This window comes from Paenibacillus sp. 19GGS1-52 (assembly GCF_022369515.1).
Classification (GTDB): domain Bacteria; phylum Bacillota; class Bacilli; order Paenibacillales; family Paenibacillaceae; genus Paenibacillus_AQ.
In genome coordinates, this window is record NZ_CP059724.1 from 3,690,627 (window position 1) to 3,805,969 (window position 115,343).

General features: G+C 45.9%; 101 protein-coding genes and 7 pseudogenes (1 of these 108 only partly in view). 31 read left to right on the forward strand and 77 right to left on the reverse strand.

Going from position 1 to position 115,343, the window contains the following annotated elements:
- Nucleotides 1–659 carry the 5' portion of an NAD(P)-dependent oxidoreductase gene (locus tag H1230_RS17245; protein WP_239711037.1) on the reverse strand. The gene continues 49 nt to the left of window position 1, outside the view, so 659 of the gene's 708 nt are visible here — the first part of the coding sequence; its start codon is at nucleotides 657–659; its stop codon lies off the left edge, out of view.
- A 166-nt stretch (nucleotides 660–825) separates the two neighbouring features.
- Here H1230_RS17245 and H1230_RS17250 point away from each other — a divergent pair, with 166 nt between their 5' ends.
- Nucleotides 826–1,029: a MerR family DNA-binding transcriptional regulator gene (locus tag H1230_RS17250; protein WP_239711038.1), complete on the forward strand. Its 204-nt coding sequence runs from the start codon at nucleotides 826–828 to the stop codon at nucleotides 1,027–1,029.
- A gap of 110 nt (nucleotides 1,030–1,139) precedes the next feature.
- Here H1230_RS17250 and H1230_RS17255 read toward each other — a convergent pair whose 3' ends face one another.
- Nucleotides 1,140–2,756 (reverse strand): peptide ABC transporter substrate-binding protein, encoded by a 1,617-nt coding sequence (locus H1230_RS17255; protein WP_239711040.1) that lies wholly within the window; start codon nucleotides 2,754–2,756, stop codon nucleotides 1,140–1,142.
- 345 nt (nucleotides 2,757–3,101) lie between these two features.
- Between H1230_RS17255 and H1230_RS17260 the strand changes: the two genes are divergently transcribed.
- On the forward strand, nucleotides 3,102–3,983 hold the full coding sequence (locus H1230_RS17260; RefSeq protein ID WP_239711042.1) for a helix-turn-helix domain-containing protein: 882 nt from the start codon (nucleotides 3,102–3,104) through the stop codon (nucleotides 3,981–3,983).
- A 108-nt stretch (nucleotides 3,984–4,091) separates the two neighbouring features.
- Nucleotides 4,092–5,372, forward strand: coding sequence for a glycoside hydrolase family 27 protein (locus H1230_RS17265; protein WP_239711044.1), 1,281 nt, complete (start codon nucleotides 4,092–4,094; stop codon nucleotides 5,370–5,372).
- A 118-nt stretch (nucleotides 5,373–5,490) separates the two neighbouring features.
- On the opposite strand, the gene H1230_RS17270 is transcribed toward H1230_RS17265, so the two are convergent.
- Together H1230_RS17270 and H1230_RS17275 are read right to left on the reverse strand one after the other, a co-directional pair.
- Nucleotides 5,491–6,360, reverse strand: coding sequence for a type 2 periplasmic-binding domain-containing protein (locus tag H1230_RS17270; RefSeq protein ID WP_239711045.1), 870 nt, complete (start codon nucleotides 6,358–6,360; stop codon nucleotides 5,491–5,493).
- A gap of 378 nt (nucleotides 6,361–6,738) precedes the next feature.
- On the reverse strand, nucleotides 6,739–7,743 hold the full coding sequence (locus H1230_RS17275) for a glycosyltransferase (protein WP_239711048.1): 1,005 nt from the start codon (nucleotides 7,741–7,743) through the stop codon (nucleotides 6,739–6,741).
- Nucleotides 7,744–8,145: 402 nt separating this feature from the next.
- On the opposite strand from H1230_RS17275, the gene H1230_RS31730 reads away from it, so the two are divergent.
- From H1230_RS31730 to H1230_RS17290, 4 genes are all read left to right on the forward strand, one after another.
- Nucleotides 8,146–8,337 (forward strand): AraC family transcriptional regulator N-terminal domain-containing protein, encoded by a 192-nt coding sequence (locus H1230_RS31730; RefSeq protein WP_481857179.1) that lies wholly within the window; start codon nucleotides 8,146–8,148, stop codon nucleotides 8,335–8,337.
- A gap of 42 nt (nucleotides 8,338–8,379) precedes the next feature.
- Nucleotides 8,380–9,342, forward strand: coding sequence for an AraC family transcriptional regulator (locus tag H1230_RS17280; protein ID WP_239711051.1), 963 nt, complete (start codon nucleotides 8,380–8,382; stop codon nucleotides 9,340–9,342).
- Between the two features lie 221 nt (nucleotides 9,343–9,563).
- Nucleotides 9,564–10,478 (forward strand): SDR family oxidoreductase, encoded by a 915-nt coding sequence (locus H1230_RS17285; RefSeq protein WP_239711054.1) that lies wholly within the window; start codon nucleotides 9,564–9,566, stop codon nucleotides 10,476–10,478.
- Nucleotides 10,479–10,639: 161 nt separating this feature from the next.
- The gene (locus H1230_RS17290; RefSeq protein ID WP_239711055.1) at nucleotides 10,640–11,491 is read left to right on the forward strand and encodes an aldo/keto reductase; all 852 of its coding nucleotides are present in this window, start codon (nucleotides 10,640–10,642) and stop codon (nucleotides 11,489–11,491) included.
- A 93-nt stretch (nucleotides 11,492–11,584) separates the two neighbouring features.
- Here H1230_RS17290 and H1230_RS17295 read toward each other — a convergent pair whose 3' ends face one another.
- The 5 genes from H1230_RS17295 to H1230_RS17315 form a co-directional block, all read right to left on the reverse strand.
- On the reverse strand, nucleotides 11,585–12,223 hold the full coding sequence (locus H1230_RS17295; RefSeq protein WP_239711058.1) for an NAD(P)H-binding protein: 639 nt from the start codon (nucleotides 12,221–12,223) through the stop codon (nucleotides 11,585–11,587).
- A 28-nt stretch (nucleotides 12,224–12,251) separates the two neighbouring features.
- The gene (locus tag H1230_RS17300) at nucleotides 12,252–12,530 is read right to left on the reverse strand and encodes a flavodoxin (protein WP_239711061.1); all 279 of its coding nucleotides are present in this window, start codon (nucleotides 12,528–12,530) and stop codon (nucleotides 12,252–12,254) included.
- 95 nt (nucleotides 12,531–12,625) lie between these two features.
- Nucleotides 12,626–12,847, reverse strand: coding sequence for a hypothetical protein (locus H1230_RS17305; RefSeq protein WP_239711062.1), 222 nt, complete (start codon nucleotides 12,845–12,847; stop codon nucleotides 12,626–12,628).
- 95 nt (nucleotides 12,848–12,942) lie between these two features.
- On the reverse strand, nucleotides 12,943–13,356 hold the full coding sequence (locus H1230_RS17310; protein ID WP_239711063.1) for an MFS transporter: 414 nt from the start codon (nucleotides 13,354–13,356) through the stop codon (nucleotides 12,943–12,945).
- 40 nt (nucleotides 13,357–13,396) lie between these two features.
- The gene (locus H1230_RS17315; RefSeq protein ID WP_239711064.1) at nucleotides 13,397–14,101 is read right to left on the reverse strand and encodes an MFS transporter; all 705 of its coding nucleotides are present in this window, start codon (nucleotides 14,099–14,101) and stop codon (nucleotides 13,397–13,399) included.
- Between the two features lie 169 nt (nucleotides 14,102–14,270).
- Here H1230_RS17315 and H1230_RS17320 point away from each other — a divergent pair, with 169 nt between their 5' ends.
- Together H1230_RS17320 and H1230_RS17325 are read left to right on the forward strand one after the other, a co-directional pair.
- The gene (locus H1230_RS17320) at nucleotides 14,271–15,203 is read left to right on the forward strand and encodes an AraC family transcriptional regulator (protein ID WP_239711065.1); all 933 of its coding nucleotides are present in this window, start codon (nucleotides 14,271–14,273) and stop codon (nucleotides 15,201–15,203) included.
- A 252-nt stretch (nucleotides 15,204–15,455) separates the two neighbouring features.
- Nucleotides 15,456–15,800 (forward strand): annotated as a pseudogene (locus H1230_RS17325) (transposase); the annotation flags it as partial.
- A gap of 107 nt (nucleotides 15,801–15,907) precedes the next feature.
- Here the strand turns inward: H1230_RS17325 and H1230_RS17330 are convergent.
- The 4 genes from H1230_RS17330 to H1230_RS17345 all read right to left on the reverse strand — a co-directional run bounded on the left by H1230_RS17330 (nucleotide 15,908) and on the right by H1230_RS17345 (nucleotide 21,433).
- Nucleotides 15,908–16,753, reverse strand: coding sequence for an aldo/keto reductase (locus H1230_RS17330; RefSeq protein WP_239711066.1), 846 nt, complete (start codon nucleotides 16,751–16,753; stop codon nucleotides 15,908–15,910).
- A 123-nt stretch (nucleotides 16,754–16,876) separates the two neighbouring features.
- A complete protein-coding gene (locus H1230_RS17335; RefSeq protein WP_239711067.1) occupies nucleotides 16,877–17,887 on the reverse strand; it encodes an AraC family transcriptional regulator in 1,011 nt (336 codons plus the stop codon).
- A 318-nt stretch (nucleotides 17,888–18,205) separates the two neighbouring features.
- Complete coding sequence (locus tag H1230_RS17340; protein ID WP_239711069.1) at nucleotides 18,206–19,714, reverse strand: glycoside hydrolase family 43 protein; 1,509 nt, start codon at nucleotides 19,712–19,714, stop codon at nucleotides 18,206–18,208.
- 33 nt (nucleotides 19,715–19,747) lie between these two features.
- Nucleotides 19,748–21,433 carry an ABC transporter substrate-binding protein gene (locus H1230_RS17345; RefSeq protein ID WP_239711070.1) on the reverse strand — a complete coding sequence of 562 codons (1,686 nt, stop codon included), beginning with the start codon at nucleotides 21,431–21,433 and terminating at the stop codon, nucleotides 19,748–19,750.
- Between the two features lie 254 nt (nucleotides 21,434–21,687).
- Between H1230_RS17345 and H1230_RS17350 the strand changes: the two genes are divergently transcribed.
- Entirely contained in the window at nucleotides 21,688–22,551 is an 864-nt protein-coding gene (locus H1230_RS17350) for a helix-turn-helix domain-containing protein (protein ID WP_239711072.1), read from the forward strand.
- Here H1230_RS17350 and H1230_RS17355 read toward each other — a convergent pair whose 3' ends face one another.
- Nucleotides 22,552–23,457 (reverse strand): ArsR/SmtB family transcription factor, encoded by a 906-nt coding sequence (locus H1230_RS17355; protein ID WP_239711074.1) that lies wholly within the window; start codon nucleotides 23,455–23,457, stop codon nucleotides 22,552–22,554.
- Between the two features lie 174 nt (nucleotides 23,458–23,631).
- Here H1230_RS17355 and H1230_RS17360 point away from each other — a divergent pair, with 174 nt between their 5' ends.
- A complete protein-coding gene (locus H1230_RS17360) occupies nucleotides 23,632–25,128 on the forward strand; it encodes a glycoside hydrolase family 43 protein (protein ID WP_239711077.1) in 1,497 nt (498 codons plus the stop codon).
- Between the two features lie 137 nt (nucleotides 25,129–25,265).
- Here H1230_RS17360 and H1230_RS17365 read toward each other — a convergent pair whose 3' ends face one another.
- The 4 genes and pseudogenes from H1230_RS17365 to H1230_RS17380 all read right to left on the reverse strand — a co-directional run bounded on the left by H1230_RS17365 (nucleotide 25,266) and on the right by H1230_RS17380 (nucleotide 30,433).
- The gene (locus H1230_RS17365; protein ID WP_239711079.1) at nucleotides 25,266–25,616 is read right to left on the reverse strand and encodes a hypothetical protein; all 351 of its coding nucleotides are present in this window, start codon (nucleotides 25,614–25,616) and stop codon (nucleotides 25,266–25,268) included.
- A gap of 38 nt (nucleotides 25,617–25,654) precedes the next feature.
- Nucleotides 25,655–28,312 (reverse strand): annotated as a pseudogene (gene ppsA / locus H1230_RS17370) (phosphoenolpyruvate synthase).
- A 238-nt stretch (nucleotides 28,313–28,550) separates the two neighbouring features.
- Nucleotides 28,551–29,690, reverse strand: coding sequence for a serine hydrolase domain-containing protein (locus H1230_RS17375; RefSeq protein WP_239711080.1), 1,140 nt, complete (start codon nucleotides 29,688–29,690; stop codon nucleotides 28,551–28,553).
- Nucleotides 29,691–29,728: 38 nt separating this feature from the next.
- Complete coding sequence (locus H1230_RS17380; protein ID WP_239711082.1) at nucleotides 29,729–30,433, reverse strand: GDSL-type esterase/lipase family protein; 705 nt, start codon at nucleotides 30,431–30,433, stop codon at nucleotides 29,729–29,731.
- Nucleotides 30,434–30,613: 180 nt separating this feature from the next.
- On the opposite strand from H1230_RS17380, the gene H1230_RS31735 reads away from it, so the two are divergent.
- A complete protein-coding gene (locus H1230_RS31735) occupies nucleotides 30,614–30,748 on the forward strand; it encodes an IS3 family transposase (RefSeq protein ID WP_481857180.1) in 135 nt (44 codons plus the stop codon).
- A 753-nt stretch (nucleotides 30,749–31,501) separates the two neighbouring features.
- Nucleotides 31,502–32,650 carry a glycosyltransferase family 61 protein gene (locus H1230_RS17390; protein ID WP_239711084.1) on the forward strand — a complete coding sequence of 383 codons (1,149 nt, stop codon included), beginning with the start codon at nucleotides 31,502–31,504 and terminating at the stop codon, nucleotides 32,648–32,650.
- A 481-nt stretch (nucleotides 32,651–33,131) separates the two neighbouring features.
- Here H1230_RS17390 and H1230_RS17395 read toward each other — a convergent pair.
- The 3 genes and pseudogenes from H1230_RS17395 to H1230_RS17405 all read right to left on the reverse strand — a co-directional run.
- A pseudogene (locus H1230_RS17395) lies at nucleotides 33,132–33,318 on the reverse strand (hypothetical protein); the annotation flags it as partial.
- A gap of 64 nt (nucleotides 33,319–33,382) precedes the next feature.
- Nucleotides 33,383–33,847 carry a phage tail protein gene (locus H1230_RS17400; RefSeq protein WP_239711086.1) on the reverse strand — a complete coding sequence of 155 codons (465 nt, stop codon included), beginning with the start codon at nucleotides 33,845–33,847 and terminating at the stop codon, nucleotides 33,383–33,385.
- A 14-nt stretch (nucleotides 33,848–33,861) separates the two neighbouring features.
- Nucleotides 33,862–34,341: a GyrI-like domain-containing protein gene (locus tag H1230_RS17405; protein ID WP_239711087.1), complete on the reverse strand. Its 480-nt coding sequence runs from the start codon at nucleotides 34,339–34,341 to the stop codon at nucleotides 33,862–33,864.
- A gap of 108 nt (nucleotides 34,342–34,449) precedes the next feature.
- Here H1230_RS17405 and H1230_RS17410 point away from each other — a divergent pair, with 108 nt between their 5' ends.
- The 3 genes from H1230_RS17410 (at nucleotide 34,450) to H1230_RS17420 (ending at nucleotide 37,619) form a co-directional block, all read left to right on the forward strand.
- Nucleotides 34,450–35,412, forward strand: coding sequence for a helix-turn-helix transcriptional regulator (locus H1230_RS17410; RefSeq protein ID WP_239711089.1), 963 nt, complete (start codon nucleotides 34,450–34,452; stop codon nucleotides 35,410–35,412).
- A gap of 147 nt (nucleotides 35,413–35,559) precedes the next feature.
- Nucleotides 35,560–36,354, forward strand: a complete 795-nt coding sequence (locus H1230_RS17415; RefSeq protein WP_239711091.1) for a TrmB family transcriptional regulator — start codon at nucleotides 35,560–35,562, stop codon at nucleotides 36,352–36,354.
- 38 nt (nucleotides 36,355–36,392) lie between these two features.
- A complete protein-coding gene (locus tag H1230_RS17420; protein ID WP_239711093.1) occupies nucleotides 36,393–37,619 on the forward strand; it encodes an MFS transporter in 1,227 nt (408 codons plus the stop codon).
- 209 nt (nucleotides 37,620–37,828) lie between these two features.
- Here H1230_RS17420 and H1230_RS17425 read toward each other — a convergent pair whose 3' ends face one another.
- Nucleotides 37,829–38,938, reverse strand: coding sequence for an NADH:flavin oxidoreductase (locus H1230_RS17425; protein ID WP_239711095.1), 1,110 nt, complete (start codon nucleotides 38,936–38,938; stop codon nucleotides 37,829–37,831).
- A 282-nt stretch (nucleotides 38,939–39,220) separates the two neighbouring features.
- Between H1230_RS17425 and H1230_RS17430 the strand changes: the two genes are divergently transcribed.
- From H1230_RS17430 to H1230_RS31540, 3 genes are all read left to right on the forward strand, one after another.
- Complete coding sequence (locus H1230_RS17430; RefSeq protein WP_239711098.1) at nucleotides 39,221–39,808, forward strand: TetR/AcrR family transcriptional regulator; 588 nt, start codon at nucleotides 39,221–39,223, stop codon at nucleotides 39,806–39,808.
- A gap of 41 nt (nucleotides 39,809–39,849) precedes the next feature.
- Nucleotides 39,850–40,395, forward strand: coding sequence for an AraC family transcriptional regulator (locus tag H1230_RS31535; RefSeq protein WP_345773354.1), 546 nt, complete (start codon nucleotides 39,850–39,852; stop codon nucleotides 40,393–40,395).
- Nucleotides 40,396–40,470: 75 nt separating this feature from the next.
- Nucleotides 40,471–40,776, forward strand: coding sequence for a helix-turn-helix domain-containing protein (locus H1230_RS31540; protein WP_345773440.1), 306 nt, complete (start codon nucleotides 40,471–40,473; stop codon nucleotides 40,774–40,776).
- Between the two features lie 247 nt (nucleotides 40,777–41,023).
- Here H1230_RS31540 and H1230_RS17440 read toward each other — a convergent pair.
- Nucleotides 41,024–41,278: pseudogene (locus H1230_RS17440) on the reverse strand (MmyB family transcriptional regulator); the annotation flags it as partial.
- On the opposite strand from H1230_RS17440, the gene H1230_RS17445 reads away from it, so the two are divergent.
- Nucleotides 41,168–41,827 (forward strand): NAD-dependent epimerase/dehydratase family protein, encoded by a 660-nt coding sequence (locus tag H1230_RS17445; RefSeq protein ID WP_239717388.1) that lies wholly within the window; start codon nucleotides 41,168–41,170, stop codon nucleotides 41,825–41,827. The pseudogene H1230_RS17440 and the gene H1230_RS17445 sit on opposite strands and share 111 nt — an antisense overlap.
- A 323-nt stretch (nucleotides 41,828–42,150) precedes the next feature.
- Here the strand turns inward: H1230_RS17445 and H1230_RS17450 are convergent.
- The 6 genes and pseudogenes from H1230_RS17450 to H1230_RS17475 form a co-directional block, all read right to left on the reverse strand.
- A pseudogene (locus H1230_RS17450) lies at nucleotides 42,151–42,378 on the reverse strand (nitronate monooxygenase); the annotation flags it as partial.
- Nucleotides 42,379–42,417: 39 nt separating this feature from the next.
- The gene (locus H1230_RS17455; RefSeq protein ID WP_239711101.1) at nucleotides 42,418–43,164 is read right to left on the reverse strand and encodes an energy-coupling factor transporter transmembrane component T family protein; all 747 of its coding nucleotides are present in this window, start codon (nucleotides 43,162–43,164) and stop codon (nucleotides 42,418–42,420) included.
- Complete coding sequence (locus tag H1230_RS17460) at nucleotides 43,154–44,014, reverse strand: ATP-binding cassette domain-containing protein (RefSeq protein WP_239711104.1); 861 nt, start codon at nucleotides 44,012–44,014, stop codon at nucleotides 43,154–43,156. The genes H1230_RS17455 and H1230_RS17460 overlap by 11 nt, the downstream gene beginning before the upstream one ends.
- Nucleotides 43,999–44,808 (reverse strand): energy-coupling factor transporter ATPase, encoded by an 810-nt coding sequence (locus tag H1230_RS17465; RefSeq protein WP_239711106.1) that lies wholly within the window; start codon nucleotides 44,806–44,808, stop codon nucleotides 43,999–44,001. Before H1230_RS17465 ends, H1230_RS17460 begins: the two co-directional genes overlap by 16 nt.
- A complete protein-coding gene (locus H1230_RS17470; RefSeq protein WP_239711109.1) occupies nucleotides 44,786–44,980 on the reverse strand; it encodes a hypothetical protein in 195 nt (64 codons plus the stop codon). Before H1230_RS17470 ends, H1230_RS17465 begins: the two co-directional genes overlap by 23 nt.
- Nucleotides 44,981–45,108: 128 nt before the next feature.
- A complete protein-coding gene (locus tag H1230_RS17475; RefSeq protein WP_239711112.1) occupies nucleotides 45,109–45,663 on the reverse strand; it encodes a biotin transporter BioY in 555 nt (184 codons plus the stop codon).
- Between the two features lie 190 nt (nucleotides 45,664–45,853).
- Between H1230_RS17475 and H1230_RS17480 the strand changes: the two genes are divergently transcribed.
- Together H1230_RS17480 and H1230_RS17485 are read left to right on the forward strand one after the other, a co-directional pair.
- The gene (locus H1230_RS17480) at nucleotides 45,854–46,825 is read left to right on the forward strand and encodes a biotin--[acetyl-CoA-carboxylase] ligase (protein WP_239711115.1); all 972 of its coding nucleotides are present in this window, start codon (nucleotides 45,854–45,856) and stop codon (nucleotides 46,823–46,825) included.
- A 135-nt stretch (nucleotides 46,826–46,960) separates the two neighbouring features.
- On the forward strand, nucleotides 46,961–48,136 hold the full coding sequence (locus H1230_RS17485) for a serine hydrolase domain-containing protein (RefSeq protein ID WP_239711118.1): 1,176 nt from the start codon (nucleotides 46,961–46,963) through the stop codon (nucleotides 48,134–48,136).
- 114 nt (nucleotides 48,137–48,250) lie between these two features.
- Here the strand turns inward: H1230_RS17485 and H1230_RS17490 are convergent, their stop codons facing one another.
- Entirely contained in the window at nucleotides 48,251–49,111 is an 861-nt protein-coding gene (locus H1230_RS17490; protein ID WP_239711119.1) for a glycerophosphodiester phosphodiesterase family protein, read from the reverse strand.
- Between the two features lie 44 nt (nucleotides 49,112–49,155).
- Nucleotides 49,156–49,842 carry a TetR/AcrR family transcriptional regulator gene (locus tag H1230_RS17495; protein WP_239711122.1) on the reverse strand — a complete coding sequence of 229 codons (687 nt, stop codon included), beginning with the start codon at nucleotides 49,840–49,842 and terminating at the stop codon, nucleotides 49,156–49,158.
- Between the two features lie 79 nt (nucleotides 49,843–49,921).
- Here H1230_RS17495 and H1230_RS17500 point away from each other — a divergent pair, with 79 nt between their 5' ends.
- Complete coding sequence (locus H1230_RS17500; protein ID WP_239711124.1) at nucleotides 49,922–50,794, forward strand: ketopantoate reductase family protein; 873 nt, start codon at nucleotides 49,922–49,924, stop codon at nucleotides 50,792–50,794.
- A gap of 8 nt (nucleotides 50,795–50,802) precedes the next feature.
- On the opposite strand, the gene H1230_RS17505 is transcribed toward H1230_RS17500, so the two are convergent.
- From H1230_RS17505 to H1230_RS17590, 18 genes are all read right to left on the reverse strand, one after another.
- The gene (locus tag H1230_RS17505; RefSeq protein ID WP_239711126.1) at nucleotides 50,803–51,774 is read right to left on the reverse strand and encodes an alpha/beta hydrolase fold domain-containing protein; all 972 of its coding nucleotides are present in this window, start codon (nucleotides 51,772–51,774) and stop codon (nucleotides 50,803–50,805) included.
- Nucleotides 51,775–51,918: 144 nt separating this feature from the next.
- Complete coding sequence (locus tag H1230_RS17510; RefSeq protein WP_239711129.1) at nucleotides 51,919–52,188, reverse strand: CD3324 family protein; 270 nt, start codon at nucleotides 52,186–52,188, stop codon at nucleotides 51,919–51,921.
- A 295-nt stretch (nucleotides 52,189–52,483) separates the two neighbouring features.
- Nucleotides 52,484–55,693: a beta-galactosidase gene (locus H1230_RS17515; protein ID WP_239711133.1), complete on the reverse strand. Its 3,210-nt coding sequence runs from the start codon at nucleotides 55,691–55,693 to the stop codon at nucleotides 52,484–52,486.
- Nucleotides 55,690–57,009 carry a glycoside hydrolase family 125 protein gene (locus H1230_RS17520; RefSeq protein ID WP_239711135.1) on the reverse strand — a complete coding sequence of 440 codons (1,320 nt, stop codon included), beginning with the start codon at nucleotides 57,007–57,009 and terminating at the stop codon, nucleotides 55,690–55,692. The genes H1230_RS17515 and H1230_RS17520 overlap by 4 nt, the downstream gene beginning before the upstream one ends.
- Before the next feature lie 87 nt (nucleotides 57,010–57,096).
- Nucleotides 57,097–60,273: an alpha-mannosidase gene (locus tag H1230_RS17525; RefSeq protein ID WP_239711137.1), complete on the reverse strand. Its 3,177-nt coding sequence runs from the start codon at nucleotides 60,271–60,273 to the stop codon at nucleotides 57,097–57,099.
- Complete coding sequence (locus H1230_RS17530) at nucleotides 60,260–62,566, reverse strand: glycoside hydrolase family 3 N-terminal domain-containing protein (RefSeq protein ID WP_239711139.1); 2,307 nt, start codon at nucleotides 62,564–62,566, stop codon at nucleotides 60,260–60,262. The genes H1230_RS17525 and H1230_RS17530 overlap by 14 nt, the downstream gene beginning before the upstream one ends.
- A 26-nt stretch (nucleotides 62,567–62,592) precedes the next feature.
- Nucleotides 62,593–63,477, reverse strand: a complete 885-nt coding sequence (locus H1230_RS17535; protein WP_239711140.1) for a carbohydrate ABC transporter permease — start codon at nucleotides 63,475–63,477, stop codon at nucleotides 62,593–62,595.
- Nucleotides 63,478–63,494: 17 nt separating this feature from the next.
- Complete coding sequence (locus H1230_RS17540; RefSeq protein ID WP_239711142.1) at nucleotides 63,495–64,397, reverse strand: ABC transporter permease; 903 nt, start codon at nucleotides 64,395–64,397, stop codon at nucleotides 63,495–63,497.
- Between the two features lie 95 nt (nucleotides 64,398–64,492).
- Nucleotides 64,493–66,190 carry an extracellular solute-binding protein gene (locus H1230_RS17545; protein ID WP_239711144.1) on the reverse strand — a complete coding sequence of 566 codons (1,698 nt, stop codon included), beginning with the start codon at nucleotides 66,188–66,190 and terminating at the stop codon, nucleotides 64,493–64,495.
- Between the two features lie 51 nt (nucleotides 66,191–66,241).
- On the reverse strand, nucleotides 66,242–68,977 hold the full coding sequence (locus tag H1230_RS17550) for an endo-beta-N-acetylglucosaminidase (protein ID WP_239711145.1): 2,736 nt from the start codon (nucleotides 68,975–68,977) through the stop codon (nucleotides 66,242–66,244).
- Nucleotides 68,978–69,117: 140 nt separating this feature from the next.
- Nucleotides 69,118–70,776 carry a response regulator gene (locus tag H1230_RS17555; protein WP_239711147.1) on the reverse strand — a complete coding sequence of 553 codons (1,659 nt, stop codon included), beginning with the start codon at nucleotides 70,774–70,776 and terminating at the stop codon, nucleotides 69,118–69,120.
- Nucleotides 70,777–70,801: 25 nt separating this feature from the next.
- Nucleotides 70,802–72,541, reverse strand: a complete 1,740-nt coding sequence (locus tag H1230_RS17560; RefSeq protein ID WP_239711149.1) for a sensor histidine kinase — start codon at nucleotides 72,539–72,541, stop codon at nucleotides 70,802–70,804.
- A gap of 262 nt (nucleotides 72,542–72,803) precedes the next feature.
- Entirely contained in the window at nucleotides 72,804–73,751 is a 948-nt protein-coding gene (locus tag H1230_RS17565; RefSeq protein WP_239711151.1) for an alpha/beta hydrolase, read from the reverse strand.
- 78 nt (nucleotides 73,752–73,829) lie between these two features.
- The gene (locus H1230_RS17570) at nucleotides 73,830–74,138 is read right to left on the reverse strand and encodes a hypothetical protein (protein ID WP_239711153.1); all 309 of its coding nucleotides are present in this window, start codon (nucleotides 74,136–74,138) and stop codon (nucleotides 73,830–73,832) included.
- A gap of 22 nt (nucleotides 74,139–74,160) precedes the next feature.
- A complete protein-coding gene (gene bshB2 / locus H1230_RS17575; protein ID WP_239711155.1) occupies nucleotides 74,161–74,835 on the reverse strand; it encodes a bacillithiol biosynthesis deacetylase BshB2 in 675 nt (224 codons plus the stop codon).
- Nucleotides 74,836–74,858: 23 nt separating this feature from the next.
- Nucleotides 74,859–75,203, reverse strand: coding sequence for a YojF family protein (locus H1230_RS17580; protein WP_239711156.1), 345 nt, complete (start codon nucleotides 75,201–75,203; stop codon nucleotides 74,859–74,861).
- A gap of 99 nt (nucleotides 75,204–75,302) precedes the next feature.
- Nucleotides 75,303–75,881 (reverse strand): YdeI/OmpD-associated family protein, encoded by a 579-nt coding sequence (locus tag H1230_RS17585; protein ID WP_239711157.1) that lies wholly within the window; start codon nucleotides 75,879–75,881, stop codon nucleotides 75,303–75,305.
- Between the two features lie 132 nt (nucleotides 75,882–76,013).
- Nucleotides 76,014–76,556 (reverse strand): GNAT family N-acetyltransferase, encoded by a 543-nt coding sequence (locus H1230_RS17590; RefSeq protein ID WP_239711159.1) that lies wholly within the window; start codon nucleotides 76,554–76,556, stop codon nucleotides 76,014–76,016.
- 171 nt (nucleotides 76,557–76,727) lie between these two features.
- Between H1230_RS17590 and H1230_RS17595 the strand changes: the two genes are divergently transcribed.
- Together H1230_RS17595 and H1230_RS17600 are read left to right on the forward strand one after the other, a co-directional pair.
- Nucleotides 76,728–77,378, forward strand: a complete 651-nt coding sequence (locus H1230_RS17595) for a TetR/AcrR family transcriptional regulator (protein ID WP_239711161.1) — start codon at nucleotides 76,728–76,730, stop codon at nucleotides 77,376–77,378.
- Nucleotides 77,375–78,655 (forward strand): MFS transporter, encoded by a 1,281-nt coding sequence (locus H1230_RS17600; protein ID WP_239711163.1) that lies wholly within the window; start codon nucleotides 77,375–77,377, stop codon nucleotides 78,653–78,655. The genes H1230_RS17595 and H1230_RS17600 overlap by 4 nt, the downstream gene beginning before the upstream one ends.
- Nucleotides 78,656–78,661: 6 nt before the next feature.
- Here H1230_RS17600 and H1230_RS17605 read toward each other — a convergent pair whose 3' ends face one another.
- Both H1230_RS17605 and H1230_RS17610 read right to left on the reverse strand, forming a co-directional pair.
- Nucleotides 78,662–79,018: an MmcQ/YjbR family DNA-binding protein gene (locus H1230_RS17605; protein WP_481857079.1), complete on the reverse strand. Its 357-nt coding sequence runs from the start codon at nucleotides 79,016–79,018 to the stop codon at nucleotides 78,662–78,664.
- 71 nt (nucleotides 79,019–79,089) lie between these two features.
- On the reverse strand, nucleotides 79,090–79,977 hold the full coding sequence (locus tag H1230_RS17610) for a LysR family transcriptional regulator (RefSeq protein ID WP_239711164.1): 888 nt from the start codon (nucleotides 79,975–79,977) through the stop codon (nucleotides 79,090–79,092).
- A 111-nt stretch (nucleotides 79,978–80,088) separates the two neighbouring features.
- On the opposite strand from H1230_RS17610, the gene H1230_RS17615 reads away from it, so the two are divergent.
- Both H1230_RS17615 and H1230_RS17620 read left to right on the forward strand, forming a co-directional pair.
- A complete protein-coding gene (locus tag H1230_RS17615; protein ID WP_239711166.1) occupies nucleotides 80,089–81,474 on the forward strand; it encodes an MFS transporter in 1,386 nt (461 codons plus the stop codon).
- A 38-nt stretch (nucleotides 81,475–81,512) separates the two neighbouring features.
- On the forward strand, nucleotides 81,513–82,064 hold the full coding sequence (locus H1230_RS17620) for a TetR/AcrR family transcriptional regulator (protein ID WP_239711168.1): 552 nt from the start codon (nucleotides 81,513–81,515) through the stop codon (nucleotides 82,062–82,064).
- A gap of 24 nt (nucleotides 82,065–82,088) precedes the next feature.
- Here H1230_RS17620 and H1230_RS31420 read toward each other — a convergent pair whose 3' ends face one another.
- The gene (locus H1230_RS31420) at nucleotides 82,089–82,619 is read right to left on the reverse strand and encodes a MarR family winged helix-turn-helix transcriptional regulator (RefSeq protein WP_275590892.1); all 531 of its coding nucleotides are present in this window, start codon (nucleotides 82,617–82,619) and stop codon (nucleotides 82,089–82,091) included.
- 501 nt (nucleotides 82,620–83,120) lie between these two features.
- On the opposite strand from H1230_RS31420, the pseudogene H1230_RS17630 reads away from it, so the two are divergent.
- Both H1230_RS17630 and H1230_RS17635 read left to right on the forward strand, forming a co-directional pair.
- Nucleotides 83,121–83,297 (forward strand): annotated as a pseudogene (locus H1230_RS17630) (zinc-binding dehydrogenase); the annotation flags it as partial.
- 324 nt (nucleotides 83,298–83,621) lie between these two features.
- Nucleotides 83,622–83,804, forward strand: a pseudogene (locus tag H1230_RS17635) (aldo/keto reductase); the annotation flags it as partial.
- 315 nt (nucleotides 83,805–84,119) lie between these two features.
- Here the strand turns inward: H1230_RS17635 and H1230_RS17640 are convergent.
- From H1230_RS17640 to ltrA, 8 genes are all read right to left on the reverse strand, one after another.
- The gene (locus H1230_RS17640) at nucleotides 84,120–86,936 is read right to left on the reverse strand and encodes a glycoside hydrolase family 2 TIM barrel-domain containing protein (RefSeq protein WP_239711171.1); all 2,817 of its coding nucleotides are present in this window, start codon (nucleotides 86,934–86,936) and stop codon (nucleotides 84,120–84,122) included.
- Between the two features lie 223 nt (nucleotides 86,937–87,159).
- Nucleotides 87,160–87,540 carry a VOC family protein gene (locus H1230_RS17645; RefSeq protein WP_239711173.1) on the reverse strand — a complete coding sequence of 127 codons (381 nt, stop codon included), beginning with the start codon at nucleotides 87,538–87,540 and terminating at the stop codon, nucleotides 87,160–87,162.
- A gap of 78 nt (nucleotides 87,541–87,618) precedes the next feature.
- Nucleotides 87,619–88,104, reverse strand: a complete 486-nt coding sequence (locus H1230_RS17650; RefSeq protein WP_239711175.1) for a nitroreductase family protein — start codon at nucleotides 88,102–88,104, stop codon at nucleotides 87,619–87,621.
- Nucleotides 88,101–88,427: a hypothetical protein gene (locus H1230_RS17655; protein WP_239711177.1), complete on the reverse strand. Its 327-nt coding sequence runs from the start codon at nucleotides 88,425–88,427 to the stop codon at nucleotides 88,101–88,103. Before H1230_RS17655 ends, H1230_RS17650 begins: the two co-directional genes overlap by 4 nt.
- A gap of 100 nt (nucleotides 88,428–88,527) precedes the next feature.
- A complete protein-coding gene (locus H1230_RS17660; protein WP_239711178.1) occupies nucleotides 88,528–88,965 on the reverse strand; it encodes a hypothetical protein in 438 nt (145 codons plus the stop codon).
- Between the two features lie 400 nt (nucleotides 88,966–89,365).
- Nucleotides 89,366–89,677, reverse strand: coding sequence for a hypothetical protein (locus H1230_RS17665; protein WP_239711180.1), 312 nt, complete (start codon nucleotides 89,675–89,677; stop codon nucleotides 89,366–89,368).
- A 25-nt stretch (nucleotides 89,678–89,702) separates the two neighbouring features.
- Entirely contained in the window at nucleotides 89,703–91,181 is a 1,479-nt protein-coding gene (locus H1230_RS17670) for an Lsa family ABC-F type ribosomal protection protein (RefSeq protein WP_239711182.1), read from the reverse strand.
- 119 nt (nucleotides 91,182–91,300) lie between these two features.
- Nucleotides 91,301–92,593, reverse strand: a complete 1,293-nt coding sequence (gene ltrA, locus H1230_RS17675) for a group II intron reverse transcriptase/maturase (RefSeq protein ID WP_239711184.1) — start codon at nucleotides 92,591–92,593, stop codon at nucleotides 91,301–91,303.
- Nucleotides 92,594–92,963: 370 nt separating this feature from the next.
- On the opposite strand from ltrA, the gene H1230_RS17680 reads away from it, so the two are divergent.
- Nucleotides 92,964–93,110, forward strand: coding sequence for a hypothetical protein (locus tag H1230_RS17680; RefSeq protein WP_239711185.1), 147 nt, complete (start codon nucleotides 92,964–92,966; stop codon nucleotides 93,108–93,110).
- Between the two features lie 300 nt (nucleotides 93,111–93,410).
- On the opposite strand, the gene H1230_RS17685 is transcribed toward H1230_RS17680, so the two are convergent.
- Together H1230_RS17685 and H1230_RS17690 are read right to left on the reverse strand one after the other, a co-directional pair.
- Nucleotides 93,411–94,886: a DUF4179 domain-containing protein gene (locus tag H1230_RS17685; protein WP_239711188.1), complete on the reverse strand. Its 1,476-nt coding sequence runs from the start codon at nucleotides 94,884–94,886 to the stop codon at nucleotides 93,411–93,413.
- A 14-nt stretch (nucleotides 94,887–94,900) separates the two neighbouring features.
- Complete coding sequence (locus H1230_RS17690) at nucleotides 94,901–95,410, reverse strand: sigma-70 family RNA polymerase sigma factor (RefSeq protein ID WP_239711190.1); 510 nt, start codon at nucleotides 95,408–95,410, stop codon at nucleotides 94,901–94,903.
- Nucleotides 95,411–95,655: 245 nt separating this feature from the next.
- On the opposite strand from H1230_RS17690, the gene H1230_RS17695 reads away from it, so the two are divergent.
- Complete coding sequence (locus tag H1230_RS17695) at nucleotides 95,656–96,594, forward strand: phosphotransferase family protein (protein WP_239711192.1); 939 nt, start codon at nucleotides 95,656–95,658, stop codon at nucleotides 96,592–96,594.
- 65 nt (nucleotides 96,595–96,659) lie between these two features.
- On the opposite strand, the gene H1230_RS17700 is transcribed toward H1230_RS17695, so the two are convergent.
- The 15 genes from H1230_RS17700 to hydF form a co-directional block, all read right to left on the reverse strand.
- Nucleotides 96,660–98,975, reverse strand: a complete 2,316-nt coding sequence (locus tag H1230_RS17700) for a histidine kinase (RefSeq protein WP_239711193.1) — start codon at nucleotides 98,973–98,975, stop codon at nucleotides 96,660–96,662.
- Between the two features lie 90 nt (nucleotides 98,976–99,065).
- On the reverse strand, nucleotides 99,066–99,689 hold the full coding sequence (kdpC, locus tag H1230_RS17705) for a potassium-transporting ATPase subunit KdpC (RefSeq protein WP_239711195.1): 624 nt from the start codon (nucleotides 99,687–99,689) through the stop codon (nucleotides 99,066–99,068).
- A gap of 35 nt (nucleotides 99,690–99,724) precedes the next feature.
- A complete protein-coding gene (gene kdpB, locus H1230_RS17710; protein ID WP_239711197.1) occupies nucleotides 99,725–101,758 on the reverse strand; it encodes a potassium-transporting ATPase subunit KdpB in 2,034 nt (677 codons plus the stop codon).
- Between the two features lie 16 nt (nucleotides 101,759–101,774).
- Nucleotides 101,775–103,451, reverse strand: coding sequence for a potassium-transporting ATPase subunit KdpA (gene kdpA, locus H1230_RS17715; RefSeq protein ID WP_239711199.1), 1,677 nt, complete (start codon nucleotides 103,449–103,451; stop codon nucleotides 101,775–101,777).
- A gap of 58 nt (nucleotides 103,452–103,509) precedes the next feature.
- Entirely contained in the window at nucleotides 103,510–103,575 is a 66-nt protein-coding gene (kdpF, locus tag H1230_RS31740; RefSeq protein ID WP_481857181.1) for a K(+)-transporting ATPase subunit F, read from the reverse strand.
- A gap of 854 nt (nucleotides 103,576–104,429) precedes the next feature.
- Complete coding sequence (locus tag H1230_RS17720; protein ID WP_481857080.1) at nucleotides 104,430–105,344, reverse strand: copper amine oxidase N-terminal domain-containing protein; 915 nt, start codon at nucleotides 105,342–105,344, stop codon at nucleotides 104,430–104,432.
- Between the two features lie 470 nt (nucleotides 105,345–105,814).
- Entirely contained in the window at nucleotides 105,815–106,531 is a 717-nt protein-coding gene (locus H1230_RS17725) for a response regulator (RefSeq protein ID WP_239711202.1), read from the reverse strand.
- The gene (locus tag H1230_RS17730; protein ID WP_239711204.1) at nucleotides 106,524–109,226 is read right to left on the reverse strand and encodes a sensor histidine kinase; all 2,703 of its coding nucleotides are present in this window, start codon (nucleotides 109,224–109,226) and stop codon (nucleotides 106,524–106,526) included. The genes H1230_RS17725 and H1230_RS17730 overlap by 8 nt, the downstream gene beginning before the upstream one ends.
- Nucleotides 109,227–109,349: 123 nt before the next feature.
- Complete coding sequence (locus tag H1230_RS17735) at nucleotides 109,350–110,285, reverse strand: DUF1848 domain-containing protein (protein ID WP_239711205.1); 936 nt, start codon at nucleotides 110,283–110,285, stop codon at nucleotides 109,350–109,352.
- A 22-nt stretch (nucleotides 110,286–110,307) separates the two neighbouring features.
- On the reverse strand, nucleotides 110,308–110,775 hold the full coding sequence (locus H1230_RS17740; RefSeq protein WP_239711207.1) for a hypothetical protein: 468 nt from the start codon (nucleotides 110,773–110,775) through the stop codon (nucleotides 110,308–110,310).
- Nucleotides 110,776–110,855: 80 nt separating this feature from the next.
- On the reverse strand, nucleotides 110,856–111,521 hold the full coding sequence (locus H1230_RS17745) for an NAD-dependent epimerase/dehydratase family protein (protein WP_239711208.1): 666 nt from the start codon (nucleotides 111,519–111,521) through the stop codon (nucleotides 110,856–110,858).
- 48 nt (nucleotides 111,522–111,569) lie between these two features.
- On the reverse strand, nucleotides 111,570–112,061 hold the full coding sequence (locus H1230_RS17750; protein WP_239711210.1) for a hypothetical protein: 492 nt from the start codon (nucleotides 112,059–112,061) through the stop codon (nucleotides 111,570–111,572).
- A gap of 69 nt (nucleotides 112,062–112,130) precedes the next feature.
- Nucleotides 112,131–112,643, reverse strand: coding sequence for a hypothetical protein (locus H1230_RS17755; protein WP_239711212.1), 513 nt, complete (start codon nucleotides 112,641–112,643; stop codon nucleotides 112,131–112,133).
- 52 nt (nucleotides 112,644–112,695) lie between these two features.
- Nucleotides 112,696–113,121 carry a hypothetical protein gene (locus tag H1230_RS17760; RefSeq protein WP_239711213.1) on the reverse strand — a complete coding sequence of 142 codons (426 nt, stop codon included), beginning with the start codon at nucleotides 113,119–113,121 and terminating at the stop codon, nucleotides 112,696–112,698.
- A 173-nt stretch (nucleotides 113,122–113,294) separates the two neighbouring features.
- Nucleotides 113,295–114,566: a [FeFe] hydrogenase H-cluster maturation GTPase HydF gene (gene hydF, locus H1230_RS17765; protein WP_239711215.1), complete on the reverse strand. Its 1,272-nt coding sequence runs from the start codon at nucleotides 114,564–114,566 to the stop codon at nucleotides 113,295–113,297.
- Nucleotides 114,567–115,343: the final 777 nt, after the last annotated feature.

A 115,343-nucleotide genomic window follows, 5' to 3' on the forward strand; every position in this document is an offset into this window, starting at 1 on the left:
TGTTTTTTGCTATAGTAGCTTAAATCGCAAGTATGGATGGCAGAATCATCCTTCAAGATCTCATAGTTGTATCTAGCACAATCTTCAAACGTTACAAGACTAACCTTTGTTCGATCTCTTTTCAATATTCCTTTCGAAGGACCATCCGAAATGATACTAGCACGATGTACAATCCAATCTATATCTTGCGCTTCTTCAACTAAATATTTAATTACTGCCTCATTGTCCTTATGCTGACCGAGAAGGCCGGCATATCTAGCAAAAATATTCTTTATCATCCAAGTCACAATCGGGAGTCTTTCTTTATATCTACGCGTGAATCCTCCAGCTTGATAAAGGAAACGCTTTACGCCTTGTCGCCGCATAGCTGGGATAAGCCTCTTAGTAAATGGAGTATTGACCAGTCCCTTATTTTGTTCTTGAGCGTTGCCAAGCATACAAATTACAAAATCGACTCCATGTAGCAATTCGTCCATTTTTTCATAATCGGAGATGGAACCTTTGAATAGCTCTAAATTTGTACTTTCTATCTTTATTTTTTCTGGATTCCTAACCAAAGCTCGCACTTTATGACCTTCTTTAAGCGCGATGGAAACAAAATGCTGGCCAGTTCGACCAGTTGCACCAAATACTAAAAATGTCGATTTTATTAATTCCATTCACAAATCCTCCAATGTGGTTTTAGTAATTTTTATTGTTGTTTCGCTAATTTCTACTCAGGCAACATAACCCTACTGTATAAACGAGAATACTAGCCTGATTTCACAATTAATATTATTAATATAAAGTATGGAGTCAACACCATAGCAAGGGGAGGATTTTAAAATGGACGAAGAAGAAGTTTACAATACCACTCAACAAACGACCGAGTTAACAGGATTATCAAAGGATACTTTGCGATATTACGAAAAAATAGGGGTACTCAAACATATAGTAAGGGACATTAACAACTACCGAAAGTATGCTAAAAGAGATATTGATTGGCTTATTTTGGTGAAACACTTGCGGGCGATACGTATGTTCTTTTGAGACTACATTATTGTGTTAGGGGTAATCTTTGTATCACTATACATCTGCCGGTATCCGAAATCAAAAAAACCAGCCATTAGAAATGGCTGGTTTTTTGCAGTTCACATGAATCAATATGGATAGTGCGTCCAATAACCCCGGCTGAAGGCGATCGAGTCGTCATAATCGATATATACGCCGGTGATCCAGCTGTTGCGCAGAATATCGGCCACATAATTATAGAGCGGCACAATGACCGCTTGGCTCATAAGCAACTGCTCCGCCTTGGCGTACAGGTGAACCCGCTTCGTGGAGTCGAAGGTCTGCTCCGCCTGTTTGACGTACTGGTCGTACGTCTTGTTCAACCAGCCCGAATCGTTGTCGGCGCTGTCCGACCGAAAGTAATTCAGAAACGTGGCCGGATCATTGTAATCGGCGGACCAGCCTGCACGAGCAACTTGGAAATTGCCGCTTTGCTGTTTGGCCAAGACGCTCTGCCAACTCTGCGTCTCGACGGTGGCGGTCACGCCCAGCTTTTCCTTCCATTGATTCACAAGCCTTTTCGCCATTACAGCATGAGTATCTCCCTCATTGACAATGATGGAGAACGCCGGCAGCTCGGTCAGACCCTCCTGTTGGAGCCCAGTTTTCAGCAGCGCCTTGGCCTTGCTCAAATTCGCATGATAGTAGGCGCTATCGCTGATCTCCGAACGGAACTGTCCCTTGGAGCCGAAGAGAGTCCAGGGCACGAAGCCGTATGCGGGCATGAGCATCGGCATATCGTTTCGTTCCACAGCCAAGGCTAGCGCTTTTCGGATATTGAGGTTGCTGAAGGGCTTCTGCTTCAGATTGAACTGATAATAGTAGGTGGACGCATAAGGAGCGTAAATAAAGCAGCTCTCCAGCACCATATCCACGTATTTGAAATCAATCGTCACATTGCCGCCGCCGACCCAATCCACCTCTCCATTGACGAAAGCAGCTGTAGCATTCTCTGAATCCGGGCCTGGTGTCAGCAGATCGACCTCGCTCAGACGGATGGACGCAGCATCGTAATAGTAAGAATTTTTGCTCAGCGTGATGGCCAGGATACTCCGGGATTGCAATTGAAAAGGCCCATTGGAAATGCTCGCAACCTGTTGTGCGGACGTTGAGCCTGCAGCCGCCTTGACCGCAGCCTGCGAAACCGGGTAGTAGATCGGCTCAGCCAAGAGTGACGGGAAATAGGCATATTTGCCCTTCAGCGTAACCTGTAGGGTGGTGTCGTTAACTGCCTTTACCCCTACCTTGGCAAAATCCTTCTGCTTGCCGGCATGATAGCTCTCCGCCCCGGCAATGTAATACATTTTGAACAAATTTCCCGGCTCATGCCCCGGAGTAAGCGCCCTTTTCCAGGCATAGACAAAATCGGAGGCTATCAGCTTCTTACCGTTGCTCCACTTGGCATTCGTCCGCAGCTTGAACGTGTACGTCATACCATCTGCTCCGACCTTCCAAGACTGGGCTGCGCCGGGAACTGGCTTTCCGTTCTTGTCCAGCCGAACCAGTCCCTCATACAGCCCTTTGATGATGGTGGCCGCATCCTTATCTCCACTGGCGATATCCATCGGGTCCAGCCGGATCGGCAATTCTTCCATTCCGATTCGCAGCACCTGCTTCTCTGCCGCCGCCGCCGCAGTGCCATCCTTGGGCACCGACCCCACCACCGCCAGCAGAACAACGAACATGGCAATCCAAACTTTCTTCATCCAAACTTCCCCTTAAATATGTATTATTCGTATCCCTTCCATCTTAACATAAACGGTAATATTTACCTTGTGAGAATTACCAAAACTTTCCGCCCGACGCTTCAATGCGCTGAGCGTTGACCCAACCGAACTCCGGCATGTACATGGGCACGCCGAGTGATTTTCACATGGTTCTCTGTTGCTCTAGACACTTGAATTCGAAACATCCTTAAACCTTCTATCTCATAATGAAAGTCTATCCGATTCTTACTTGTATGGCCTTGAGTCAATAGTAAAAATGCTAGAGTAATTGTATGATTGATTTATACTGAAGACTATCACCTATTACTTGCAAGGAGGCCATTCATGGACATCCCCAGAGGCACCTACGGTTTTAGATTCGCTGAAGAAAAGGAGTTGCAATTGTGCGTGTTATTTGCGGTCGGTTATGATTCCATCACCGATCCCTCATACCGCTGGGACGGTCTGGATCGCAATGACGGCCCTCTTCTGTTGTTCCAATATACCATCTCCGGCGAAGGCGTGTTTGAGTCTGGGAACCGGACTCACCGACTTACAGCCGGACAGGCTTTCCTCGCTGAAATTCCCGGACCTCACCGCTATTACTACCACCCGGAATCACAAGAACCTTGGGAATTTCTATTCTTGCTGTTCCGGCCCAACCTGATTCTACCCCATTGGCGCAAATTCCTGCGTGAAGCGGGGGAAGTTCCCCATTTGCCCGCAGACTGTGCGCCAGTTCGGCTGTCACGGATGATTGTGGTCGATGCGGGAGCAGGCAGAATCTCCGACCCGCTGATTGCGTCGTCTTGCGTCTATCAGTTCGTGACCGAACTGGCCAGAATGCAGGTAACCAGTCTGCAGGACAGGGACAACTGGTCGGAAAACATAAGGCGCTCAGCCGAATTTATAGAAAACAACTATTCACGGATGATCAGTATCGACCAGCTTTCCGAACATGTCTCCCTCTCCAAATACCATCTGATTCGCCGGTTTTCGTCCAGCACGGGCCTGACACCCGGTGCTTATCTGACCCGCGTGCGCACTGAGAAGGCTATGGAACTGCTTCGGGGAACCGCCCTTAGCATTGAGACTATCGCCGAACGGGTTGGATATTCCAGCGGGAGTTATTTCATTAAGGCGTTCCGCAGTTTGACCGGGCTTACACCGGGTGAATTCCGCAGTGGAGGCGAAAGCCTTACTTACCGTAGGTTGTTCTTCGATTAACCGCAATATTATGCTATCCGCCTTGTAAGATTACTGTAGATATTGCTAAACTCCTTTATTATGATGAACATGACAAGAGCAATAATACAACAATAAAGGAGCCTTACAATGAATCATAAGCTTACAGTACCTACCCCACCGCTTGGCTGGAACAGCTGGGACTGCTACGGAGCAGCCGTAATAGAAGACGAAATCCGGGGCAATGCTCAGTACATGGCGGAGCATCTCAAAGCCTTCGGCTGGACTTACATTACCGTCGATATTCAATGGTACGAGCCCTATGCCAATTCCTCACAGTACCATCCATTCGTTCCGCTCGTGATGGATGAACATTCCCGGTTGATGCCTGCCGAGAACCGATTCCCTTCCGCAGCGGGAGGCCAAGGGTTCAAACCGTTAGCCGACTATGTCCATAGTCTTGGACTGCAATTCGGCATTCATATCATGCGCGGAATTCCGCGGCAGGCTGCTCATGCGGCCACCCCCATCTTAGGTACAACTGCAACCGCACGCAACATTGCGCATACGAACTCTATCTGTCCATGGAATACGGATATGTATGGTGTGGACGCCTCAAAAGAAGGGGCTCAGGCCTATTACGATTCTCTCTTTGAACTTTATGCTCAGTGGGGTGTCGATCTGGTGAAGGTGGACGACATCGCCGCTTCCAAACTGTACGACACCCATCAACCAGAGATCGCCCTGATCTCCCAGGCGATCGAGCGCTGCGGACGGCCCATGGTGTTGAGCCTCTCACCAGGTCCCGCACCGGTGGAATATGCGGAGTTCTTCACCGGACATGCCAACATGTGGCGGATTACGGACGACTTCTGGGACCTATGGCCGTTGCTGCTGGATATGTTCGACCGCTGCCGGAAATGGCAGGGTATTCCGCAGGCCGGCTGTTGGCCGGACTGCGACATGCTGCCGCTCGGGCACATCGGCATCCGCTCGGTGGATGGCGGCGGGGAGGACCGTTGGACCCGGTTCACGCGCGATGAGCAGTTGACGATGATGTCGCTCTGGAGCATCTTCCGCTCGCCACTTATCTTCGGCGGTGAACTGCGGGACAACGATGACTGGACGCTGTCGCTGCTTACCAACCGTGAAGTTCTACGCATGCACCGGGAGAGCCATGGAGCCAGAGAAGCCTTATGTAAAGATGATCATATCGTCTGGACAGCCGAACACACCGATGGCACACGCTATGCTGCCGTATTCAACGTCGGCGAGAGCCCGCTGCAGTTGGAACTGGCCCTTGAACAAATCGGCCTGAGCGGCGCCTCCGCCGGTACCGAGCTGTGGAGTGGAACGCCAGCCGAGCTTGCAGCAGATGTGCTGCGGACCACAGTGCCGCCGCACGGCGTGCGGCTCTATAGCTTCATGTAAGTAAAAGCCGGTTCTCCAGATCCATCTGGGAAACCGGCTTTCTTTTTAGGCAAATGATCAGGTACAAGCAAACTCCCGCACCGGATTTAACCGGCACGGGAATACAAATACAGGGGGCTTATCTGTAAGGGAATACCATCTTCTCGGCATTACCAACTTCATAGGCTACCGCTTCGTCATAACCAAGACCTTTGGATTTCGTGATCATCTGTTCCCTGAGCTTATTGTATTCATCATCATTTTTGGCAAAAATCATTTTCCAGGAGTACTCCTTGATAATCTTGCCGATTCCCTCAATCTTCTGCTGCAACTGGGCAGGCACGGTAACCGGAGTTTCTGTCGTAAAGAACGGCTTCGAGACCTCAATCATGTTGTTCTTTACAAAATAGTCTTTCGCCGTCATAACTCCCGTAGCTTCACGCCAGCTCTTCGTGACTGGGTCCGGATCATGGTTCAGTGTTGAAGGCCAGAGGTTGTAGTCATACGTTTCCCTAGTATCCGGGTTGATATTGGTCAGCTTCAGGGTCGTATTATTGATTTGATTCGTACCGTCCTTGAAAGTGCCTCCGCCGTATTCTGCCGGTACCGGTTCGGCATTCGCAGGCAGCGCCTTCCAGCCAAATTCGGTTACGAACGGCTTCCCGCTCTCGTCAATATCCCATGCTAATCCCTTAGGACCATAATTGGATTCCATAACCCCTTCCGGAGAGTAGAGCCAGCTCAGGAATTCCATGATACGCTCAGGTTCTATGGCTTTTGCACCAATCGCCCACACCCGGTTGCCGCCGTAAGGGCTCTGCCCGTAAGAGGTAATCTTCTCATCGGCAAAAGGCACCAAAGCAAAACCTTTGCCCTCAGCTGTACGTTCAGGGGTATTGTAAACGTTATCAACCCAAGGGAAGTGTGAGAATAGAACTTGACCGTCCTTAATCTTGTTGGACACATCCGAGAATTTCTGTGTTAAGGAATCGGGATCAAGCAGGCCCATTTGATTCGCATCGTAATAGAATTTCAGACCTTGAAGGTAATAGTGGAATTCAAATAAAAGATCTCCCTATAAGATGATTTTTTGTTTCACCTCCTACATCGTCTGGCTCATAGAGGTGTGAACAACGTTAGTATATACACCATGATCGTTTTATTTTCCACTAGCGCATCAAGCTGTTCAATGATTTCAACGGTCTCGGATATTTTATTGGGAGAAAAGATCGGTACACGAATTATTAGGAATTGCTGTCCGTTCCACCGGATAATCTCTGATTGTACTAGAGTCTCCGAACTTCTAATGGAGTGCCGGTTAGCGTACGCCCCAAAGAGATACTTGCCGACGGAATATCCATGGGCTACTTTATTAAAATAGATCTGTTTAATTACCGGATTCTCTTTGAATAACTTTGTAATATATTCTTAAATAGCTGTCAGTCATCTTTTTATTGGTGAAGCGTTTATGAACATACTCTCTCAATATGTGCGGCGAAGGATATTTCTTCTGTCGAACCTTAACTGCCATCTCACTCACAGACTTACAAATCAGATTGGGAAATCCGGATAATACTTCCGGGACTGCACCATTTCTGAGTGCCAGCACCGGAGTACCGCAAACTAAACTTTCAACCATGACCAGACCGAATGGTTCTTCCCATAATGTCGGGAATAGCACACATTCCGCATGTTTGATTAACTGTTGCTTTACTTTCCCACCCACAGGTCCAACATAATGGATATTGGGATTTTTCCGGATGCGCGGCTTAACCTCTCTCTGGAAAAATTTGGAGGATTTTACGGGGCCAGCGATAATCAGTGTCTTACCAGTCTTTTCGGCAACTTGTATGGCTTGCAAAACACCCTTATTCCGAATAATCCTACCTATATACAACAGATATAAATGTTTCTTTGTGCTAAATTCATATTCATGCGTATTAATCCCATTGTAAACGTAGAAGCCTTTGTTGTTCCCCATCAGATGACGTGCACGTTTACTTACGTATACAGGATATTTAATCCGTCGCTTGACTGGAATGTGCACAGTGCATACCGTTGGGATTTTAGGATTAGTTACGCCGAGCGCAGAACGGAATGTATGGTCATGGATAATGTCAACTCGCTTAGGTAAATTTTTCAGCACAAATCTTGCTATGCTTTCGTGGCGGAGCCCCTTAGGATAAGTGATAAGCTTTGCCTTGCTCCTACTCCCTTGAGCTGCAAATAAATAGACCTTATGCCCTCGTCTAACCAGTTCTTCCGTAAGCTCATAAACTATTTTTTCAGTCCCTCCTTTGATGGAAGGCAACGGCTGTGCCTTTGGATAGTTCGAAATCACTTGTACGATTGTTAATTTTGTACTTATTGGAAGTTTAATGGACTTTTTCATGGAAACGAGATCCCCTCCAGCTTATACTTTTAGCATATTGGGTTAATAGAATTGGCAGTCGGATACGAAACTGGAGAGGTGCATTGTAGGACACAAAAGCACGTTCCAGGTCGCTCTAACGTAATGTTAAGCGGCTACGGTTTGTACTGAACTTAATACGGCATCCAAAGTAAGATTCAAGCGCTTTAAACTCACCAGCAGAGCACAAGAATTCGACCGAGTGTGCTTGTAAAGAATACGCGTTCCTCGCCGCACCATCTTGAGTAAAGAAGCGATTATTATTCCTACGAGCATGGGTGACTCCGACTATTCACTATATAACTATTCTAATTCAATTGTGCAAAGCTCATTCTTTTCAGTGATATGAAATCGTTCAGGGATACACAGTTGTTTGTAACGGCAATGAGACTCCTGCAAAAAATACTTCTTAATGGATGCGCTCTACGACTCATTGAATTGCTAAGCCGACCGGAGGACATTCAGTTCCTTGCTCCAATGTTCACAAAGGGAATTCTTTATATCCTTCTGAAGGATCAGAGTTTTTATTTTCAGAACAAATTATTAGTGTGTATAATAAACGTTACTTGTCCATAAGGATGTTTCATAGATGTCATAATACATAGGAGCTGTAGCTAAATGGTGAGGATGCAAGATGAATATGCGATGACAAAGGTGTCCAGTAATTCTGAGGGATCACTTGATGCAGAAACAGCCAAGCTGGCACGTCTGATCTCTGCCCTTACTCCTCATGACGGCACCTTTAAACAGCGTATACCCGGTTTGTATGTTAGCCGCTATTCAAAAATAGATATAGATACCATACAAACCTTCTATTCCACCTCTCTGTTAATAGTCGCGCAAGGGGCAAAAAAAATCACGATTGGGCAGGATATTTTTCAGTTTGACAAGTCGCGTATGATCTTGTTGCCCGTTGCACTGCCGGCAGCTATGCAGCTCATACAAGCCAGCTCATCTGAGCCATATCTTAGTATTAAACTTGAGCTTGATCCGCAGAGGATTAGCGATTGGGTCTTGAAACTGTATCCTGGGGGGCTGCCTCCCGTACGTCAGATGAACAAAGGTTACATCGCTGCTACCAATCTCAGTATCATTAACGCTGTGGCGAGATTGGTAGAGTGTCTGCAAAATCCTGATGATGCTGAATTGCTGGCCCCACTTGTGGTAGATGAGATTCTGATCCGGATTCTACGCAGTCCGATCGGTGCTCAGGTTGTTGAAATGGGCTTTGCGGAGTCGGATGTACAGCGGGTGGCGAAGGTGATTGCCTGGCTGCGCGACAACTTCTCCCAGCAGATCAAAATTGCTGAGTTGGCAGAGCTGGTTCATATGAGTACATCTTCCTTTCATGTGCATTTCAAGTCTGTTACCTCAATGAGCCCGCTGCAATATCAAAAAGCGCTGCGCCTTCACGAAGCCAGACGTCTGATGTTAGCCAGTCCCATGGACGCGACCACTGCCTGTCGGCTTGTCGGATATGTGAGCGATTCCCAATTCAGCCGGGATTATAGCCGGTTCTTCGGAAGTCCGCCAAGTAGAGACATCGCTAGATTACGTCAGCAAACACAAATAACCGACTGATCTAAATCCTTACATGAATCCCCGCAGCCGCATGGCTTGCGGGTTTTCGTGCGACCACTGCGTTTCTGTAGGATTGGGCAATAAGTGAAAAGGAACAGGCAAAAGTCTTGATGAAGCGCAGACTATAATGAGTGTAGCCTTGGACGAGCGGCGGCAAGCGGTTAAGCCGCCAGGGTGAACTGGGCAGTTCTACTACTCAATACTTATAGGAGGAATTTATTATGCGTGTTTTTGTCACTGGTGCTACTGGTTTTGTCGGCTCTGCCATTGTACGTGAATTAATAGATGCGGGGCATGAAGTACTTGGCCTCGCCCGTTCGGATGAGGCTGCGGCAACGCTCACTGCTGCCGGGGCCGCTATACACCGCGGTTCTTTGGATGATCTGGACAGCCTGCGACAGGGAGCGGCTGCAGCGGATGGCGTTATCCATGCTGCTTTCATTCATAACTTCGCGGATCTTACGACTGCAGGTGAGACAGACCGGCTTGCGGTCGAAGCAATGGGTGCCGAACTCGCGCAATCAGGTCGGCCGTTCGTCGTAACTTCCGTGATCGGGCATCTCACACCTGGTCAGCTAGGTACTGAAGAATCTGCGCCCGATTCGAGCTCTTCCGCGAAGCATCGAGCGGGTACGGAAGAAGCAGCACTTTCGTTGGCGTCGCAGGGCGTACGCGTATCGGTGGTGCGGCTTCCGTTGTCCGTTCATGGCAATGGCGATACCGGCTTTGTACCGGGCTTGATCCAGATCGCCCGCAACAAGGGAGTCTCGGGCTATGTGGAGGATGGCCTTAACCGCTGGCCTGCTGTGCACCGGCTTGATGCTGCACATCTCTACCGGCTGGCGCTGGAGATAGCTCCTGCTGGGAGCGTGCTGCATGCCATTGGCGACGAAGGGGTGCAGATTCGTGAGATTGCTGGCATAATCGGCCGCCAGCTCAGGCTGCCGGTTGTCAGCATCCCTTCTGAAGAGGCATTAGGGCATTTCGGTTGGCTGACTCATTTTGTTTCGATGGACATTCCTGCTTCGAGCAGCGAGACTCAAGAGCAGCTCGATTGGCACCCTGCTCATCCGGCGCTCATTCCTGATCTTGACAGGGAGCAGTATTTCACAACAGTTACATATGAGAATGGATGATCTTTTATCAGAACATAACCACCAATGGAGTCAAGAGGATTAGGCAAGCATATGGCATGAATGGGATAACGATTTCTTAATCAACTGGAGCATAATAAGAATGTAATGGATCAGCTTCATCGATTAAGAAACAATATTCCTAAACCTATGGAGGATATTTTATGCAAAATGTAATTTTGAACAATGGTGTAGAGATGCCAGTGCTCGGTTTTGGTGTGTTTCAAATTGCTGATCAAAGTCAGTGTGAACAAAGCGTTTACGATGCTATAACAAGTGGTTACCGGCTGATTGATACGGCTGCCTCCTATCTGAATGAGGAAGCCGTTGGCAGAGCGGTCAAACGCAGCGGCGTGGCAAGAGATGAGTTGTTTATCACTACGAAGCTTTGGGTTCAGGATACCGGTTATGAGCGCACGAAGAAAGCCTTTGAGAATTCACTGAAAAGACTGCAATTAGATTATTTGGATCTGTATTTGATTCATCAGCCTTATGGTGATGTGTTTGCCTCTTGGCGCGCGATGGAGGAATTGTACCGTGAAGGAAAGGTCCGGGCTATTGGCGTAAGTAACTTCCATATGGACCGTCTGATCGATTTAATCATTCATAATGAAGTCGTTCCTGCCGTAAACCAGGTTGAAACGCATCCTTTCAATCAGCAAATCGAAAGTGCAGCCTTCATGAAGGAGAACAAGGTCCAGATTGAGTCTTGGGCACCTTTTGCTGAAGGAAAAAATAACTTATTCCAGAATGAGCTATTGGGCTCCATCGCTGAAAAGTATAATAGATCGGTTGCTCAGGTCGTTTTACGCTGGTTAACCCAAAGAGAGGTTGTCGTGATTCCCAAATCGGTTCGCCTAGAACGAATGATCGAAAATTTCAGCATCTTTGACTTTGAAATAAGCCAAGAGGATATGAAGTCGATTACTACACTAGACACGAATCAGAGCCTTTTCTTCTCCCATCGTGATCCTGAAATGGTCAAACGGCTTAGTAACCGTAAACTTGATATCTGACACCGATAATCCTAAGTTGCTAAAATAAGAGCAGAATGCTTAAATGCATCTGCTCTTGTTTTGTTTGGTTGAATTGCCTTAGTGGTCCACAACTCAGTAAAAAGACGGTTTTGACCAATCTGTATTCGGTTCACTAACGCCTAAACTTGTATAGGCATAACCTTTAGGGTTTTCGATAATATCTAAGATCAGTTGTGCTACAGCTTCTCTGGTCACTTGTGCGCCTACAAAGGGTTCACCTTTCTGAGTTACCTGATAGTCTATATTTCCTGTCTGATTATAAAGCCAGGTTAAACGGAGAATTGTGTAACACAAGCTGGAATTCTCAATAATATCTGCAGCCTGACGGTGGCGCTTGATACCGGAAGTACCCACCATTCGTTCATTCCATTTACCAAATGCTCCGGGCACCTCGCCATAAATCCCTAAGATGGACGCTGCAATTAGGATGTTAACGTTACAACTTTCCATTGCTTCTACAACGGTCCCAACACCTGCAAGGGAATTTAGATCGTTTAGATAGACGGCATCTATTCCTTCAAGCGCCTTCTTCACAATATTGATATCCGTAAAGTCTCCGTCAATAACATGCTCTCTATTAACGTCCGTAATGTTGATTCGGTTCAATCCATTACGGGCCAATAAAACTAACGAGTGATTCGATTCTGTTAACAGCTTCTCAGTAACAAGACGAGAAATTTGACCCGCAGCTCCAAGAATTAAGATTTTCATAGTTATTCCCCTCCTACATTTAGGTAGCTCACACATCCATACTGATTTCATGCAACCACGCGGACAAGGCTTCTTGTGCGGTTGACATTTTAGTGCGTTCTATCTCAAAGCTATCCAGGACAGTTGCCTCAGGGACAAGCCCTCTAATGGCTGAAACCGTCTGTCCCACTCCATACCCCGCATGCGTGCAAAATAGGATGATGGTTTTTCCCGAAAAATCATATTCAGATAAGAACGTTACAATTGGAGCTGGGAGGTTCATTCCCCAGCTGGGATGTCCCAGGTACACGACTTCATAGTCATCCATGATTTCCACTTTGGTTCATAACGGTGGTTTAGAGCCTGCCGCTCTCTCTTCCGACGCCTGCTTCACCGTTGCTTCATAATCTTCAGGGTATGGTTCTACGGTTTCAATCCGGAAAAGATCGCCGCCGAGGATACCGCATCTGCATCTTCAATAGAAGAGATATTTCCTAACTTGCTGAAGTAGGCTACGAGAACTTTACGTCCTCCAATGTTAACCTGTTCCTTGTCCACAGTCTTGTTTTCGCTTGGACCAGGATATGCACTATGGCTGGGTGCGCCTGGACTGCTCTTGGCCGCTGTTGTCTGCACAGGCTGCAAGCAGTGTCATCGCTAACGCAAGAACTGAAAGTAAGGTTATCGTTCTGCATTTCATCAAATTTATCGCCTCCTTCACTGGTTTTGTCTTATGGACATCATCCTCGCGATCTTACAAACGAAAAGCCGCGGCCTAACGAAAAAACAGCGATAACGGTAGCAATCACTACCGAAATAGTACTAATCCAAGGTATCGCCAATATCGAAAAACTTCCGATTGCTATTCCGCCAATTCCCGCCCCTGCAGCAAATCCAAGCTGTACGAACGAGCTATTGAGACTAAGAACTATACTGGAAGCCTCAGGAGCAAGGGATACCAGATTGAAATTCTGGGTTGGCCCAAATGTCCAGACGGCTATCTCCCAGAGCATAAGGAACATAATAGTCCAGATCACCCATTCAGAGATGGAGGATTGTAGCATCAATGCAAGAGCCTGTACAACCATTGAACAGAAAATTGTACGGATAACGCCAATCCGATCCGCCAGGAAGCCGCCTAATCTGGACCCCATTAAGCTTCCTATGCCTAACGTTAGGAGAATAACACTCATTCTACTTTCCATCGTTGGCATAACTGTAGCGAGAAAGGGTGTAATGTACGTATCGACCACTGAAAAGCCAACAAATACAAAGAAAGTCACGCCCAGGGTAATGGCAATCCGGGGCTGCTTCAGGAATGCCAATCGCCGGGATAGCCACATCCCCTTCCATCACCGGAATAAATTTCGCCACTAAAAAGGTCGCCACCAGGCATAATAAACCTATGCCCCAGAAGATTGTCTTCCAATCATAAGTGGCTGCAATGATACGGCCGATAGGAACTCCGAAAACAAGCGAGGAACTGAATCCCATAGCTACATTGGACATCGCAGACCCTTGGCGTCCGGGAGATGCTAGTTTTGACGCTAAAGAATAAGCTGTAACTACGAAAATTCCGGTCCCGAGTCCAAGAACAACGCGAGATGCCATTAATAAAACAAAGCCCGGAAGAGTAAGTGTTAAAGCGATTCCGAGCAATATGATCATTAGTGCCATCAACAATTGCTTACGCTGGTTCATCTTCGCGGTGGCTATCATTACAATGGGTGTACCTAATGCGTTACCGAGCGCGAATACAGTGATTAGCTGACCAGCAGTAGATACAGAAACGTCAGCTGATGCGGCTATTTTATCGAGCATGCCTACAATACAGAATTGGGTAGTTCCAACCAAGAAACTGACTAAGGCGAGCATGTATACTTTCCAGGAGTTATTCATTTCTTGATTGTTCCTCCGATTGTTATTTTGCCATCTAATTCAATTATGCAGGAAAAGAGCACGAAACCGTTATCCTGATCGTACTGAATGGTTGCCTATTCCTGTCACAGCGTTAACTATACGGATCACTTTTGGTTTATAATCGAGAGAAACATCTGGAGGAATCGCCATGTCGGACGCCATCCATATTCAACAAAAAGAACTGGCAAAGCTTATTCAGCACTATTCACCATCAGATGGTGTGTTTGAGACAGCTATTCCTAATCTATTTATCATCCGATACTCCGAAGTATCAGAACCTGCATACAGGGTGTATAAACCTTCTTTTTGCGTTATTGCACAAGGTTTAAAAGAGGTATTTCTGGCTCAAGAACGATTTGAATACGGTTCAGCAGATTATTTGATCGCTTCGATGAATCTGCCTGTAGTTGGCCAGATTATTAGAGCATCATCCGAGATTCCTTATCTGAGCATTAAATTAGAATTTACACATGACCAGATTTTAGAGGTGATTAACGACGTTAACGTTCACATGGTCCCGAATGACAACGCAAAGCGTGCCCTGTTTGTAGGTCAGTTGGAGAACTTCTTAATGGATGCGACGCTAAGACTTATTGAATTGCTGAACCGACCGGAGGACATCCCGTTCCTTGCTCCACTGTTCACAAAGGAAATTCTGTATACGCTTCTGAAGGGTCCTTATGGTGTTACGCTAGGTCAAATTGCCATGGAAGGCAGTAATGCCTATCGCATCAGAGAAGCCATTGATCACATTACTACCCATTTCGATCAATCTATGCGTGTTGAAGAGCTTGCTGAAGCAGCGAGTATGAGCCTCTCCTCTTTCCACCGTAACTTTAAAGAAGTGACTGGGATGAGTCCCATTCAATTTCAGAAGCAATTGAGGTTGCAGGAAGCAAGACGTTTATTGCTCTCTGAATCTGCAGAATCTGCTGAGGTCGCTTTCCGGGTCGGTTATGAGAGTGCTTCCCAATTCAGCCGTGAATATTCCCGTATGTTTGGTTCACCTCCGAGATCGGACGTAAAACAATTAAAGGAAATGTACGATCCCGCTAAAAGTATTGTTTACTTGGGGGACTAACGCTTAGGTGTGCTCTATTTCAGCTTTAAACAAAAGGGGTATCCCATAAGCCATGAAATGGCTGCTTGGGACACCCCCTGTTTTTGGAGTCGGATAAACGATTGTGCTTGTGAGGACGCTCCGCGAACGGACCGTTGCTCCAATCGCTGTTGTGTCCAGATTTTTTGAATTCCCCTTAGCGGTGAAAATCCGGACACAAAGGCGACTGCTACCGCTTTTCCGCAATCATTCCGTCCTCTCCACTGGTTTCAGCGGAAAAATCATTACCGAAGTGCAAGTTGTGAAGACTGCCCACTGAAATCCTGCTGTACGAAGGCGGCGGGAAACCGGGAAGTCACCGTCAGTATGGCAGCCCTGCGTTACCGAAATCAGGCCAGGGAGCTATTGCGAAGCGAGGAAGGATATGCGCTTGCGGTTCGGAGAATGACGGAACCAGAAAGTGCGTTTGGCCAACTGAAGAACAACCGGGGATTCCGGCGTTTCCTGCTTCGAGGGTTGTCAAAAGTGACGCTCGAAGTCGGGTGGCTTTCGCTTGCCCATAACCTGCTAAAGCAGGCCACTACGGATCAAAAACGAAAACGAGCCAGTCTCCAATAACCCGGAGAGTGGCTCGTTTTTTTGCTTTTACAGCTTCGATGTGTAAAAGGCTGTCTCATACATGAAAAATATCTCCTTTTGGGACAGCTCCTTTTCGAGTGAATTATTCAATTAAAATTACTGCCGATCCACTTCACCATTGCTGGATCGCGGTGGGAGAAGAATAAGCTCTCTTTCGTATCTAGCGCCGCAATCGCATTCATATCCTCTTCGCTTAACTCAAAGTCAAAAATATTGAAGTTTTCGATGATTCTTTCTTTGCGAACTGATTTTGGAATGACAACAACATCTCTTTGTGTCAGCCAGCGTAACACCACTTGAGCAACCGATTTATTATGTTTTTCAGCAATCGATACTAAGGTCTCATTCTTGAAGATGTCATTTTTACCTTCTGCAAAAGGCGCCCAGGACTGAATCTGGACTTGATTGTCTTGCATCAGGTTTTGGCTTTCAATTTGCTGGTTGAATGGGTGAGTTTCAATTTGGTTCACGGCAGGGATGACCTCATTATGGATGATCAAATCCACTAGACGGTCCGGATAGAAGTTGCTCACTCCGATCGCTCTAATTTTTCCTTCACGATACAACTCTTCCATCGCACGCCAAGAACCATACACGTCTCCAAAAGGCTGGTGGATCAGATAAAGATCTAGATAATCCAGTTGTAGTCGTTCAAGAGATTTCTCGAATGCTATCTTTGTCTTTTCATAACCGGTATCGCTAACCCACAGTTTAGTGGTAACAAATATTTCTTCACGTGGTACACCGCTTCGCTTAATCGCTTTACCAACTGCCTCTTCATTCTGGTAAATTGCAGCTGTATCCAGCAAGCGATAACCTGCCAACAGGGCCTCATAAACGGCTTGTTCACACTCGTTAGCATCAGTAACTTGGAAAACCCCAAAGCCGATGATCGGCATCTCAACACCATTGTTCAAAGTAACTTTTTGCATCTAATTCCCTCCTGTTTTAGTTGCACCAGCCATATATTGGATAACCCATATTATATAAGTTAAATCACTTCATGTAATCATCACTACACGCCGTAATTATATCGCTAAGCGCCAATCTTGTTATCAGTGAAAGGAATGAACTATTCTCCAATTTGAAGGGGTATCGCCTTCCCAAAGGCGGAAAGCGCGGTAAAAGGAATTCTGTTCTTCATAGCCAAGCAAAAAAGCTACTTCTTTCAAATCTATCGTTGGATCAGACAAATAGAGCAGCGCCTGCTCGCGTCGGGCAATCGCCAGCAATTGCTTGAAGTTAGTACCTTCATCGGTGAGTCTTCGCTGCAATGTACGATCACTCATTCCGAGCTCACTGGCTACTACCTGAATATCGGGGCGCCCTGCGGCTAAGCTTCGTTTCATGATCCATTTGACCTTATCGATGACAGAGCTTACTCTTTGTTGGTCCACTAGAGAGCGGTCTAGCGCTGGAGTTAATATATCGAGCAAATCTGCATTGTAGGACACAAAAGGAAGTTCTAAGTCGCTCCGACGTACTGTTAAACGGCTACGTTCTGCACTGAACTTAATGCGACAGCCAAAGTAAGACTCAAGCCCTTTAATCTCGCCAACTGGACACGAAAATTCGACTGAATGTGCTTGTAATGAAATACGCGTTCCTCGTCGTCCCATTTCCAGCAAAGAGGCCATTATGATTCCAGCGAGCATAGGCGGCTCTGGCAGTTCACTATATAACCATTCTAATTCAATAGTGCAAAGCTCATCCTTTTCAGTGATATGAAATCGTTCAGGGACACACAGTTGTTTGTAGCGGGCCAATCTCTTCAGTGCATCTCGAAAATCACGTGCATGATATGGAGCCAGCACACTCGGGGGAAGTTGTGATATTTCCAGGTCATTCATTTGTTTGGCAATAATTGCAGCAGGATCATCAATTATTTCAGAGTAGGCTTCCCAAATGGCAAAATACTCGGCAGTATTGACAAATTGAGACTCAGTAAAGATGGTTAGCGGCAATTTCGCTTTACGTAGGATGTCTTGGGCTGAAACATCGATTTGACGCAAGCCAATCCAAAAATTTGCCGGTATATGAATACGGTCTAAAGAATGCGATGACATGTATGGAGCACCTCCTTAGGTTATCTAAGCAAAATGTAATTACATGGATAATCATAAAGTCACTAGCATTATAATTATTAATCATACAGATTTCTAGTGTTATTGTAACCATCAGGAGACGCCTATATACCATCAGGAGACGCCTATATACTATCAGGATGCGCCAAGGAACTGACTTAATAAGTCTATTATCAAACTTCTGCTAGAACAGCTATCGAACTGCTTAATTCTCGCTGTGTCTTCGCGTAGCAAAGGGACCAAGTTCTTATCCCGAGAATAGGACAAAACTTGATCCCTCAAAATTCACTTTATATTAGTTTAGAAATCATAATCGAACCAATCGAAATGAGCCGGTGAGATAGATTTTACACCATTACCTGTTGCATACATTGCCATAAATACACCCGTAAAGCCGCCGGCAACCTCTGTTCCCAACAGCCCACATTCTCCGTGACCGAACCAGACCGGTTCCTGACCGTTATCCGAATATCCAAAGGAATATTGCGTTTTGTCGGCGTGAACGATCAGAACAATGGAGTCTGACGACCAGAGAATTTCATTCTCTACCTTCCACAGCGAGCCCAGCCGTCTGCGAAAGATAAGCTTGCGCTCTTCTTTGCTTCGCGTTATGGCGATTTCATAATGAAATCGTTCATTCATTAACACAGTAATGCCTGCTTCTTCACCATCCTGTTGTGGTGCGAATGTCAGATGTGCAGTAGAGCGACATTCGAAATGCTGCTGTCTTCTGCCAACAAAAGCTGGCACACCCCCTTCATTCAGAGACACTTCGGAACCATATAGTGTTAGATAGCCTTTTTTCTCAGTGAGAGACCACAACTCCTGATCAGTTGAACGCAGGAAATTCCAGAATGAAGCTAGTGTCGTACTATCGAAGTCATCTCTTACTGGAGGAACAGGCTGTGATTGTAGTGGAAGACTTCCTGCTGACATGATTTCGCTAACAGTTCCATTGTCACCGATGATCGGCCAACCGTCCTCTGTCCAATTTACCGGTGCCAGAAAGGTTTCCCGACCGAGATGATGATGCTGAGGATATCCGATGGGCCGAATTCCAAGGAATACAGCCCACCAGTTGCCATCTTGTGTCTGGATTAAATCGGCGTGCCCTGTTGCATGAATGGATTTCTGCTGGCTTCGATGGGACAGAATTGGATTATACGGGCAGCTTTCAAAGGGGCCATCCGGGTGTTTGCTTCGAGCCACAGTGACCATATGTCCGTATTCTGTTCCTCCCTCGGAAATCATGAGGTAATAATAATTTCCGATCTGGTAAAGATGCGGAGCTTCGGGGTATTGGCCCCCAGTCCCTTTCCACACTAGAATAACATCTGAAAGACGCTTTCCTGTTTCTATATCAATTCGGCTCTGGTAAGCTCCTTGGCCCATGGCATCATGAGAGGTCGTATAATAAACTGATCCGTCATCGTCAAAGAACAGATCTGGATCAATGCCGGGCTGATCAACATAAACAGGATCGGACCAGGAACCGTGCGGGTCGTTGGTGTACACATAAAAATTTCCTCCACCCGACACATTAGTGGTAGTCATGTAGAATGTTCCTTTGTAATAACGGATCGTTGGTGCATAAATACCGCCTGAGCTCCCAGCTGTCCTAAGATCTAACTGTTCTGTGCGTGTCAAGACATGACCTATCTGTTGCCAATGTACTAAATCTTTACTATGAAATAACGGTACTCCAGGAAAGTATTCAAACGAACTGGTCACCAGATAGTAATCATCACCCACTCGGCAGACGCTGGGGTCAGGGTGAAAACCACTAATAACGGGATTGCGATAATTCATATACAGATTCTCCTCATCCATTACAATAGTAAACTACTCATTCCAAAGCTTGACACGATCCTGGACATATTTTGTAAATCCTTTTTCCATCTTCTCGACTCCGGCTTTAATCAGATCCTGCTGATAGTCATCCCAAATTTTGTCGAACTCTTCTGGTTTTGCAGTTACAGCTTCCGGGATTCTTTTCCATGTGATATCTTTCATCTTATTAGCCAGAATATTGGATTCATCATCACTCGGCACCGGAATATTCCATGCTGCCCCCCAAGCTTTAACCGGAAATTGGTCTTCTTTCGGGAAAAGATCTAACCAAGTCGTTGCATTATATGCTTGCAGCGTTTCCTTATCGGCAGCCGTATAGGCTTCAATAATTTGTTCCGGGTAATTCTTTGTAATGTAGTTGCCGGTCGAATCTTTAACACCATCACCATAATGTGCTCCAATGTTAGTATAGAACCCGATGCCGGTCTCCTTACTGAATGCAGTGCTGTCATTAATAATGCGCTCCTGTACCTCTTTCGGTACGACACGTTTACCGTCTTGCATAGTATACTGCTTACCCTCAATGCCCCAATTATTTAGAACCTGAACTTGTTCAGAAGCCATGAAATCCAGGAATTTAATCGCCCGAATGGGATCCTTGCAGGCTGTCGTAATACCAATACCCCAACCGGCTATGAAGCCTGTGGACTGGAAGCGATTATCTTTATATTTGTCAGACAGCATTACCGAGTAATGACCATAAGTCTGTTCAGGTTTTCCTGCGGTCTTAAGGGATTTCTCGCCATCCGCATAATCCCAATCGGCATCGATCAAACCAATTACTCGCCCCGAAGCAACCTTGGCCAAATATTGATCATTCTTTTGTACAAAAGTATCTTGCTCGAGCAGGCCGGTGTTGTACATATGATTCAGCCACTGGAAATACTCCTTTTCGCCTTCCGTTCTAAAATGATAGGTCGCTTCATTAGTGTTGGAATCGATATAATATTCGCCATCACCTGACTTACCCGTCGTTTCAGCTGCGGGATTGGTTACGGAGATATACATCCGCCAATCATCTGAATTAAGCATAAGCCCAATATTTTTATTCCCAGTTTCGTCAGTTGGATGTTTGGCTAGATAGGATTTTATAACATTCTCGTAATCTTGAAGTGTTTTAATTTCCGGATAGCCAGCTTCTTTCACAGCGCGGTGCTGCAACTCAAATCCACCGCCTGCCACAAAGGTTTTCCCATCCACAGCTGAATAAGTCGGAATTACATAAATGGACTTGTCATCATTGCTGTAACGAAGACGCTTAATTTGATCACCAAACATTTTTTTGATATTAGGAGCATATTGATCGATTAGATCGGTAAGATCAAGCATAGCTCCGGCATCAACTAATTTATTCAAATCTCCTTTGGGGTTGATGAGGTCAGGGTAGTCACCGCTTGTTGCAATAAGCGCTACCTTTTGTGCAGGGTCGCCTACAGCAAATTCGGCATCAAGTGTCACGCCTGTCTGCTTCGTAATTTCTTTACTGATATCATCCTGCATGTTTTGCCAATTCGGGTTTGCATCTTCACCAAAATAAGAAAATGTGATTGGGGATGTATCGTTCTTAGTTGTAGTCTCCGCCTTGTTGTTTGCTGCATTATTGCTGCACCCGACCACCAGTCCCAATGCAAGAGTTATTACCAATCCTAACCTCGAATACTTTCTAACTTTACCCATTCTTATACCCCCATTTATAATTGCATTATTGTAAAGCATAAGGCAGAGAATCAATAAACGAACGAACCAAAAAGATTTTGTATGCGCTTACGTGTTGTTCAAAATGAACAGACTAACTAGCACCACTCCTCTGTAAATTTTGCTCCCAGTTAATATTATAGTTTTGTTCTGGTCCTTAAACCTTGATTTTAAAGACCAAAAATAGGATGATAGGGACAAATGTTCAGCAATCCTAGATGAAAGGGGAGTTTCGATTGCGAAGTGTTCCTCTAAATTGGTTTACATCCGACGATCAATTTGAGTTTTTTATTCAGTACGGAGGACATCAGGAGGATATGTATCTGCATAATCATGTAGATTTCTCCGAGCTCGTTATCGTACTGCACGGAAATGCTACACATATTGTCAACACGGAAGAATCCTTTATCAAGCGAGGGGACGTTTTTGTCATTGATGGCGCTACTTCTCATGCCTATAAAGACCCTCATGATTTTCAAATTTGCAACGTTATGTATAACTCTGAGCTTCTGAAGTTGGCAGGTCCTGATCTGAGAAAATCAAACGGTTTTCAGGCTCTTTTTATTTTGGAACCGTTTTATCGGAATATCCAACATCTGACAAGTAAATTGAGCTTGCCGATTTCAAGTTTAGACTATATCGCATCACTCCTGGATTTCATGATTGAGGAATATAATAGTGAATTCCAGGGATATCAGACGATGTTACGTTCGCGATTTATGGAGCTCGTCGTACATTTGTCCAGACAGTATGAGAAACAGGAAAGACAAGGGGTTCAAAACAATTTGATGCATTTGGCAAATGCCATTTCTTATATGGAGGATAACTATTTGGAGCGGCTTTCACGTGAGGAAATTGCAGCTAAATCGAATATTTCCGTTAGGCATTTGAATCGGATCTTCCAATCCTATTATCAAACTACACCTTTCGCTTATCTTCAGCAGCTTCGCCTGGAACATGCATGTATGTTATTGAAGAAGACAAAGCTGCCTATTTCAGAAATATCTTACACAAGTGGTTTCAACGACAGCAACTATTTTACTCGCCAATTTACCAAGGTCTATGGCATGTCCCCCAAATTATACCGGAAGGATTTGTAATTAAATTAGGTGTGTACGAATTAAAATGTCCTGATCATGATTGCCGAACCCAGCCCCATAGAGTGTCAATCCACCGACGTTAACGGAATTCTCGTCAACCGCGAAGCGAAGTGTCCAGAATTGTTCCCGCAACTTGATATCTTCGATAGTCACGTCCGACATCCACTCTTCATCTATAAATGTTCCTGAGATGTCAATACGGATCGTCTTCAATAAGCCGTATTGATTCACATTTCGATGCCACCATTCCGGTGTATATTTACCCCGCGCAGCCCTTCCGAAGTCAGCTGGGCTTGTCCAGATTCCAAGCGAAACTCCGTTAAAAGTGAAGCTAATATCAGACGGCCAGTGATCGCTCAGGCCGGGCGCTTCGGACGCAATTTCCAACGAAATTTCAATGGACTCGGGAGTTTGATCAGGAAGTAAATAGTTAGGTGTCTTGTACTCGACGTACCCCCTCCCGAACCACAAAATGGCAGCGTTCACCCGCTCAGGGTCCAGAAAATAGCGTGGGTCATCCCAAACTCCAATTTCCATCTCACGCGTGCCAAGCCCACAGGTAGGATGAACATCAAAAGAAGTATAATGTCCAACTGAAATAGCCTGCTCTCTGATCCTCGCGGATTGGCTGGCAACTGGCAGCTCAATTTCAACTTTTTTTTGTTTCAAGTAACACATTTTATGCGTCCCTCCGTTTTGGCGCACCCTGCGGCTTCCGATTAGGCCGGCTTCTTCCAGTTTTCGGATGTGCATGGTGACAATAGAGGAGCTAAGCTCTAACTTAGCTGCAATCTCTTTCACATTCATTTCATTATCGGCAATGAAGCTCATAATTCTCCATCTGACTTCACTGGCCAGTGCTTCATATAACGCCATGAATTTCGGTTCCCCGTTCGCTTTGATCATGATTATAATCTCCTGACTCCTATTTATTGAAATCATATATATATTAATTTAATAAATTTCATGATAACCTTCAACTCTATTATATTGAAATTATCTAGTCTATGGTGTTTAATTTTCATAGCAGTTAATCATATTGGAATCATATATATATGAATTTATCAATGAGGTGAAGAAATGAAATATAATAATCCGGTCATTAAAGGATTTTATCCTGACCCCAGCGTATGCAAAGTTGAAGACACTTATTATCTGGCTTGCAGTTCCTTTCAGTATTTCCCCGGCGTACCTATTTTTGAAAGCAAAGATCTGATTAATTGGACCCAAATCGGTCACTGCCTAACCCGCAGAAGCCAGATTCAACTGGACACTGTGGGCAGCTCTGGTGGTGTATTTGCTCCCACTCTGCGCTACAATAAGGGACGATTCTATATGACTACTACCAATGACACTACGCATCAGAACTTCTATGTATGGACTGATGATATTTATGGTGAGTGGTCTGAACCCATTAATGTTGATCAGGGGGGAATCGATCCGGATTTATATTTTGAAGACGACAGAGCTTATTTCATGAGCAATGGGACAGATGATAATGGAGTTAACGGTATCGTCCAGTGCGAAATTGAAATTGAATCCGGGCGCAAGCTTACGCCAAGCCGCTCGGTATGGCAAGGTTCAGGAGGTCGTTATTTGGAAAGCCCGCATCTATACAAAATTTATGGACGATATTATTTGCTGGCAGCTGAAGGCGGAACCGAATATGGCCATATGGTCACTTATGCGCGGGGAGATTCACCTTCCGGCCCGTTCGAAGCCTATGCGGACAATCCTGTACTGACCAATCGTAATTTGGGTGGTTATGAGCTGCAGGGGGTTGGGCATAGCGACCTGATTCAGGACCACGAAGGGAATTGGTGGCTTGTTCATCTTGGATTCCGGCAGACTGGCCAATATCTGACTTTTCATCACTTGGGACGCGAAGTTTTCTTAACTCCGGTTACCTTTAGCGATAATGGCTGGTTTACTGCGGGTCACAATGGCACCACTCTTCTGAGCTTCGAGACGGATCGTATTGCGGACACGATTATTCAGCAGGAGAAAAAAGTCTTTACGTTCGAGAATACGGACTGGAATCTGGACTGGTGTTATCTGCGGCATCCGGCTACAGAACATTATGTGTTAGAACCTGATAATATAAAGCTTAAAGGAACAGAAGTAACACTGGATATTCCGGCATCCCCAACATTTATAGGTATTCGTCAAAAAGACTTCAATGCGGTTATTTCATGCGAAATCAACTTGGCTAGCGGCGAAGCTGGAATTACTCTATATATGGACGAGAACCACCACTATGATTTGGCACTGCGTAAACATCAGCATGGATACGAGGTCATCGAACGACTGAATATCGGAGACATTAAATCTATTGAGAAATCCATAGATCTCAGCCAATGCAATCATGCCGTATTGGTTGTTAAGGCTACTCCTACTTATTATAATTTCTATATTCAGATGGATGGTACCGAGACGTTACTTGGAGCGGCGCAAACAAAATATCTCTCCTCTGAAATAGCAGGCGGGTTTACTGGTGTACTTATCGGTTTGTATGTCACTGGAGAAGAAGACGATTCTAACGCGGTGTTTACTAATTTTAGCTGTGTTTATTCTTAAAGATTCCGACTAATTCACTCTATCAAAATTGTAATGCAATAAAAAAATCCCCTCATGTTAACAGTTCATCCTAAGAAAGATTGAACACTGTTGACCGGTGGGGATTTTTTATGTTATCCAATACAACTCCACCTAAACTACCCCGACAACTCGCTCAAGTTATCTGGAGTAAGATCTAGCTCCTTACCGCTTTGGTTAACAATATAAATTTTCTCAGGAGGACTCTCTAGACTTTTCCCCGTAATGAATAGCTGGTGCCCTCCTTCGATTTTGTACTTTCTTATATATAATCCTGAACCGATATCCTCAAAAGAATATTTGTTAAAATCGTCCCAACTCAGTGAAACGCCTTTGTCAGATAAGTTTTTTAATTCATCTACTGAGATATATTCACTTAGCCCTTCTTCCCTATTACTTTGGCATGCTGAGCAAATAAGTAGCACGAATAACAATGTCATTGAGAACTTAAAGTATTTTGCTAGTGTCATTTATATCCCTCCCCAAACCCGTCCGTTTATTGAGCTACTTATAATATCTCGATATACCCTTCTGTTCCATGCACGCGAATTCGTTGACCATCTTTAATCCGTTGGGTAGCCTTCTCCACTCCGACAACTGCAGGCAATCCGTATTCACGTGCGATAACTGCACCATGAGTCATCACTCCACCAACTTCGGTGACTAGACCTTTTATGGATATGAACAATGGCGTCCAGCCTGGGTCAGTATAAGGAGTTACTAATATATCTCCCTCTTCCAAATCCGCATCTTCCATGTTTAAGATGACACGTGCTCGTCCCTCAATCACTCCGGAAGAAACAGGCAGACCTACAAGGGCATCGGCAGGAAAATAACCCCGTTTGTACTCACCCGTAATGATTTCACCGTCAGACGTGATCACACGCGGCGGAGTTAGTTTTTCATATAGTTTGTACTCTTCTTTTCGGTTGCTGATGAGCTGTCTGGTCGTAAGCTCTGCTTGCTGCTCGACCAAGCAACCCGGGTAATCCAGTTTATAGTTGCGTACGACGTCGTGAAGTTCTTCAAACGTGAGATAGTAAACATCTTCTTGTTCATGGATAATGCCCGCTTGTGTAAGTTGTTCCGCTTCTTTCAATAAAGCCAGCTTATAGATGAAGTAACGGTTAATATAGCCGTATTTGGGATATTCCCGGTAACCGATGAAATTCCGGATCAGGTCGATCATTCGTTTGGTTTCTTTGGCTTTTTGTTCACCATCCGGTAATTGCTTCAATCGCTCTAAGATCTCTTGTTCCTTTGCCAAAGCTTCCTCTCGGCCTTGCTCAAATCTTCGTTGGCTTTCATTGGGCGCAAAATTTTTGACATGACTTAGAATCATCGGGATAAGCGTAGTTGGTTTTTCGCTCCAGCGAGTTCTGGTAATATCGATTTCTCCGGTGCACCGCATTCCGTATTTGCTGAGATAAGCATGGATAGCCTCTTGGGTTTCCTGCCCGCCATGAAGCTTCAGCAGGTCATTCAAGAAGTTATCATCTTGCACATGCTGTAAAAAATCAATGACTTCCGGATAAGGACGAATCACATCTGCGACATCCAGTAGCGCCAGGCCCATTTCCGAAGTGATATTATTAGCTACAGATTGTGAAATCGTATCTGCTGCGTTTTTTTCGCCTAACCACTCGTTCATTGTTTCATTGATCCATGCTGAAGCCTCCATAGCAGCCATAAACACACTGGTACTTTGTGGATCAAATAGAATCTGCTTTAATTGCTGGATATCTTCCAGAATAAAATCAAATAATGCTGCGCCTGATTTCGTTTGGATGTTATGTTGCAACTCCTCTATCGATGTTTGACTACGCTTAATCAAGTCAGCAACGATTGCCGGATCCAATTCGATTTGTGTAGGAGAGCTCACAGGGGGCATGTTTGGACTACTTTTCCCGTGACCCGGTGCGATTTCACCATCTGGTGACGATTGTATAAAATCCTCCCTCCCAACAATGTTGAGGAGTGCGTCTTTGATGAGCGGATCAGATTTGCCCAGGGTATCTATGATCGTTGCTCTTCTCCCAGGCGAAGCAAGCATTGGTGTGACATCCACAAACAACCTTCCGCCAGCTTTACGCATGGGCGCACGAGTAATTAACAGGTAGAAAGACAAGCCGAGTGGTTTTATGGGATCGGTCATCATTTGCCCATGACCTACAGATAAATAAACGTGATTCCCTGGATCATTCGCTTCTGGGATCGGGTACAACGTAGTGATAGGCCGACTCTGGACAATATAAAAGGTATCATCAACCAAACACCATTCGATATCCTGCGGGTAACCTAAATAAGCTTCAATCTGTCTTCCGATCCGTGCCAGCTGTAAAATTTGTTGTTCCGTAAGGGTTTGAGCCTTTTGCTGCTCGGGATCAAGCTGCCGGGTCTCTGTTCCGCCTTCTTCTAGTCCATAGATCGCCAACTGTTTGGTTGAAATCCTCTTATCGACGATTTCCCCATTCTGCACCTTATAACAATCGCCAGAAACCAAGCCAGAGACCAATGCTTCACCAAGTCCAAAACTGGCATCGATGGAGAGCAGCTTCCGGTTAGAAGTAATTGGATCAGCGGTAAATAATATCCCTGAAGCCTGTGGATAAACCATCCTTTGAACGATAACGGATAAATAAACCTGTCTGTGATCAAATCCATTTTGCATACGGTAGATAACTGCGCGATCCGTAAACAGCGAAGCCCAACATTTGCTGATGTGCTGCAGGATGGCATCGACGCCGATGATATTTAAATAGGTGTCTTGTTGACCGGCAAAAGAGGCCTGTGGCAAATCTTCAGCAGTCGCACTAGAACGCACGGCATAGCCATGTTCATCACCAAACTGGGAGAGATAATTAGTAACTGCTGCCACAACATCGGAAGGGATTGCTGCATCCATAATGATCTGGCGAATCTTCTTGCTGAGTTCACCAATTTGTTCCCGATCATCTGTTTTTAGCAAAGATAGTCGATTCAATTCAACGTGATACGCTTCGTTTTGTCCGATCGCTTTTTGAAATCCCACTGTTGTAACACAAAATCCTTCAGGTACTTGTATTCCTTCTATTTTTGCTAATTCCCCTAAATTCAACCCTTTTCAACCCACGAGCAAAAGCTGCGAATTGTCCATTTCCTCAAAACCGAGAACCAAAGAACTCATTCATGATCGCCCCTAACTTTTTCAACCAGATCAGGCTTCCGTGAAGCAGAACCAACGATGACATTTTATTTACTCCATCCACGCGGACTAAACCTCTGACTTAACTTGATATTCTCTTTTGAAATCTGATTTGCCTGCAAGATAAGCAAATCGTGTGAAATAAATAAATTCTTATCTTAATAAAAAAGCCGCGCTCAGCGCAGCTTTCCATTGTTCGTATATCTTATTCGGTCAGACTTTATGACTTCAAGCAGGAATATACAATATTTCTGAGCCGCGGATGCACATAAAGCTCCTGACTATTCAGCAAATGCTGCGCATACATTATAGTCAGCTGTGATTCAGGATCAATGATTCCCAAGCATCCGGCAGCGCCGCTCCAGCCAAATTCGCCTAGCGGACTAAGCGATCCACTGCGTGCTTTTGAAATATGAGTTCTGACACCAAGGCCATAGCCATAACCATCATGATAACCCATGGAGAAATCGCTCCGCGTACGGTCGTTAAGATGGTCTGTACGCATCAGGTCGACCGAAGCAGGTGACAGAATACGTATTCCTTCCGGGCTCGTTCCCCGGTTCGTGAGCGTATTAAGGAAGAGAATATAATCGCTTGCAGTCGATAATAACCCCGCTCCACCACTTTCAAACTCCTCGCCGAGACGATACCCGTTTCCATCCTTGCGTACGGGCTTGTTCAGCACATCGTTATATTCGTATTGGGGCGTTAGGCGAATTAGCTGCTTTTCCGTCAGGTCAAATCCCGTATCGTTCATTCCGAGTGGTCCGGTAATTTCTTCATGGACATAGGAGCTGAATCTTCTTCCGTCTACCACTTCGACGAGCGCAGCGAGAACGTCATGACACAGACTGTAATTCCATCGGGTGCCCGGCTCGAATAAAAGCGGTTCCTTCGCCAGTGCTGCTGCAAACTCCCGGGTTTGAACTCTGCCGTTCGTGCGCTCAACGACCTCCCGTATAGAAGGGGCTTCAAGATCATATGAGAATCCGGCTGACATGGTAAACAGATCACGGACGGTTATGGAATGTTTCGCTCTCTCGGTTTCCACTCGGCCGTCAGGCAAGACTTTCTGCACCGTCATATCTGCATATTCCGGCAGGTAGTCGGAGATCAGATCACTTAACAGTATTGCCCCCTTTTCTATAAGTTGCAGTGCCGCCGTACAGGTAAGGATCTTCGACATTGAGTAAATATTGACGATCTGAGAATCATTGATTTGAATCTTGTCTTCCAAATTGGCGTATCCGCCCTTGTAATGGAATATCGTATTATTGTGCTGCATGACGATTACTTCCGCCCAGGGTATACGCCAAGAGGTGATGTGGTCGATAAAGTGGGATAGTGGTTTAAAGTCCATGGAATTCCCTTCCTCATAAAAAAAGTTATAAAAACGTATTATCGAAGCGGAAGCAGTGGACTAAGCGCGTCTGCCCACCTGCGGTACCCGCGTTCTGTTAAATGGCAAAAGTCAGGTGCCGTTTCGGCGGATAAGATGCCATCAGCCTCAAGTAAAAGTGCACTGATGTCTAAGAATTCATAATGCCGCTCTCTTGCCAACTCTGCATACCGGGCATTAATCTCGGTGATCTCCCTGCGTCTTGGGTGGTCGGGGTACTCCTCCCGGGGGAATACGGCCATAAGTATAATCTTTGCGTCAGGAACCAGGTTATTGACACGGTCGCAGATCGCCCGGCAGCCTTCTACAATTTCATCGGGGCTGTTGGATCGGGCGTTATCCGTGTCACTTGTGTTATTAGTTCCAATCAGAATAACCACAGTCTTTGGCGAGAGCCCTTTCAGTTGACCGTGATCAAGCCGCCAAAGCACGTTTTGCGTGCGGTCCCAGCCGAATCCCAGGTTAAGTACGCGATAAGGCCCAAACACGGAGTTCCATGACTCTACCGCTCCGGCGTTCCCCTCCGTCTTTGGCTCGCCTCCCCAGAAATGGGTAATCGAATCGCCGATTAAGACTACTTCCGGGTTAATTTTCACTTGTTCATTTAGTACCTGTTCATGCCGCTCCCACCAGTCATAGCTATCTTCCTCTAGCTTGGGAACTGGAATGACCGCAGTATTTACGGATTGGGTATCCATTTTCATGCCTATTCCGCCTTTCTATGTAGGCCCAAATATTTGGTGAATTGAGAACTGTCCATTAATCGGACTTATTATATTGCTATTAAACTTACTATACAATCATAATTTTTTGAGATTATATAATACAATTTTGATATCTGTTGGATGAGTTTGAATAATAATATTTCAAAAAAAGACTAAAGGATCTCTTTCTTTTCGCATCTCAAGACAGAGGAATTCTACCTTCACCAGTGTAAATCAGAAGCAGAGATCCATCAAACTGTCGAGGAATATATCTACTTTTATAACTACCAGCGATTTCAGGCCAAACTCAAATAGCGCGCACCGATTGAGTTTCGGCAAGCGCTGGCTGCTTAGCTTTTTTCATCTGTCTACTTGACAGGGCTATAACCAATAAGCATTGAACAGCGTGACTCTCACAGCATTCGCATTCAACTTTATATTTCATATGAGTGTCTCGCGCAGATCGTTCTTCTTTTTACGCGGCATTTCACTACCATTAACTTTGAATTGCATTGAATATACTTTCTAAACAATGACCCGACAATCCTAAGTAGCGAAAAAAGGAATATAGAATAAATTGGAGCAACACATCGAACGGGTGGTTCTTCTCCCTCCTCGATTCCTCAGAAACGACTCAATATCAATAAGTAACTTTGTGTCACATAAAAAAAGAAAAGCCTTATTATTAAGCTTTTCTCGAGAATGAATGTTACGCAGGCAACTATGTATCATTGGACAAAGTTTAAAATTACTGGAATGAAGTCGACAGAATTGATTCTAGCTTTCAAGCTGGTCAAATACTTGGCGTAATTCAATCTGACCTTCCCCATGTCCTTGCAGGTCCGGCCAACCGTAACCACTGGTTTTTCCCTGGTTTCGGATACGAAATACGAATCCCATTTGAACTTGGATGAAGTCCTTTAGCCGTAACCCGTACGCCTTGCCTGACTAATTCCTCATTGTATATCGCATTCCCGTATTTATTATGTTGCCTATTTTTCCTGTCTTCGTGCCCTTTGAGTTCAGCCCGCATAAAATAGCTTTAGGATAACAAGGGGAATGAATGAAATGTGCAGAAATGAAAAATCAGCAGACGCTAACTCAAATGAGTTCGGTTTCCACAGAGACGTTTGGGAATGGGTAGCTTCCGTCTCTCCCGGCGGCGATGAAAGGATTGCCCCTTTTGACTTTGGCGGATCCGCAGAGTTCGAGGTCCCGAAAACCATTGAAACGGAGATTCACCGTTATTTGATGCCCTATACCCATCAACCCGAAGGCGGATATGTTGCGTACATACCGAATGGGCGTGTATGGGGACCCTCTGGTGCTATCTTGACATCGGACGGAAAACTGATCTTCGATCTTTCTCAAGAATACGATAAACAACTAAACAGAATGCTGACAGTGGAAGAACACCCAGCTTTATATCGGCAGAAGGCTAAGAAGCATCGGTATCTCCCTGGGACGGCTGCCGTTCTAACTTTTTGCGGGAGTCACAATTATTTTCACTGGTTATATGATGTACTGCCGCGACTGGGCATGCTGCGGATTCTAAATGGCTCTTCTTCTCAAACCCTCGTCATGAATCCGAATCCTCATGGATCTTTTGTAGAAGATACGTTATCTATGTTTGGTGTATCGGAATCTTCTGTGATTCGTACCGGCGATGATATGGAAATTCAGGCCGACCGGTTGGTTGTGCCTTCCCTGATGATGAATTCCCATTACCCTCCTTGGGCCACTGCCATCGTACGCAAGTTTATGCTGCCCGAACGCGACACAACGCTCCATTCTCCCGATCGCATTTTCATTTCCCGGAGCAAAGTCTCTGGCCGTCGGTTAGTTAACGAGAACGAAGTCATCCGGTATTTGGAGGCACATGGGTTCGTTCCCATTTGTCTGGAGGATTGGACTGTTGCCCAACAAGTGCAGCTTTTTGCTTCCGCAAAAGCAATCGTTTCGCCGCATGGGGCCGGGTTGGCCAATCTTGCATTCTGCACGAAGGGAACCCTTGTCGTCGAAATTTTTCCTATCCGGCATGTAGTGCCTACTTACTGGATGATCAGCAATCATAACAAACTTGATTACTATATGATGTACGGGCAAGATGAAGGAACGACAGAGGAGCGTTTTTCGGGACTTGCGGACTTCTCCGTGGATCTCGATCGGCTGGAGCAAACTCTTCGTATAGCCGGACTGAAAAAACAGGACACATGAGTAGCCGTTCATGTGAACTTGCCCCATTAGATAAATTAATTTGAGCTGTGAAAAGTAGTTAATACGAATCTAATCGGTAAATTGAGCATGCTCTTGTCCCTCGACGATTAAGCAACCACGAAATAATCGGTTGTTTTCGTTTTGGACTGGCGCGTGGATATTTTCTATAAAAAGACCTGCTTCTCGTGCAAATTGTGGGCCGCTACGGTAATCGTTCCGATTAAATCTCTTCCAGTAAAGAACAGGAGCAGGACGCCTATGTTAGTGTGCTTGCCAAGGGATACTATACGGCAAAATGGGCACAAATCCCAATAGAAGTGATACCAAATAAGGCTTTTAATAAGTTGAGCTCCCACTAAATATGAGGTTCAATCAGCCGTAAAGAAGGGTTCCATGACAGCGTTCTGTCATGGAACCCTTTGTCTGTAGTCCTTCCAAACTCGATAACTCTGACGTAGTTCTTAGTTGTCGTAGGCAGCCGCTACAATATTTCGATATACCCTTCTGTTCCCTTCAGACGTATCCGTTGTCCGTCTTTTATCAGCCGGGTAGCATGTTTAAAATAACACGTGCTCCACTCCGGAAGAAACCGGCAGGTCTACAATCGCTTCGTCTGGCATATTTTCCCGTTTGTACTTGCCTGTTATGATTTCGCCGTCAGAGGTGAGAGAGAATTTCCTTTAGTCTGTATCTGTTCCTTGAGATTACCTGTTATCCTTATCTAATCTCACATTAATATTCTCCTTTAATTACTAAAAACGAGCCCCGAATGGTTCCAGCTAATATAGACTTCTGTCTAGCAAACTTAAACTTTGTTTCTAACTCCTTTGGGATCTCCATTCCTTCAGAAAGCTTAAAACCAACGGCTCGTTTCTTAGGGTCATCAACCTTATACATGACGTTTACCGCTAGACCATCCTCATAAAAGACATAGGCAAATTGGATATTTTCCACTTGAAAACGCGATGTTTCTAAAGCTTTGGCCGAAAATTCAATATCACGTTCTTTTTTCAAAATACCATTCACATAATCAAGGGTTTCTTGGCGCTCGCTAGCGGGTATAACCGTAAATTCATGCTTGTATTTATTCATAAAGTAACGAGCTTCATTAGCACGTAATCCAGCAAGCGCCTCTACTACAGGTGAAGACTCTAAACCAATCGTAGACACAGTTTTAAAATCAACGATGTAGGACATTTGCATACCTCCTTTTATCTCTTTACAACAGGAATCCACATTTCACCAAATATCAAACCGTTTCGCTGTCCCATTTCAACCGTTGCATTTGGCCCGCCCACGTAGGCGAAATTCTTAACTTTCGGCAAAACTTGACCAAAGGCAAGGCCAGCAAGCTTATTGTTCAGTTCATCAGCCGTCTTCTCTTCCCCTTTAACAACCAAATAATCCCCCTTCGGAAATTGGATCACTCTGGCTTCTTCTGGTGCCGCTGCCTCTGTCATGACGCCAGCATAATGCATCATCTTGTTATTCACCGCTTCGTTTACGGCAAAAATGTAGTCATTGGTGGCGATAGCTTTTAAAGATTCAAGTCTGCCATCTTGGCTTACGGCCTGCCAAAAGTCTGATTTTTCCTTATTTATGCCAGCATAGTCTGTGTAATCGCTCTTAAGCTCAGTTCCTAATCCTAATACGATAAAGCTGTCTTTCTGTTCAAGTGTATAATCTGCCATATTCAGAACCGCCTCTTTTTTAAATTAATCAAATGCTTGTCTTCATCACTTGATATGTATATCATAGCCTTAAATCATGTCAAAAAATGATACTGTTTAGGAGTCCCAATGAAAAAAGTTGAACGGATTAATATCATCATGCGGTATATCAACAATCGCGCCCACTTTACCATTTCCGAAATTATGCAAGAATTTAATATCTCTCGTTCGACAGCCTTTAGAGATATCAGAGAAATTGAGGCCATGGGGATGCCACTTGTCGCTGAAGTTGGAAGGGATGGGGGTTATTTTGTCATGCACAACTCTGTCCTTCCTGCTGTTCGTTTTACCGATAATGAGGTCAAAGCTCTTTTTATTGCCTTTATGGCCACAAGAAATCAACAACTCCCCTATCTAAAGAGTCGTCAGTCTTTAGCTGAAAAATTACTAGGCCTCATCTCAGAAAACCAGCAAGAGGATCTTTTTCTTTTAAATCAAATCTTGCTGTTTGAAGGCACCAACCCCCATAACCCCGACCTACTTGATCTTTCAGACCTTCCCCATCCCCTGTTAGAAAAACTGATCCAAATCCTTCTAGTGGATAGTTATTTATTGATAACTGTCGAAGAAGAGAAGGTAATCAAGTCTTATCCCATTTATCTCTTGCACCTTTATCGGGAAAAAAGCCTTTGGCTAATTGAAGGGTTTGACTTAAAGGAAGAGAAAAAGCAGATTTATCCTGTCGATCAACTCATCAATGTCATGCCCTACAGGGCGGATAAAAGATTAAGTAAGAAAAAGATTTCAGAAAAAATTAGCAAGCAGGAAGAGGTAATCAATCTAGTCCTTGAATTTGGTCCAAAAGCGATTGCCCAATTCAAAAAATACCATCCTTTAAATGTTTCAATTTCCTATACGAATCCTTACCAAACCACAGCCATTCTAAAGACTTTTATCAATGTGAATAAGCCCGAAGACTTGACCGAAACAACCAATTGGCTACTTTTTCTAGGCGGGGATATCAAGTTCAGAGAAGTGCCAGAAGAAGTCTTCGAACGTTTACAAGCGAGATTACGTTTATTTTACCCATAAGAAGTGGCCAGGTATTCCGTATTTCCGTACACCTAGAGAAAACTTTTTGCTTACTACATTGTCTTGACAGTCGCGTTAGATCGAAGTAGTATTTTAAAATACGCCTAACATCTTCAAAAGACAAAATTTTACGAAGGAGGCCACTCCATGATCGAATCACTACGAAAACTTGGTTTGTCCGATCTGGAAGCCCGCTGCTATCTGGCGCTGCATGGTCAGACGCCTTCCTCGGGCTATGAGGTCGCAAAGCAGGTGTCGATTTCGCGCTCCAACGTGTACGCCGCGCTGCGCGGCCTGGTGGAGAAGGGTGTCTGCCGCGCCGTAGAAGGCGATCCGATCACGTTCGCGGCGATCCCAATCGGGCAAGTCATCAAACTGCTTCAAGCTGATTTCGAGCGCACGGCTCACTTACTGGAGAATGAACTGACCGCCCTGCCGGAGACGCCGCCCTTCTTCAGCAATTGGAAAGGGGAGCAGCAAGTAGATTTGGCGATTCGCCGCCTCGCCGCCAATGCCAGGAACGAGATTCTGGTCGATCTTTGGGCTGAGGATTTGCATTGGGTGGAGGAACCACTGCTTACTGCCGAGCGCCGGGGCACCGCTGTTCATCTGATGGTCATCGGTGAGACACCGACGGAACTGGAGCGCGTTATCGTACATAGTGTACCGCTGGGAGGGCCGCACAAGTCGCGGAACTTCTCGATGCTGCTAGATAAGGAGACGGCGATCCTCGGCAGCTTCAGTCGGTACGCGCCGTCTTCGGCACTTGAGAGCAACCATCCGGCGGTGCTGAACATGCTGGAGACCGCGTACTTTCACGATGTTGTGATGATGCGGATCGAGGTCGATTTCGCGAAAGAGCTGGAAGTCCGTTACGGGAAGGACTATGCCCTAATTCGGCATGAGCATCCTGAGATGCAGCTGAAGAACTCCGGCCTGTGATAGACAATCGACCTGGAAATTAGAAAGGATGACTTACATTGAATGAAAAAGGATCGTCCGTACTCCATAACCGATCATTCTTACGCTTATGGATTGCACGGATTTTCTCAACCAGCGCTTTTCAAATGCTGTCCGTCACCATCGGCTGGCAGATGTATGCGCTGACCGATAGCGCCTTCCAACTTGGCCTCGTCGGCTTGGCACAATTCCTACCTATGCTGCTGCTGACGCTGCCAGCCGGGCAGACTGCGGACCGCTACGACCGGCGCACCATCGTCTATCTCTGTCAGATGATAGAGAGCGTCGTCGTTCTGCTGCTGGTTCTAGGTAGTATACAAGGCTGGCTTGGTTCGGTTCATCTGTTGGTCGCTGCTGCCCTTCTCGGCGCGTCCCGTACCTTTGAAGGTCCAGCTTCGGCAGCGCTTGTACCTGACATTGTGGAACGCGAACAGCTGCCGAAAGCGGCTGCATGGTCTGCCTCGGCGATGCAGACGGCGATGATTGTGGGCCCGTCACTCGGAGGTGTGCTCGTCATCTGGGGCATTTCCGCCGCCTACTTTGCATCGCTGGTCGCACTCCTGGTATCGACCGTGCTGATTTTCTTTGTCAAGACCGTTCATTTCGTGAAGAAACTAGATGCCGTCAACATGGATACTTTCCTCAGTGGACTGCGGTTTGTATTCGCTCGCAAAATCATTCTCGGTACCATTTCGCTCGACCTGTTCGCCGTGCTGCTTGGCGGCGCGACTGCACTGCTGCCGATCTTCGCCGAAGATATCCTGAAGACTGGTTCGCTTGGTCTCGGCCTGCTGCGCACCGCACCGGCGGTCGGCGCGATCTTCGTCTCGCTGATCCTCACCCGATTTTCGGTGGAGAGAGCTATCGGCAAGATGCTGTTTGCCTCACTTGTCGTATTCGCCTTGGCGACGATCTTGTTCGGCGTCTCCCACAACATCTGGCTATCACTCTTCGCACTGGTTCTTATCGGCGCTTCCGATGTCGTAAGTGTCGTTATCCGCTCGACACTTGTTCAGGTTAACACGCCTCAGGAGATGCAGGGCCGAGTTAACGCAGTCAATTCGCTATTCATCGGCACCTCGAACCAGCTGGGAGAATTTGAGTCCGGCACCATGGCGGGTCTGGTTGGTGCCGTGCCTGCAACCGTTATCGGCGGGCTCGGCACTCTCGCCATCTCCGTGATTTGGATGTTCTGGCTCTTCCCCGTTCTCCGGACCCAGAAGACGTATAGGGCAGAGGAAGGCTAAGTCAGGGACCGGAATATCGAGGGTTATATACATACCGAACCTAAGAGAGTCAAGGTAGTCAATAGCTTCAAAATTGAATTATTATAGGTAGTTCTAATAGATAATAAACGTAAACAATAAGGCTGCCGATTGGCAGCCTTATTGTTTGTTCTTGCAATCATTACTTCTTGTTTGTTCTCTTATGTTACCTTCTTTTGATGAGCATGCAATCAATACAGATTGGCTGCCGCCTCAGGAGTAAAGGCTTGAATGTCCTCCATCCGGCCCTCCTGGATTTTCTTTGCCCATGCTGGATCAGCCAGGAGCGCGCGTCCGACAGCCACCAGATCAAACTCTTGATTGTCCAGCCGCTTCAGCAGCTCCTCCAACCCTTGGTGGTCTGCCTCCTCTCCTTCTGCGGGATCATTATCCATGCCTACAGAACCAACGGCAATCGTTGTTTTTCCGGTAAGCTTCTTCACCCATCCGGCAAGGCCAAGCTCGGAGCCTGCAAATTCCGGGTCCCAGAATCTACGTGTCGAGACATGGAAGATGTCCACTCCTGCTTTCACCAGCACATCCAGGAATTGCTCTAGCTGCTCCGGTGTATTCACCAGTCGAGCCGTGTAATCCCCCATTTTCCACTGAGACAGCCGCATAGCAATTGGATAATTCGGTCCAACTGCAGCGCGGACGGCCTGGACAATCTCGGCTGCAAATCGGGTGCGCTTCAAGAAATCGCCGCCATAGTGATCCGTTCGCTGATTGGTTTTTTCCCAGAAGAATTGATCGATCAGTAAGCCATGGCCTGCGGAAAGCTCAATCCCATCGAAGCCAACCTGTTGTGCATTCACTGCCGCATCGGCATAGGCCTGAATGACCTTAGCAATTTCTTCTTCCGTCATCGGCTCGCTTACTTTGTTCCCCTGCATATCCAATCCAGATGGCCCAATTGACGGAGCGTCCGGGTAAGGCTGGGAACCCATGGGACGAATCATCCCCATATGCGACACTTGCGGAAAAATAACACCGCCAGCCTCATGAACCTGTCTGACCACTTCACGCCAGCCGTTCAGAGCGGCTTCGCCAAAGATACTAGGCAGTCCCGGCTCACTTGTTGCAGCCGGATGGTCAATCATGCCTACGGTGATGATGAGACCCACTCCGTTCTCTGCGCGGCGCCGGTAATAGGCGGCAGTATCCTCTCCCGGCACACCCTCGGGTGAAAAAGCACGCGCCATCGGCGACATGACAATCCGGTTAGGTATAGTTAATTGATGAACCGTATACGGTGCAAATAAGGCCTCCAGTGTATGAATTTGCTGCTGTTGTTTAGTCAAGAATAACGCCTCCTATAGTTTTGAGCGTTGGCTCCACTTGAATCTGCTTCGAACAAAAGGGCTTCGGAAGCATACGCTTTAAGGTTCAATGATTATTGTCAAAGCGGGTATGAGTGCAATAGTAACAAGCTCCAGTCTGCGCTTCAACCAACAATCTACCCAAGTTGTTGCTTAAGCAAGAAGTAGAAAAAACTGTCGCATTGGAAGATAATAATTGTTGTCTATTCAACCCATGTTTATAATAAGAAGATTATTATCTTTACTTAAAAGGAGTGTTCAAGGATGGCTGGTGTACTTCCCCCCAATCCAAACGACCCGCGTGTCATTCGGACACGTCAATTAATTCTGGACGCCTTCGTCCAGCAATTGAATAGTATGGACTTCAACTCGATAACCGTCGGTGACATTACCAAAGCAGCTACGATTAACCGTGCGACCTTCTATGCTCATTTCCCGGATAAATATGCATTATTCGAAGCTTTTTTGTTAGATGCGTTTACGAATATGGTACTTTATAAAGTCGATACGGAAGGACCCTTGACAGAGAAGACACTTCAAGAGCTTATTGTGGCATTATGCAATTATCATGAAACAAGCCACCACTGTTTTAAAAAATACGATTCAGTGGCGCTCTTACTTGAAGAGAATATCAAGCTGCATCTCGAGAAACTGATCCTTCAACTGATCTCCAGATCCGCCGCCGCTGCAGATTTGAAGTCCCTCGGAACCGCAGCCACCCTGTTAAGCTGGTCTCTATATGGAATAACCTACCGCTGGAACCTGGAGGGAAGAACAGAGTCCTCCTCCGAGCTGGCCGAACAAGTAATGCCGCTAATCACCGGAGGGTTCCACATGTTTAGTCCGCATTAGAGTTAGGACTTGAAGTATAAGGAATGTTACAGGAGGGTCTTATGTCCGAACCCATCAATCATCTGCAAAAAGAGCTTGCTGAACTCGTTGAACGTCATACCAACAGAGATGGCCCTCAGCCTACTGAAATCCCATCCCTAAGCTTCTCTCGTTATTCTCCCCCCCATCATCCCGCCGTGACCGGGCCACCCTACAGACTCTCCAACCCATTGCTCTGTATCGTTGTTCAGGGCATGAAAGATGTAATACTTGGAGAAGATTGCTTCAGCTATGGTTCTTCGAATTACCTTGTAGCCTCTATGGATTTACCGATTATCGCCGAAGTGCGGGAAGCATCCTCCGAATTTCCCAACTTGACCTGTAAAATTGAGTTTACTCCCGGTCATATTTTAGAGCTATTAACCGATGACGAGCTAAAGGTGAACTCCAGAGGCATATCAAAACGTGGGATGAAGGTTGCCGAATTGGATGTATCCATGTTAGATGCTATTGTGAGGCTTGTTCGTCTAATGGATAAACCGGCCGATATTCATGTGCTGGCCTCCGCTGTTTACAAAAGAAATTTTATACAAAGTACTACACGGTGAGCACGGAGACTCCTTAAGACAAATCGTAACGGATGGGAGTCCAACCATTCATATCAAAATGCAATTGAGCATAGCCTGCATCATTTTCAGGACTCTTTTCGCACCCAGGATCTAGCGGATCTCGCTAAGATGAGTGTTCCATCGTTCTATAGGCACTTTAAAGAAATAACCGCTATGAGCCCAGTTCAATTTCAAAAGCAACTGAGGCTTCAGGAAGCCCGGCGTCTGTTAATATCCGAGTCAGCGAACGCCGCAGATGCTGCATTTCAGGTTGGCTATGAAAGTCCGACGCAATTCAGTCGTGAGTACTCCCGGATGTTTGGCGCTCCGCCCAGAGAAGATATGAAGCGGCTTAAAGGACTTGATAAGGAAAGAGTGTGATGGGCAGTTATAGCCTATTGCGCTCTTTTTTTGAAGATAGGAAGCTTCATAGACCCCTCGTGTCGACCCGATGGTTAAAAATTCTGATCCGAAGGGGATTGCAGAAGGAGCAGCATCCGTCGGACTGAAACTTCCGATCCCGCGTGCTTCCAAATAAATTGAACAAAAAGGAGCCACAGCTCGATTTACTCGAGGTGCGGCTCCTTTGAGCACTTTAGGCAAAGAATCATCATCAAGCCAGGGAAGATCAGATATTCATTAAACTTCGCAAACGCGCCGCCGTATCCATTGAAGCCGTATAAATCATGATCTTCAGATCCGGATGGGTTGGCGGTTGCAAGGTCACATGTTGAAACTCCATCTCTCCGATACGATTATCGTACAACCGTTTGTGGCAATCGTTTACGACCTGAACATCATGCAGCGGCCAAGTCTCGCGAAACAGCTGGCTGGTCTGCATAAATTCGTCAATAAGCTCCTTAAATCTCGGATCATTAGGGAAGTGTGCGTAATCCGCACGAAAGCGTGCAATGATGACCTGTGCCTTGGCTTCCCAATCCTTATTGTTCGTGTCCGTCAAAAAAAACCTCATCCACCGAGACCCGCCTTTCCTTACCCTCAATCCAAAGTTGAAGCCGAAGAGGCGCTGCTGCAGCTTCATCGCGAACAGGGATTAGGACTGCGCATCGTACGGCTTCCCTTTGTCTATGGTGATGGAGATCCGCATATTGCTGAATTCATGCCGTTTGCCAGCAAATGGCATCCAGCCAAACGAATGCATATGGCGCACCATGCAGATGTTAGCCAAGCCCTGCTGCTCGCAGCTTCCACACCAGGTATTGATGGCCGAATTTACAATGTTGGCGACGATGCGCCGATCTCCGTTGCGGAGTTATTGCAGCTAAATAATAGCGATAGCGAAATTTCGTCAGAAGAGCAGGATTTTGATCCATGGGACATGGTCGTTGATACTACACGTATAAGAAACGAATTAAATTATCGGCCGATTTTCCCGTCGTTCTATACGGCAAGAGATGCTGGTGCACTTTAACAAATTGAGGCATCCGCTGGATCCATTGAATTATTATGGAACGTTAGCTCAATAATAGCAGCGGCAGCCTAAGACTATATTTCCTAAGTCCTAGACTGCCGCTATTTCTATATTATTGCGAAGCGAGATAGGATCAGGCAACTTTTTGCTTGTATAGTGTTAGCGTCTACTTGTGTATTCGCTTAGTTTTCCCCATTTGCAACTTCTATTCTCCGTCTCTTGAACCATTCGTTCGATTAACTCAGAGACGGTTGGAACATCTATAATTAGATTTCCTCTTCCATGGCAGCCTAAATCATCTTCAGGTGGTCATTACGAAACATGCCAATGGAAAAGTTAACACCAAAAGGTTTGTTGGTTAACACTCGTGCACGCCGGATTTCCCTCCGCAAAGACTGAACATCTGGGAGACTTATCGCCGTAACCTGTCAGAAACCACCGGTATTGGAAACAGCAGCTGCAAGTTCTGCATAAGCCAGATAAGCTAGTCCACCTTGCAGGATGGGATACTGGATCTTCAGCATATCGGTTATTATGGTATTCCAATTCATATCTAATCCTCCGATAAGGTGATCAAATCGATAACTACGCTATAGGTAAGGGATCAGTAGAACAAATGCAAGCATGATTCCACCGGCTGCATAATCCATTTGCGAAAATTTCAGGACCCTATATGAAGTGCGGCCCTTTCCGTTCCCGTAAGCCCTTGCATCAATCGTCATAGCCAGCTGCTCCGCCCGTTGAATCGTCGTTATGAGCAGCGGAACCACTAACAACATATAGGCAAATACCTGTCTATGACCTTTAGCAGACTTGATATCATACCCTCTGGCCTTTTGGGCCAGAAGAATGCGGTTCAGCTCCTGGGTAATCGTTGGGATGAACCGGATTGCAATCATTAGCATCAGTGCAAAAGCTTCTACTGGAATTCCAAAGCGGGATAACGGCTTAAACAGTTGTTCCAGACCTTTTGCCAGATCCAGCGGTTTTGTTGTCAATGTCAGTACAGAAGCAAGCGAAACAAGCAATAGAATACGCCAGACAACGAAGACTCCGCTTTCTATCCCTTCTTGGGTGACTAAGAGATGATAGACAAAGGTAAACGACAAGATGAAAAGAATCGGTTGCAATCCTCTAAAAAACTTACGAACCGGAACTCTGGACAACAGCAGTTGTCCTCCCACCAGGACAGTCGCCGCAACATATCCGCCTAAGGTTTGGAGTGTAAGGCAGCAAAGTGTAAACGCAAGGACGCTTAACAGCTTGGTTCGGGGGTCAAGCCGGTGGATCATCGAGTCTGAATTGATATACTGTCCCCAGATGATATTATCCATCATTTTCGAGACCTCTTGACTGCCAGGCTAACCTTACCTGCTGCATAATATCTTCTTCCCTACAGCTTGCAGGCTCAAGAATTCGGCCGGATAACGCCTCAATCATTCTTAGGAGCTGAATGGGCTCCGGCAAAGGCAGTCCGGCTTGCTCCATGAGCGCTGTACGCTTCAGGAAAAGTTCATTCGCATCCATATGTGCCAACAATCCCCCCTTTTTAAAGATCATCACCTCGTCCGAATAGTCGGCAACATCCTCAATCTGATGAGAGATGAACAGCACCGTCCGATTCTTCTCCCTCTGCCATGCTTTAAGCTGCTTCAGCAGCGCTGTCCGTCTTACAGGATCAAGACCGGCCGTCGGCTCATCGAGAATAAGCAATTCAGGTTCGGCAATCAACACGGAAGCGATAGCGACAAGCCGCTTAAGTCCTCCGCTAAGCTGGAACGGGTTCTGCTTGAGAAGCTCTTCGGAGAGTCCCATCCGTCCCATAACCATTTTGAGGGCTTCCTCTAATCTATCTGGTGATTCCCCCTTCATTTTGAGAGCAAAGGCCAGCTCTTTATAAACCGTCGTTTCGAAAATCTGGTGCTCTGGATACTGAAATACATAACCGATTTGCGGAACGATCTTTATTGTTCCTTTACCGTCCCTCGGCAGAGGCTGCCGATTATGTGTATATTTGCCTCTATAGAAAGGAATTAACCCCTTTATCACTTGAGCAAAGGTGGACTTTCCGGCTCCAGTTTGGCCAATGATCGAAATCCATTTCCCCTCCTGAAGGGTACAGCTTACCGCTTGTAGAATTTCTTCTCCGTTTATTCTTACACTTACGTCATTCAACTCATAGGCCATAAGCTGGTGATCGTCTCCTTCCAGTCCGCGCATAAAGGGGCGTTTAACCCGAGCGCTTGATGTAGTCTTACCGCAAAAGGAAAAGTGAGCTGATATTCGGCCATGGACACGCTGCTGAATAAGGCAGACGGTGTTCCGTCGAAAGCAATTTCTCCTTTACTTAGAAGTAGAACGCGATCAGCTGAAAGAATTTCGTCCATATGATGAGTGATATGGATGATCGTCAGACCTTGCTGGTGAAGGGTATGCATCACCTCAAGGATGTCTCTTCTCCCCTGTGGATCCAGCATGGAGGTCGCTTCATCAAAAATCATAATCGAAGGTTCCATCGCCACAACGGCCGCAATCGCAACTCGCTGTTTCTGACCGCCTGATAATTGATGCGGCATTGCTTTTGCATAATCTTCCATATTAACGGCTTGTAGTGCCTTGTTCACCCGATGGGGCATTTCATCTCTGGGTACGCGCAAATTCTCTAGTCCGAAGACAACTTCATCCAGAACAGATGTCGTGATGAATTGATCGTCAGGATTTTGAAAAACCAGTCCGACCCGCTCACGAATCTTTCCGAGATCATCAGGGTTCAGGGTATTCAAATGCTCCAGCTTTACTTGTCCTTCTCTTGGCTGCAGTAGTCCGTTCATTAACTTGGCGAGGGTGGATTTCCCGCTTCCGTTCCCACCAATGATGGAAATGAATTCGCCTTGGTGAATTTCGAAGCTAAGCTGATGGAGAACGGGATGCTCCCGCCGGTAATAATAATCAACTTGATCAAAAACAAGCATCTTCTTCATGCTCCTTCCGCTGCTTCCATAACTCGAAAAAAACTTCCGGCCCGGAAGTAACAGGAGCAGTGGGCTGTGGTTTCTGCCAAAGTGTAACCTGTCTTTCCGCAGCGGGATCAGCCACATTGGTACAGAATCCCTCCGCCCGGCACCTATCAGCCTCAGAGATCTCGATGATCATTTCATTTCACCACTCACGATCCATATGGTTTCCGGACGGGACAGCGAAGTTGCATTTCGTATGTTCGCCATGCCTTAATCCGCTTGAAACCTGCTGAACCAGCCTCATAAGCTGAGCGAACATAGATATCACCGCGCCTGCACTTTTTCGTCAATCGGGCTGATGGCTTTAAGCTGCATCGTTATGACGGCTGCAATAACGGCTTTGATGATGTCTCCCGGAAGAAAGGCGAGCGCACCGACAAGTCCGGCCCAGACCGCCGTATTCGTTATCCATGCCATGATGGTTGCGCCAATCAGATTCACCAGCAATACGCCAAAGATCAGATTGCCAACTAAAAGCTTCCATGTTTGGACCTTCGGCCAGATTGTTTCGGAATACCAGCCGATGAGCCAGGCCGCGACCGGCCAGCTGAATATGTATCCAGCAGACGGCCCAACGAGCACCGCCAGGCCACCGCGTCCGCCAGTCAGTACCGGCAAGCCAATAGCTATAAGCATGATGAAAACGACTAGACTGAGGGCGCCCATTCGTTTACCTAGAAAACATCCGGCCAGCATGACGCCAAGCGTCTGGGCAGTGATCGGAACGGGGATAAAGCCGAGGGGCAAGGGCGGAATTATGCCGAGCACCGCGATGAGAGCTGCGAATAATGCGGCATACACGAGTTCTTTTGTTTTCAAGAAAATGACCTCCATAGATAAGATGTAAGCTGAATTATAATGGAGGCAATCTCTATTGTAAACCATAATAATATTTTAAGTTCACAATCAAGATGAAATAAAACACGTAAGTTTTCCTATTGTTATATAAGCATGTTAATATATTCGAAGAGGTTTGGTCGGAAAGATATACTTTTGGAGGGTTTTGTCCATGACAGTTAAAGAACATATTCTAACCTTGCTCGATGGTAACAAAGGTGGATATATATCGGGTGAAGAAATAGCCGGACGTTTGTCCGTGACGCGCAGCGCTGTCTGGAAAGCCATAAAATCGCTGCAGATGGACGGTTATTCTATACAGGCTGTGACCAATAAAGGATATTCCCTGTCGCCCCATACGGATATTTTGTCTGCTGGTGCCATTTCAAAGTATCTGGATACACAGGGACAAAAGCTGCGTGTTGAAGTCTTTAAGACAATACCTTCAACGAACGAAGCCATAAAAACCCTGGCCTCAAATGGAGAAGCAGAAGGCAAAGTGATTCTTTCGGAGGAGCAGACAGCCGGCCGCGGAAGAAAGGGTCGGAAATTCTTTTCTCCAAGGGGAACGGGTATCTATATGAGCATCCTACTGCGTCCAAAGCTATCGGCGCTAGAATCCATCCTTCTGACGACTTCTGCCGCAGTCGCTGTTGCTCTTGCCATCGAAAGCGTATCTGGTAAAGACACACAAATAAAATGGGTTAATGACGTATTCATGGATGGGAAAAAGGTGTGCGGGATCCTTACCGAAGCTTCCATGTCACTGGAAAACGGTTGGCTTGATTATGCCGTTCTCGGCATTGGTATCAATGTGTCACTGCCAACGGGCGGCTTTCCTAACGATCTTACCGGGATTGCAACATCTGTATTTTCTGAAGGCAATCCTCATGGTGATCTCCGCAACCGGCTCGTGGCAGAAGTACTAAACCATTTTATGGGATATTATGAGCATTTAACGGATAGAATGTTTCTTTCCGAATATCGACAACGAATCATGTTACTTGGCAAACCCATAACGGTGATGAAGGATAATAAACAACGTGAGGCAACAGCCATCGATATCGATAACGATTGTCGTCTGAAAGTCAGATATGAGAATGGTGACGAGGAATATCTTTCAAGCGGAGAAGTCAGCACATAAATTTGCAGATACTCAGCCAAACCTGCAGGTCGACTAGCACTTCATAAATCAATTAGACCATAGGACTATACAACTTGTCCGAAAGCGTTTACTATTTTCAATAGTGAATTGTTAACAGAAGGAGACTTAAGAGACATGCTAGAGCCAAACCTAACCAACCAATTGAAAAAAACGCTGAAAGCAAGTATCGACAACAAGGAAATCGCCGGTGCTAACTTTATGGTGATCAAGGACGGCACCGAAGTTTTTTACCACGATGACGGCTTTGCCGACATCGAGTCGGGACGTCCTATCGCAAGAGATTCGATTTTTCGCTTATATTCCATGACAAAGCCGGTTACCTCCACTGCCGTTATGATGCTGCTTGAGCGTGGGGATATCGATTTGTTCGATCCGGTTAGCCACTATATTCCGGGGTTCAAAAACCAACTAGTTGAGAAAAATGGCGAACTGGTGCCTGTCAGCCGAGAAGTCAATATTCACGATTTGCTGAACATGACCTCGGGATTGGTATACGGCGGAACCGACAAAGCCGGGCAGCATACGGATGCACTGTTCCAAGAACTAGACAGAAGGTTGTACGGTGAGAACCCAATGAGCACCATGGAATTCGCAAACCGTCTGGGCCAAGGTCCCCTTTCATTCGAGCCGGGATCGTATTGGCAATACGGAACGTCGGCGGACATCCTGAGCGCGATTGTGGAAGCGGTTAGCGGCATGCGGTTCGGTGAATTTTTGGCGAAGGAAATATTCGGGCCGCTGGAAATGAAAGATACTGGTTTCTGGTTGCCTGAAGAAAAAAGAAACCGTCTTGCACGAATCTATCAGGATGACGGTGCAGGTGGCTTAAAGCTGTATGCGGAAAGCCATCTTGGCATCGACCATCAGATGGTTCGTGAACCGGTATTCGAGTCGGGCGGGGCGGGACTTGCGTCCACGATTGACGATTCTGCTAAATTTACGACGATGCTGATGAATGAAGGCAGCTTAAATGGCGTGAGGTTGTTGAAGCCTAGAACAGTTCGATATATGACGTCGGCTGCTTTAACAAGTCGGCAACAAGAAGGCTTCGATACGTGGCATTCCTTATGCGGCCATAGCTACGGCAACCAGATGCGTATCATGACCGACACTGGGAAAGCCGGAATCATCGGCGGCCAAGGCGAATACGGTTGGGACGGCTGGCTTGGCGCATATTTCAGCAACAGTCCGAAAGACGGCTTGACGATCCTATTTATGATCCAAAAAAGAGATGCCGGCACGATGGCGATTACGCGCAAGCTGCGCAATATCGTGTTCAGCACCTTGTAAGGAACAGAATTCTCTTTTCCACTAGTAAAACAGGGTCCAGTTCTTGTCCCAAACAAAGAATAAGAACTGGTCCTCCCCCAAAAAAAGCCACGACCCTCTCCGCCCCCAATTGCATTACCACTGAGCGTTTTCTCTGTTGGTTTCAATGACTTCAAGAAAACGGTCTGGGAAATTGGTATACACTCCATCTACACCCCAACGATAAGCTTTATCCATGTTGACTTGGTAATTCACCGTATATGGCATCACCTTGAGTCCGGAATTCTTCACTTGTGCCACATAAGCCGAAGTGATCCCCTGAAAGTTTGGACTGATTCCGACTGCGTACGATTTCAAGTCCTCTAGATAAGCTTCTGAGACTCTCACTGCGGTATAATCATTCCATACGAGTTGATATAACGGAATTGCCGGATTGATTTGATGAAACTTTCGTAAACTGGCTCCGCTGAATGAATGTATAGCCACCACATTCTCCACATCATATTTTGTAATATATTCGTTTAATAAGGTTTCAATATTATTGTTTGGAGTAGTCTCCTTGATTTCAAGGATATAGTGGATGTTTTGCCCAAAAGTGTCGAATACCTGATCTAGTGTGGGAATTGGAGTGCCTGCATATTTCTCTCTGGCAAACATCGGATACGCCTCATTGAACCATGACCCCGCATCAAACCGTTCAATCTGCTCTAAAGTCATATTTTTCACATATCCTATGCCGTTGGTTGTGCGATTAACGGTCTCATCATGAATGACGACAGGAATATGATCCTTTGTTAAGTGGATGTCGAGTTCAATATAATCCGCCTTCATTTCGATCGCCAGCTCGAAAGCAGGTATTGTGTTCTCAGGAGCATATCCGGAAGCACCGCGGTGGGCAACCGTATATACTTTTTCCGCAGGATCAATAATTTCTTTAACTTTAACCCGAATCGACGGAAAATAAGCGTACAGTGTTGAAAATAAAAAAATAAACAATAAAACATGTACTCCTATAAAATAAACTTTAGACCCATAAGTTTTCACCATTCAGTCGTCCTCATTTTTCTATATTCCTGATTGGAAGTCAGACCGTTCATCACATAGGGACGAACAATGTCTACAAGTAAATCGGTTCGATTGTCATCTCCAACCATTAACCATTCATATGCAGCGCCATAGATCGCTGAGCTTGTCATGGACGCCATGATCTTTGTTTGGTTACGGTTTTCCATATTGTAGTTATTCTCTTTCAAAAATATACATTCTATGATTTGCTGCAGCATTTTCTTTATCTTCTCATCCACAAGTGTTGCAATCGATTTGGAATCCATTCTGCATATCTGGTAAAAATCTACGATGTAGCGGTGTGTCATCAAGATCAACTCGTTACATATTTCAGCCGTAAACTCCTGCGCATTCTCTACTTGTTCAGGAATCCTCTTGTGAAAAGACTCCTCTGTAATTTCTTCCAGCAAAGTATATTTATCTTCATAATGAGTATAAAAAGTTGCACGGTTAAGGGTAGCTCTATGTGCGATATCTTTTATGGTTATTGAATCAAATCCTTTAGTCTGCAACAATTCTCTGAATGCTTTCCTAATTAGCTGTCGTGTGCGCAAAACTCTTGGATCTTCCTGATTTACCATATCAATATCCCCTTCTAAAACATCAAATAACCTAATCTGTTGTTTAAACAGCTTTCCACTCCATCTGCCGATTGTAATCATAAGAATACCGTTCTATTATTATATCGAACAGGTGTCGTTTAGACAACTTTCGACTAGTTAGCTGAAAGGAAGGATAATATTGAACTTAAGACAAACTAGACTTTTGATATTTGGGGCCGGTGTGATTGGCAGCTTGTACGCACTCAGATTTGCACAGTCGGGACTTGATGTCACATTGCTGGCCCGAGGAAAGAGACTGGATGCACTTCAAAGGAACGGACTGCAATACAACGAGAATAGAACGATAAAGCAAATATCAATCAGGACGATAGAAAAGCTTGCCAACGACGATATCTATGATTTCATCTTTGTTCCTGTACGATATGATCAGGCTGAAACTGCCCTGTCTGCGATCAAGAATAATCAGAGCAAAACAATAATCACCTTGACCAACACCATGGGTTATGACTCCTGGCTTGAAATTGTGGGTGATCGGTTACTACCAGGATTCCCAGGTGCAGGTGGAGACATCAAAGAAGACATTTTATATGCCCAATTCGGTTCCAAAACCTTCTTTGGTGAAATAAATGGCCAAACGACCGAAAGAGTGAAAGAGCTTGCCAAAATATTTAAAACAGCGGATTTGCCTTTTGAAATACAGAAAGACATTCAAGCCTTCCATGTTTCGCATGCTGCGCTCGCTGCCGTCAACAAGCATTTCTATACGAATTACGGAATGGTGGATATTGTGACAGCAAGAAGTGAAAGCATTCTAAGCAAGGTCGCCGCAGATATTAAACAAAATATTCGCTTGGTAGAACAAGCTGGAATCTCTGTAATCCCGCCCGAAACGAAGTCAATGGGAGAATGGCCTGAGCAAGATATTATAGCCCATTACCGCCAGATGCTAAGCAATGACTTTATCATTGATGTTAAGCTTGGAAATCATGCAGTTAGCGCAAAAGCAGAAATACTGTTATTGGATGAGGTGTTTCATAAAAAGCTATCTTGAGCAAAATATCAAAGTAACTGCAGAGCTTTTAGTAAGGCGTGTTCACTAGATTCGGCGCCTTCACTTGAAAAATGTGCCTCTGGAAACATTGCCGACAGATGATGGTACCCTGGATATACATGTAATTCTACCAAGACACCATCAAAAACCAGCTGTTTTGCAAATAATAAAGATTCATCTATGAATAAATCAACGGTACCTATATTAATATAAGTGGCTGGTAACCCGGCCAATGACTGTGCACGTGCAGGCACGTAATACTCACTCACGCCATCCTGACCTGGTTCAAGCCCTAATATAGATTTCCAGCCAAAATAATTACTTTGCTTTGTCCAAATAAATTCGCCTGCATAAGGATGATCTGGCGCTATACTTGTACGGTCATCAAGCATGGGTCTCAATAGTCTTAGATGATGGATGTCGAATTCCTTCTGGTCACGGATGTAAAGAGCTAACCCAGCTGCTAATCCACCGCCAGCGCTTCCACCTGCAAGGGCAACTTTCAGAGTATCTATCCCTAATTCCTCCGCATGTTCAATACACCATTTCAGGGCCGAATAGCAATCTTGTAACTGACTTGGCTGAACATGCTCAGGTGCAAGGCGATAATATACTGATACGCAACAAAAACCATGTTGAGCAGCAAGTGACGCATTACCTGGACGATCAAAAACTGGACTTCCTAATACCATCCCGCCACCGTGAATCCAATAATATAGAGGCATCTTTTTATATTTGGATTGTTTGGGCTTAATGATTTCAATTCGAATATCTGGACCACCAAAATAACTTGGCACACTCTTTTCTTCAAATGTTACAGGGAACAGCTGCGTTACATCTATATGCGGCATCATTTGTGATTGACTCTTTCGAGATTCTATTAGGGTTGTTTCGGTTAAATCGGTTGTTGGGATTAAATCAATGGCACTAATAATTTCTTGATCAATCAGATGTCTACTTCTGCTTTTTTGCTCACTCATATTTACATTCTCCCTCTTCTATTTCACAATTTTTTCTATTCCTATTCTAAAAGATGAAGTGAGCTATTAAAATGAAAACAATGATTTAGAATCATTGTTGACATAAGAAGAAACACTGATGAAGAATTCTCACCAGTGCTGCCTTTACTTTTTATGTGAATAAACAATTTTCTTAATGGTATCGATGGAGAGGAAATGTTTCTTGGCTAGTTGCTCAATACTACTAGTGCTATTAAAAGCATCTCTGATAGCCTCATTACGTTGATCCAGCAACTGTCTCCCGCCACTCAAGCTTCCCCAATTCTTATACTCTGACTCCTGTTTAGGAATATAAAGCGTCTCACCTTGAATATATTTTTGGATTTCCAGAATTAGCTCTTCAGGTAAAACATTTGCTGCATTCGTATATTTCAATTTTGCCCGCCCCTTATTTTTATTATAAAATAAGTTGCAAAGCCCAAATATTAGAAAAGTTTGTTCAGCGTTTAAATCTGTTTATCCCCACGCAAAGTAACGCTTTTCCAATTACAGGCTTTGCATGAGTGGAAGAAGTACCAGACAATCTAAAGTGATTCTCCATCTGATTAGCACCCCCTTTTCGCCTAAAAATATAACATAATCTCATTGCACAGTAAATAATAGTATCGGGACAACCAGAAGTTGCTGACATCAGATTAGTGACAATAGGATGATGCTCTTTTCCTGAATATTAGAAAACTATGATTTCAGTTTCCTTGGGCCGGTATGTCTCCAGTAAAGTTCCAAGTGGGTCAGTGGCAAACAAAATGGAACGCTCTGCACCAAGCAGAAAACGATAGCTGGTCCCATTCCGCGGATCACGGACTTCAATCGGACACTCCCAGGCATACTCGGAGACAAAGATGAAGAGGGCCCCGTTGGCATAGCCCAATTTCCGGCCATATATACCAGGTATCTCGCCTCCGATCTTCCATTCCAGTTCCGGCATAATTCCAGCAATCTCTGCTGCCATATTGTAAAAGGCAAGAAGAGGCTCTTCCCGGTCATTCAGCTCTAAAGGTAGCGGACACCAGATCAGCTTACCTCTACCAAGCGCCAAATGAACGGGAGCATCGCCAGGCCCCCGGTAACCCACATCAAAGTGATTTACGGGCAGGACATTTGCCGAAAGAGCACCATCTTCTGTTACTACCGTTATTATTTCTTTCCAGAGCTCTGCAATTCGTGTACCACTGAAGGAAACTGAGAATCTCTCCTCTCCAAGCCGCAAAAATTCCTCACGCCGCACGTTTCTCAGCTCGGTCTGACCCAGCAGCCGCTTCAGTCTACCACCTGGCCGCCAATATTCATCCAGTTGAAGAGGTCCCGTGACAACCAGGACAGAGCCCTGCTGCTCCGCAATAGCGATTAACTGTTCAAAGGCCTCATTGGCAAGACTATGCGGACTTGGGAGTAGAATCAGCTGTGCCGGATTCCGTACCAGATCGTCCAAATGATATTCGGAAGCTGCTCGAAATGGCAATCTCAATCGGTAGCCTAGCAACCGGGACAGCACTGTGGTCGCATCATAGGCCAACTTGCGGTTAGAAAAATCATTAGAGTAAGGAAAAACAATGGCGGTTTGCTCCAGTTCGCGGTCACCCATAAGATGGCTAATCCGCTGCATAAACTGTGCGAAATCCTGAAGTATACCAGCTTCCGGTTTCTGCGTGCCATCCGCACGAAGCGCACCAATATGGGATTCATTGGTGTTATTCATATAATAATTCGTATTCCATATCCATTGAATAGCTCCCGCTCCTCCAGTGGCAAAGGAATAAGCGAATTTTCGCTCCAGTAGAGCAGCCAGTTCTTCCTCGCTCCGTTTAGCGCGCCCATCGGGTGTTTCCACATACATAATTCCAACTTCCTGCGCAAGATTAGGCTTATCCGCTGTTTTGGCAAATATGCCACTCCATAGCAGGGCATCGTTCAGCCACCAGGGATGAATAGTAGTGTAATCTACAGCCTCCTGATAAAAAAACGGCGAAGGGCGCTGAGCGCCTAGTGCCTCATCCTGACCAACCGTCACGATCTGGCGCGGAGCCAGTTGCTTGATGGTCTGCACCATTTCCTTGGCCCAAGCAGCAAGCATATCCATGGAGAATAGGCAGTAATCCAGCCATGGTGAGCTGTGCTTGCTCTCCTGAATTTCAGCAATCTCAAAATTTATATGCTCTGGTTCTGGTAGCTGTACACTCCCGATAGCTGGCAAAACGCTGGCTGGCATCCCCCATACCTCCTGCAAACACTCCATATTTCCATGTCTGCGCAGCAACCATTCCTGAAATGCTTTTGCTTCATAAGGATCTTGTGCTGAACGGGGACCACTTGCAAAAATCCGCCGCGGATCAAACATCGACGGCTCGTTGATCAGATCCCAATCCACATATGAAGTAAGACGGTGACGCGAGACAATAGAGCGGATAAATCTCTTTTGCGCTTCAATGCTTCGAGGGTCCAGATAGGGGTTGCTTCCTTCCCAGGTTTCAGGTGTGAAGGAGAAGAAAGTAAAGGTGGTTTGTAATCCATGACGCTTCGCTGTCATCAGAAAAGCATCTATAGCTCTTAGCACCTCTTCGGATGCATGCCCATCTATCTGCATAATGTGGCGGTACGCCGTCCAAATACCGGTCCTGAGCCAATTCATTCCGCTTGCCGCTATGGCTTGCATATCCCGGTTCCAGAGATCGACGTTGGGCAGAAATAAAAATTTACGCGATACATCCGAAGCCATATAGGTTGTGCCTACTACTGGAAGAGTGCTGCCGTTCCGGGTAAAATAGTCTCTTCCGCACATAACGAACTCACCTTTGCATAGAAGCGCCTCATCATGACCCCAAAAGCCCTGGCGCAAGACGTGGACCTCTCCTTCTGGAGAGACTGCCCTGCAGCGTACGCTATATAACCCCGGTTTCAGCGCCAGTGGCACACGAATGCGTATCAGATTCAATTCATACGTTACTTCTGTATTCAATGACGTCGAATAGCCCGGACCTTGCCCGTCTTGAGCCTCTACCTCAAGCTCGATCTTCCATTCCTCCAGAGTCGTCCGCCCGGCACTGCCGCCAATTCGCTGAGTATGCATAGTCAGCACAGCCTGATCGTCCGTCTCATACGAGGCGTAATTAGGTTTGATCCAGAGCTCTGTTGCCCCCCTTGCAGCAAAAGCAGTCCAAGACAACAGGGCTTCTCTCCATTCCTGTTGTTCAAGAGACTTATCCTGTGGCCGGCCGGCTAGAATCCAGCGGCCTCCCTGAAACTCCCCTCTCATATGTTCCCATAACACCACGGGCGCCGAGACAGGGCTCCCCTCAGAGTTAGTTCCCATGATTAAGGATTTGATAACCGTATCCATGGGTCCGGCGGACCCCATCTGTTCAGGCAAGTCGCTTGCCCGAGTTACATGGGGGACTAGATTCCAGGCCTCGCAGTTATTCCATAACGTTTGCTGTCCAGAGCAAAACGGAAGCTCCTCGCTCGCCAGACAATCCGCCGTATATCTCCCATTCACCAGCAGCGCCTCATGGATATGAATCTGCTGGTGAAACGCCGTCTGCTCAGCCTCAATATGCCATCTCCCGTCCAGTTTTTGCACAGGTCGCTTAAATGGAGCCCCACCTATACTGACCAGTCCCCCACCTCTCCTCAAAAAAGCAAGAATAGCTATCCAGGCTGCCTTTGGGAAAAACGGTGCATGCAAGTACAACAGGCAATCTCCGCTTCCAGCCTGCTCCAAACTGGCGGCCAGCATCTCGGCATCAGCCCAAATAGACAGCGTTCCGTTTTCGCCCGGATCAGCTTGCTCAGCTAGTTGCCCAGACAATCCTTCCACGGCTTCTGGATGAAGACTACCGGGAAATGTGGGGTCATAAAAAATAATCCTTTGTGCGCTCTTCATAGAAGCCCATCCTTCATCATCCGGTACACAAGCTGCGAGAACAGGCTGTTCGACCACGCGAACCAGCTGCGGGTGAACACGGAGGGATCGTCAGCATGGAAACCTTCGTGCATGAAGCCGGTATCCGCGTCGGTATTCTCTAGGAGAGCGACCAGCTCCAGCTTTTCCTCCACAGACTGTGCAGTAATTCCCTGCATGGACAAGGCCATATGCCAGATATAGTTCTGCGGTGTATGCGGACTGCCGATGCCCTTGGCCGCTGTTCCTTCATAATAAAAGGGGTTCTCTTTGCTTAGGGCAAACCGTCTGGTGTTCTGATAGATCGGATCATCCGCCGTCACATAACCAAGGTACGGAATGGAGATCAGTCCGGGGGTTCCGGCATCATCCATCAGGCAGTAATTGCCGAAGCCATCTGTCTCGTAGGCATAGATGGATCCAAACTGGGGATGACGATAAATCCCGTACAGCTTGATCCCGGAATCGACCTCAATTTCCAGCTCTTTCAGCTCGGCCTGCAAGTTCGTATCACGGAATATCCACTCTGCAAATTCCTGCATCTGCCGCAAGGCTACAACGGCAAACATATTACCGGGAATGTTGTAGTGGAAATCGCAGGCATCATCGCTGGGACGGAATCCGGACCAGATCATTCCTGTATAGTTCACTGGCATGCCAAGTCCACTATTGCGCAGCGAGTCCCCAGGAATGCCATTATTGCGAGTGAAGCGGTAAGGCGACTGCTCAAAGTGATGCTGCTCTCTTTTGAACAGATCCATAATGATGCGCAGTGCAGATTTGAATTCGGCATCGAAGAAATCGGTAACTCCGGTTTCCTGCCAGTAGGTATACGCCAGCCGCACAACAAAGCACAGGGAATCAATTTCGAACTTACGCTCCCAGACCCAAGGGGAAATCTCGGTGATATCCGTGGCGTTCCAGTGCCAATCATTAGCCGATTCATTAAAGGCATTGGCGTAAGGATCAATATGGATGTACTGAATATGGCGTTTGATCAGTCCGCTGATGATACGCTTAAGATCAAGGTCATTGTTGGCTATGGGTACATAATGAATGATCTGTTCTACCGAATCTCGTAGCCAGGAAGCCGGAATGTCGCCGGTAATCACAAAGGTGGTACCATCATCCATCAGCTTCGTAGTCGTCGCAAGCGTATTGGGATAACAGTTCCTGAACAGCTGCAACAGCTTTGGACGGTGAGCCAGCTTCTCTTCAGCTTCGGCCAGTACCTCCTGTACAGCTTGAGGCAGCACCAGTTTCGGCAGCGGAACTTTAGGTAATCTGAATTGTTCCAAGGAAGGTACACTCCTTCTATTTCTCGAAGAAACGGATGCCACCTCTTTCAGAGGACGGCAAAGCCGTTTCATCTTGAAGTAGTTAATTTATTTGATGTAAAGGGTTTTGATCTCAAAAGGTGCGAAATCCAGCTCGAATTCACCTTGGTGATGATCCACAAGCTCCAATTTATCCTCCAAGGCATTGGAGAGATAAACTTCGCTATATGGCTGCTTCCAGATAAGCTGTACGACTTCACGTCCTCCGGAGGATTCATAGAGGCGAAGAATGCTGCCCCGCCCATCCTCGGATGGCTTTACGGTATCCAGTACGACATGCTGCCCATTAAATTCGATGAATGAGCCTGTGGACAGCAAGGGTCCCCGGTTCGCTTTTGCCGCGAGTGCCACCACTGCCGTATTCAACTCAGCCGCCTTGCGCAGTGTGTGGGCACTCCGCCAATCGCCTTGATGGGGATACAGTGAATAGGTGAAATCATGACTGCCCAAATCGGCGTTGGCATCCGGCCATTTCGGCGCACGCAGCAAAGACAGGCGGATCGTGCTGCCTTGAACGTCATAGCCGTATTTGCAGTCGTTTAGCACACTCACCCCATAACCATGTTCCGACACATCGGCAAAACGGTGGCCGCACACCTCATACTGCGCCTGTTCCCAGCTAGTGTTGCGGTGAGTCGGGCGTTCCAGTGCGCCAAAGGGAATCTCATAAGTGGCTTTGTCAGTCACAACGTCAACCGGAAAGCCAACCTTCAGCAGCTTATGGGCTTCGTTCCAAACCACATGCGTCTTGAAATCGATTCTCCGGTCATGGGCATACAGTATTAAATCCTGGGTGATTTCCGAGTTGCCCAACTTCCAGCGGAACCTTAGCACATCTTGAACCTTACCGGAGAAGATTACGCCTTTGTCCAGCAACTCTGCTTCACCGGCTGGCTGTTCTTCATAACGGCTGTCAATATCCCAGGCATCCCACAGCGTCGGGCGGTCATGGAAGAAGTGAAACTGGTTGGCACGGCCACCCGACTGCACGATTTCCCGTCCTGCTGTTTTGTCGAACAGACTGGTGATTTCGCCACGTTCATTGAAAGCAAGGCGGTAGTACGGTGTCTCCCAGCTGTTGTTTAATATCGTACGATTCGAAAATGGAGATGAAGCATCTGCAAGAATGGCAGTTGTTAAGCTATCCGTCACTTGCGCGACTTCTTCGCTTCCTGCCTTAATCAAATCCATACATCGCAGCCAGATGGTCTTATAGCCAAAAGCCGGGACCTGCGGAATATGAATGTTCACAGAGGTTGAACCGACCACAAGATCTATCGGCAGTGAATTTCCACGCTCGTCATAAGCTGCCCACGTCTGGTTCACCACTGACTTATTCACAATATTATCCAAGTGAATATGGACAACTATATCGCGCGCCCAACCGAGGCTGTTAAACAGCACATGGGGCGTGCCATCTCCTTCTGTAGTCACTTGTGCCGCCAAGGCATCCAGTCCCGATTGCAGTGCCTTCTGACCATAGGCAAAAACCTCGCGGTATTCCTTCTCTGAAGTCTCATAAGCTTCAGTAATTGCCGAGCCGGGGATAATATCGTGAAACTGGTTCAGGAGCACCAGCTTCCAGCCTCGATGCAGGTTCACAGCGCTCTTGTTCCGCTCTTCCTTTTGCATATAGGAAGACGCCATAGTTTGCCAGAGCTCTGCCTCACGGTACAGGATTTCCGCTTTGCGGTTTTTTCGTTTGTTGCGGCTGTGTGTGGTATAAGTGCCCCGGTGCAGCTCCAGATACAGATCACCGTGCCACTCCGGTAGCTTTGGCTGCCGCTTGGCGATGCCGGAGAAGAAATCCGCGGCATTGCTGAACTTACTGGCCGGTTGGCCGACCATCAGCTCCGCACGGCGAATATATTCCAGCATCTCGCGTGTGACGCCGCCGCCCCCGTCACCATGGCCGTAGAGCAGCATTTGCTCGTTATGTGTTTTCTTCTCGCGAAAGGATTGCCAGTGATCATGAATATCCTTCGGCAGGGTATTCTCATTCACTCCATGGTTGAGATAGGTCAGCACGGAGGTGCCGTCAATGCCCACCCAATGGAACAGATCGTAAGGGAACCTATTCGTGTCATTCCAGCCGAGCTTCGTAGTCATGAAATAGCGTATGCCACCATGGCGCAAAATCTGCGGCAGCGATGCGCAATAGCCGAAGGTATCCGGCAGCCATTCAATGTCCGAGGTCCTGCCGAATTCCTCTAAGTAAAACCGCTGGCCATAGAGCATTTGGCGCATCAGCGATTCCCCGCTTGGAATGTTCAGATCCGGCTCCACCCACATGCCACCGACCAGCTCCCAGCGGCCTTCCTTGATTCTCTCTTTTACTTTGGCAAACAAAACCGGGTCGTTCTGCTTCAGATATTCGAACAGCTGCGGCTGGCTCTGGGCATATTGATATTCCGGGTATTCGTCCATTAAGGCATTCACAGTTGAGAAGGTTCGGCTGGTCTTGCGCACAGTCTCCCGCGCGGGCCACAGCCAGGCGATATCAATATGAGATTGGCCGATCATATGGATCGTGCCTTCCGTATTTGTGCCAATAGCACCAATATCAGCTCGCAGCATGTTTTCAAGGGCAGCAACCGCGCTTCCCCCGCGGACATCGTCCTCTTGTAAATTTATATATTTATCCATTACACGGTTTAAAGCTTCCAGCATCCGTGTGCAGCGCAGTTCCTCTTCCGGCAGCAGGAGGGCCGTGTCGCGGATAATAATGGCTGTATACATCAGGCTCTGGACCGGTTCATTGACTCGTACCAGCCAGGAGTGAATCGCGCGGATCGGCGGCTGGATAACTGCTTGCTGATTCAGCGGGTCCACTGGCTCCGGGACCGGATCGAACAGCTCGATTTCCAGATCCAGCGGTTTCCCGTCTGAGGAGGCTTCAAGTGTCGCGAAGGTATGGTTCCGGTCGAGGCCTTGGCGGGATTCCCCATTCACCCGTAGCAAACCCTCGCCTCCCGACTCAAAAATCAGACCCGCATGCTGCCCAGTCCATTCTTCAGGGAACTCAAGCGTACGACGGAAAAAGTAAGTGGTTCCCTGAACACTTGGAAACAGGTTGAAATTCCCGCCCTCGGTATAGGCCCGTATTCCGTCATATTGACCTGGCACGGTATATACCGAAGCCTGAATATCCCATTCCTCTAGCGTGATTTGCTCCAGCCACTGTTGCTCGGACAGTTCGCGGATAAATCTTCTAATCCGTTCCATCTGCACCCTCCATTACCTCCAAGTCTGTTTCGAGCACATCATTAACGTTGCTGCCCACCTGTATCTTGAACATTCCTGGCTCCACGACAAGCTGATAATCAAGGCCGTTATATTCCAGCTGCTGCCAACCGACTTCAAAGTCCATGATTTGTGCTTCGCCCGGAGCCAGCGTGATTTTACGGAAGCCCTTCAACTCCTTGAGGGGTCGCGAAACCTTGCTCGCGACATCGGAGATATACAGCTGAACGACTTCGGCTCCTGGTAACTCACCCGTATTTTTCACCTGTACGGTTACCGTGGCGATTTCATCCGCAGTAATCACCTGCGGTTCTACTCTGAGATCGGAGTAGCTGAAGCTTGTGTAGCTTAGGCCAAATCCGAACGGATACTGGGGCTGCGAATCTGTTTCAAGATACTTCAGGCCTCGTGAACGTTTGCCGTAATAATATACCGGAAGCTGCCCGACATTCTTCGGCCAGGAGATTGTCAGCCTACCTGAAGGATTCACTTCACCGAACAGGATATCGGCTACAGCATGGCCTCCCTCCTGACCCGGATACCAAGCCTCCAGAATAGCATCAGCATGTTCATCCATCCATGGCTCGCTTATCGGCCGGCCGTTGATATAGACCACGATCACCGGCTTGCCCAGCCTATGAATCTCCTGAGCCAGCTCCAGCTGCACACCTGAGAGAGCCAGCGAAATCCGGTCAATGCCTTCGCCGCAGTCCATATCACTCCAGGAATGTTCCGTCACCTTCGAGGCTCCGGTCTTCAGATCAATCGCACCTTCACCGAAATCACGGGCGCTTGAGCCACCGAGCACCAAAACCACGGTGTCAGCCTGCGCAGCGAAGGACAGTGCAGCATCGAAGCCTGCCTTATCGTTGCCTTTGATCCGGCAGCCGGGCGCATACAGTACCCGTTCCGGCCCAAGCTTGCTGCGCAAACCGTCCAGCACAGTGGTAATACTAGATCGCTGTTGTGGCGAGGTATAATCGCCCAGCTGATTGTATGGCGCATCGGCGTTCGGGCCGATGACAGCAACCGTTCCGCAGCTGCGACTCAAGGGCAGTGAAGCCCCATCATTCTTGAGCAGAATGATGCTCTCAGCAGCCAATTTCCGGGCAAGCTCGCGGTGCTTCTCGCAGCCGATGTACTTCTCCGCCGCATCCGGATCTGCATACGGCTGCTCGAACAGGCCGAGCTTGAATTTCAGTTCCAGTACGCGTAACACAGCGCGGTCCACAATACCCGAGGCTAGCTTGCCCTCGCGGACTGCATACACAAGATGCTTGCCGAACATCTCACCGGACATCTCCATATCAACGCCGGATGTGATAGCCTGCACCGCCGCGTCCAGTCCATCCCGAGCAACCCCATGGCCATTGGCCAGCATCTCAATGGCGCCGCAATCGGTGATGACCAATCCGTCAAAGCCCCACTTTCTGCGGAGAATATCCTCTATGAGCACGGTATTCGTCGTGCAAGGTACTCCGTCGATTTCATTATAGGCAGGCATAATGGACGCCGCCCCCGCCTCCACTGCCTTCTTGAACGGCAGCAAGTCGACTTCGAGCAGCTCGCGCCAGCCCATATGCACCGGACCGGCATTTCGGCCACCCTCGGAGCTGCCATATCCGGCGAAGTGCTTCAGGGTGGCACCCACACTTTCTTGGCTGCTCAGCGTTTCACCCTGCAGCCCCTCAACTGAGGCGACGGCCAGCCTGCTGATCAGATAAGCATCCTCGCCAAAACATTCCTCGGTGCGGCCCCAGCGGGGATCGCGTACCACATCTAGCACGGGGGAATACGTTACTGTTCCGCCCTGGCTGCGTGTCTCCAGTGCCACCGCCCGGCACATTTCCCGGTACAGGTCTACATTCCAGGAGCTGCCCAGCGAGAGCGGAACTGGAAATACTGTAGCTCCAATCGCCATATGACCATGTGAGCACTCTTCCCCGAACAGGATCGGAATGCCCAAGCGTGAGTTCTCGATGGCATACCGCTGGATCGCATTCACAGCCTCTGCACCTTGGCGCGGGGACAGTCCACTGTCCAGCGTCACTCCGGTCCACGGATCAGCGCGAAGCATTCCGTAGAGCGAGCCGATACCCGCCTTGGTCACCTGGCGTTTGAAATCTTCCGTCATATTGATCTTTCCTTCTATATGTTCATAGACTTGCCAGCCGAAGGGCTGAACGAGCTGCGCGGCTTTTTCTTCCAAGGTCATCTGTCCCAACAGATGTTCCGCCCGTTCTCGGGGAGAGTGTTGACTAGATTTGTCACTCATAGGCTTCTCTGACTCCCTTCCTGGAGTTACCCTTTAACACTGCCTAATACGAGACCTTTCACAAAATATTTTTGTAAAAATGGATATACAAGTAGAATGGGGAGCGCGGTAAGAAAGATCTGAGCTGCCCTTCCTGTACGGTCAGATACAAATTTCAGGGTGTCCGGGTCCTGCATTTTCATGTTTTTCAGCGAATTGGCATCAATGGTTACAGCTTGAAGATAGGTCGCGAGCGGATAATGCTCCGGACTTTTCATATAAATTAGTCCGTCGAACCAGGAATTCCAATGGAACACCATCGTCAACAGGGCAACAGTTGCCAGAGAGGGCAGTGAAACGGGCAAATAGATGCGGAAGAGAATGGTTAAATGGTTCGCTCCATCCATCAGAGCCGATTCCTCCAGCTCTTTGGGTAGCCCTCTGAAGAAATTCAGGACAAGAATGACATTGAACACATTGACGGCACCGGGAATCACCAATGCCCATATGGAATCTAGCAACCCTGTTTGCTTCACCGCCAGATAAGAGGGAATCAGACCGCCGTTGAACAATATAGTGATGACAAAAATCCACGAATATATGCTTCTCCAGGGGAATTTATCATTTTCCTTGGAGAGTGGATATGCGGTAAGGACACAAATGATAAGACTGAGCACAGAGCCTAGCACTAGCCGTTCCACCGAGTTGAACAGGGAATGCATGAATGTTCCATACTTCATCACGACCGCATAAGAGTGGAGATTAAAATCCACCGGCCAGAAGTTGACCAGACCTGCGCTTACCGCTCCCGATGAACTGAAGGAGACCGCCAACACATTGAGCATAGGCAAGAGACATACGATGGACAAAGCAATCAGAAAGCAATAATTGAATACCATAAATAGCAATCGGGATTTTGAACGTTTATACATATCATGAACCCCTTCGGTTAGAAGATTCGGTAATTCGCCAGACGATAGGCCAGATAATAGGAGCTCGAAATAAAGAAGAGCGAAATCAAAGATTTAAATAAACCGATTGCCGTGGATACGCTGTATTGGGCATCAACGATACCGATGCGGTAAATTAGTGTATCCAGCACATCGCCCGTGGAATAGGTGGCGGGGGTGTACAGATTAAAGATCTGGTCAAAGCCTGCATTCAGCACATTGCCGAGGCTCAGTGTTCCCAGCAGAATAATGATCGGCAAAATACCAGGGAGTGTCACATTCAGAGTCTGCTTCCAGCGTGATGCTCCATCCATCAGTGCAGCTTCGTACAGCGAAGGGTTGATTGCGGTGAGCGCCGCCAGATAAACAATCGTATTAAAACCAAATTCCTTCCAGATATCAGTCGCTACCAGCACGAAGCGAAACCATTGATTATCCCCCAGAAAAAATACCGGATTGAGCCCAAAGAAGGCAATCAACTCATTAACAAAACCCGATGAAGGCGACAAAATATCCTTTAGAATTCCGGCCAGAATGACCCATGAGAGAAAGTGGGGAAGATAGATCAGCGTCTGGACCCCTTTCTTGACAAAAGAATGAATCACCTCATTGAGCAATAGGGCTATAATTATGGGCACAGTTAAATTCCCAATCATTTTCATCACGGCAATCAGTACCGTATTTCGCAGCACCGGCAAGAACTCCGGCATTTTAAATACATAGGTGAAATTATCGAATCCTACCCAAGGTGAATGAAGCATTCCCTTGTATCCGGAGAACTTCTCAAACGCAATTACAATACCAAGCATGGGATAATAGCAGTAGACCAGCACGAGAATAATAGCGGGAAGCAACATCAGGTGCAGGATCGTATGTTCTTTAAAACTTTTTAGATAACGCATTCTCTTCGTCTCCCTCAATCCCATTTATTGATATGAGGCATCTCCAACAAGCCGAAGGAGAAGAAGATCCTCCCCTTCGCTTCTTGGACATTCACTTAATGCGAAGTTTTCCAATCATTGACTTCCTTGGTGATTTGCTCACCACCGAGGGAGTTCCAGTCGGCCACGAACTTGTCAAAATCCTCGCCGGAGCCTTTATTCATAATGATTTTGGTGAAGACTTCCTGCTCCAGCTTATCCAGCGAGCTTTTTTTGGTTACCATTGTTGATGTAGGAGCTCCGTAGAACTCGGATTTCAGCTGGTTTTCCATATTGTCTTTTTTGATAATGGCAAAAGCATCAAATTGGCGCATGGTGCCATAACCTTTAGCGATATCTCCGTTCTTGAAAGCTTGAATCGCGTTGAAGGCTTCGATCTGCTCCGAATTCAGTTTGGAGGAATCTCCAGAGGTAAGTGCCGCTTCAACCGCATCCAGATTATCAGGAATATCCTTTGTCGTCGGCCATGATTGTACCAGCGGATATTTAAAGTAGCTGACAACTGGTGTGACATTCATATTTGCTCCGAATTTGGCATTCTCGGAGGTTTCCCCCCACATTTTTTCCTGAAATTCATTCAGAAGTTTCACTGCCGCTTCTGGATGCTCATATCCTTTACGGATAACCGTATAAGAGTTAACTGTAGGGTTGACTGCCTGAACTACTGGCTGGCCGCCATCCACGGATACGATTGAATAAGGCTTCAGGTTGACCAGATCGGCATTCTTACTAACATCAATAGGCCAGAGCGAATTCCAGTTCCCGCCATACCACATGCCGAGCTTATTGCCGATGATGTCCTCGCCCAGCTTGCCTCCATCCTTAACAATCCATTCTTTGTCGATAAGACCCTTTTTGTACAGCTCTTGCAGTTTAAGTAGCGCCTCTTTGACTTGGGGTTGAATGCCTCCATAGACAATCTTGCCGTCGCTCCCCTTCACCCACATACCAGGATAGGCCTTAAATCCTGCAAACCAGCCGCCGAGATCGGCTACATCGCCGCCAGTCATTACGGGTCCTTGAGCGATGCCCAGCCCATAGCTGTCCGGCTTGCCATTTCCATCCGGATCCTTGTTCACGAAGGCATCGGCGATAACCTCCAAATCCGCAATGGATTTGGGCTCGGCTAGCCCAAGCTTCTGCAGCCAATCCGATCTCAGCCACAACACATCATTGTTGGTTATCGTTCCGGCCAGATTCGGCAGTGCCATCAACTTGCCATCAAAGGTGGCGGAACTGATACCGATTCCTCCATCCTGATTCATTAACTCTTTGGAGAACGGCACCGCATATTGTGTAAAGGCATCAGTCAAATCGGCAAGCTGATCCTCCTCCACAAGCTGCTGCAGTTGAGTGGAATTGACCTGAAACATATCGGGCAGGTTGTCTCCTGAGCCGATGATGACATTCAGTTTGTTGGTATAATCTTCTGCTTTCGCTGCCGTCCAATCCAGCTTCACCTGAATGCCAAGCGTATCGCTAAAATAACGGCTCCATACATTGTTGTTAATATCATCGCCGGAATCAAATACCCAATTGGACTCGGCCAGTTGGGCCGCTATAATCTCTATCGGGGGATCATACTTCCCATCCCCTGGCTCAGCAGGGACATTGGCACTAGCTGTGACAGCTTCCGTCTCCTGCGGCTGATTATTCTTTTGGGCCTCCTTGTCTGAACATCCCGACAACACCATTACCATGGCCAGGAAGACAGCTAGACTGCTGCTTCCCAACCTTTTTTTACTTCCACGCATGTTATGACCTCCCTTAATTATTGGCATCCTGTTCGTCTTCATTCCCAGCGGTTAAGGTTTAAGCGTAACCGGAGCTGATAGATTGCCTGCATAGTCTTCCAGAACCACGTATACTGAAGCTGCTGTTGAAGTGAAGCTCAGACTTGCCTTGGTTGTGCGCCCCCGGATAATACGAGGTTTGCTGCCGCTGCTGTAAGTGGTGTCGAAAGATCGTGGCGTTCCATTCTCATAGACGTACAGGTAACGCCAGTCTCTTGTCGTCGGCATGGGCAGATTAAGCGTATTGCCACTCCATGACCAGCTTTCGGCATAAGGGGCGCAGACCACATCAATGAAATTGCCGCTTTTGGATACAGGCTGGTTACTTCCGATAGATACGGTTACCTCATAATCATCCCCGTTCACCGGCATGTTGCTGAAGGTAGTCGAGGTGGTTCCTTGTGCAACAGTGGTTTGAACCGAGACAGCAGTCGGAGTCGTAATTTGATTCAACGAACGAACCGTTACCAGGATCGAACCTGTTGCACCTGCCGGATTAGTCCAGGACACCGTCAAGTTCCCGTTGGATTGTGAGTTGACGCCCAGATTTGAAACTGCATTATTCAGGTTGTATGCCAACGTTGCAGCCGTGCCTTCAATACCATCCGCGCCTACAGGGACCACCTTGATAGTTCCCGATTGGGCAGGCAATTTTTTAATATAAAACAAGCTGTCATATTTGCCACCCATAAAGATGTCATTTACGTACACGTTATACTGCTTAACCTGGGCATAGTTTGTATTCATATTCCAGTTCAACACCATTTCCCCAGTACCTGGATAGGCGGAAGTGATGGCAAGTCCGGTTGGAGCAGTTGGGGAAACCGCTGACCCGTCGTACACGCGGATTTGGCCGACGTTCATCTGGTAATTGGCCACAGCTGCGGAGCCAGGGTTGTAGACTAGTCCGAGCGCAGCAATTTTTTGACCTGCATAGGCACTCAAATTGAGCTCGGCTGTCGTCCAGCCAGTGGTCTTGTTGCCGCTGCCGGGAACAGCTATTTTGACAACAGCAGTTGGATTGGCTGCCGTCACAAGCCCGATATACATGGTGGAGGTGTCATTATTGGAAGGCTTATTGTAAGTAACAGACACTTTGGAATTGGCATTTACACTAAGGTCTGTCTTATACAAACGGAGAAAATTCTCCGCATTCAGATTTCCTTTGACCACAAGCGAACTGCCGCCTTTGTAGCCCCCGATTTGCTGATAGTTGAACCGGCTTGTGCCGGTAAGGTCGTAGGAAGAGCCATAGTCAAAATCGACAGCGAGCCGGTTGCCTGTCGTATCCTGCCACCACTCCCACGTCACCGGAATATCCTGCAAGCTCATGTTAGACCATTCCGTTGGATTCGAGACTGCTCCGTTCACATAGTAGGACAACCCATGACCGGTATTGAAGCTGGTATAGAAGTTGTTCCCTCCGATTACCGAGCGTTCGGCAATAACTGAGGCTACCCCCGGCCAATTTCGGTTATCTGCATATACGTCAGTAACTGTATTGGTGGAAGGTGTTGTTGTATTCTTGGGATTGACATTAGGACCAGACCACCACAGCTGCTCACGCAAAGTTGTCATCCATTGATAGTTGTTCTCTGACCGGTGACTAACCGGATAAGATAATCCCATATCTTCATCGAGACCGGAGTGTACAAAATCCGCCCCGAGCGTTGACAGGCTAACTCTGGGCACGCCTCCGCTCAGCTTACTGCTCAGTTGCGAACTGTTCGTGGAGCTCCAGCGGTTAGCGCCGGCTTCAATCCCTGCGAACCCATTTTTTAGAATATTGTAACTAGTCCCATTGGTGGTGTTGAAGCTATTTAAATAATTGATTGCGCTGGTAATCTGTGTGCCAGTCATGCCGTAATCAAAGAAAAAAGAATTGGAAACCTGCTTCCCGCCGTTATACAGAAAGGAAATATTATTGGCGTTGAAGGTGCGGGCAAAAGTATTGGCTCCTGTGCTGGTATTGACCGAATCATCCCATTGAACATAGAGTCCGGCATCTTGAAGCGCTTTCATAAAGGCGATATAATTCGGAATGTCCGCGACGGCGATGTCGGGACTCAGTTCTTCTTGATTGATGAAGAAGCCGTCGAACCCATAATATTGGGCCATTTCAATCAGCTTGAGAGCTACCGGGAATTGACCGCTGGCATTCTTGACGAGCATTTGTTTATAGGTCTGCTGACCACGGTCGTTGTTGGAGAAGAAGATCCCTGCCAATGAGAGAACCCCATTCTTGTGCGCGGCATCTGTATAGGTTGGATTTGGGATGTTCAGCATCCCAAACTCAAACCACTTTTCCTGCCAGTTGGACTGCGCCAGGCTATCGTAATAAGAAGGAGGGGTATATGCGGTGGCTGTGCCATGCCAGTAGGAGTAATAATCTGTGTATTGCCAGAAGTTGAAATGGTATTGGGCAAACTTGTTGGTATAGGGGGCATTCTCAATGAAAGCATTTCCATAATCTCCGGCAATAGTGCCCATTTGCACATTGGGATTCAGAGCCTGATTAGCCTGTGTTGCAGTAAAAGGGGTTATTCGGGTTTGCAGCGGAACGCGTGACCGGAGCAGCGCAGAATCGGGATCAGTTTGCGGTGTCCAGCTTGCAATCTGGCTGCTAGTATAGCCATGCACACTTGGCTGGTTGGCCCCGTGAGCACTTTCGCCGGTGAACGGCCAGGTATCGCCGGCATTCACCGTTGTTGCCCCAAGCAGCACAATGGCTATCACAGCTGGAAGCAAAGAGGCCCACTTCCTTTTTCCTGCCCATGCTTTTCTTTTCAACGTCATCACCCATTTCTTTATAATGGTATTTCCAAAATGACTATAGCATGGGGGAAATAGGCCTCTCTACTATTCAATTTAAAGATGGGCTATCTTATTTACAGTTTGGGCTTCTCGCGGTATTCATTAGGGGTCATTCCTACTGTTTTTTTGAAGAAACGGTAAAAATACCCTTCCGATATAAAGCCTACTGCTTGGGATACATCTTGAACCCGCAAGTCGCTCTCTTGCAGTAATTGCTTCGCTTTATTCAATCTCATTTCTGTAATATAATCCAACAGACTGATCTTTGTGGTCTGCTTGTACAAACGGGAGAGATAATATGGATGATGGTTGAAGACAATGCCCAGTTTGGTCATGGATAAATCCTCAGCGAAATGGTTATGGATATAGTTCTCTAATTTCTCGACAATGTCATTCTCCTGATCCATACTTTGATGGGTCCGGCAGTCAAACAGCACATCAGCCAACTGGATGAAATAGGCTTTATATTCAGTCCATTCCCTCTCAGCCCTCATACGGAAAAGCAGATCCATATCAAGCTGCCTGGCAAGCTCCTGCCAGATCCCCCAGCGGTTAATAGCTGACAAATACATTCCCCCGAGCGATAAAATAACTTCCAACCGGATCATGTCTTTATTTCCATCCGATAGCAGCGGAAGCCCAAGAATATGACCGAGCAGATCGTAAAATTCGCCTCTCTCCCCATTCTCCAAATGCTCCTGCAGTTTATGGATTTGAAAAGAAATTGCCGGCACATGTCGAGGATTGCCCGCCTCAGAAACTGGATTGCTGTCTTCAGCAGACTCAAGCAGAATCGCCCCCTCCCTGATGCCGAGTCCTTGATTCAGCAGCAACTTCAACGATTCGAAAGGTTCCTGCAGTGCGTCCCACTCATGGAAGGAGTTTCCAACCGCAAAGGAAAGCGTGATGTTCAGCAATTGATTACAGGTGGCCTGAATATCCTCTAGCGAGTGCTGGAGGAACAGCAGTGAGCGCCGCCACAACATGTCCTTATCTGTTAAGCTTTCATCCTCCTTCGGCTGAATAAACCAGATCATCCGTGAGGCTTCATAGGGGTAGGAATAGCAGGATAGGACTGGGCTAAGATATTCTGCAGCGATATTCTGGATGGAATAGATGGTAAGTGCACGATCAGATGGGGCCGATATTCCCCGCCAATGATCGATCCGAGAGAGGAACACCAGTACTGGAGCCTGGCTGTCCAGATGGATTTGGAGATGCTCGAACTGCTTCACTCGTTGGGTCAGCGCAGCAGGATCTCCTTGAAGCAGACGATTCATCAGCTCTTTGCCCATAAACGGCAGTGTGGTCTGAAACTGCTTTTGGGAGCGTTCAATCAAGCTTTGAAAACGGATGGCTTCCTGCAGCTGTTGGAGAGTAGCTATGACTGCTGCTCCAATGACCTCATATCCTTCGGTCTTTAGAATATAATTTCCGGCACCTCCCCGCATGGCCTGCTGAATCAATTGGAAATCATCATATCCAGATAGGAAAATCATGCGGCAATGCGGCCAACGCTGTGAAAGCTGCTGCTGCAGTTCCAGTCCGCTCATTCCTGGCATGTGGATATCGGACAGCACAATATCAATCTTGGTCTCCTCCAGTAACCGGAGTGCTTCCTTGCCGGAATGTGTACCATATACCTCCAGATCATCGAGTTTCAGATCTAGAAAATAACCAACTAACCCATCAACAATTATTTTCTCATTGTCCACAATTAATAATTTAGTCATGAAATCCTCCTTATACTAACTGGGGTTAGAGCGGGATGCGCAGCATTACGCATAGTCCTCCCGAATGACCCAGTATCAGCTCCAGACCGTAGGCATGTCCGTACCTCAACTGCAAACGGCGGTGCACATTGAACATCCCGGTTGTCTCGCCCGAATGAGCGACTGTAAGCAGTCGATCGTTCAGTTCCTCAATCACTCCTGGGTTAAGAAGTCCACTATTATCCTCTACGCGTATTACCAGCAGTTGCTCCTGCTGCTCCACTTCAATGATCAGCAGCCCAGGCCCATCAACTTTCTCTAGTCCATGCAGATATGCGTTTTCTACCAGAGGCTGCAGGATAAGCCGGGGAACTCGCACAATTCTGCAAGCCTCTGGTATTTCTCCCCAGCGAATTTGAATATCCGGAAATCTTAAGGACTGGATGCCCGCATAGGCCTGGGTATGCAGCATTTCATTCTCCAGAGACACCTCATCCTCGCCACTACGAGTGATATAGCGAAAGTAGTTGCCCATATGAAGAACCAGCTTCTCTGCGCTGTCCTTGTCCTCCTGTCGGATTAGAGTCAGCAGAATAAAGAGACTGTTGTATAAAAAATGTGGATTAATCTGGGACTGAAGCTGCTTCAACTCAGCATGCTGAGAGCGTGTCTGCTGCTCAGACACCTCTCCGATCAAGGTACCGATTCGACTTACCATTGTGTTGAACTGCTGAAACACATCCTGAAATTCATCATTATAACGATGCTGCAGACGAAGTTCCAGATTCCCCTCTCCCACTTGGGACAGAGAGTTGACCAACCGCCGCATCGGCTTATGGATAAGCAGAAAAATCCCATAGGAAAAAATAAAGACAATCAGAATAGAGACTAGAGCAATGACCCAATACCAGCTTTGATACTGCTTCAGCACCCCCAATGCTTCAGCTTCCGGCACATAATGAACAAGTGTGAGTCCCAGTGGTTGGGATTGCTCATAATAAATTAGATACATTTTGTCATTCATTTCAATCCGGTTCATCCCGCTTGTCGCTTGACTGTCCTGCTGTTCGGATACAAATTGGCGGATCGAATTGGTAATGGATTCATTGTTCGTGTCCCCTATTACCCACTGTTCGGGTTCATTCAGGAGAATGGAGCCGGCATTTTTTTTGCCAGACATTTGTGCCATGGACTGCTGCAATAGCGGAATAGACAACTCAACCTCCATCATAAACATCATGTCATCGCCGGTAGTCGGGTACAGCATCCCAAGAATCAGACGCTTATTAACAAATGAAAAAGGTGATTCCGTTCGCTTGTCCTTGCCAGCAATCACTCTGATTTCATCATCCGGAATGGTGCTACTGAAGCTTGTTGTCCAAATCGTGCGGCCGAGACTGGGAAAATAAATACGGATATCCTTGATATATGGACTCGAACTTTTGAGAATGGAAAGCTTGTTTTCTATTCTCAATATGGTCTGTCCCCGCTCATAATCGTCCATCGAATCAGGTATGACCCCGGCCTTGAGGAAATCATTGTCGCTGCTGATATATTCCCGCTCCAACCGAAGAATCCGGCTGATTTCCGTTTCCAGCGAGCTGAGATAAAAATGCACATTGGAGGCGCTGGATTGCAGAATTTCGTTCTGTACTTTGTTTACACTCGATCGATTCATCATCAGGCTGAGTGTTTGAATGGGGATAAGCACAACCAGGAAGGATATGATGATTTTGGGCAGAATGGTTAGCCGTTGTCCGAATAAATTGAAAGAAACAGATTTCATAGACAGTCTCCTAAGAAGAAACGGCTTTGCCGTCCTCTGAAAGAGGCGGCATCCGTTTCTTCGAGAAATATAAGGATAAGTTATCGCGTGAAGCATATAAATTCTTATATTTTAAAAAACTGTAGTGGACGGGAATATCTCATCGCAATGATTATAAGCCTGTCCATTTCAAATTACATCCGGTTTCCCGCAATTAAAAACCCGCTTACCTAAATATGGCTGGCGGGTGCGGGACTATATTTGCGTTGAAGACCTTTCCAATTTAGGCTTTGAATTGCAAGGCGTTTTTAAGTGCATTTATATAATTATTTTTGGCCAATTTGGAAATTGTCGCATCCGGGACTTCTAATTCAAAACCATGAAAGCACCCCGGATACAAGTGGAACTCTGTAGGCACTCCGGCTTTGGTCAGATTATAGACATACTCAATGGTTTCATCTCTAAACGGATCTAAATCTCCAATAAACGTGTATGTAGGTGGTAAATTTGTGTAATCGCTCTCACGCGCTGGCGCTGCATACACGGGTACATTAGATGGATCGGTATCAGCTAAATACATAGCCCAGGCTGTTTTATTATCAATCGAATTCCATACTCGCCGATCATTAATCTCCACACTGGATTGCGTTTGCTGACGATCATCCAGCATAGGGTACAAAGGCATTTGCAAGGCAATTTCGGGTCCATTACGGTCTCTGGCCATTAAAGAAATTGCTGCTGTTAACCCTCCTCCTGCACTTTGCCCAACCACAGCAATGCGATGAGGATCAACTCCTAATTTCCGAGCATTTTCCATAACCCATACCAATCCGTCATAGCAATCCTCAACTGGTCCGGGATAGGGTGATTCAGGAGCCAAGCGGTAGTCAACTGAAATAATGACCGAGGGAAGTTCCTTAAGGATCTCACAACATGTAGCATCACTGTCTGCCGGAGTCCCAAGAACCATTGCACCACCATGGATAAAATAGATACCCGGCAGTGCAGTATCTTTGGTTGTGGGTTCATAAATTCTTAATCTGATAGAATGTGAAGAGTTTGGTGTACGAATCGATTCTTCATAGATATGGATTTCACCGTCTGGACAAGGATTACCCGTCGCTTCGCTGCTGCTCAATTTCCGAAGTGCTTCAATGCTTTCTAATGTGAGAGCTCCCTCAGACAACTCCATAAACTTGTCGATTAATTCTCTATGTACTCTCTTTTCCATTACTGATCCCCCCTTCTATTGACTCGCTGGCAGCAAATATTGATCTAACACAGGAGATAAATCACTGCGTGGTGAAGGTTACCCTTCAACCACGTCTGCTAGCAGATCCGTTGCAATTTCAAGCATTTTGGGGACTATTGCTTCGCTTGAAATAGCTACATATAAATCTCCCATATAAAGCCGGAACGGAATTTCCACATCCCCATGCTTCCACATGAAAAAATCACCATCGATGGACATCATGGTATCTGGTCCCTTAACGATAAAAACTTGTGAGTACGTAAAGTCAGGTTGGGCTGCAAAGTAATGCTTACACTCTTCCAAAGAGATAGATTGCTCCACATTGTTTTGTTGTATGGATCGAGTTATTCGAAAACGCTGATTCATCGATTGGCCTCCAAAATTTATATTAATCGAATCGGTACGTCCAGAACTGTTCTGTTCCGAACCGGTTCCGAATTTCTTCATCATTCAACTCCCGCTCCCCAACCAGCTCTGCCGCTTGGAACTGCGAACGGTGCGATTGAATCGATTCCATTTTCTTTGCAAGGAATGCAGTCACGTCTATGGTCACATCCGCTTTTCCGATCACCTGCTCGTGATTACTGGAGAACGCAATGCTATGTACAAGCGGACGCTCTGCCGCAGGAAGCCGTGTGATTGTTCGTATGACAGCGGCACCGGTGGCATCGTGATCGGGATGCACGCTGAACCCTGGATAGAAGGTGATGACTAGCGACGGAGTCAGTTCTTTAAGCAGCATCATAATCTGACCGTCAAGCAGTTGCTGGTCTTCGAACTCAATCATTTTATCATGGAAGCCGAGCATTCTTAAGTCTTGGATGCCAATCGCATGGCAGGACGCTACCAGTTCCTCCTTGCGGATCGCTGGCAAGGTGACACGGTTCGCGAACGGCGGGATACCCATGTTGCGACCCATCTCTCCTAGTGTCAGACAAGCATAAGTGACTTTAGCACCTTCTTGTATGTACATTGCCAACGTGCCTGATACGAGGAATGCTTCATCGTCGGGATGGGGAAACACAACTAAGATATTCTGATGTTCAACTTGTTTAGTATTCATGATTACTTGATCCTCCACTTTCCTCAAAACCTGTTCTGACTGAGTTGCAATGCCACAATTAGTTTGCCTTGAGTATCATGCCCAGCCATGATTAGTCGTTCCGTTTCCAACTCATCAACATGTGTTAGGCCTTCGGCATAAATCCAGCCTTGTGCTGTCTTAAGCCCGACCCGGTATGGACCCGTGCCGGAGATGGAGCCCTGCGTATATCGGATGACCGCATTACTAATGAACGCCGACGCTGGCTGGCGGGAGCTGTCCAAGTGACTAGCATAGGCACCTGACGTAACTTCAAGGTGTATGAATAAGTCCTGACCGGCGAATCGGTCGATCTGGAATTGGATATCTTGAGGGTGGATCGGCAGCATAGTGGCCTCCTTGTATGGTATTAATCCATTTGATTGCAGTCAAACAACTCGATACTATTTCGACGGGAGACCAATCATTCCCTCCGAAATAGTAATGCACTACTTCACGTAAGCGTCTAGAAGCCGTCCATTATCATGCCATTGACCGTACATTTTATTTTCTTTAGTGTTTGTTATAAATTTGTCTAATCTGCTATTAAATAATTCCGGCTGACTTTTATAACTTTGTATATTGTCGATCCGTATTCTTTGATAAAGAGCTGGAAATGCCATGAAATTCTCATATACGTACATTTCCTCTTTTAACCTTTGTTCTATAATCCTATCTATTTTAAAAGAATCGTGATCCATATCAGGAAGCACCTTTCTTCCTTCGTCTCTCATTAACCCCAACTTTTCAAGGCGGCGGACGCGTTCTTTATTTAATTCGGTCCATGAACCTCTTTTGCTTCTAGGAGACAATCTCTGTGCCAGCTCCGTTTCAGATATTTTCTTTTTGACTCCATCAATCCATCCAAAGCACAAAGATTCTTCGACCGCATCCAAATATAACACCGTATCTGGGTTTGGCGTCATACTAACTACTAGCCAACAAGATTTTTCTATCTTACCATTTTCCTGTAACCAAATCCGCAAATCTTCTCTTGATTTTACTGGAATTAGATTTTCAATTTCCATAGATAAGATACAATCTCCTTTCTGATAAAAACACCATATGAAGTTATCCCGTTAGTTCAGAAAACGGCAGCCATGAATCAGGCCGCCGTCTCTTCGTGTTTATTTAACTCGTCGTCTCCCGTTAACGTTGGACTAGATATCAATGGAGGGATTGATAATGGCCAAAACCTGATGATCTTCCCATACCCCGTTGATCTTCAAGTTGCTTTGGGAGATACCTTCTTTGTGGAACCCGGCATTCTCAAGCACGCGGATAGATCCGGGATTCCGGGGAGAGGCTTCCCCTATAATCCGGTGAAACTTTAGCTCCTCGAAGGCATAGCGTACGACCTGCTTCACTGCCTGCGTCATATAGCCCTTGCCGTTATAAGCCTGGTCTAGGCTGTATCCGATCATACAGTTCTGGAGCGGTCCCCTCACTACAAAGGATAGACCTATACTACCAATAATCCGGTCGTCCTCCTTCTGGAATATCAAGAAGTCATATTTTCGGTCCGACTCTCTGTCGGCCTTACTCTTAATAATCATTTGGATCTGGTGGTCCACCGTATAGAATTCCTCGGTGTTGTTAGGTGAAAACCTCTCAAAAAACTCCCGATTGCGCTTGTACATTGCTGTCATTTCTTCAGCATCCGCTTCCTCCGGGAACCGAACGTACACTTGCTGCTCTGACATCCGCACCATCCCTACAAACTAATATTTTTGGATAATTATATCACAGGTTGGAGTATTCAGATATTTTAAGGGCATTTTGTTATTTTTTATTGCAAAATGAACCACGTGTCATTATCATAATAAATGACACGTGGTTCATTTATATCTAGAGAATGGAAAGGAAGCAACGGAATGTCGCCAAAATTATCGAGTAGTCAAAAAGAACTGAGAAACCTACAAATCCTCGATGCAGCTAAGCGGGTGTTTGCCGAGAAGGGCTACGGGGCAGTCACACTAAAGGATATTATCGCAGAAACCGGAATGAGCCGAGGTTGGATTTACTTGTACTATCAGACCAAAGATGAGATCTTCGAAGCGCTTTTAGAGCATCAGGATCTAGAATATAATCGATATCTTGAGCAGCTTATGGAATCATCGTCATCCATTTGGGAAGTGATCACCACTCTGTATTCGCAGCAGTTGCAAGATCTTCAGCAATCACCCCATGGCGGTTTAATACCAGCCTTCTATGAGTATTTCCTGATTGGATGGCGCGATGAGACGCGCCGTGGGTTGCTTCTCAATCGTTATGAACGGGGAATTACCCAATTTGCAGGACTGCTTCAGACAGGAATTGACCGCGGTGAGTTTTTCCCAATCATGGACGTTTCGGAAATTTCCAGACTTGCTGCTTCCTATCAGGAAGGTATTATGACCCATACCATAACTGTGGGTCAGGAGAAGGTGAACACTCGAATGCAGCTTGAGGCGCTTGTCCACTACTTGCAAAATCTACTCAAACCTGTGCTTATCAGCGAGCACCCAAGGGAGGAAATTGAATGAGGACGCTTTTTCGCAATCCAATGTTCAACAAGTTGTTCATTGCTGCTTTTGCCTCACAGCTAGGCACTGTAGTGGGGAACATGGCATTCGCTTACTATCTAATCGACAGATACAGCGAGCGGCCGGTTTTGGCTACTACGGCAGAGCTGATGTACTCGCTGCCCACTCTGGCGGTATTCTGGATCGTCGGTGTCATTGCAGATCGGTTCGATCGCCAGCATATTGCTGCGTATAGCGACTGGATACGGGCCGGCCTAACCTTGCTGCTGCTGGTGTTTGTTCATTTCAACGTGCTATTCGTCTGCTTTTTGGTGCTGTTTCTGCGTAGCTCGATATCTAAGTTCTTTGGTCCTGCCGAAATGGGGCTTCTGCAGGGCAGTATCGACCAGGAGCAATATGTCCAGGCTTCGGGACTGAATCAGATGGTCATGGGGCTGTTTATGCTCTTCGGCATGAGCTTGGGGGCCATGGCCTATCATTTTATTGGAATTGAAGGCGCTATCATCGTCGATGGACTCAGCTTTATATTGTCTGGACTGCTGCTTGCCTGGGGTGATTTCCCCGCACATGCTCGTATTCCCAACGGAAAAAACCATATTCATGAGCTCCGTTTCTCACTGCTACTAAAGGATTTTTGGCAGGGCCTCCGCTATATTACAGGAAATCGACTGCTTTTGGTTCTGATCAGCGGGTTTCTGTTCTTTGGTATTGTGAACGGCGTATTCGCCGTGCTTCCCATCTTCGCCATGAAATACAAGCTCAGTCCTGATAATTACGTCATAAACTCTTCGCTGATTACCGTCTTTCTGGGCATTGGTTTTCTGCTAGGCAGCATCATTGGTCCCAGGCTGATTCGTCGTTTCAGCAGAGCGCCGATCCTGATTGCGGGTTTGTTCATCTCCAGTCTCCTCATTACGAGCCTCGGGTTAACCGATAGGATCGAAGTCTATTTTTTCCTTATAATGCTGGCGGGCATCGCCATCGCCCCTATCAATATCGTGCTCGGTAGCTGGATGCCAGAGCTTGTTCCCCCACAGAATATGGGCCGTGTTAATGCCTTAATTGAACCGGTAATGATGCTGGGCCATTCACTGGCTTTGGGGGGCATCGCGCTAGCTTTTCCAGCTTTCATCTCTGTCACATGGCTTCATTACATACTTGGCTTTTGCACCATAGCCGTTAGTTTATTTTATTTGGCTGCACTCCCCCCGCTGGTCCGCAAGCGCGCGGTGAAAGTGATGGCGGAGGGGACAGTCGCTGAAGGGAAGAACGCATAATTATACTTACAGTATAGATTCTCGGAGACTCTTAGAAAGATTGTTGACAACCAAATCGTAAGAGTGGTTAATCATGTCAAAAATATCCGACTCAGACAAGGAACCATCAATAATAACTGTATTCCAGTGCTTTTTGTTCATGTGGAAACCTGGGCGAACGGCCTCTAGTTGCTCTCTCAAGTTCTCCGCAATCACTGGGTCACATTTTAGGTTTATGTAAACATTAACTCCATTGCCCTCAAAAATAAGCGCGAACATTTTACCAGCAACTTTGATCACTAATGGATGGGGTCCAAAGGGATATTCCAGAGTCGCTCCTTTCTTCTTTAAACAGTATTCGATGATAGTTTGAGTATTCTTCAAATTAACATCCCCTTTCGCTTGGGCGATCAAATCCATCCGTACTCCACGCATAGTATCGCCCTAAATCATGATTAAATTTTCTGTCGGGACATTGCCGCAAAATATTCTACAACAACCTCACGAAAATCCATTGCAGCCTGCGAAATGTACCGGCTCTTATGCCATAATAATGCGATCTCCCGTACCAATTCTTGATTCTCGACTTGGAGATATTTAATACGATCCGGTGAATTTTTTGCCGTGCTTGGTATGAAAGCTATGCCAATTTCGGCCTCCACAAGAGCGCCTAACCTTGCAGGCTCATCCCCCTCATACACATATTTAGGCACAAATCCAACCAATTTGCATACAGAGTCCACTAAATCGCGAGTACCGTAACCTCTCTTTACACCGACAAACCATTCATCCTTTAGTTCTGTCAAGGTTACGCTACTTCGGTCTGCCAGCCGATGCCCCTTTGGAACAGCTACAAGGATGGGGTCGATGAACAAGATTTGAGATTCAATATCGTCCGCTTGTATAGAAGGGGAGGACAAGCAGAAATCAACCTCTCCTCTATGAAGAAGTGTAACCATTTCCTGCGTGGTCAGCATTTGCACATGGAATTGGATTTTGGGTCGCTTTTTCCGAAACTCTCGAAGAATATTAGGCAACGTGCTTGCGGTAGTCACCGCCAATTCAAGTGTGCTATGTTCCGGACTGGATAAATGCTTAAGCTCCTGCTTCCCTTGTTCCAATTCAAACAAAGCTCTTTCCACCCGGCGCAGGAAACTGCTGCCGAACTCATTCAATCGTAGATTCCTCCCCATTCGATCGAAAAGAGGAACCCCTAAATCTTCTTCTAATCGCCCAATCGTTTTGCTTAATGACGATTGAGTGATGTGAAGGCTTCCTGCAGCTTCGGTCATATGCTCCAAACGAGCTACCACGAGAAAATATTGCAGTTGAAGAAGCTCCATTCCATGCCCTCCATTCATTCCTTCGAGTCAATGAAATCATAACATAAAATGCGTTGGAGTAAATAATGGATAGCAAGTACAATGACATTAAAGACTTTGGGGGGATCAAAAATGAATGCTCGCAGCAGGTGGTTATTAATTTCCGTTGGTCTGGGTGTGCTATTGAACCCATTAAATTCATCGATGATTTCCGTTGCTATTGCAAGACTGCAACATGTATACCATCTTGATTTCACAGGTGTTTCCTGGATTATTTTCTCTTTCTACATTGCGAGTGCTATCGCTCAACCTGTCATGGGCAAGGCCAGTGATTTATTCGGACGCAGGAAGATATTCCTTGCTGGTCTTGTTGTATCCTTCATTGCTTCATTATTAGCTCCACTATCACCAAGTTTTGGGTGGCTCATTGTGTTCCGTATTGTTCAGGCCATTGGGACAAGTATGATCGTATCCGTTGGAATGGCCATTGTGCGAATTCATATTACAGAGAAACAAGCGACTGCACTGTCTGTAATGTCCATATTCCTATCAGGAGCGGCAGCCATTGGACCTTTTATTGGTGGGGTCTTGATTCACTGGTGGGATTGGCCGGCTATTTTCTTCGTCAATATTCCGTTCGTGATCACAAGCTTTCTGTTAGCTTGGAGGACTATTCCTACGGACAAACCACCAACATCCATTGCACGGGGCATGTCCATTCGTAAATGGGCTGATCTGATTGACGCATCCGGAATCCTGCTCTTTACTGCGGGTCTGGTTGCCCTACTCGTTGGATTACTATCAGCAAAATCATCTGGGCAGCTCTCCTTTGCGCATGTGATTGTCGGAGTGATTGGCCTCATGCTACTTGCTAGTTTCGTACGACATGAGTTTAAAACGACGTCACCCTTTATTCCTTTGCGCACCTTCGCCAAATATCCAGCCATGACTTGGATTAATATCGAATTCATACTCGTTAACCTACTTTATTACTCACTCTTTTTCGGGCTTCCATCCTATTTGCAAATCGTACGTCATGTCAGCGAGTTCCATACAGGAATTCTCATGTTAAGTTTAGGATTGTGCTCGCTCGTTACTTCTCCATTAGCTGGCCGATGGATTGATAAATCAGGACCTAGGCCGGCGTTGATAGTATCTGGAATTCTGATGACATTTGGGTCAGTGTGGATAGTGACACTAAATCAAACATCACCAGTTATCAGTGTATGTATAGCGTTAGTTGCATTCGGTATTAGCAACGGGTTGAACAATGTCGGAATGCAAGTGGTTTTGTTCAAAAGTTCTCCAAAAGAAATTATCGGTGTTGCCTCAGGAGTCTTTATGACATCGAGATATCTGGGGACCATTCTCTCTTCATTGTTAATAGGCGTCCTGATGGGAAATAAGTTCAGCGCCGGAGGCTTTCGACTGCTAGGGGTTATCCTCTCGATAATTGCATTGTCCTTGGTATTCATGAGTTGGCGGCGCCGGGAGTCTGGGCAATTGAAAGAGTCGTAGATTGATTAAGTTCTATTCAACAATTATCAAATCTGAATATGGCTAAAGTAGTGGATCGAAGAATTCTCAAGTCCCAGGAAGCGTTAAAAAAAGCCGTGATTGAACTGATGTCTGAGAAATCTTTTGATGATATTACGATACAGGACCTTTCCGACCAGGCAAATGTCAGCCGCGGGACCATCTATCTTCATTATACGGACAAGTTTGATCTGTTGGACAAGCTTATCCAAGAACATATAAACGTACTGCGGGCTCTGTGTAGATCGGCAGCTGAAATGAATTTTGTTGGTGCAACACTGATCTGGACTGAATACCTTGAAAATAATTACTCTTTTTTCTCAATGATGTTAGCGAGTAAAGGAGCCCCTTACTTTCGAACTCGGTTCGTTAACTTTCTGGTTGAAGAGTTTCGGAATGAAGTGAATGTGATGAAAGGAAAGAACCAGGGATTAAATGAATATCTTACCGTTAAATTTGTGGCTTCTGCTTATGCAGGAGTAGTGGAATGGTGGTTTACGAATGAAAAGCCTATTTCGCATCAAGCCTTAGCTGAACAATTGGGAACATTGGTAGAGCGAATTTGCGATTAGAGCGGAATCGTTATCCCTGCTTGGTCATTCATTTGCATTTGCAGAAACCCCTAAAATCTTCGATGCAAGGACAGCTAGTTGTGAGCGCTCAGTCTCAGTAAGGCCTTCGATTACCACATTTAATTGACGCTCGATCTCATCACCGACCACATGTACAAGTTGCCCTCCAGTTGAAGTTATTCTTACATTAAATCCACGCCGATCATTTGGTGAGATTGTACGTTCGACGAGTCCTCGACGTTCAGCGCGATCGACTAGACCGGTAATGCTGGATTTGTCGAGGCCAAGATGCTTGGCTAGTTGTAACATGCTTGGCTCTCGGTCTCTTAGAATTCCGAGTAGTCGAATTTGAATGATCGAGAGCTCATGGTCGGCTCCAACTCGGCCGAGAACGGTTTGGATAAGGTACGAAAGTTGCACCAAGCCATCCACGATCGAAAGATCGCTTTGATTTTCAAATTGATCATTGCTCATATATATCACTCCGAACTTCGCTGTATTCGATTTACTCTTCATATTGTACCACAGTAGCCATTGACTTAGTACGTGAAACAAACTATATTGTTTGCAACACAAACTAAATACTCGCGTATAGTCGCGAATGGAGGTCTTATTATGTATGCTGCTGTTGTACGTTCGTTCGATTCAGCTCCTAAATACGAATTTTTCAATACGCCAGATCCCTCTGAAAAGAATGGAGTTCTTGTTGACGTACTTGCTGCGGGGTTACACACTCGTGTACGATCTCAAGCCAATGGTTCTCACTACACTAGTTCCGACGAGCTTCCCCTAATCCCCGGTATTGATGGTGTTGGGCGATTGCCTAATGGTCAGTTGGTTTATTTTGTAGCTCCAGACACTTCTCTGGGTACGTTCGCAGAGCAGGCTGTCATTGATTTTCGACGTAGTGTTCCTTTACCTGCTGGTGTCGATCCAGTAGTAATTGCTGCAGCCATGAACCCGGCTATGTCATCATGGGTAGCTCTCCGCCGACGAGTTGATTTTCAACCAGGGCAAAAGGTTCTGGTACTTGGTGCGACCGGAAATTCTGGACAGATGGCTGTCCAGATTGCCAAGTTGCTTGGTGCAAGTCAGGTTATCGCTGCCGGACGTGATCAGAACCGGCTTAATTCCCTATCAGCGCTAGGTGCAGATGTTATCGTTTCGCTCGCCGGTGATCCAGAGGTGGCTGCTAAACGGCTGGGTGAAGCAGCGTCTGAAGTTGACATTGTGATCGACTATCTTTGGGGGAAACCCGCTGAGCTAGCAATGCTCCCGTTGCTGACTCAAAGATCAGATCGGAGCCGAAAGTTGTCTTGGATCCAAATTGGTTCCATTGCTGGGCCTACTGCCGCTGTGCCTTCCGTCGCACTTCGCTCTGCCAACTTTCATGTGCTTGGTAGTGGTCAAGGTTCGGTCTCGACTGCTGGATATGTTGCCGAATTCCCAGCGTTAATCGACGCTATTGCGACTGGTAAGCTTGTAGTGAACGCTGTACCTTTCCCGCTTTCCAAAGTCGAGGAAGTTTGGAATGCTCCCTCTGACATTGGGCAACGAGTTGTAATTCCAAAATCGGTGAGAAAATAGCGGATCGTCGAAAACTTCGACATTTTCGATTTTGAGTTGAGCGCGGACGATATCGAACAAATCTCCGTACTCGATATGCGGGATATTCTTTTCTTATCCTACCATGATCCGAAATTCGCCAAGATGCTGGGCACCTTGAGAGTCGATCTGTAAAACTTGATCGAACCGTAAACTAATCACACATTTATTCTCATCTATAGAGAAAGGACAGGGATGTCTCCCTGTCCTTTCTTAACTTAACTGCAAATTTTAAGTATAGCAAAACTGCAGCTACCAGTGTAACGAAATCTATACTCTCACCAATACAGGTAACACAGAACCACCGAGACCTCTTATAACTACCCTGCCATTAGCTTAATGGGCTATGACATTTTAACACTTTATTTTCTCAGTCTACAGGTTCATTTGCTTATGTTAATGATCTGATGACCTCTCCACTGGAGCCATTTTCGGGCAAGTAATGCCCGTTTATTGAATCAACTGTTGAAGCTCTGCTGTACTTGCTGTGTACTGTGGCTTGAATTCCTTAGATGCCATATAATTGGCCAAGCTGAATAGGAACTGTCTGCCCTCCAGTGTTTCGCTTGCTTTACTCGCGTCTAAAGCACATACCATCAGGTTGCCAGAACCAACTTTACACTCGAAGAGGAAACCAAGCTTATGATTGCGCTCAAAGTTATCAATCGTCTGTACGATGGGGCTCCATGCCCGATCGACTCCGTCCAAAATGATCGATTTTGAATTTTCAACGAGATTCCACCAAGGGAAGGTCGAATATTCTTCGCACGGAAAGTCGCGGAACACAGGGTGGCTGTTGTCGATCATAAGCCCCATGGTACCGACAGGTACCGGCCGGTTCACACTCTCAGAAATGGATCGGAACATCGGGTAGCACCAGAAATCCGTACAATAGAAGCCTTCAATTGCATTGTGGAGAGACTCCGGTTTTGGCATAAGCAATACATTTCCACCTTGCTCCAGTAGCGCAAGCGCCTTATCAGAAAGCTCCTCGAATACGTGAATACCCTCAAGCATGTTGCCGTTATGCTCTGGATAAATCCACAAGTCGTAGGTCTTGCTGATATCCGTGCCCAGGATCTGCAGGTTGAGTACGCTTTTGGTCATGCGCTCGACGGCGGGAAGATCAATGTTCAGGTGGCAGATATCGATGTAATTCGCCCCTACCGGAACTTTGATTTCGGTTGTGCCTTCAGCCAGCGTTCCGCGCTCAGCGGTTAGCTCCCAATGAAGCTCGAGGGTCTCTGGAGTCCCGCTCCGGTACCAGCTCAGCTCTACGCTGGCACTGAAACGTTCTCCAGAAACATAGTTATACTTCGGGAATCTCGCCATCAGCACGGCATCGCTACAGAAAGTGCGCCATTCCTCAGGCGTTATCATTCCTTTGGAATCCATAAAAGCATCAAGGACGCCGACTAGTGCTGTTCCTTGCCCGCTGAAATCCTGCAGGTCCAACAGCTGGAACCCGGCAAGTCTCCGCGAGCGGAAAGCAGCCTCCAATTCCTCTTTGTAACAGGCTACAGCTAACTGTCCCGAGCACTCGAAATATTTGGCAGCAAGATGGCCCAGCCCCTTACTTTCCAGCCGTTCACGGAAGATTTTGAAATTCTCAGCTTTGAGCGGTCCTTTATATTTCTCGATTTCCTCATAATTTGGATAGGTCGCATATTGCCCAATCTCATGTGAGATAACAGGAATGCGTGGAATCCATTCCCCTGCTGCATCGCCGAGTTCAACCGTCTTGGCTTCGGTGCCGTACTGGATCTGGATCGTACCTCCACCCTCAACGTCTACTTCTTCCCCATCTCGCAAATCTGGAGGAACGATCTGGTCGTCATAATCCTTCATTGTTCCTGGCAGGTCGGTCTGGACATGTCCCAAAGGTGCGTCGCACATTGCATAGGAGCCTCTGAATAACCGGTCCCTGGAAAAGCGCACTCCGCTAAAGAAATCATCATGCTCCAGAATGGACGGTAAAAATTGATGGTTATTAGAACCTTGTGTGTATAGATGCCTGTTGTCAAATGCTTTATAGTCTTTCAAAATAGAATCAATCTTCGTTCTACTGCCCCATAGCTCATTGCCGAGTGACATCATGACGAAAGACGGGTGATTGCCGAACGCTTGCAAAATGGCATATCCCTCGCTGACCAAATAGTCCTGCTCCGCCTGGTTGTGGCCCTCGTCGGTTTCTTCCGTAATCGTTCCCCAGAACGGCAGTTCCGGCTCCATGTAAATGCCGAGCATATCCGCGGCTGTAAAGGCTGCTTCTGGCGGACAGCAGGTATGGAAACGATAATGATTAATACCGTAAGACTTGGAAATCCCAAGGATTCTTAGCCATTCTTCTACATCTGTTGGTGCATATCCGGTCAGCGGGAAAATTAGACCGTCATGTTTGCCGCGAAGAAAAGTCTTCTCGCCGTTGATCGTAAATTTGTCACCATCCGTTTTGAATGCCCCTAGGCCGAAGATCAGCTCGTGTCGGTCGATATTATCGCCTTCATTGTCTTTCAGGGTGATGCTGATGTTGTACAGGTTGGGCGCGGCATCGCTCCAGAGCAGTGCGTCCTCACCCAACTCGTAGACGATGGTAAACTCGCTCGATGATATTGTGAACTCCTGCTCGGGTACCGAATGGGTCGCCAGACTGTTAAAGCTTGCGGCTGCTACAGTAACTGGTCCTTCAGCTATACCTTTCAGGGATGCTGTAATTCTGACCGACCGAGCGGACAGATCCGGATCTAGTCGAATTCCGCTCAAATAGGACTCACCATAGAACTGCAGCTCGATCCGTCCAGTGATTCCATTCCAGTTAGTCTGAGTATCCGGCGAAGTTAAATGTCCGCCTTTGGTCGGATAACCGGTATTATCGACACGGACGGTAATCGTCTGCTTGCCTGCCCGAAGTTGACCGGTCAATTCGTAAACATGAGGGGTGTTCAGACTGTCACGACTGCCTATCTCTTGGCCGTCCAGCCAAACTGTCGTCAGCCGTGTTCGTTCCAGATATAGAAAACACGCCTTTTCGGCGAGTTCATCCGGAATTACTACCTCTTTCGAATACCAGGCCGATCCTTCAAACAGGTATTCTTCCGTCAGAGCACCAATTAGAATATTCTCGTTCTTGGGTCCCTTGCGGGCGTAAGATGTCGTACCTGGCAACGTAATGACATCCGAAAAAGGCAGGAGCAGACTCTGCTTCTCTGCATCCAATTGCAACTTCCATTCGCCTTCAAGGCTGATCTTTGTCTGCAAAATTATCACTCCTAAGTCTCTGTATCTGCATATACTCGTTATAGATAAGCAATGCCCGCATTATACTCTATCCACTTTTCTTAGTACAGGAATATCCTCACAATTCACTAAGAACAAACCGAGCAATAAAGTTAATTATCTTCGGGGGAACATCCAGCTTGAAGAGTTACTATCTGGAGATAACAAAAAACGCCACCACAGAGTGATGACGCTGTAATCCAACGACGGCAAGTTACTTCTTTTCCATAACCGCAAAGTAGTTATTCTCATCATCGGCAAAGTTGAATACGCGACCAAAAGGCATGTTCACCAATTCCCCAACCGTTATGCCTTTCTCCTTGAATACCTGGTACAGTTTATCAAGATCGTCGCTGTAAAGCATGATTGAAGGAGTGTTTAGGTTAAGCTCTGGCTCCATCTGAGCAATGAATTGCTTGTTATGAAGCACGAAGGACGTTTGCGCGCCTTGCTGAGGTGCGATTTCAATCCATCGAAGCCCTTGGCCATTGTCCTCTTCCGAAACGACAATAAAGCCGACTTTTTCCGTCCAAAACCGCATGGCTTGCTCTTGATCATTCATGTACAGCATAATTTGACCGATTTGCTTTATCATGTTTTATTCTCCCTACTATTTAATTTTCATGCCCCAAGACAAGTCGAGACGCAAGTAAACGTTCCTCATGTTGAAGGCTTAAGACAAATAAGTGATTTTGGATATAATGGGTGTTCTCGGCTTGGCTGTTGGGACTTCCACTGGATATCCAATTCCAAACACACCAATAACATCGTAATTTTGCTGCACACCTAGAATCTCACGATTGTGGGGCAAAGCTCCCAATGAAGCCCAATATACGCCTACACCCGCTTCATGAGCAGCTAATAGGAAATTTTGTGCGAAACAAGAGGCAGCCGTTACATTCTCGTCACGCTCGAATGGAGTAGGAGCGGGTTTGGACAATAAAGCAAGAACGACAGGCGCATTGCCAAAGTCCGTTTTGTGGTTTAATTTCGCTCTAGTATCCGGTCCTATTAAAAGGATCTCCCACGGCTCGTTCAAACGATGATTAGGAGCATAACTTGCAGCTTCCAGCCAAGAAATCAATTCAGCTTCACTAATTGGAACCTGCTTAAACACTTTAATATTTCTACGGGTTTTAATGATATCAATTATGTTCATTTTTTTGAATCACCATCCTCATTTTTAGTAACGATAATGTTTACATCAACGGAAGATATCTCATGAAGTTGAAACATATGAATAAACTCTTCAATGATGGCCTCTGTTGCTTTTAATTCACCGCTGATCACTTGCTTAATCGATTCAAGCTCCGGCTCCTTTAACTGCCGCTGCAAAGTCGAACGATTTACAATAAGCCTATCTAAGAACGCAGTAGCTCTGCCGCGGCGAAAGGTTTGAGCGCTTTTGGGAGGATGATCAGAAGAATCCCTATGTTCCCCATGCTCTCTATAACCGTGCTTGCCTTGATGACCTTCACGCATACGGTTATCTCCTTTTGATTCGTATACATTCGTATACATTTGATCTTATGTATACAAATGTATACGAGATCAGCTATTTATGTCAAGCTTCGCTTCCCAGCTAGTAATGAGCCCTAATCAATTTATAGTCTTTATTGTTAATCAGATTTTCAATTGCAATGACTTCATCTTCATTCGGGTTCCTAATCTCAATAACATACTTAGCAAATCCTGCTGGCCAAATATATTCCAATTCATTTAAAGATGTAGTGTTATTACAACAAGGTGTTGTTATTGATAAATCATTGAAATTATTCGAGTTGCAGCTATCCATTTGCTCTGACCACCATTCAGTTGCTAATATCGTTCTACATTGATTACATTTGACCCCTTCAAAATTTGATCCCGGATCAATAAATGTAACCTCAGCAAATAGTCGCTCATGTATGTCTTTGGTGAGAGTATGCGTTCTTAATTGATTTAAAATCTCCTCTCTCTCTTCACTACGAGGGACGGTTTTCTCATGTTTTGGAATGATCTTCACAATGTAATTAGACATAAAGGGCTCCTATTAATAATTTCGTTTCCGGAAAATGATCTTCCCAGTACTCCTTCATAGTTGAGAGCCTTTCGACAGGTCTATACAGCGTTTTCATGTTTAATTACTCATCCTTTTTTCGACGAAATCTCATTATTATAAAAATAATCACAAGAATTAGCGCTCCAATGGTTACATAAGTCCAAATACGATATTGGGTCTCAATTGTATTATTGTCATAATGACCTTTATTCATTGCTTTCATATATGTGTTTTGTTTAGACTCAATTGCTATCACTTTTTTGGCTTCTTTGTTCTTGATTGAATAATAGGCAGTACCTTTCGGAAATTAAAGGATAATCAGAAAATATTTACATATAAATCTCTGAAATGTAAACCGCAAACGTGAATAAAACCACTCTTAACGGATGTCTAATTTATCCCATAATTGAGCAATCACACTGGGGCCATGTTCTTGTGGATACAACAAAAGAGTCAATAATAATGTGAGTAAAATAATCAGAACCCATAGGAAAATTGAATAACGATGTCTTAACTGATGAGCAACAATTAATCCTAGACTGATGAGTGTTATATTCAAAAAGAATATTAAAGGAAGTGAGAGGATTCTCCCTAAACCAGTATAAGGAAATTGGTTAATTAGTATTAATACTACAATCATACTTGGTAGGAGCAGGACTAGTACTTTCAAGAAACGTATTCCGATTTTCATTATTAATCCCTCCATCTTTGTGACCTTACAACTCAATAACCTTTGTAGCCACATTATTGCAGAATTCCCTGTCATGCTCCACAAAAAGAATGGTAGATGAGTAATCCAGCAACAGCTCTTCAATTTGCATCCTGGAAATGACGTCAATGAAATTTAGCGGTTCATCCCAAATATGCAAATGAGCTTGCTCGCTAAGGCTTTTGGCAATCAGCACTTTTTTCTTTTGCCCTCCGCTAAAAGCGGAAATATCCTTCTCAAATTGCACTCGGGAGAAATCAAGCTTCCTTAAAATCGATTTAAACAGGCTTTCATCGATCCCGTTGTCTGCCGCATAGTCAGATAAATTGCCTTCAAGATGGGAGGTATCCTGGGATACGTACGATATTTTCAACTGGCTATCCTTCTTAAAGGTGCCTGTATAGTTTATATCCTCACCGCAGATAAGTTTGATGATACTGGATTTCCCGGAACCATTGTTGCCCGACAGCGCAATTCGCTCACCTTGCGCAATCGACAAGTTTAGTTCTGCACAAATCAGCTTCTCCCCATAAGATATCGAAACATGTTCAAGTTCAACAAGTTTGCTTTTATGATAAGCAAGTTGCGAAATCGCTAAGCTGTCAGCGTTTTCGATATTTTTAAGAAGTTTAGACTTTTCATCAATAGCGGATTGTTGTCGTTGCTCTATGGATTTAGAGCGTTTCATCATTTTAGCAGCTTTGTGTCCAACATATCCTTTATCCAGCTTAGAACCGGAATTTCTTGTTCCGTTTTTGCTTTTCTCCACTTCGTGTGACCAGTTGCCCGTCCGTTTAGAAGAATCAGACAAGCGTTTAATATCTCTTTTAAGTTTTTCGTTCTCCGCCAGCTCAAAGTGATCTTGTCTCCATTTATTGTCCCACCAACTGGAGAAATTACCTTTTTGAATTTCAATGTTGGTCTTATTGATGGAAAGGATGTGATCTACGCAGTGATCCAAAAATGATCTGTCGTGAGACACTAGAATATATCCGCTTTTGGAATTGAGGTAATCACTGACGAGTTTTCTTCCTGCCATGTCAAGGTGATTGGTGGGTTCATCAATTAACAAAAAACTATTTTCTTTAATAAATAAGGTAGCCAATAACACTTTCGTTTGCTCGCCATTCGATAATGAATCAAAGGGCCGATATAACACATCTTCAGAAACTCTCAGCAAGGAGAGTTCACGCATCAACTTCCAATGAAGATAGTTTGGAAACATGCCTTCGATTATATCAAGGGTATTATGCTCTTTGTGTTCAACTTGGAACGGGAAATATTCAAAAGTAACATTAGCCGAAATATTTCCGCTGTATTCATATTTACCTAGCAACAGATTGAGAAATGTAGTCTTACCTCTACCGTTTCTCCCCGTAAATCCTAATTTCCAATCCGTATCAATCTGAAAACTTACGTCTTCAAATATATTATCGTAACTGCCCTCATAGGCATACGTCAGGTTTGTAACACTTATTAATGACATATAATTTTCCTCCTGTATCTAGAGTAAAGGGCTGGCCTGACCAGCCCCTCCTCATCAAACCGTACGTGAGGTTTTCCCTCATACGGCTTTCCGATGTTCGTCATTCATGGGCATACAGTTTACAATAGCGTTTTAAGTCCATACTGGACGGCAATATGTCTAACCTCTTTCAGTGAACCCATCCATCTTCTACGTTGTCTTTTCTTGGCATACCACCGGGTTAATCGCTGCAAAATATACCAGTCCAACTTGGCTAATCTCTTTTGGCTGTAGTTCGTGTAGTAATAATTTCTCCATCCTTGGATCTTTGGATTGAGCCATTTCACCTGTTCCGCAAACGATTTCGAGCGCATGCTCGGGGGAGCCAATCTTTCTTTGACCACCTCTCGAATGCGTTCCTCTGCCTTTTTCGTTAGCCACTGTTGTGTGGTGTAGTACACCTTGCCTTGGGATGTTTCTGCTCTCGTTTTTCGGTGATGCATCCCCAAGAAGTCGAATCCTTCGTCTCCCGTCCATAATCCTACAATGCGGGTTTTGGTCGGGTCTAGGGTTAACTCCAAACGCTCCATGATTTTGCGTATGAGCTCATACGCATGTTCGGCGTCCTTTTTCGTTTTGCAAACCACTACAAAGTCGTCTGCATACCTCGTGAGCTCCCCTACTCCTTTCCCGTGTTTCTCCCACAATTGGTCGAAGTAATTTAGATAGATATTCGCAAGGAGCGGTGAAATCACGCCTCCTTGCGGAGTCCCTAAATCCGAGCGTCTTACCGTTCCTTCTTCCATAACTCCCGCTTGTAGCCACTTCCTCATTAATTTCAGTATCCGCCTGTCATTGATACGCATTTGCACCAATTTCATAAGCTTTTCTTGATTAATGTTGTCGAAGTAGCCTTGGATATCGACGTCGACTACCCAATTTCCTTTGCGGTTGCAGGCTTTACGAATACGTTCCAACGCCCCTTTAGCACTTCGTTTCGGGCGAAAACCGAAGGATACTTCCTCAAAGTCGGCTTCAAAGATGGGCTCAATTACTAGTTTGGTTGCCATCTGTAGGACTCGATCGCGCACAGTGGGTATACCTAATGGCCTTTGCTTGCCATCCTTCTTCGGGATATAGTGTCGCCGTACAGGTTGCGGATGGTAGTTGCCTTCTTTAAGCTCTCGCTCACAGGCCTTGAGAAACGGTATTTCTCCTTGTTCCTCAATATCTGCTAGCGTCACGGCATCTACTCCTGCGGCCCCCTTATTGGCTTTCACTCGCTTCCACGCTTCGCACAGTACATCCCACCGATAGATCTTGTCATACAATGCATGGAATTTACGCTTTTTGTTCGCCTTGGCCGCATGACCTAGCTTTTCTTGGAGTTGTTGAACTTTTTCCTTGGGTGTCGTTAGCCGGTTGGCATTCACTCACTCGTACCTCCTCCAAAAGCATAAACAAAGCAGGGCTCCTTCCCTCCCTAAGGTTATGTTGTCCTTAGGTTCTTCGGTACTATGAGCCCCTCGGACTCCCTTCCCACAGACGTTTCACTTCGTCTTTTGGACTTATAGAGCGTCTCTTTACGGATTCCTAAAAAAAAAAAAAAATTCGTGTGGGGGAGGGTCTCCCCAGTTCACTGCATTATCTTTCAAACCCATGCCGTTCCCTATACGCCGGAGGATTCTTCACTGCTGCTCCAAGTTCTGCACAGTTTCCATGGCCTTCGTCTATATTCTCGAGACTCGGCACCCTCTTTTCCCCTTTGCAGGGCCTTTTTGACGACGCGGCAGGATTCACTTCATGTTGCGGCCTGGATTGTCGCTCGCCCTGTCTCTGACAGGTACTTTTGTCGATGCGCTTTTACACACAGATTTCTCCATGCGCAAGCATCCTAGCTACCAAGGTGGCTTGGCCCCTCCTTGGGTTGGACTTTCACCAACTAGATAATGCGTGCCTCTGGGCACGCAAAAAAAATAAAAGCTACAAGAAAGTTACTTTCTTGTAGCTCAAATAAATACAGAAATCTAGCCCACTAGTGGAGTTAGATAAAGATATCCCGTTTGAGTTAAAAAGATATAGTAACTTTCTTGCATATAAAGAATAAAACACGCGAAAAATATCGCTCTGATTGTTTTATTATTTTATAAAATCAGCAAGAAAATTCCACATTATATCTTTCAACTCCATTCCGTTAATTAAGTTAACCTTAACATACCTCTTTTTGAATTTCAATAAAAGCCATTATTCCTACTTACTCGGCGACAACTCTATGGACTGTGTGTCCATAACCGGATTCCAATACCGCTCAATCTTTATGGTAAGCGGCTGTGGATATTCCAGTGCAGCTTCTCCAAAATTATAGCGAATCTCGTCCACCACCGTACCCTCTTTTGACCTACTAAAGCCGCCAAAGTTGATTGACGAAAATTTTTTGTTCACTGTTTGATGTACTTGGCCCTCTGCATCGGTATAGCTGCTGGGCAAGCTCATGCTGAAGCTGCTCGAAAATGGATCATTTGTAGACTTGCGCCGTAACAGGATTTCTCCTGCTTCTGCGTGTTCTGCAGGATCGGGCTCAACAACTACTAGATCGCTTCCCGGAGCTTCTATAATTTGTTTTTTATTGAGATCGACTACAATTTTCAAACGATCCTTGTCTTGCGCCGCGATTCCGGCTATTTTCAATGCAACCGAATCTAATGGTCCAGCTAGACTCTTTTTGAAAATAAGTGTGGCCTTGGAGTTATCTGAATATACTTCTGAATTATAAGATGTGAGTAGGTCTGGATAGTATAATTTTTCGGTGTGATCCCCGCTTTTACCGATCAGAACCGGATTAATCCACTCGAAAATTTGTTTGTCATTGCTCTTGTCATACTCCAGATCCACATAAGTACTCAGCGGAGTATACAATAATTGCTTCACAATAATCTTTTGTCCGCCCACGGTCAATGTCTGCTCTGGATAAATTGCATAGTTCTGGTTATTTAACATATCAGGATTAAGTTTGAAGGTAACATCCAGGCTCGTCCGGTACTTGTTGCTGCTGGAAAATAGTGCCTCATCAGAGGTTTCTGTAAGAATGATACCCAGCTTCGCATCCTGCGAATATTGTCTTGAGGGCAATAGGTTGGTTGAGTAAATATAATTTACGGTTTGACCCGCCCGAAGCCGGTTGTCGCCAGGCAGAATTTCCAACGATGTTCCCTTACGCGGGTAGGGGTCCTGATAAGTGCCGAAGTGGAGCGAGAAATCCGCATGTACTACTTCCTTATCTGTATTGTTCTGGACGCTGTATAGGACAAACACTTTGCGGCCGTCTGTAACAGCACCGGATACGTCGATACGGAAACCTTTTTTCTCTGCGCTCTGGCGAATCTGCTTTACGAGATTCTGTTCCAAGGCACTTGCAAGGGCGGGATCTAGCACAGAATCCTCACGGTAAGCTTTGAAATCATCCCAATGTTCAGTGCTGGCTGTTTGCAGCGAAGGTTCATCCTTTACTTCGATCGGCAATCCGCTGAAGGGAAATAGGAGCAGAACTGCTGCCACAGCTGCAATCGCACCCATTCCTAATGAAAACATGCGCTTTCGGGAACGCTTCTTTCCCCGATTGATTCCATCTCGCATGGCATTATAAATTTTCATTTCTTGAATCATTTCGGTATTTTCTTTTACTTCATGGGCATTCTGCCGTAGAATCCGTTCTTCTTTTTCTACCACTCCATTCGCCTCCTTTAGAGATATTTCCGCAGCTGTCCGAGTCCTTCACGCAACCAGGTTTTGATCGTGCCTTCGGGTTTATTCAGCACTTCGGCTATTTGGGTGGTTGTCATATCCTGATAATATTTCAGGATCACAGCATGCCGATATCGCGGCTTCATCCGTTTCATCGCCCGTTCGAGGTCGATTCGTTCATTGCTCTTCATTTCCTGAGCGGCTTCCTCCACCAGCTTCTCTGTTGGAAACACCCGTTTTTTACGGCGCAGTTCATCCATGCAACAGTTGATAGTAATCCGCATCACCCAAGGCGTAAACACCTGCTCGTCCTTCAGCTTTTTGCGCTTCATCCATGCCCGGCAGGACGCTTCCTGCACCACTTCCAATGCGTCGGCTTCCGTTCTCAGGTAACTGAAGGCAATTGCATACATTTTTCGATGTTCGACGTACAGGCGTTCAAAAAAAGTTTCTTCATCCATCCGCGCAAAATTCGTCAATCTGACCTCGTCCAATGTATTTCCCACCATTCACCACTCCCCCTATTTTTATAAGTGCTGGCATTGGGAAGAAGTCATCTAAATCATGTACTTATAAGTAAGACGCAGTTCGACGGGAAAAAGATTGGTTTTTCTCATCTACAACACACGAAAAAAGCTGGCATTTCCTACGCCAGGAATTACCAGTAGTCAGAAAAAAATAATGTTTTAGGCTGGAAAATAAAGTGTGTGGTAAACTATTCGAAGCACGGCACTTGAGAGGGATGAAAGCAACAATGAAAGAGTCATTAGTTAAACAAGCAGCTCGAATTGCAGGCGATTTTCTTCAGGAACAACTAAAATCTTCCTTTCAGATCATAGGCAAAGGCATCACAAATCAGGTTTGCGTAGTTGAAACAGAGTTTCATAAAGTTGTTGTCCGTATGAACGATGAAAATATGTTTCCAAGCTTTATCAAAGAAAAATGGTGTATCGAGCAAGCAGCCGCAGTTGGCATTCCGGGACCTGAGGTATTATCCATTGGTATAGTTGATGAAACCGCATATATGATTCAAGCCTTTATTGAGGGAGACAACGGTTTAGACAGCACAGTACCCAAGTCTTATATTTGGAGAACACTGGGCGAATATGCCAAGCTTATTCATTCTATTCAGGTGAAAGGATATGGGGAAAATCTGATCGATCCAGTCCATGGTGAGTTTCAGTCACCATCACATGCTGGATCAGACGGTAGTTGGCAAGGGTATGTGCAACATAACATCAATAGTCTGACTGAGCATGATCGCCTGATTGAGCTTGGAGTAATGACTCATATGGAATCGCAGAAAATAAAAAACCTATTTGAAGATTTAAAGAGTGAAACGTTCCGTTTCGGCTTAAACCATGGAGATATCTCTTTGAAGAATACGATTGTCAATCAGGCAAACCAAGTTATATTGCTGGATTGGAATGCGAAAGTAAGCGTGGTACCCCATGCAACTGTTGCTCAATTGATGCATTACCAAATTCTAGGGTTAGAAGAAAGCCCAAATGTTGAAGAATTCAAAGCCTTTATAGACGGATATGGAATAAGTGGAAAAGATCTTTCTGACATAAGGCATTATCTACTATTAAGGGCTTTCGATAACCTCAGGTGGGCTATGGATCGGAGTCCTGAACTAATTGAACCCTATGCTGCATTCGCGAAACAAGTAGTAGACATTATTATGGATTAGTAGATTTGAGCATTCCACATCCCTTAGAGTATTCGTGAAATTATCGAACGATCCTGCCTGTCAGCTCAACTCGGATCAAAATCCGCAACGATTAACATATCCATATGACGGGCGTGCCGGAGTAGATAATGAATGAAACTTGCTTTAAATAACGTACGCCATAGCGGTTTCCGTGACTGCCCGATGATAAGCTGGGTCGTCTGCACTTCGTTCATTCTGTTTAACAAATGTTGATGTACGTTGGTGCTGCTTCCAGCCTCGGTTATCTCCATCTTTCCACCCAGTCGTTCCGCCAGATGCCGCAGCACGTCCAGCCGCTTCTGCTCCTCAGGCGTTCGTATCGCACCGCAATGTACATAATGGACATACCATTCCGCTTTCAAACGATGTGCGATGCGGAATCCGCGGCGGATCAGTCGTTCTGCTCGTGGTTCCAAGTCCACACAGACGAAGATCACCTCGCGCCTGCTCCAAGGCCCCCTTAAAGACGTATCCCGATCCCATGCCTCCAGCCGTTCGTCTACATCATCCGCAATTTCGCGGAGGGCCAGCTCACGCAGCGCAATTAGATTACCCATCTTAAAAAAGGATTCCAGCGCCTGATTCACTTTCTCGGTTGCGTAAATTTTCCCTTCCCGCATCCTCCCCTGCAGCATTTGCGGAGTTACGTCGATCAGCTCTACCTCACTCGCCATTCGCAATATTGCATCTGGCACGGTTTCGCGAACCCGAATACCGGTTAACTGTGCCACCGCGTCGTTTAAACTTTCCAGATGTTGAACATTCACAGTAGTTATGACCGATATACCGTTTTCCAATAAGCGGATAACATCCTCATATCGTTTTTTGGTCTGACTGCCAGGGACGTTGGTATGCGCTAATTCATCAACCAGTACGACCTCAGGATGGCGGGCGATAATCGCATCTGTGTCCATTTCTTCCAGCTGAGTTGACTGATATTGAATCTTAGCCCGCGGGATAATCGTTAGTCCGCCGATTTGACCTTTGGTTTCCTGCCTGCCGTGCGTTTCCAGCAGACCGATGACAACATCTATATTCTTGTTCAGAAGTAGATTACCCTCCTGCAGCATTTTGTAGGTTTTGCCTACTCCGGGAGCCGCCCCGATATACACTTTGAAGGTGCCCCGGTGTATCTTATCAATCTTCTGTTGTAGTTCTTCGCTACTCAACCGATGAAAAGGCAATTTAGTCCCTTTCGGATTCGGTTTGATGGGCAATATCCGCTCCCCTTCCTGCTCAGCCCGGTCTGCCATCAGAAACACATCAATATTTCGTGTTTCTCGCAATACACGGTTCGCGATGGAGCCTTGCCACTTTTCCTGCCAACGACTCTTATTGGAGTGGCCCATGACGATTCGCGTCACGTTATTTTGAATCGCAAAACGTACTAATACGGAAGGAAGCTGACGCAGATGGGTTAGTTGAATCTCACTAAATTTGGCATCCACGCGCTCTACAAGCTTCACTATTGAACGTTTGAAGGTTTGCTGTTCCTTCGTCAGTGGTCGATTTGGCATAACAAAGGTCACTACAATGAGATCACCACCCAGCCGCTTGGCGATTTGTTGACCTCTTCTCACATAGAGTGAACCGTTCCAGTGGTACTGCGTGGATACCAGTATCCGCTCAGTAGCGCCCGAAGGGCCAATGAGTCCCTGAACTTCCCGATGTTTTTCAAGAGAATCATTGACTCCTTCTGCTACCAAACGTAGTGACAATTCACGGAGCACACCGAGATTTCCACGGGCGGACAAAGCGGGATGCGTCTCACCACCCAGTACACCTTCCTCGATACGCTTCAGAATGGTTTCCGGTGATACATCGATTAAGCGCACTTCATCCGCAATTTCTAGTGTATTTAAAGGCACCGTTTCTTCCGCGCGAATTCCCGTCATTTGAAATATGATCTCGCCCACTCCTGCCAATTCATAAACATTGATGGTCGTAATCACGCTGATACCGTTGCTCATCAAATAACGAATATCTTCCAGCCGTGTGGGAAAACGGGCATCTATGCGATTTCGATGAGCCAGGCCATCCACCAGCAGAACCTCAGGATTACGTTCTAATAGAGCTTCCAAAGGAAGATCTTTTTGCTCCTTGCCATCCTTCCACCAATGGATACTCGGGACACGTTCCAGATCCACGAGCTGCGAAACGGTTTCCACTCGTTGCATGGTAGATACGGCACTGATGACTACATCGATCCCTTGCTGCTTCAAAAGCTTGCCTTCCTCCAGCATATTGTATGTTTTTCCCGATCCGCTGACGGAGCCGATAATGATCTTCAGCCTGCCCTGATGCAGCCGGTATATGGAATACAAGATTTCTTCCGGGGTCTTTCGTTTGTATGGCGCCATTTATGAAACTCCTTTCGCGAAAGCGATACTCCAAAGACCAAACCGAAAACTACCCTGACCGCCAACTGCGCGGGCAGGGTGTGAGCCGAACTATTTCGTCGACATTTCCGATAAAGCCATATTCAGCTTCAACACATTGACACGTTCCTCACCAAACAAACCAAGATCGCGGCCTTTGGTACACTTCGCCACTAAATCCTCCAGTTGCGAAGCTGGAATACCGGTCAGGTTACTAATCCGCGGAATCTGCACAATCGCCGAAGCTGGAGTAATATCAGGATCAAGTCCTGAACCTGAATTGGTAATCAGATCTACCGGAAGTTTATTCAAGGGCACTTCGGGATTATCCAACTGCCACTGGGTAATGAAATCCTTTGTTCGCTGCAGCATATCCGGATTTGATGGTCCGTAGTTGTTGGAGCCGGAAGCTTCGGCTTTATAATCAATACTGGATACCCGGCCATGGAACAGCGCCGGATCTGTAAAGTTCTGGCCGATCAATTCCGAGCCCACAACGACTCCGGCATTATTGGTGAGTAGACTGCCATTGGCCTGTGACGGCATCACAACTTGGGCAATCGCTGTGGTAGCCAAGGGATAAATGATCCCGCAGAGTACAATAAAGACCACACTAAGCCGCACCACCATCAAGAAATAAGCACCTTTGGACATGGATTGCTGCTCTTCTTCCAGTTCGATAGAGTTCACCATCATACTGTCACCCTTTTCTGTCTATAGTTAATATACTGTTAAATCCAGATACTTACGATCATATCAATGAGCTTAATCCCGGCGAATGGAACAATGACTCCACCCAAGCCGTAGATAAAAAGATTACGTCTCAGCAGCTTGGCGCTGCTCATCGGTTTATAAGGAACGCCTCTCATTGCCAACGGAATTAACAGCGGGATGATGATTGCATTAAAGATCAGGGCCGAGATAATTGCCGAGCTTGGTGAGCCGAGTCCCATTACATTCAGGACTTCCATCTCTGGAATCGCCAGGGTGAACATCGCCGGAATGATCGCGAAATATTTTGCGATGTCATTCGCGATACTGAAGGTGGTTAACGCACCACGCGTCATCAACAGTTGCTTCCCAATCGCAACAACCTCTATAATCTTCGAAGGATCTGAGTCCAAATCTACCATATTGGCTGCTTCTTTGGCAGCCGTTGTTCCACTATTCATCGCAAGACCCACATCAGCCTGCGCTAGCGCGGGTGCATCATTCGTACCGTCACCGGTCATGGCGACCAGCTTGCCCTCGTTCTGCTCGCGGCGGATGACCGCGATTTTATCCTCGGGTGTGCTTTCCGCGATGAAATCATCAACCCCTGCTTCGCGGGCAATAGTGGCCGCAGTTAGCGGGTTGTCGCCGGTACACATGATCGTTTTGATACCCATCTTCCGCAGTTCCTCGAAGCGCTCTTTCATGCCGGGCTTAACGGTATCCTTCAAATAAATGAGCCCATAGATTCGGTCATCTACAGCAACTGCAAGCGGGGTACCGCCTAACCGGGCGATCGCATCCGAATTGCTGTCTAGATTGTCAGGGATCAGCCCGCCATTGGCCAGCACCCATTTCTTAACGGAATCCACCGCGCCTTTGCGTACGCTACGTCCGTCAAGCAGATCAATACCGCTCATCCGCGTTTCTGCTTTGAATTCGACGAATGTTCCGCCTTCTCCCAGACTGCTGTCATAGCTGCGTTCCAGCTTTTTGGCCAGTTCAAGCACAGAACGTCCTTCAGGAGTTTCATCCTTCAGGGAGCTGATGGCTGCCCAAGCGGTGAGCTCAAGATCGGATTCTTTACCTACGGTTACGAATTCACTAGCCATACGATTCCCAAAGGTAATCGTCCCCGTCTTATCCAAGATCATGGTGTTAATATCTCCGGCAGCTTCAACAGCCTTCCCGGACATCGCCAGCACATTAAACTGGGTGACCCGATCCATGCCCGCAATCCCAATAGCAGAGAGCAGTCCACCGATCGTTGTTGGAATCAGACAGACTAGCAAAGCAATCATTACTGGAATATCCAGTTCCACACCCAGAAAGCTTCCAATGGGCCGCAATGTCACTACAACAATCAGGAAAATAATCGTCAGACTAATCAGGAGTGTATTCAAGGCAATTTCGTTAGGCGTCTTTTGGCGCTTCGCGCCCTCAACAAGAGAGATCATCCGATCGAGAAAAGATTCACCGGGATCACTCGTAATCCGCACCTTGATCTCATCGCTGACTACCCGCGTACCACCCGTGACCGAACCAAAGTCTCCACCGGCTTCTTTAATGACAGGGGCTGACTCGCCGGTTATGGCCGATTCATCTACCGAAGCCAATCCTTCAATAACCTCGCCATCACCCGGAATTAGTTCTCCTTGGCTGACAATAACGATATCTCCCTTGCGCAGTTCGGAGGAAGCAACCGTCTTTATTGACGTTCCAACCAGCTTGTTAGCCGTAATATCCTGCTTCGTCTTCTTCAATGAATCTGCCTGAGCCTTACCGCGACCTTCTGCCAGCGCTTCAGCGAAGTTGGCGAACAATACGGTAAACAGCAGTATGAAGAATACGGATATATTGAAGCCTACCGATTGTTCTGCGTTAAAGTATCCGGGTGCCAGCACCATAAGCAGAACGATGATCGTGCCGATTTCGACCACGAACATGACTGGATTCTTCATCAGAGTTACCGGATTAAGCTTGATAAAGCTATCTTTTACAGCGCTTAGGAGTATAGGTCCGCTCAGCAGCTTTTTTCTTTGTACAGTACTCATCTAGATCTCCCTCTTCCTACCGTAAGGTCAAATATTCTGCAATCGGACCGAGCACTATGACCGGCAGGAACGTCAGTGCACCAATGATCAGCACCGTACCAATCAGAATACCGGTAAACAGGCCATTATCTGTCCGGAATGTACCGATAGTCTCTGGCACCGGCTTCTTCTTAATCATCGAACCAGCTACTGCCAGCATCGCTATCATGGATACATAACGGCCTAACAGCATGACGACTCCGGTTGTAATATTCCAGAAGGAAGTATTATCCGCCAGCCCTTCAAATCCGGAGCCGTTATTGGCGGCAGCAGAGGTATATTCATATAATACCTGCGTCATTCCATGGAAGCCCGGATTGGTGATCGATCCTTTTCCCAAGTCCGTTAGAAATGCCCCTGCAGTTGGCACCAATATAATAAGCGGGTGAATCAGGATGGCAATAGCTATCAGCTTCATTTCCCTGGCCTCTATCTTCCGCCCGAGGAATTCCGGCGTCCTACCGACCATCAGACCGCATAAGAAGACACCCAGGATGGCATACATCAGCATGTTGACCAGCCCGACACCTTTGCCACCGAAGACGTTATTGAGCATCATCAATGTCAACGGAGTAATGCTGCCAAGCGGCGTTTGTGTATCGTGCATATTGTTAACAGAACCGGTTGTGGCTGCGGTCGTCACTGTTGTAAACAGAGCGGACTGCGCTATGCCGAAACGTACCTCCTTGCCTTCCATACTGCCTTGTGAGGAATCGATTCCCATGGCGTTAATAGCCGGATTACCTTGAGTTTCACTATAATAGTTCAATGCCAGAAACAGCACGAACAAGGTCATCATGGCCGAGAAGATCATCCAACCCTGCCGTTTGTTCTTGGCGAACAAGCCATACATATAAGGAAGGGAGGCCGGCAGCATCCACATGGAGAGAATCTCCAGCACGTTCGTTAGCGGGCTTGGATTCTCAAAGGGATGCGCCGAATTGGCTCCGAAGAAGCCGCCGCCATTCGTTCCCAGATGTTTAATGGATTCCAGCGATGCAATCGGACCGATGGAAATTTGCTGAGTCTGTCCGTCGAGTGTAGCTACCTCAAGCATAGGCTTAAGCGTCTGCGGCACATGCAGTCCGACCATTATCAGTGTAATCAGTACAGCCAGTGGGATGAAGATACGGATATGTGCTTTGACGAAATCCTCAAAGAAATTCCCTACCGACTTCTGTCCGGTAATCCCTCTAACAAAAGCAACGGCGACTGAAAATCCGCTGGCGGCAGAGGTGAACATCAACATGGTCATCACGGCCATTTGCGAGAAATAAGAGACGCCCGTTTCACCGCTGTAATGCTGCAGGTTCGTATTGGTCATAAAGCTGATGACTGTATTAAACGTAAGCGTTTCTTCCATATTCCCGATTCCACTTGGGTTCAGCGGAAGCCCCTTCTGCAAGCGGAGGAAAATATAGCTGAACAATACCAGCACAATATTAGTTAATACAAAGCTGATCGCATATTTCTTCCAGGACATTCCGCCCCGCTTTTTTAGTCCGATCAGGCTATAAATGCCTTTTTCCGTGCGTGCAAACCAGCGATCCGTCCGATTGGGTTCGTTGGAAAACACATGATATAAATAGGTTCCGACTGGCTTAACCAGCAGCAACAGAATTACGATAACAACGACTATTTGCAAGACGCCCATAAATGACCCTCCTAAACTTTCGTTACATTACATTACATTCATTTTTCAATAGTTGATATTAGAATTTCTCCGGATGAATCAGGGCGTACACCAGATACAAGAACAGCAGTAGGGTAACAGCCATTACAACAATCACAGCTCATTCCTCCCCTTGTCTTCAACCACGCCTGCGCAGAAGTGCATAAATCCGTAAAGCAAACTAAAAAGCACAGCTAACGCAACCACCATATACAGATCCATCATCGCCTTTGCCACTCCTCTCTTTCTATCTACTACTGCTCTCTCTACGTTTAACTTCCGATTTAGCTTATCATCTCTGCCATTAGTTCTGGGTTAGGGTTTCCACGAGCGGATTAAGATTACATTAAGATTTAGTTGTTATATCTTCCGCCGCTTTATCTATGTTATCGTCCTCATATAAACCCAGATTTTTTAAATAGGAATAGTCATATATTCTTTTAATGATATAGAACAGCACCATTATGATTGAGATAAGACCAACATTTTTTAATAATTCATTCATATAAATCACCCCTTCTCCCCTATGCTTCTCCTTCTGTTTTAGCGTATCACGCTCGCCATTAGTTCAGGGTTAGGGTTTACATGAGTGAATAAAGATTACATTAAGAGGGATATTCCTTTTCCTTTATCATCTGGTTGCGCTTGTGAGGACGCTTTCGCTGTTTAAGCGGGAATCGTATCTATAATCCTTCTAAAAATCATAAAAAAAGAAACCATTCTTTGGTAAAATGGATGTGCGACCAACCATTTTAAATCAAGGAGAGGTTTCTTTGTACATTCAATATACTATGATTGACTCGCATTGCCTGCAAATGGCTAACTCCCGGATCTACACTTCGCTCAAAGTTTAAACTATGATATTAAAACCTCTATGCACACGAACTGGCACCGATATTTTATCGGTGCCAGTTTTTTGGAGATATAAGAAATTATCTTTTACACTATAAAGCATTCTTCTTACGATTCAATCGGCTGTTCCTCATCAATCTCTCTAACAAAGTTCTTATTCTGGATCACCTGAGAGCTGCTCTGCTGCGATCCCAGAACCCGCATCTGACCATCCGCATTGGCAAATCCATATTGAATCATATAGGTAAACAGGTTCACATTAAAAAAGACATATTTCTCGGACAGCTGGGGCGCTGTACCGTACTGTTTATCTACTTGATAGCCGAACAGCTGATTGATATCTTTGGCTGCAGATTTCTTAGTGGTGTCCAGCTTGGCTTCCCACATCAGCTTGGCTTGACCGCCCTTGATCTCATAATGATAAACAAGATCAGCCGTTTGAATAAAATAACTGTCCGATTTCCCTTCCGGGAAATAATAGGTTGAATTCAATCCCTCATCGTCTGCCGTCAACATAAGCAAACCGGAATTATTAATAGGAAACTGTAAGGCGGCAATACGGGATATCGCCAGGTTATCACTCTTATAATTTTCAGTCAGGACAGAATTGGCACGGTCGGAAATGGTAATCAGCTTGGTCGATGGATTTAATTCAACATTGTAATTCAATACCTCCGAGACAAACCGGATTGGAACAAGGGTTCTTCCGTTTATTATCGTAACAGGTACATCTAAGCTAACGGATTTATTATTGATTAGCGCCACACTTTTACCTACGGTAAGCAGAACTGTGGAATCCCCTTTTTGCAGTTTGAGCTGTTTAATCGTAGGATTCCAGTTCATCTTGACCCCGTTGAAGCTTTGAATGGCCTTCACAGGTATAAGCACTCGCCCTGAAACCACCTGTCCATCATAAGAAGTACTCGAGCCGCTTATGGATACTTTATAGGAAGTAGTGTTAGCGAATGAAGAACCTAGCACTGTTGACGATAGGGCTACAGTAAGCAATAAGCTGGCTACCACTTTCTTTTTAATTTATTCCCCCTCCTTAAATTGGAAATCATCTGGTTTAATGCACTCCATAACACCCTGAATATACAGATGTTTATACTGACGGTTAGCAACCCGAAAAGTTTCGATAGATGGATTATTCTTGAATATATAATAAAATAAAGGAATCCATCCCCATTATTAATTGCAACCATCGCATAAATACTTCTGAACGGTAGCCATTCCATCGCAGCTTTAATAGCATTTGTAGCCAACCCGATTGCTACTAAAATTCGCAAAAATTTGCTCTATTTCATCATTTTCTTACCCAGTTTAAAAAGGCTCTATTTTAATATCAGTGGTTGACTTTACGAGCGAATGTAAGCGGAGGGTCGGAGGGATTCTGGAGAAACGCAGCGATCGCAAGAACCCTCCGAACCGTAGCGGCTTGTTGCACAAACGATCAACCGCTGATTTTGGTTTAGAGTCGTTCAATCAACATTTCAGATAACTCTGCTGTCGTCGCCAACCTGCAGCATCCGGTAGCCCACTCCGATATGGGTTTGAATATACTTTGGCTGCGAAGGTGTTTTTTCTATTTTTTTCCTCAGAGTCGCCATGAAAACGCGCAAGGCAGGAATGTCGTAGGTATAACTGCCCCAGATTTCATTCAGGATGTAATTATGCGTTAATACTTTGCCTACATTCTTTGCCAGCAGGCCTAAAAGCTTATATTCAATAGGAGTCAGGTGGATTTCTTCTTCATCCAGCCACACACAACCCGCCGCATAATCTATTCTCAAATTTCCGTTGGTAAACACGGATGCATCCTTCAGTAGTTTGTCACTGTCATAGCGGATTCGCCGTAAACTAACCCGCAGCCTTGCCAGCAGTTCTTCTACGCTGAAGGGTTTGGTCAGATAATCGTCTGCGCCTGCATCGAGCGCTTCGATTTTGTCTCGGTCTTCACTGCGTGCACTGACCACGATAATGGGAATATTGGACCATGTCCGCACCTTTTTGATGATATCCACGCCGTCCATATCCGGAAGTCCCAAATCCAGAATGATAATATCCGGTTGCTTGGAAACCGCCTCCAAAATCGAAGCTTCACCAGTTTCAGCCGTATGATATTTGTAGCCCTGTGTCTCCAGTGTTGTAGTAATTAGTTTGCGAATAGGCTTGTCGTCTTCTACGACAAGAATCAAAGGTTTATTCATGAACATTCACCTCCACAGCCTGCAGGGTAAAGCAAAACACCGTACCTCGCGGAACATTATCTCTTACCTCAATGGTGCCACCAAGCGCATTTACAATGGATTTGCATAAAGAAAGCCCTAAGCCTAATCCACGACGACCATCCCCACGAATATTGTCTGCCGTGTAGAACATGTCGAATAGTTTAGTCTTTGCTTCCTCTGAAATACCGGGGCCGTCATCGGAAACCTCGACAAGCACCATATGATTTTCGCGTCTCGCTGAGAGCGTAATGTGTGATCCGTACTGTGTATATTTTATTGCATTGTCCACTATATTGATCAAGACCTGAATAATCAGTTGGGAATCCATTTTAGCCATTAGAAGTTCATCATCCAATACAGTTGTGATCCTATGCTCCTTACTATTCCGGTTAATATGAAGCAGCGCTTCTGCAAAAACTTCTTCCAGAAGTTCCGCCTGCAAGTTCAGATTTAAGGTGCCATTATCAATCCGGGTAATGGACAGCAAGTTCTCCACCAAATTGATAAGCCACATGGAATCGTCATAAATATCCGTGTACAGCCCCTTTTTCTGTTCCTCGCTCAGCACCTTAGAGTTCCCAATGAGAATGCCTGCATTGCCGGAAATCGTAGTAAGAGGTGTGCGCAAGTCATGGGAAATCGCTCGCAGCAGGTTAGCACGAAGCTGCTCCTGTTGCACTTGCATGGAGATTTCCTTTTGTTTTTCGTTCAGTCGTTCTTTTTCAAGCGCCAGAGCGCATTCTCCCAGCATAGCAATCATCAGACTCTTTTCAAAAACCTCCAGGGATTCTTCTTTATCCATGACTATGGCCGCTACAGCAAACACGCAATCGCCTGCCCGCACCGCATGGTATAGGCAATTGGCAGTGGAAAAGGTATCCGTCGTCGCTCCGGCTCGCTTGTTATTTTTCTGTACCCACTCCGCAACCGCAAGTTCGTTCTCTCCGGTATAATCCTGTGGATCAACAGCCGATTCTTCCTTCACAAAAATCAGCGGCTCGGATAAAATTTCTTGCTGCACCGCATAAAAAATGATAGTTCTGTCCAGCAGTTTCACCATTTGCTGAGCCGTTTCATTAATTATGGCCGAGGTATCATTGGCTTGCTGCAACTTTCGACTCGTCTCTAAAAGCACTTCTGTACGATAGGCTTTTTGCGCAGATTGCCGGGCTTGTTCCTTTACCCGCATTGTCAGAGTACTGGTTATGAAGGAGGCCGACAGCATCACGAGGAAAGTTACGGGATAACCCGAATCATACGCCTGTAAAGAAAAGTAAGGTTCGGTAAAAAAATAATTAAACACTAACACGCTTAATACCGAAGTTGCTGCACTATACAATCTCCCCTTGGTAACCATGGCATTGAACAGAACACCTAGAATATACACCGTGATAATATTTGCTTCTCTAAAGCCCAGAGAATGAAACCACAACCCGATCAACGTGCAGCCCACCAAAATACCTATGGTTTTGGCTGTATCGGCCAATGACAGCTGCGGGGGTTTCGAATATTGGGGAAACCTTTTGTAGAAAGAGGGCTGGTTGTCTGGGATGATATAAATGTCAATATCTGGAGCGGAAGCAGTCAATTTATCCACAAAATTTGATTTTGCAAACCATCTCTTTTTGTTGTTACGGGAACGTCCCATGACGATCTTCGATACCCTGCTGGTTTTGGCATATTCCAGTATTTGTCCGGGGATATCCTCCCCATATACAGTTGCAATCTGTGCGCCCAGTTGCTCAGCCAGTCTCAGATTTCCCTGCAGTTCTGTCTTGCTTTTTTGTGTTAATTCTTTGGTTTCCGATGTTTCCACAAACAGGGCCGTAAATTCCCCGTGAAAAGCATCGGCCATTCTCGCCGCGGTTCGAATTACCTTTTTGTTGGAAGTTGCCGAGGACAGGCAGACTAATATATGGTCTTTGGTGTAATACTCGCTATTTTTTTCTTGTTTACTAATTTTTACCGCGATCCGGTTTAACTGATCTGCTGTGTAACGCAGAGCGATCTCACGCAGGGCGATCAGTTTTTCTTTGATATACAAATGGGCATGTTCCCTTTGAGCCTGATCTTCTGGATAGATTTTCCCCTTATTCAAGCGATCTATCAAATCATCGGGTTCAATATCGACTAATTCAACCTGATCAGCACTTTCAAATACGCTATCCGGAATGCGTTCATGCACAGAGATACCGGCAATAGAGGCAATGATATCATTCAGGCTTTCAATATGTTGAACATTAATCGTGGTATAGACGTGAATTCCCGCCCGCAGCAGCTCCTCCACATCCTGATATCTTTTCTTATGACGGCCTCCCGCTGCATTGGTATGAGCCAGATCATCCAATAAGATAAGGTCAGGCCTTCTGTAGATCGCTCGGTCCAGATCAAATTCTGTGATAACGGCACCTTTATGGGTGAACTCTAGCGGCGGCATAAGTTCCAGTCCATCTAAGAGTGCTGTTGTCTCCGGCCTTAGATGAGACTCAATATATCCGGCGACCACATCCATTCCATCTCTTTGTTCCTCATGGGCAGCACTCAGCATGGCACAAGTCTTGCCAACACCTTCTGCATAGCCGACAAATATTTTGAGCCTTCCTCGTCTTTTCTCTGTCGGTGTATTGGAAAGACGCTCAAGCAGGGAACCTGAGTCTGTTTGATTTGTTACCATCCCAATGCCCACCTATCTGTTCATCTTTGGTCTTCTTCTAATATATCCTGTTCACACAGCGCTAGTATATCATGTGCAAAATCAGCATAGCGTTACAATTTGGGCTATGGCATTAAGATTACATTAAGAGGGTAGCTGCGATATTTTCTGTGTTTTAACGACTCTATCGGTAACCAAATGATCAGGATTTGGCTCACCAATCAATAGAGGTGATTTTTTATTGTGCAGCCGCATATTTTTCAGCACGGTATCATGGCTTGTTGTGGCATAGCAATAAACACAGCCATAGGAGCAACTATCATAACTTCCAATATCCACACTCTCGATGCACCCGCAGGCCGCACGTTGATTTGCGTCTTTTTTAGCTTTAATGGGGCAGTCTATAATCTTCTCCACCATTCCTTGATCAATACAAGCGGCATGCGTAATCCCGAATTGACTAAGCTCAATCGTTTCGGAACAGGTAGACAATAGGAGTTGACGTTCACTTGCAATAGTGGAAAAGCCTTCGGCAATGCGGTACATGTTCATTTCATTTACCTCATCATCAACAATGCCCTTAACGCTCTTTTGAACTTTCGCATAGAGGTCAATATAGCTGAATACGCATCTCTCGGTATATTCTCCAAGCACATCAGCCATCTTCCCAAAGGCATCCAGATGATATTCTACATTAAACACCTCATTAACCATCACCGGATCGTAACGCCAGACTATGCGCTGGGCACCGATTTGGTCGCTGAGTCTTTTGAAGGTGTCCATAAGCTCTGCTTTAGGTGGCAGCCTTTTTTCAATCTTCTGATCATAGGGAGTTAGTGTGAATTGAAAGTAAAAAGGGTAGCCCATTTTTTCTATGGTATCCAGCTTCTTCAGCATTGGTTTGGGATTTTTCGTCCAAAATACGATACATTCCACAACATCAGGGTTTAAAATGATCCGGCTGGAACGTTTGGGGTTCCGCGGATTTTTAACCAGTACTTCCCCTTCTCTCAGCCGATTCATGAACCAGTCCGAATAAAAACCAGGGATATCTGTCCGTCTACTCGCACTAATGATCATGTTCATTCCCTCCAATTCTAGGCTACTCCTTGTTGCTTGACTTCGGAAGCTTAATTGAGCTGCGTTTTGTTTGGATATCCAGCAGTTTGATTTGTTCGTAGACGGCGTTTACCTCATTTTCTATTGCAGTAACATCAATACCTTGTTCTATCAGCCCATCCAAAATCTCAGCAACAGCTTTTGCATACTTCCCTTTATATTTAGCATTTAGTGTCGTCCAATTGATACCTTTGAAATAGCTGGCCACAGTCTGGTTTAACGTTAATTTCCCTTGTAGCATCAGTACCGCTATCATCGGGTAACCTGCGTAGCCCTGCCAGTAGGAGGCGCTGTCATTGGAAGTATAAATTCCGTCCTTCCAGGTAACGGTATATTCTTTTGCCCGATTCGAGGAGGCTACCTTGGCACTATCCTCGCTTATGAGGATTCGTTCATCCGCTATAGCGCTGTACGCCTCATGTATTTTTTCAATAGGTGGTAATTTATTCATCGTTTACAACTCCAATCTTGCTAAGTTTGTTAGGCTTGCGCCAAAGAAAAAGAAGAAGGATTATAAAGAATCCATCTTCCTTAATGTGATTTAGCCAATTCAATAATATCCTTGCTCTCTAGAATAGACTTCTCATAGCCTAAAGTAACCGTATGAATCATTGCAAGGCCAATCTCCTTTAAAGACACCGTAACCTTTGGAAATAATCTTCGAAGAATAGGATAAAGCCAAAGCAATGCAAAGTACATTTTATTCGTATTTTTCAAACCTTTTGTTGGATGAATGTAGGCTGGGCGAAACATGTATGCCTTCTTAAAAGGCAACGCTAAGAGGTGGTTTTCTGTCTTGCCTTTTACTCTGGCCCACATCCGTTTACCTTTCTCTGTGCTATCTGTCCCCATTCCAGAAACATAACAGAATACCATATCCGGGTTCAAGCTTGCGAGCATTTCTGCCATATGTAGAGTAAGATCATACGATAATCGTGAGTACTCCTCCTCCTTCAAACCAACAGAGGTTACTCCCAAACAAAAGTAGCAGGCATTATAGTTACTTAATTGAGATTTGATTTCCGATAAATCCAAAAAATCTTTGTGAATAATTTCCGTTAGCTTCGGATGTATTACACCACAAGGCTTGCGGTTGATCACTAATACCTGTTCCACATCAGGATGCTGCAGGCATTCATGTAATACGCCCTCGCCTACCATCCCCGTAGCACCTGTAATTATAGCTCTTATTTTCATGATGGTTGCTCCTTTTTCTTTGTTAGACTGATTTGAACACACACTGAATCATTCCTGAATGCCCTCCTTCAATAGATCTGTGTATTCTTCATACTTCTTTAGATCTTCCAGTGCGTCCAGTGCTATATCCTCTACTTCTCCGTAAATTCTTTCTGTAGCTAAATAATATCCATCACTTAATCGGTCTAAAAAAGAAAATTGATTTACAGCTTTATCTGATATACAACCTTGGTCATTTAAGCTGTTAATATATGAAAAAAAGTCATCTACTGAGATAATCTTCTTGATAAAGTCTGAACGTATTTGACCTAACATTATACACATGGGTATTTCAAAATCATACTTAGCATATAAGGATTGTAGAATGGATAGTATATCTTCAATTGATTTTGAACCAGATAGTGAGAGTTCAATAAAATCATAAGGAATCTCATATTGTTCAATACAGTTATCAGCCCACTGGATGATATCATTTTTATTTTTGTAACCCATAGCTAAAGCTAGATAATAATAGCCTGCAAGTATTTTTAAGTTATCCATATGCAGCTTCCACTCCCCGAATTATCGACTAACGCGAATGACCCACAGCATAAATTCTGTGTTGGTATGCTAAGTTTCCAACTCCATAAGAAAGGATTTAGATAGATTAATAACTTGTTCTTTATATATATCTAGTTTTTTTAATTTTTCTTGCAATGCATTTTGATTCCACACTTCATATTCAATGGGGAGCGGAATATCTAACATTTCTGAGTAATATTCATCAAAGTCATATGGAATGACCTCGTATCCCGAAAAGTATAAGCCAGATAACTCATGACATCCTTGATTGACTGGAGTTGACTCATTTATGATGTCTCTTAATATTCTTTTAATTCGTTCATATGTTATTTCTTCGCTATAGGTTTTTAACCATACTGCTTTTAATAAGTTTTTCAATTTGTACTTCGCATCTTTTTGTCTAAAATCAAAAGTTGTTAGTTCGTTTAAAAAAGGGTTGTTTATGTCATATTCATAATTATGGATATAATTGTTAAACCATGTTTCAAGCACAAAATAGGAAATATCATCATATACGAATCGATATATTTGCTCTGAAATATCTTGCTCATTATTCTGCACAAAGTCCCCCCCTGAGTAATTGCTTTCTATGATAGGAATTCTAGGATTACAATCAGTATAAGTAATTATTACAATCTTTCCAGTGCTCTTTAATGATTTGTATTAACGCTTCTCCACCAAAAGTTATTGAATTCTCATGCGAACAATAAATAATCCAATCCATATCTTTAGTAAACCAGAATCCTTCTCCATCCCCGTCATATTGAGGTTCGAAAGAATCAAATACAACTATATTCCCTTTATCTTTCCATTCCTTTATTTCATAGATTTCCTTGGATTCTTTAAGTATTTCTCTAAGTTTTTCGAATCCGAATATGCTCTCAAAAGCATTTGCATCAAAAGCAATTACATCTTGCCGATTACTCTCTTCTAACGGATACCAATAGGCGTTTGATGCTTCCCAAACCTGTAGAAGCTCTCTATTAAGTTTATCCGTCTCTTGTTTAGTTGGCTCTCTTATGTAGTATTGGTTTTCCATGTTTCTCACGTTCTTTCCAGGTATTTCGTATAAAGTAGCATAGTTCGCTTATTTAAGCGAGAATCATTCTACTCTATTAATTCCCTAGTTAAGATGTAACTCCTCCCGACCCAAAAAGGCCACCTAAGAAGTCATCCTTCTTGACAGTGGCCTCTAATATAATTCAACGATAACTAGATCTCACTTCGGAAGCTTTCATCCCAAGCCAGACGAGCCAATGGAAACGGGGAAATAGCTCTCTCCAAAATACCCTGGACATGTGCAATCGCAACGCCATAGTTGACGATCGGAACGCCAGCCTCTACCACTTGCTCCACCCGCCAGAGCATCTGGCGGCGATTCATCATGCAACCGCCACAATGAACGATCAGCGAGTAATCCTTCACGTTATCCGGGAATTCCATACCATTCGCAAAATCGAACTGTATCTGTTTCCCTGTGGCTTGTCGAATCCAACGCGGAAGCTTCACCTTTCCGATATCATCAGGCTGCTGGTGATGTGTACAGGCTTCGGCAATTAGCACTCTGTCACCGTCCTGCAGTCGATCGATTGCACGGGCACCCCTAACCATCTCCTCCAGGTCACCTTTGTTCCTGGCGAACAAAATCGAGAAGGAGGTCAGTGGAATATCCTTTGGCGTATCTGCTGCAACCTTCAGGAACACCTGCGAATCCGTGATGACAAGACGCGGCTTCTTGCCAAGACTCTCCAGTGTTTCCTTCAGCTCATATTCTTTGGTAACAACCGCAATTGCGTCACTCTCCAGAATGTCACGAAGGGTCTGCTGCTGTGGAAGAATCAATCGGCCTTTCGGCGCTGCTTTATCAATCGGCACGACCAACACTACCAAATCTCCTGGGGAGATTAGATCCCCGACAATGCGGAATTTATCGTCATCGTCGGGTACAGCAGCGATCAGCGCTTTTTTGAGCTCTCCGATCCCTTGCTGTTCTACTGCAGAAATAGGGATGACCTTAAACCCCAGTTTCTCCTTAACCTGGTTAACTAGAGCTGCTAGGTCGTCAGCTTGGGATACGTTTATATTTGTTAATAAATCAATTTTATTTAAAAGAACAAGAGTGGGGATGGCTCTGCTGCGAATGATCTCAGCAATTTGCCGATCGAATGAAGTCACTCCGCAAGCGGCATCAACGACGATCAAAGCCACGTCAGTCTTGTTTAGAACTTCAAGTGTCTTCTTCTTCCGCAGCTCACCAAGCTCTCCTTCATCATCCAAGCCTGCTGTATCAATTAATACAACTGGCCCGATTGGAAGCAGCTCCATGGATTTGTATACGGGATCTGTCGTTGTCCCTTTCACGGGAGATACGACGGCGATATTCTGTTTGGTTATGGCGTTAATAATGCTTGATTTACCTGTGTTGCGCTTGCCGAATAGAGCAATATGCAAGCGACTTGAGCGTGGGGTAGCGTTCATACTCACGCTGATCTCTCCTTTAAGCAGACCGATTAACTCCGGTCACCACTTATATGCCGGATACACCCGGCTTGGTCACTTGAAATATAAGAATCTTACTAAAAGCATGACGAAGTCGTTTCTTCTTGAAAGATAAGACACCCATGCCGCAAATCTACTGGCTCAACGCCATAATCAGCTCTTGACAAAAAACCTAAATAGTTAAAACACTCATGGAGCAAATTCTTAGTGATGTAACAGTGTCAGCACATCGAAATAGAGAGGAATTCTCTGGCTGTCGAAAAAGAAGTTGATATTCTCAACCAATTGCTCACCAGGGAAAATTTTGTATAAAATACAACAATATTTGTTATATCTACTCCACAAGTAGGAATTGTTGTATGAAATACAACTTTCTCATGTTGCAGAGTTCCTTTTTAAGTAAATTGTTGTATTACATACAGCAATTTAACATTAATCGGCTATTTTCGAGAGAGATGTTGTAAAAAACACAACATTTAGCCGACATCCGCTGCCCACAGTCCATACTCTCGACTTCTCTCCATTCATTAACTAATACCAATGATGAAGTTCTTCCTCTCCCCAATAAGACGTGAGCATGGAAGCTTAGAAAGCCGTCTAGAGAACACGGAGGCAGTCAACGATGTCTGTTGGGAGTCTAAGCACACGGAGGAAATCGCGATGATTCCGTCTCCATTCACTTGTGGGTAACAGCGGCCCAAACCCCATACCAATTCCCTATCCTGCTTAGAAAGTATGGATGTAGACAAGAACCTTAGGCGG

Excerpts from the sequence above, each read along its gene's own strand:
- H1230_RS17250 (WP_239711038.1), top strand. The coding sequence starts at position 826 with ATGGACGAAGAAGAAGTTTACAATACCACTCAACAAACGACCGAGTTA.
- H1230_RS17255 (WP_239711040.1), bottom strand. The coding sequence starts at position 2,756 with ATGAAGAAAGTTTGGATTGCCATGTTCGTTGTTCTGCTGGCGGTGGTG.
- H1230_RS17260 (WP_239711042.1), top strand. The coding sequence starts at position 3,102 with ATGGACATCCCCAGAGGCACCTACGGTTTTAGATTCGCTGAAGAAAAG.
- H1230_RS17265 (WP_239711044.1), top strand. The coding sequence starts at position 4,092 with ATGAATCATAAGCTTACAGTACCTACCCCACCGCTTGGCTGGAACAGC.
- H1230_RS17270 (WP_239711045.1), bottom strand. The coding sequence starts at position 6,360 with ATGGGCCTGCTTGATCCCGATTCCTTAACACAGAAATTCTCGGATGTG.
- H1230_RS17275 (WP_239711048.1), bottom strand. The coding sequence starts at position 7,743 with ATGAAAAAGTCCATTAAACTTCCAATAAGTACAAAATTAACAATCGTA.
- H1230_RS31730 (WP_481857179.1), top strand. The coding sequence starts at position 8,146 with ATGAGACTCCTGCAAAAAATACTTCTTAATGGATGCGCTCTACGACTC.
- H1230_RS17280 (WP_239711051.1), top strand. The coding sequence starts at position 8,380 with ATGGTGAGGATGCAAGATGAATATGCGATGACAAAGGTGTCCAGTAAT.
- H1230_RS17285 (WP_239711054.1), top strand. The coding sequence starts at position 9,564 with ATGCGTGTTTTTGTCACTGGTGCTACTGGTTTTGTCGGCTCTGCCATT.
- H1230_RS17290 (WP_239711055.1), top strand. The coding sequence starts at position 10,640 with ATGCAAAATGTAATTTTGAACAATGGTGTAGAGATGCCAGTGCTCGGT.
- H1230_RS17295 (WP_239711058.1), bottom strand. The coding sequence starts at position 12,223 with ATGAAAATCTTAATTCTTGGAGCTGCGGGTCAAATTTCTCGTCTTGTT.
- H1230_RS17300 (WP_239711061.1), bottom strand. The coding sequence starts at position 12,530 with ATGGATGACTATGAAGTCGTGTACCTGGGACATCCCAGCTGGGGAATG.
- H1230_RS17310 (WP_239711063.1), bottom strand. The coding sequence starts at position 13,356 with ATGGGGTCCAGATTAGGCGGCTTCCTGGCGGATCGGATTGGCGTTATC.
- H1230_RS17315 (WP_239711064.1), bottom strand. The coding sequence starts at position 14,101 with ATGAATAACTCCTGGAAAGTATACATGCTCGCCTTAGTCAGTTTCTTG.
- H1230_RS17320 (WP_239711065.1), top strand. The coding sequence starts at position 14,271 with ATGTCGGACGCCATCCATATTCAACAAAAAGAACTGGCAAAGCTTATT.
- H1230_RS17330 (WP_239711066.1), bottom strand. The coding sequence starts at position 16,753 with ATGCAAAAAGTTACTTTGAACAATGGTGTTGAGATGCCGATCATCGGC.
- H1230_RS17335 (WP_239711067.1), bottom strand. The coding sequence starts at position 17,887 with ATGTCATCGCATTCTTTAGACCGTATTCATATACCGGCAAATTTTTGG.
- H1230_RS17340 (WP_239711069.1), bottom strand. The coding sequence starts at position 19,714 with ATGAATTATCGCAATCCCGTTATTAGTGGTTTTCACCCTGACCCCAGC.
- H1230_RS17345 (WP_239711070.1), bottom strand. The coding sequence starts at position 21,433 with ATGGGTAAAGTTAGAAAGTATTCGAGGTTAGGATTGGTAATAACTCTT.
- H1230_RS17355 (WP_239711074.1), bottom strand. The coding sequence starts at position 23,457 with ATGATCAAAGCGAACGGGGAACCGAAATTCATGGCGTTATATGAAGCA.
- H1230_RS17360 (WP_239711077.1), top strand. The coding sequence starts at position 23,632 with ATGAAATATAATAATCCGGTCATTAAAGGATTTTATCCTGACCCCAGC.
- H1230_RS17365 (WP_239711079.1), bottom strand. The coding sequence starts at position 25,616 with ATGACACTAGCAAAATACTTTAAGTTCTCAATGACATTGTTATTCGTG.
- H1230_RS17375 (WP_239711080.1), bottom strand. The coding sequence starts at position 29,690 with ATGGACTTTAAACCACTATCCCACTTTATCGACCACATCACCTCTTGG.
- H1230_RS17380 (WP_239711082.1), bottom strand. The coding sequence starts at position 30,433 with ATGAAAATGGATACCCAATCCGTAAATACTGCGGTCATTCCAGTTCCC.
- H1230_RS17390 (WP_239711084.1), top strand. The coding sequence starts at position 31,502 with ATGTGCAGAAATGAAAAATCAGCAGACGCTAACTCAAATGAGTTCGGT.
- H1230_RS17400 (WP_239711086.1), bottom strand. The coding sequence starts at position 33,847 with ATGTCCTACATCGTTGATTTTAAAACTGTGTCTACGATTGGTTTAGAG.
- H1230_RS17405 (WP_239711087.1), bottom strand. The coding sequence starts at position 34,341 with ATGGCAGATTATACACTTGAACAGAAAGACAGCTTTATCGTATTAGGA.
- H1230_RS17410 (WP_239711089.1), top strand. The coding sequence starts at position 34,450 with ATGAAAAAAGTTGAACGGATTAATATCATCATGCGGTATATCAACAAT.
- H1230_RS17415 (WP_239711091.1), top strand. The coding sequence starts at position 35,560 with ATGATCGAATCACTACGAAAACTTGGTTTGTCCGATCTGGAAGCCCGC.
- H1230_RS17430 (WP_239711098.1), top strand. The coding sequence starts at position 39,221 with ATGGCTGGTGTACTTCCCCCCAATCCAAACGACCCGCGTGTCATTCGG.
- H1230_RS31535 (WP_345773354.1), top strand. The coding sequence starts at position 39,850 with ATGTCCGAACCCATCAATCATCTGCAAAAAGAGCTTGCTGAACTCGTT.
- H1230_RS17455 (WP_239711101.1), bottom strand. The coding sequence starts at position 43,164 with ATGATGGATAATATCATCTGGGGACAGTATATCAATTCAGACTCGATG.
- H1230_RS17460 (WP_239711104.1), bottom strand. The coding sequence starts at position 44,014 with ATGGCCTATGAGTTGAATGACGTAAGTGTAAGAATAAACGGAGAAGAA.
- H1230_RS17465 (WP_239711106.1), bottom strand. The coding sequence starts at position 44,808 with ATGAAGAAGATGCTTGTTTTTGATCAAGTTGATTATTATTACCGGCGG.
- H1230_RS17470 (WP_239711109.1), bottom strand. The coding sequence starts at position 44,980 with ATGATCATCGAGATCTCTGAGGCTGATAGGTGCCGGGCGGAGGGATTC.
- H1230_RS17480 (WP_239711115.1), top strand. The coding sequence starts at position 45,854 with ATGACAGTTAAAGAACATATTCTAACCTTGCTCGATGGTAACAAAGGT.
- H1230_RS17485 (WP_239711118.1), top strand. The coding sequence starts at position 46,961 with ATGCTAGAGCCAAACCTAACCAACCAATTGAAAAAAACGCTGAAAGCA.
- H1230_RS17495 (WP_239711122.1), bottom strand. The coding sequence starts at position 49,842 with ATGATTACAATCGGCAGATGGAGTGGAAAGCTGTTTAAACAACAGATT.
- H1230_RS17505 (WP_239711126.1), bottom strand. The coding sequence starts at position 51,774 with ATGAGTGAGCAAAAAAGCAGAAGTAGACATCTGATTGATCAAGAAATT.
- H1230_RS17515 (WP_239711133.1), bottom strand. The coding sequence starts at position 55,693 with ATGAAGAGCGCACAAAGGATTATTTTTTATGACCCCACATTTCCCGGT.
- H1230_RS17525 (WP_239711137.1), bottom strand. The coding sequence starts at position 60,273 with ATGGAACGGATTAGAAGATTTATCCGCGAACTGTCCGAGCAACAGTGG.
- H1230_RS17530 (WP_239711139.1), bottom strand. The coding sequence starts at position 62,566 with ATGAGTGACAAATCTAGTCAACACTCTCCCCGAGAACGGGCGGAACAT.
- H1230_RS17535 (WP_239711140.1), bottom strand. The coding sequence starts at position 63,477 with ATGTATAAACGTTCAAAATCCCGATTGCTATTTATGGTATTCAATTAT.
- H1230_RS17540 (WP_239711142.1), bottom strand. The coding sequence starts at position 64,397 with ATGCGTTATCTAAAAAGTTTTAAAGAACATACGATCCTGCACCTGATG.
- H1230_RS17545 (WP_239711144.1), bottom strand. The coding sequence starts at position 66,190 with ATGCGTGGAAGTAAAAAAAGGTTGGGAAGCAGCAGTCTAGCTGTCTTC.
- H1230_RS17555 (WP_239711147.1), bottom strand. The coding sequence starts at position 70,776 with ATGACTAAATTATTAATTGTGGACAATGAGAAAATAATTGTTGATGGG.
- H1230_RS17560 (WP_239711149.1), bottom strand. The coding sequence starts at position 72,541 with ATGAAATCTGTTTCTTTCAATTTATTCGGACAACGGCTAACCATTCTG.
- H1230_RS17565 (WP_239711151.1), bottom strand. The coding sequence starts at position 73,751 with ATGGAAAAGAGAGTACATAGAGAATTAATCGACAAGTTTATGGAGTTG.
- H1230_RS17570 (WP_239711153.1), bottom strand. The coding sequence starts at position 74,138 with ATGAATCAGCGTTTTCGAATAACTCGATCCATACAACAAAACAATGTG.
- bshB2 (WP_239711155.1), bottom strand. The coding sequence starts at position 74,835 with ATGAATACTAAACAAGTTGAACATCAGAATATCTTAGTTGTGTTTCCC.
- H1230_RS17580 (WP_239711156.1), bottom strand. The coding sequence starts at position 75,203 with ATGCTGCCGATCCACCCTCAAGATATCCAATTCCAGATCGACCGATTC.
- H1230_RS17585 (WP_239711157.1), bottom strand. The coding sequence starts at position 75,881 with ATGGAAATTGAAAATCTAATTCCAGTAAAATCAAGAGAAGATTTGCGG.
- H1230_RS17590 (WP_239711159.1), bottom strand. The coding sequence starts at position 76,556 with ATGTCAGAGCAGCAAGTGTACGTTCGGTTCCCGGAGGAAGCGGATGCT.
- H1230_RS17595 (WP_239711161.1), top strand. The coding sequence starts at position 76,728 with ATGTCGCCAAAATTATCGAGTAGTCAAAAAGAACTGAGAAACCTACAA.
- H1230_RS17600 (WP_239711163.1), top strand. The coding sequence starts at position 77,375 with ATGAGGACGCTTTTTCGCAATCCAATGTTCAACAAGTTGTTCATTGCT.
- H1230_RS17610 (WP_239711164.1), bottom strand. The coding sequence starts at position 79,977 with ATGGAGCTTCTTCAACTGCAATATTTTCTCGTGGTAGCTCGTTTGGAG.
- H1230_RS17615 (WP_239711166.1), top strand. The coding sequence starts at position 80,089 with ATGAATGCTCGCAGCAGGTGGTTATTAATTTCCGTTGGTCTGGGTGTG.
- H1230_RS17620 (WP_239711168.1), top strand. The coding sequence starts at position 81,513 with ATGGCTAAAGTAGTGGATCGAAGAATTCTCAAGTCCCAGGAAGCGTTA.
- H1230_RS17645 (WP_239711173.1), bottom strand. The coding sequence starts at position 87,540 with ATGATAAAGCAAATCGGTCAAATTATGCTGTACATGAATGATCAAGAG.
- H1230_RS17650 (WP_239711175.1), bottom strand. The coding sequence starts at position 88,104 with ATGAACATAATTGATATCATTAAAACCCGTAGAAATATTAAAGTGTTT.
- H1230_RS17655 (WP_239711177.1), bottom strand. The coding sequence starts at position 88,427 with ATGCGTGAAGGTCATCAAGGCAAGCACGGTTATAGAGAGCATGGGGAA.
- H1230_RS17660 (WP_239711178.1), bottom strand. The coding sequence starts at position 88,965 with ATGTCTAATTACATTGTGAAGATCATTCCAAAACATGAGAAAACCGTC.
- H1230_RS17665 (WP_239711180.1), bottom strand. The coding sequence starts at position 89,677 with ATGAAAATCGGAATACGTTTCTTGAAAGTACTAGTCCTGCTCCTACCA.
- H1230_RS17670 (WP_239711182.1), bottom strand. The coding sequence starts at position 91,181 with ATGTCATTAATAAGTGTTACAAACCTGACGTATGCCTATGAGGGCAGT.
- H1230_RS17680 (WP_239711185.1), top strand. The coding sequence starts at position 92,964 with ATGTTGCGGCCTGGATTGTCGCTCGCCCTGTCTCTGACAGGTACTTTT.
- H1230_RS17690 (WP_239711190.1), bottom strand. The coding sequence starts at position 95,410 with ATGGTGGGAAATACATTGGACGAGGTCAGATTGACGAATTTTGCGCGG.
- H1230_RS17695 (WP_239711192.1), top strand. The coding sequence starts at position 95,656 with ATGAAAGAGTCATTAGTTAAACAAGCAGCTCGAATTGCAGGCGATTTT.
- H1230_RS17700 (WP_239711193.1), bottom strand. The coding sequence starts at position 98,975 with ATGGCGCCATACAAACGAAAGACCCCGGAAGAAATCTTGTATTCCATA.
- kdpC (WP_239711195.1), bottom strand. The coding sequence starts at position 99,689 with ATGATGGTGAACTCTATCGAACTGGAAGAAGAGCAGCAATCCATGTCC.
- kdpB (WP_239711197.1), bottom strand. The coding sequence starts at position 101,758 with ATGAGTACTGTACAAAGAAAAAAGCTGCTGAGCGGACCTATACTCCTA.
- kdpA (WP_239711199.1), bottom strand. The coding sequence starts at position 103,451 with ATGGGCGTCTTGCAAATAGTCGTTGTTATCGTAATTCTGTTGCTGCTG.
- H1230_RS17725 (WP_239711202.1), bottom strand. The coding sequence starts at position 106,531 with ATGAATAAACCTTTGATTCTTGTCGTAGAAGACGACAAGCCTATTCGC.
- H1230_RS17730 (WP_239711204.1), bottom strand. The coding sequence starts at position 109,226 with ATGGTAACAAATCAAACAGACTCAGGTTCCCTGCTTGAGCGTCTTTCC.
- H1230_RS17735 (WP_239711205.1), bottom strand. The coding sequence starts at position 110,285 with ATGATCATTAGTGCGAGTAGACGGACAGATATCCCTGGTTTTTATTCG.
- H1230_RS17740 (WP_239711207.1), bottom strand. The coding sequence starts at position 110,775 with ATGAATAAATTACCACCTATTGAAAAAATACATGAGGCGTACAGCGCT.
- H1230_RS17745 (WP_239711208.1), bottom strand. The coding sequence starts at position 111,521 with ATGAAAATAAGAGCTATAATTACAGGTGCTACGGGGATGGTAGGCGAG.
- H1230_RS17750 (WP_239711210.1), bottom strand. The coding sequence starts at position 112,061 with ATGGATAACTTAAAAATACTTGCAGGCTATTATTATCTAGCTTTAGCT.
- H1230_RS17760 (WP_239711213.1), bottom strand. The coding sequence starts at position 113,121 with ATGGAAAACCAATACTACATAAGAGAGCCAACTAAACAAGAGACGGAT.